115 protein-coding genes, 3 rRNA genes, 3 pseudogenes and 1 riboswitch (2 of these 122 running past the window's edge) are annotated in these 115343 nt (G+C 42.1%); of the genes and pseudogenes, 39 read left to right on the top strand and 82 right to left on the bottom strand.

Translation table 11 applies throughout. The features are described 5' to 3' along the window. From B5X77_RS16415 to B5X77_RS16385, 7 genes are all read right to left on the bottom strand, one after another. Positions 1-588, bottom strand: the 5' portion of a protein-coding gene (locus B5X77_RS16415; RefSeq protein ID WP_079509022.1) for an acyl-CoA dehydrogenase family protein. It extends 555 nt beyond the left edge of the window; 588 of the gene's 1143 nt are visible here — the first part of the coding sequence; it begins with the start codon at positions 586-588; its stop codon lies off the left edge, out of view. A 435-nt stretch (positions 589-1023) separates the two neighbouring features. Next, positions 1024-1431 (bottom strand): MaoC/PaaZ C-terminal domain-containing protein, encoded by a 408-nt coding sequence (locus tag B5X77_RS16410; RefSeq protein ID WP_079509021.1) that lies wholly within the window; start codon positions 1429-1431, stop codon positions 1024-1026. Then, positions 1428-1877, bottom strand: coding sequence for a MaoC family dehydratase N-terminal domain-containing protein (locus B5X77_RS16405; protein ID WP_079510270.1), 450 nt, complete (start codon positions 1875-1877; stop codon positions 1428-1430). Before B5X77_RS16405 ends, B5X77_RS16410 begins: the two co-directional genes overlap by 4 nt. 17 nt (positions 1878-1894) lie before the next feature. After that, a complete protein-coding gene (locus B5X77_RS16400) occupies positions 1895-2659 on the bottom strand; it encodes a beta-ketoacyl-ACP reductase (RefSeq protein WP_079509020.1) in 765 nt (254 codons plus the stop codon). A gap of 40 nt (positions 2660-2699) precedes the next feature. After that, positions 2700-3875 carry an acyl-CoA dehydrogenase family protein gene (locus tag B5X77_RS16395; protein WP_079509019.1) on the bottom strand — a complete coding sequence of 392 codons (1176 nt, stop codon included), beginning with the start codon at positions 3873-3875 and terminating at the stop codon, positions 2700-2702. A gap of 167 nt (positions 3876-4042) precedes the next feature. Beyond that, positions 4043-4354, bottom strand: coding sequence for a DUF3892 domain-containing protein (locus tag B5X77_RS16390; protein WP_079509018.1), 312 nt, complete (start codon positions 4352-4354; stop codon positions 4043-4045). Between the two features lie 79 nt (positions 4355-4433). Then, positions 4434-5333 carry a superoxide dismutase gene (locus tag B5X77_RS16385; RefSeq protein ID WP_079509017.1) on the bottom strand — a complete coding sequence of 300 codons (900 nt, stop codon included), beginning with the start codon at positions 5331-5333 and terminating at the stop codon, positions 4434-4436. A gap of 154 nt (positions 5334-5487) precedes the next feature. Here B5X77_RS16385 and B5X77_RS16380 point away from each other — a divergent pair, with 154 nt between their 5' ends. Further along, positions 5488-6537, top strand: coding sequence for a M42 family metallopeptidase (locus B5X77_RS16380; RefSeq protein ID WP_079509016.1), 1050 nt, complete (start codon positions 5488-5490; stop codon positions 6535-6537). A gap of 269 nt (positions 6538-6806) precedes the next feature. Here the strand turns inward: B5X77_RS16380 and B5X77_RS16375 are convergent, their stop codons facing one another. The 20 genes and pseudogenes from B5X77_RS16375 to B5X77_RS16280 all read right to left on the bottom strand — a co-directional run bounded on the left by B5X77_RS16375 (position 6807) and on the right by B5X77_RS16280 (position 28871). Continuing rightward, the gene (locus tag B5X77_RS16375) at positions 6807-8021 is read right to left on the bottom strand and encodes an acyl-CoA dehydrogenase family protein (RefSeq protein ID WP_079510269.1); all 1215 of its coding nucleotides are present in this window, start codon (positions 8019-8021) and stop codon (positions 6807-6809) included. Positions 8022-8084: 63 nt separating this feature from the next. Beyond that, on the bottom strand, positions 8085-9299 hold the full coding sequence (locus B5X77_RS16370; protein ID WP_079509015.1) for an iron-containing alcohol dehydrogenase: 1215 nt from the start codon (positions 9297-9299) through the stop codon (positions 8085-8087). Between the two features lie 36 nt (positions 9300-9335). Then, complete coding sequence (locus tag B5X77_RS16365) at positions 9336-10865, bottom strand: aldehyde dehydrogenase family protein (RefSeq protein WP_079509014.1); 1530 nt, start codon at positions 10863-10865, stop codon at positions 9336-9338. 67 nt (positions 10866-10932) lie between these two features. Then, entirely contained in the window at positions 10933-11166 is a 234-nt protein-coding gene (locus B5X77_RS16360) for a hypothetical protein (RefSeq protein WP_079509013.1), read from the bottom strand. Position 11167: 1 nt separating this feature from the next. Next, positions 11168-12061, bottom strand: coding sequence for a R2-like ligand-binding oxidase (locus tag B5X77_RS16355; protein WP_079509012.1), 894 nt, complete (start codon positions 12059-12061; stop codon positions 11168-11170). Between the two features lie 25 nt (positions 12062-12086). After that, positions 12087-13613, bottom strand: a complete 1527-nt coding sequence (locus B5X77_RS16350) for a class I adenylate-forming enzyme family protein (RefSeq protein ID WP_079509011.1) — start codon at positions 13611-13613, stop codon at positions 12087-12089. Positions 13614-13667: 54 nt separating this feature from the next. Next, complete coding sequence (locus B5X77_RS16345; protein WP_176167352.1) at positions 13668-14561, bottom strand: MBL fold metallo-hydrolase; 894 nt, start codon at positions 14559-14561, stop codon at positions 13668-13670. A 98-nt stretch (positions 14562-14659) separates the two neighbouring features. Next, the gene (locus tag B5X77_RS16340) at positions 14660-15658 is read right to left on the bottom strand and encodes a phosphotriesterase family protein (protein ID WP_079509009.1); all 999 of its coding nucleotides are present in this window, start codon (positions 15656-15658) and stop codon (positions 14660-14662) included. A 19-nt stretch (positions 15659-15677) separates the two neighbouring features. Then, positions 15678-16652: a quinone oxidoreductase family protein gene (locus B5X77_RS16335; protein ID WP_079509008.1), complete on the bottom strand. Its 975-nt coding sequence runs from the start codon at positions 16650-16652 to the stop codon at positions 15678-15680. A gap of 11 nt (positions 16653-16663) precedes the next feature. Continuing rightward, entirely contained in the window at positions 16664-17455 is a 792-nt protein-coding gene (locus B5X77_RS16330; protein WP_079509007.1) for an enoyl-CoA hydratase/isomerase family protein, read from the bottom strand. Positions 17456-17477: 22 nt separating this feature from the next. Then, the gene (locus tag B5X77_RS16325; RefSeq protein WP_079509006.1) at positions 17478-18257 is read right to left on the bottom strand and encodes an SDR family NAD(P)-dependent oxidoreductase; all 780 of its coding nucleotides are present in this window, start codon (positions 18255-18257) and stop codon (positions 17478-17480) included. A gap of 44 nt (positions 18258-18301) precedes the next feature. Further along, entirely contained in the window at positions 18302-18703 is a 402-nt protein-coding gene (locus B5X77_RS16320) for an acyl-CoA thioesterase (protein ID WP_079509005.1), read from the bottom strand. Between the two features lie 95 nt (positions 18704-18798). Further along, complete coding sequence (locus B5X77_RS16315) at positions 18799-19362, bottom strand: TetR/AcrR family transcriptional regulator (protein WP_079509004.1); 564 nt, start codon at positions 19360-19362, stop codon at positions 18799-18801. Positions 19363-19444: 82 nt separating this feature from the next. Then, the gene (locus tag B5X77_RS16310; RefSeq protein ID WP_079509003.1) at positions 19445-21058 is read right to left on the bottom strand and encodes a long-chain-fatty-acid--CoA ligase; all 1614 of its coding nucleotides are present in this window, start codon (positions 21056-21058) and stop codon (positions 19445-19447) included. A 27-nt stretch (positions 21059-21085) separates the two neighbouring features. Beyond that, positions 21086-21838, bottom strand: a pseudogene (locus B5X77_RS16305) (SDR family NAD(P)-dependent oxidoreductase). Positions 21839-21985: 147 nt separating this feature from the next. Then, a complete protein-coding gene (locus B5X77_RS16300) occupies positions 21986-22765 on the bottom strand; it encodes a class I SAM-dependent methyltransferase (protein ID WP_079509002.1) in 780 nt (259 codons plus the stop codon). Continuing rightward, positions 22756-23121 carry an NUDIX hydrolase gene (locus tag B5X77_RS16295; RefSeq protein ID WP_306807368.1) on the bottom strand — a complete coding sequence of 122 codons (366 nt, stop codon included), beginning with the start codon at positions 23119-23121 and terminating at the stop codon, positions 22756-22758. The genes B5X77_RS16300 and B5X77_RS16295 overlap by 10 nt, the downstream gene beginning before the upstream one ends. A 298-nt stretch (positions 23122-23419) precedes the next feature. Continuing rightward, entirely contained in the window at positions 23420-24481 is a 1062-nt protein-coding gene (locus tag B5X77_RS16290) for a DUF3900 domain-containing protein (RefSeq protein WP_079509001.1), read from the bottom strand. Positions 24482-24591: 110 nt separating this feature from the next. Next, positions 24592-27729, bottom strand: coding sequence for an AAA family ATPase (locus B5X77_RS16285; RefSeq protein ID WP_079509000.1), 3138 nt, complete (start codon positions 27727-27729; stop codon positions 24592-24594). Then, positions 27726-28871 carry an exonuclease SbcCD subunit D gene (locus B5X77_RS16280; RefSeq protein ID WP_079508999.1) on the bottom strand — a complete coding sequence of 382 codons (1146 nt, stop codon included), beginning with the start codon at positions 28869-28871 and terminating at the stop codon, positions 27726-27728. Before B5X77_RS16280 ends, B5X77_RS16285 begins: the two co-directional genes overlap by 4 nt. A gap of 273 nt (positions 28872-29144) precedes the next feature. Here B5X77_RS16280 and B5X77_RS23935 point away from each other — a divergent pair, with 273 nt between their 5' ends. After that, on the top strand, positions 29145-29987 hold the full coding sequence (locus B5X77_RS23935; RefSeq protein ID WP_079508998.1) for an STAS domain-containing protein: 843 nt from the start codon (positions 29145-29147) through the stop codon (positions 29985-29987). A gap of 158 nt (positions 29988-30145) precedes the next feature. Here the strand turns inward: B5X77_RS23935 and B5X77_RS16270 are convergent, their stop codons facing one another. The 3 genes from B5X77_RS16270 to B5X77_RS16260 all read right to left on the bottom strand — a co-directional run bounded on the left by B5X77_RS16270 (position 30146) and on the right by B5X77_RS16260 (position 32814). Then, on the bottom strand, positions 30146-30958 hold the full coding sequence (locus tag B5X77_RS16270; protein ID WP_139378378.1) for a glycine-rich domain-containing protein: 813 nt from the start codon (positions 30956-30958) through the stop codon (positions 30146-30148). A gap of 142 nt (positions 30959-31100) precedes the next feature. Next, on the bottom strand, positions 31101-31301 hold the full coding sequence (locus B5X77_RS16265) for a cold-shock protein (RefSeq protein WP_079508996.1): 201 nt from the start codon (positions 31299-31301) through the stop codon (positions 31101-31103). A 268-nt stretch (positions 31302-31569) separates the two neighbouring features. Next, positions 31570-32814 (bottom strand): sensor histidine kinase, encoded by a 1245-nt coding sequence (locus B5X77_RS16260; protein ID WP_176167351.1) that lies wholly within the window; start codon positions 32812-32814, stop codon positions 31570-31572. A 127-nt stretch (positions 32815-32941) separates the two neighbouring features. Between B5X77_RS16260 and B5X77_RS23415 the strand changes: the two genes are divergently transcribed. Beyond that, positions 32942-33100, top strand: coding sequence for a hypothetical protein (locus B5X77_RS23415; protein WP_176167350.1), 159 nt, complete (start codon positions 32942-32944; stop codon positions 33098-33100). 446 nt (positions 33101-33546) lie between these two features. Here the strand turns inward: B5X77_RS23415 and B5X77_RS16255 are convergent, their stop codons facing one another. After that, a complete protein-coding gene (locus B5X77_RS16255) occupies positions 33547-34719 on the bottom strand; it encodes a thermonuclease family protein (protein ID WP_257391836.1) in 1173 nt (390 codons plus the stop codon). 135 nt (positions 34720-34854) lie between these two features. Beyond that, positions 34855-35487 carry a hypothetical protein gene (locus tag B5X77_RS16250; RefSeq protein WP_079508994.1) on the bottom strand — a complete coding sequence of 211 codons (633 nt, stop codon included), beginning with the start codon at positions 35485-35487 and terminating at the stop codon, positions 34855-34857. A 330-nt stretch (positions 35488-35817) separates the two neighbouring features. Between B5X77_RS16250 and B5X77_RS16245 the strand changes: the two genes are divergently transcribed. The 6 genes from B5X77_RS16245 (at position 35818) to B5X77_RS16220 (ending at position 45980) form a co-directional block, all read left to right on the top strand. Beyond that, on the top strand, positions 35818-37449 hold the full coding sequence (locus tag B5X77_RS16245) for a M4 family metallopeptidase (RefSeq protein ID WP_079508993.1): 1632 nt from the start codon (positions 35818-35820) through the stop codon (positions 37447-37449). A gap of 346 nt (positions 37450-37795) precedes the next feature. Next, positions 37796-37905: riboswitch (SAM riboswitch) on the top strand. A 116-nt stretch (positions 37906-38021) separates the two neighbouring features. After that, on the top strand, positions 38022-39137 hold the full coding sequence (locus B5X77_RS16240; protein WP_079508992.1) for a methionine biosynthesis PLP-dependent protein: 1116 nt from the start codon (positions 38022-38024) through the stop codon (positions 39135-39137). Beyond that, positions 39134-40318, top strand: a complete 1185-nt coding sequence (gene metC, locus B5X77_RS16235; protein WP_079508991.1) for a cystathionine beta-lyase — start codon at positions 39134-39136, stop codon at positions 40316-40318. The genes B5X77_RS16240 and metC overlap by 4 nt, the downstream gene beginning before the upstream one ends. Further along, a complete protein-coding gene (locus tag B5X77_RS16230; RefSeq protein WP_079508990.1) occupies positions 40315-42177 on the top strand; it encodes a bifunctional homocysteine S-methyltransferase/methylenetetrahydrofolate reductase in 1863 nt (620 codons plus the stop codon). Before metC ends, B5X77_RS16230 begins: the two co-directional genes overlap by 4 nt. After that, positions 42158-45610, top strand: a complete 3453-nt coding sequence (gene metH, locus B5X77_RS16225; RefSeq protein WP_079508989.1) for a methionine synthase — start codon at positions 42158-42160, stop codon at positions 45608-45610. Before B5X77_RS16230 ends, metH begins: the two co-directional genes overlap by 20 nt. A gap of 151 nt (positions 45611-45761) precedes the next feature. Next, positions 45762-45980: a hypothetical protein gene (locus B5X77_RS16220; protein ID WP_257391835.1), complete on the top strand. Its 219-nt coding sequence runs from the start codon at positions 45762-45764 to the stop codon at positions 45978-45980. A 64-nt stretch (positions 45981-46044) separates the two neighbouring features. Here the strand turns inward: B5X77_RS16220 and B5X77_RS23410 are convergent, their stop codons facing one another. Together B5X77_RS23410 and B5X77_RS16215 are read right to left on the bottom strand one after the other, a co-directional pair. Then, complete coding sequence (locus B5X77_RS23410; protein ID WP_176167349.1) at positions 46045-46200, bottom strand: hypothetical protein; 156 nt, start codon at positions 46198-46200, stop codon at positions 46045-46047. 109 nt (positions 46201-46309) lie between these two features. Continuing rightward, positions 46310-47326 (bottom strand): VanW family protein, encoded by a 1017-nt coding sequence (locus B5X77_RS16215; protein WP_079508988.1) that lies wholly within the window; start codon positions 47324-47326, stop codon positions 46310-46312. A gap of 164 nt (positions 47327-47490) precedes the next feature. Here B5X77_RS16215 and B5X77_RS16210 point away from each other — a divergent pair, with 164 nt between their 5' ends. Further along, positions 47491-47922 (top strand): DUF4395 domain-containing protein, encoded by a 432-nt coding sequence (locus tag B5X77_RS16210; protein WP_079508987.1) that lies wholly within the window; start codon positions 47491-47493, stop codon positions 47920-47922. A 135-nt stretch (positions 47923-48057) separates the two neighbouring features. Here B5X77_RS16210 and B5X77_RS16205 read toward each other — a convergent pair. The 3 genes from B5X77_RS16205 to B5X77_RS16195 form a co-directional block, all read right to left on the bottom strand. Continuing rightward, positions 48058-49406, bottom strand: a protein-coding gene (locus B5X77_RS16205) for an IS1182 family transposase (RefSeq protein ID WP_139378312.1) whose coding sequence is annotated in 2 segments (ribosomal slippage) — positions 48058-48842 and positions 48842-49406 — 1350 coding nt in all. Because the reading frame shifts where the segments join, the coding sequence is not laid out codon by codon here. A gap of 133 nt (positions 49407-49539) precedes the next feature. After that, positions 49540-50061, bottom strand: coding sequence for a DUF1572 family protein (locus tag B5X77_RS16200; RefSeq protein ID WP_079508986.1), 522 nt, complete (start codon positions 50059-50061; stop codon positions 49540-49542). A 110-nt stretch (positions 50062-50171) separates the two neighbouring features. Continuing rightward, on the bottom strand, positions 50172-51539 hold the full coding sequence (locus B5X77_RS16195; RefSeq protein WP_079508985.1) for an MATE family efflux transporter: 1368 nt from the start codon (positions 51537-51539) through the stop codon (positions 50172-50174). 252 nt (positions 51540-51791) lie between these two features. Between B5X77_RS16195 and B5X77_RS16190 the strand changes: the two genes are divergently transcribed. Further along, positions 51792-52628 carry a GDSL-type esterase/lipase family protein gene (locus tag B5X77_RS16190; RefSeq protein ID WP_079508984.1) on the top strand — a complete coding sequence of 279 codons (837 nt, stop codon included), beginning with the start codon at positions 51792-51794 and terminating at the stop codon, positions 52626-52628. 24 nt (positions 52629-52652) lie between these two features. On the opposite strand, the gene B5X77_RS23405 is transcribed toward B5X77_RS16190, so the two are convergent. Both B5X77_RS23405 and B5X77_RS16185 read right to left on the bottom strand, forming a co-directional pair. After that, positions 52653-52802 carry a hypothetical protein gene (locus B5X77_RS23405; RefSeq protein WP_176167294.1) on the bottom strand — a complete coding sequence of 50 codons (150 nt, stop codon included), beginning with the start codon at positions 52800-52802 and terminating at the stop codon, positions 52653-52655. Positions 52803-52825: 23 nt separating this feature from the next. After that, the gene (locus B5X77_RS16185; protein ID WP_079510266.1) at positions 52826-53197 is read right to left on the bottom strand and encodes a hypothetical protein; all 372 of its coding nucleotides are present in this window, start codon (positions 53195-53197) and stop codon (positions 52826-52828) included. A gap of 244 nt (positions 53198-53441) precedes the next feature. On the opposite strand from B5X77_RS16185, the gene B5X77_RS16180 reads away from it, so the two are divergent. After that, entirely contained in the window at positions 53442-53816 is a 375-nt protein-coding gene (locus B5X77_RS16180) for a hypothetical protein (protein ID WP_079508983.1), read from the top strand. A gap of 68 nt (positions 53817-53884) precedes the next feature. Here B5X77_RS16180 and B5X77_RS16175 read toward each other — a convergent pair whose 3' ends face one another. Together B5X77_RS16175 and B5X77_RS16170 are read right to left on the bottom strand one after the other, a co-directional pair. Continuing rightward, positions 53885-54226: a nuclear transport factor 2 family protein gene (locus B5X77_RS16175; protein WP_257391834.1), complete on the bottom strand. Its 342-nt coding sequence runs from the start codon at positions 54224-54226 to the stop codon at positions 53885-53887. A 71-nt stretch (positions 54227-54297) separates the two neighbouring features. After that, complete coding sequence (locus B5X77_RS16170) at positions 54298-55836, bottom strand: DHA2 family efflux MFS transporter permease subunit (RefSeq protein WP_079508981.1); 1539 nt, start codon at positions 55834-55836, stop codon at positions 54298-54300. Between the two features lie 185 nt (positions 55837-56021). On the opposite strand from B5X77_RS16170, the gene B5X77_RS16165 reads away from it, so the two are divergent. Then, entirely contained in the window at positions 56022-56888 is an 867-nt protein-coding gene (locus tag B5X77_RS16165) for a TetR/AcrR family transcriptional regulator (RefSeq protein ID WP_079508980.1), read from the top strand. 281 nt (positions 56889-57169) lie between these two features. Here the strand turns inward: B5X77_RS16165 and B5X77_RS16160 are convergent, their stop codons facing one another. Further along, positions 57170-57883 carry a DUF2161 domain-containing phosphodiesterase gene (locus B5X77_RS16160; protein WP_079508979.1) on the bottom strand — a complete coding sequence of 238 codons (714 nt, stop codon included), beginning with the start codon at positions 57881-57883 and terminating at the stop codon, positions 57170-57172. Positions 57884-58004: 121 nt separating this feature from the next. On the opposite strand from B5X77_RS16160, the gene B5X77_RS16155 reads away from it, so the two are divergent. Next, the gene (locus tag B5X77_RS16155; protein ID WP_079508978.1) at positions 58005-58307 is read left to right on the top strand and encodes a hypothetical protein; all 303 of its coding nucleotides are present in this window, start codon (positions 58005-58007) and stop codon (positions 58305-58307) included. A 36-nt stretch (positions 58308-58343) separates the two neighbouring features. Here B5X77_RS16155 and B5X77_RS16150 read toward each other — a convergent pair whose 3' ends face one another. Continuing rightward, positions 58344-58793, bottom strand: coding sequence for a CoxG family protein (locus tag B5X77_RS16150; protein ID WP_079508977.1), 450 nt, complete (start codon positions 58791-58793; stop codon positions 58344-58346). Between the two features lie 153 nt (positions 58794-58946). After that, the gene (locus B5X77_RS16145) at positions 58947-59912 is read right to left on the bottom strand and encodes an alpha/beta hydrolase (RefSeq protein WP_218970312.1); all 966 of its coding nucleotides are present in this window, start codon (positions 59910-59912) and stop codon (positions 58947-58949) included. 141 nt (positions 59913-60053) lie between these two features. Between B5X77_RS16145 and B5X77_RS16140 the strand changes: the two genes are divergently transcribed. Further along, positions 60054-60362, top strand: coding sequence for a hypothetical protein (locus B5X77_RS16140; protein ID WP_079508976.1), 309 nt, complete (start codon positions 60054-60056; stop codon positions 60360-60362). A gap of 97 nt (positions 60363-60459) precedes the next feature. On the opposite strand, the gene B5X77_RS16135 is transcribed toward B5X77_RS16140, so the two are convergent. Further along, positions 60460-61227, bottom strand: a complete 768-nt coding sequence (locus tag B5X77_RS16135) for an NAD-dependent protein deacylase (protein WP_079508975.1) — start codon at positions 61225-61227, stop codon at positions 60460-60462. Positions 61228-61400: 173 nt separating this feature from the next. On the opposite strand from B5X77_RS16135, the gene B5X77_RS16130 reads away from it, so the two are divergent. The 3 genes from B5X77_RS16130 (at position 61401) to B5X77_RS16120 (ending at position 63466) form a co-directional block, all read left to right on the top strand. Then, positions 61401-61991 (top strand): biotin transporter BioY, encoded by a 591-nt coding sequence (locus tag B5X77_RS16130; protein ID WP_079508974.1) that lies wholly within the window; start codon positions 61401-61403, stop codon positions 61989-61991. Positions 61992-62016: 25 nt separating this feature from the next. Then, positions 62017-63009 carry a biotin synthase BioB gene (gene bioB / locus B5X77_RS16125; RefSeq protein ID WP_079508973.1) on the top strand — a complete coding sequence of 331 codons (993 nt, stop codon included), beginning with the start codon at positions 62017-62019 and terminating at the stop codon, positions 63007-63009. 181 nt (positions 63010-63190) lie between these two features. Then, positions 63191-63466, top strand: coding sequence for a YqhV family protein (locus B5X77_RS16120; RefSeq protein WP_079508972.1), 276 nt, complete (start codon positions 63191-63193; stop codon positions 63464-63466). Between the two features lie 24 nt (positions 63467-63490). Here B5X77_RS16120 and B5X77_RS16115 read toward each other — a convergent pair whose 3' ends face one another. The 3 genes from B5X77_RS16115 to B5X77_RS16105 are packed head-to-tail and all read right to left on the bottom strand — an operon-like array spanning position 63491 to position 66040. Beyond that, a complete protein-coding gene (locus B5X77_RS16115) occupies positions 63491-64249 on the bottom strand; it encodes an ATP-binding cassette domain-containing protein (RefSeq protein ID WP_079508971.1) in 759 nt (252 codons plus the stop codon). 21 nt (positions 64250-64270) lie between these two features. Further along, on the bottom strand, positions 64271-65035 hold the full coding sequence (locus B5X77_RS16110) for an ABC transporter permease subunit (RefSeq protein ID WP_079508970.1): 765 nt from the start codon (positions 65033-65035) through the stop codon (positions 64271-64273). Between the two features lie 24 nt (positions 65036-65059). Next, complete coding sequence (locus tag B5X77_RS16105; protein WP_079508969.1) at positions 65060-66040, bottom strand: sulfonate ABC transporter substrate-binding protein; 981 nt, start codon at positions 66038-66040, stop codon at positions 65060-65062. Between the two features lie 154 nt (positions 66041-66194). On the opposite strand from B5X77_RS16105, the gene B5X77_RS16100 reads away from it, so the two are divergent. Together B5X77_RS16100 and B5X77_RS16095 are read left to right on the top strand one after the other, a co-directional pair. Beyond that, positions 66195-66695 (top strand): DUF3231 family protein, encoded by a 501-nt coding sequence (locus B5X77_RS16100; protein WP_079508968.1) that lies wholly within the window; start codon positions 66195-66197, stop codon positions 66693-66695. A gap of 51 nt (positions 66696-66746) precedes the next feature. Continuing rightward, on the top strand, positions 66747-67964 hold the full coding sequence (locus tag B5X77_RS16095; protein ID WP_079510264.1) for an MFS transporter: 1218 nt from the start codon (positions 66747-66749) through the stop codon (positions 67962-67964). On the opposite strand, the gene B5X77_RS16090 is transcribed toward B5X77_RS16095, so the two are convergent. Beyond that, complete coding sequence (locus B5X77_RS16090) at positions 67965-68576, bottom strand: YitT family protein (protein WP_079508967.1); 612 nt, start codon at positions 68574-68576, stop codon at positions 67965-67967. A 111-nt stretch (positions 68577-68687) separates the two neighbouring features. Here B5X77_RS16090 and B5X77_RS16085 point away from each other — a divergent pair, with 111 nt between their 5' ends. Together B5X77_RS16085 and B5X77_RS16080 are read left to right on the top strand one after the other, a co-directional pair. Next, positions 68688-69599 (top strand): YIEGIA domain-containing protein, encoded by a 912-nt coding sequence (locus B5X77_RS16085; RefSeq protein ID WP_079508966.1) that lies wholly within the window; start codon positions 68688-68690, stop codon positions 69597-69599. Between the two features lie 2 nt (positions 69600-69601). Beyond that, a complete protein-coding gene (locus B5X77_RS16080) occupies positions 69602-69814 on the top strand; it encodes a capping complex subunit for YIEGIA (RefSeq protein ID WP_079508965.1) in 213 nt (70 codons plus the stop codon). A gap of 412 nt (positions 69815-70226) precedes the next feature. Here B5X77_RS16080 and rrf read toward each other — a convergent pair. From rrf to B5X77_RS16060, 5 genes are all read right to left on the bottom strand, one after another. Continuing rightward, positions 70227-70342 (bottom strand): 5S ribosomal RNA (gene rrf / locus B5X77_RS16075). A 113-nt stretch (positions 70343-70455) separates the two neighbouring features. Further along, a 23S ribosomal RNA gene (locus B5X77_RS16070) occupies positions 70456-73390 on the bottom strand. 530 nt (positions 73391-73920) lie between these two features. Next, positions 73921-75470: ribosomal RNA gene (locus B5X77_RS16065) — 16S ribosomal RNA — on the bottom strand. The 16S, 23S and 5S rRNA genes sit together here, the layout of an rRNA operon. A gap of 447 nt (positions 75471-75917) precedes the next feature. After that, positions 75918-76040, bottom strand: a complete 123-nt coding sequence (locus B5X77_RS23815) for a hypothetical protein (protein WP_257391833.1) — start codon at positions 76038-76040, stop codon at positions 75918-75920. Positions 76041-76057: 17 nt separating this feature from the next. Next, positions 76058-76240: a hypothetical protein gene (locus tag B5X77_RS16060; protein ID WP_079508964.1), complete on the bottom strand. Its 183-nt coding sequence runs from the start codon at positions 76238-76240 to the stop codon at positions 76058-76060. A 170-nt stretch (positions 76241-76410) separates the two neighbouring features. Here B5X77_RS16060 and B5X77_RS16055 point away from each other — a divergent pair, with 170 nt between their 5' ends. The 4 genes from B5X77_RS16055 (at position 76411) to B5X77_RS16035 (ending at position 79838) form a co-directional block, all read left to right on the top strand. Next, complete coding sequence (locus B5X77_RS16055; RefSeq protein WP_079508963.1) at positions 76411-77664, top strand: cytochrome P450; 1254 nt, start codon at positions 76411-76413, stop codon at positions 77662-77664. A 539-nt stretch (positions 77665-78203) separates the two neighbouring features. Continuing rightward, positions 78204-78404, top strand: a complete 201-nt coding sequence (locus tag B5X77_RS16050) for a cold-shock protein (RefSeq protein WP_044392209.1) — start codon at positions 78204-78206, stop codon at positions 78402-78404. 203 nt (positions 78405-78607) lie between these two features. Next, entirely contained in the window at positions 78608-78853 is a 246-nt protein-coding gene (locus B5X77_RS16045; protein WP_079508962.1) for a hypothetical protein, read from the top strand. Positions 78854-79136: 283 nt separating this feature from the next. After that, the gene (locus tag B5X77_RS16035) at positions 79137-79838 is read left to right on the top strand and encodes a DUF421 domain-containing protein (protein ID WP_306807367.1); all 702 of its coding nucleotides are present in this window, start codon (positions 79137-79139) and stop codon (positions 79836-79838) included. Between the two features lie 35 nt (positions 79839-79873). On the opposite strand, the gene B5X77_RS16030 is transcribed toward B5X77_RS16035, so the two are convergent. The 8 genes and pseudogenes from B5X77_RS16030 to B5X77_RS15995 form a co-directional block, all read right to left on the bottom strand. Then, entirely contained in the window at positions 79874-80173 is a 300-nt protein-coding gene (locus tag B5X77_RS16030) for a hypothetical protein (protein ID WP_079508959.1), read from the bottom strand. Between the two features lie 11 nt (positions 80174-80184). After that, complete coding sequence (locus B5X77_RS16025; RefSeq protein ID WP_079508958.1) at positions 80185-80547, bottom strand: hypothetical protein; 363 nt, start codon at positions 80545-80547, stop codon at positions 80185-80187. After that, on the bottom strand, positions 80540-80743 hold the full coding sequence (locus B5X77_RS16020; protein ID WP_079508957.1) for a hypothetical protein: 204 nt from the start codon (positions 80741-80743) through the stop codon (positions 80540-80542). Before B5X77_RS16020 ends, B5X77_RS16025 begins: the two co-directional genes overlap by 8 nt. A gap of 38 nt (positions 80744-80781) precedes the next feature. Further along, positions 80782-81174, bottom strand: coding sequence for an Hsp20/alpha crystallin family protein (locus tag B5X77_RS16015; RefSeq protein WP_176167348.1), 393 nt, complete (start codon positions 81172-81174; stop codon positions 80782-80784). Between the two features lie 149 nt (positions 81175-81323). Beyond that, positions 81324-82727 carry a M28 family peptidase gene (locus tag B5X77_RS16010; protein ID WP_079508955.1) on the bottom strand — a complete coding sequence of 468 codons (1404 nt, stop codon included), beginning with the start codon at positions 82725-82727 and terminating at the stop codon, positions 81324-81326. Between the two features lie 191 nt (positions 82728-82918). Continuing rightward, positions 82919-85522 carry a bifunctional acetaldehyde-CoA/alcohol dehydrogenase gene (adhE, locus tag B5X77_RS16005; RefSeq protein ID WP_079508954.1) on the bottom strand — a complete coding sequence of 868 codons (2604 nt, stop codon included), beginning with the start codon at positions 85520-85522 and terminating at the stop codon, positions 82919-82921. Positions 85523-85618: 96 nt separating this feature from the next. Next, positions 85619-85846, bottom strand: coding sequence for a hypothetical protein (locus tag B5X77_RS16000; RefSeq protein WP_079508953.1), 228 nt, complete (start codon positions 85844-85846; stop codon positions 85619-85621). A gap of 185 nt (positions 85847-86031) precedes the next feature. After that, positions 86032-86921: pseudogene (locus tag B5X77_RS15995) on the bottom strand (oxidoreductase). A 147-nt stretch (positions 86922-87068) separates the two neighbouring features. Here B5X77_RS15995 and B5X77_RS23400 point away from each other — a divergent pair. The 6 genes and pseudogenes from B5X77_RS23400 (at position 87069) to qoxD (ending at position 92118) form a co-directional block, all read left to right on the top strand. Further along, complete coding sequence (locus B5X77_RS23400; protein ID WP_176167347.1) at positions 87069-87233, top strand: hypothetical protein; 165 nt, start codon at positions 87069-87071, stop codon at positions 87231-87233. Positions 87234-87513: 280 nt separating this feature from the next. After that, positions 87514-87683: pseudogene (locus B5X77_RS23810) on the top strand (amidase family protein); the annotation flags it as partial. Between the two features lie 566 nt (positions 87684-88249). Further along, positions 88250-89254, top strand: coding sequence for a cytochrome aa3 quinol oxidase subunit II (qoxA, locus tag B5X77_RS15985; RefSeq protein ID WP_079508952.1), 1005 nt, complete (start codon positions 88250-88252; stop codon positions 89252-89254). Next, entirely contained in the window at positions 89244-91223 is a 1980-nt protein-coding gene (gene qoxB / locus B5X77_RS15980; RefSeq protein ID WP_079508951.1) for a cytochrome aa3 quinol oxidase subunit I, read from the top strand. Before qoxA ends, qoxB begins: the two co-directional genes overlap by 11 nt. Further along, positions 91213-91818, top strand: a complete 606-nt coding sequence (gene qoxC / locus B5X77_RS15975) for a cytochrome aa3 quinol oxidase subunit III (protein WP_079508950.1) — start codon at positions 91213-91215, stop codon at positions 91816-91818. Before qoxB ends, qoxC begins: the two co-directional genes overlap by 11 nt. Continuing rightward, positions 91819-92118, top strand: a complete 300-nt coding sequence (qoxD, locus tag B5X77_RS15970; protein ID WP_079508949.1) for a cytochrome aa3 quinol oxidase subunit IV — start codon at positions 91819-91821, stop codon at positions 92116-92118. Between the two features lie 142 nt (positions 92119-92260). Here qoxD and B5X77_RS15965 read toward each other — a convergent pair whose 3' ends face one another. Then, complete coding sequence (locus B5X77_RS15965) at positions 92261-92470, bottom strand: hypothetical protein (protein WP_079508948.1); 210 nt, start codon at positions 92468-92470, stop codon at positions 92261-92263. Between the two features lie 370 nt (positions 92471-92840). Continuing rightward, entirely contained in the window at positions 92841-93653 is an 813-nt protein-coding gene (locus B5X77_RS15960) for a DUF2935 domain-containing protein (RefSeq protein WP_079508947.1), read from the bottom strand. A gap of 160 nt (positions 93654-93813) precedes the next feature. Here B5X77_RS15960 and B5X77_RS15955 point away from each other — a divergent pair, with 160 nt between their 5' ends. Together B5X77_RS15955 and B5X77_RS23395 are read left to right on the top strand one after the other, a co-directional pair. Continuing rightward, positions 93814-94281 carry a hypothetical protein gene (locus tag B5X77_RS15955; protein ID WP_079508946.1) on the top strand — a complete coding sequence of 156 codons (468 nt, stop codon included), beginning with the start codon at positions 93814-93816 and terminating at the stop codon, positions 94279-94281. 56 nt (positions 94282-94337) lie between these two features. Further along, a complete protein-coding gene (locus tag B5X77_RS23395) occupies positions 94338-94493 on the top strand; it encodes a hypothetical protein (RefSeq protein WP_176167346.1) in 156 nt (51 codons plus the stop codon). A 283-nt stretch (positions 94494-94776) separates the two neighbouring features. Here B5X77_RS23395 and B5X77_RS15950 read toward each other — a convergent pair whose 3' ends face one another. From B5X77_RS15950 to B5X77_RS15940, 3 genes are all read right to left on the bottom strand, one after another. Continuing rightward, positions 94777-94974, bottom strand: coding sequence for a hypothetical protein (locus B5X77_RS15950; protein WP_079508945.1), 198 nt, complete (start codon positions 94972-94974; stop codon positions 94777-94779). A gap of 130 nt (positions 94975-95104) precedes the next feature. Then, the gene (locus tag B5X77_RS15945) at positions 95105-96271 is read right to left on the bottom strand and encodes a TraB/GumN family protein (RefSeq protein WP_079508944.1); all 1167 of its coding nucleotides are present in this window, start codon (positions 96269-96271) and stop codon (positions 95105-95107) included. 511 nt (positions 96272-96782) lie between these two features. Further along, positions 96783-97340, bottom strand: coding sequence for a YdhK family protein (locus B5X77_RS15940; protein ID WP_079508943.1), 558 nt, complete (start codon positions 97338-97340; stop codon positions 96783-96785). Positions 97341-97499: 159 nt separating this feature from the next. On the opposite strand from B5X77_RS15940, the gene B5X77_RS15935 reads away from it, so the two are divergent. Next, entirely contained in the window at positions 97500-99443 is a 1944-nt protein-coding gene (locus B5X77_RS15935) for an alkaline phosphatase family protein (RefSeq protein ID WP_079508942.1), read from the top strand. A 31-nt stretch (positions 99444-99474) separates the two neighbouring features. On the opposite strand, the gene B5X77_RS15930 is transcribed toward B5X77_RS15935, so the two are convergent. Continuing rightward, positions 99475-99939, bottom strand: a complete 465-nt coding sequence (locus tag B5X77_RS15930) for a GNAT family N-acetyltransferase (protein ID WP_079508941.1) — start codon at positions 99937-99939, stop codon at positions 99475-99477. Positions 99940-100001: 62 nt separating this feature from the next. Here B5X77_RS15930 and B5X77_RS15925 point away from each other — a divergent pair, with 62 nt between their 5' ends. Continuing rightward, on the top strand, positions 100002-100181 hold the full coding sequence (locus B5X77_RS15925) for an H-type small acid-soluble spore protein (RefSeq protein ID WP_079508940.1): 180 nt from the start codon (positions 100002-100004) through the stop codon (positions 100179-100181). A gap of 52 nt (positions 100182-100233) precedes the next feature. On the opposite strand, the gene fdhD is transcribed toward B5X77_RS15925, so the two are convergent. The 6 genes from fdhD to B5X77_RS15900 form a co-directional block, all read right to left on the bottom strand. Further along, the gene (gene fdhD / locus B5X77_RS15920; RefSeq protein WP_176167418.1) at positions 100234-101028 is read right to left on the bottom strand and encodes a formate dehydrogenase accessory sulfurtransferase FdhD; all 795 of its coding nucleotides are present in this window, start codon (positions 101026-101028) and stop codon (positions 100234-100236) included. A gap of 80 nt (positions 101029-101108) precedes the next feature. Next, positions 101109-101249 (bottom strand): hypothetical protein, encoded by a 141-nt coding sequence (locus B5X77_RS23390; protein ID WP_176167345.1) that lies wholly within the window; start codon positions 101247-101249, stop codon positions 101109-101111. Between the two features lie 25 nt (positions 101250-101274). Then, positions 101275-101487: a heavy-metal-associated domain-containing protein gene (locus tag B5X77_RS15915; RefSeq protein ID WP_079508938.1), complete on the bottom strand. Its 213-nt coding sequence runs from the start codon at positions 101485-101487 to the stop codon at positions 101275-101277. 12 nt (positions 101488-101499) lie between these two features. Next, the gene (locus tag B5X77_RS15910) at positions 101500-101997 is read right to left on the bottom strand and encodes a helical membrane plugin domain-containing protein (protein ID WP_079508937.1); all 498 of its coding nucleotides are present in this window, start codon (positions 101995-101997) and stop codon (positions 101500-101502) included. Next, on the bottom strand, positions 101972-104953 hold the full coding sequence (gene fdhF, locus B5X77_RS15905) for a formate dehydrogenase subunit alpha (protein ID WP_079508936.1): 2982 nt from the start codon (positions 104951-104953) through the stop codon (positions 101972-101974). Before fdhF ends, B5X77_RS15910 begins: the two co-directional genes overlap by 26 nt. Beyond that, a complete protein-coding gene (locus tag B5X77_RS15900) occupies positions 104946-105815 on the bottom strand; it encodes a formate/nitrite transporter family protein (RefSeq protein WP_079508935.1) in 870 nt (289 codons plus the stop codon). The genes fdhF and B5X77_RS15900 overlap by 8 nt, the downstream gene beginning before the upstream one ends. Here B5X77_RS15900 and B5X77_RS15895 point away from each other — a divergent pair. Continuing rightward, on the top strand, positions 105814-106131 hold the full coding sequence (locus B5X77_RS15895; protein WP_257391832.1) for a hypothetical protein: 318 nt from the start codon (positions 105814-105816) through the stop codon (positions 106129-106131). The two genes, B5X77_RS15900 and B5X77_RS15895, sit on opposite strands and share 2 nt — an antisense overlap. Before the next feature lie 485 nt (positions 106132-106616). Next, a complete protein-coding gene (locus tag B5X77_RS15890; RefSeq protein ID WP_079508934.1) occupies positions 106617-107399 on the top strand; it encodes an SDR family oxidoreductase in 783 nt (260 codons plus the stop codon). Positions 107400-107447: 48 nt separating this feature from the next. Here B5X77_RS15890 and B5X77_RS15885 read toward each other — a convergent pair whose 3' ends face one another. From B5X77_RS15885 to B5X77_RS15870, 4 genes are all read right to left on the bottom strand, one after another. Further along, a complete protein-coding gene (locus B5X77_RS15885; RefSeq protein WP_079510262.1) occupies positions 107448-108089 on the bottom strand; it encodes a uridine kinase family protein in 642 nt (213 codons plus the stop codon). 23 nt (positions 108090-108112) lie between these two features. Next, positions 108113-108664 (bottom strand): GNAT family N-acetyltransferase, encoded by a 552-nt coding sequence (locus tag B5X77_RS15880; protein WP_079508933.1) that lies wholly within the window; start codon positions 108662-108664, stop codon positions 108113-108115. Positions 108665-108788: 124 nt separating this feature from the next. Beyond that, entirely contained in the window at positions 108789-110222 is a 1434-nt protein-coding gene (locus tag B5X77_RS15875; protein WP_079508932.1) for a glycoside hydrolase family 1 protein, read from the bottom strand. 376 nt (positions 110223-110598) lie between these two features. Continuing rightward, the gene (locus B5X77_RS15870; protein ID WP_176167344.1) at positions 110599-110886 is read right to left on the bottom strand and encodes a hypothetical protein; all 288 of its coding nucleotides are present in this window, start codon (positions 110884-110886) and stop codon (positions 110599-110601) included. Positions 110887-111096: 210 nt separating this feature from the next. Here B5X77_RS15870 and B5X77_RS15865 point away from each other — a divergent pair, with 210 nt between their 5' ends. Further along, the gene (locus B5X77_RS15865; protein ID WP_079508930.1) at positions 111097-111315 is read left to right on the top strand and encodes a hypothetical protein; all 219 of its coding nucleotides are present in this window, start codon (positions 111097-111099) and stop codon (positions 111313-111315) included. Between the two features lie 36 nt (positions 111316-111351). Here B5X77_RS15865 and B5X77_RS15860 read toward each other — a convergent pair whose 3' ends face one another. The 4 genes from B5X77_RS15860 to B5X77_RS15845 all read right to left on the bottom strand — a co-directional run. Then, positions 111352-112530 carry an amidohydrolase gene (locus B5X77_RS15860; RefSeq protein WP_079508929.1) on the bottom strand — a complete coding sequence of 393 codons (1179 nt, stop codon included), beginning with the start codon at positions 112528-112530 and terminating at the stop codon, positions 111352-111354. Then, a complete protein-coding gene (locus B5X77_RS15855; protein ID WP_139378376.1) occupies positions 112527-113759 on the bottom strand; it encodes a Zn-dependent hydrolase in 1233 nt (410 codons plus the stop codon). Before B5X77_RS15855 ends, B5X77_RS15860 begins: the two co-directional genes overlap by 4 nt. A 19-nt stretch (positions 113760-113778) precedes the next feature. Next, positions 113779-114966 carry a hypothetical protein gene (locus tag B5X77_RS15850; protein WP_079508927.1) on the bottom strand — a complete coding sequence of 396 codons (1188 nt, stop codon included), beginning with the start codon at positions 114964-114966 and terminating at the stop codon, positions 113779-113781. 229 nt (positions 114967-115195) lie between these two features. Next, positions 115196-115343: the 3' portion of a hypothetical protein gene (locus B5X77_RS15845; RefSeq protein WP_079508926.1), read on the bottom strand. The gene runs 68 nt beyond the window's last position; the window shows 148 of its 216 coding nt (coding positions 69-216); its start codon lies off the right edge, out of view; its stop codon occupies positions 115196-115198.

Raw genomic sequence — 115343 nt, 5'->3', positions numbered from 1 at the left:
TTTGCCAAGCTTGAACCCGGGGAAATCCTTTTCAACAATGAAGGAAGTGATCCCTTTTGCCCCTTTTTCTGCTGTCACCGCCATTACTGTGAAAACACTTGCGTCTAAAGCATTAGTGATATAATGCTTTAAACCATTCAGTACGTATTTATCTCCTCTTTTAACGGCGGTCGTCTTGAGGTTCGCTGCATTAGACCCGGCATCAGGCTCAGTAAGAGCGAATGCACCGATCTTTTCACCAGCTGCCATAGCAGGCAAATATTTCTGTTTTTGCTGCTCGTTGCCCATCTCCACTATGCCAACCGTGCCGATCCCAGTGTGGGCACCTATTAAAGTTGTGTAGCCATTGTGTGTCTGGCCGATTTCCTCATAAAGAGCACATTTTTCAACCATGCCAATTCCTAGTCCGCCGTATTCCTCCGGTATGCTGAGTCCAAACAAACCCATTTCTTTGGAAAGTTCTATGATTTTGCGAGGAATTTCATCTTCTTCTTCGATTTGCATCGCAACAGGCTCGACTTCCGTCTGGATAAAATCACGGACATTCTTCTTTAACGCCAATAAATCTTCATCAAAATCAAAATTCACCTTTGTTGGACACCTCGTTCCTGGGAAATCTCTAGTTTTTAACAAGGCAAGTGTGACTAGCTGCGTAGAAGGGCAGATAGTCGGGAAAATCCGTCTTTTTTCTTGAACCAGACGATATATTACTGAACCTTCGTTATTCATTCCTTAAAAATAAACCTATTTTCCTTAAAATCTATTTATTTTTCAAAATAAGGATGAACCTATAGTAATAAACCCAGCAATTTTTTGCCGGGTTTTATTTTTATTAGGCTCTTTTCTCAAACTTTGTTGCTATTGATGACAAAATAGGATGGAATTGCCTAAGTTTCTGCACAAAATGAACGCTTCTGAAGAGAAAAGAGCTTGCCAACTTAGTACCGACCTACAAAATGGCTATAATCACGTTAAAATCGGCTTTAGGATTTTAACAACAATCTTTACGAAAACAGCCTTTTATTAAGAAGCATACCGGTGGTATAGCACATCTCCCTTAATGACCTCATTGCCATTCTGATTGACAGCTTGAACACGAAAGCGAAGGAGATTGTCATTTTCCTCTGCAAGTTCAGCCTTTAGGGTGACAACATCATTAAGGAATACCATCCCTTTGAAGCGGATCCTATAGTCCTGAATGAACCCTTCATTGTAAAAATCAGTAAACAGTTTCGCCAGGTTGCCCATTGTCCACATTCCGTGCGCGATAATCCCCGGCAGGCCGGCTTTTTTCGCCTCATCATCAATAGTGTGGATTGGGTTGTAATCTCCAGACGCACCTGCGTATTTAATTAAAGTGATTCGATCGACCGGGTCCAGCTGGATTTCCTTAAGTGAGTCGCCAATTTTCAATTCTGCCAATTTACTCATCCGATCAACACCTTCCTTACCGCTTCTGTAATAATGACGGTTTGGGTGGAGGCAAAAACCACATTTCCCATTTCGTCTTCACCGAAGCTTTCTAATACAAGGAATCCCATTTCTCCCTGAGTGCCTTTCTTCTCAAAATAGTTTTTAACCACCGAATAGCATGTAATTTCTTCACCTACTAGTAACGGGCGCTCATAATGGTAGGTTTGTTCACCATGGATCAAGCCCTTATTAGGGAGGTTCAATCCGTCGATTGTCCCATAGTCAAAAACCCTTGGGAAAGTCGGAGGAGCAATATTTCTTTTGTATCTGGATTTTTTGCCCGTTTCCTCGTCAACGAAAATAGGATGCAAATCACCGATGGCTTCGGCAAATTTTTTGACAGCACCGCGCTCTACAATGTTTTTCACCTTATTCGATTGCTTGCCAATATGCTCCTGAAACACTGGCTGCTCACCTCTCATTAATTTTTAGGTCCGCCCGCAACGTAAATCACTTGTCCGTTTACAAAGGACGATTTTTCATCGGCAAAGAAAGCGACTGCATTGGCAATATCCTCAGGCTTTCCGCTTCTTCCGACAGGGATGCTTGCCACACTGTGCTTAATCAGATCATCAAAAGCAATGCCGATTCGAGCGGCCGTTTCCTTTGTCATTTCGGTTTCAATGAACCCTGGTGCTACTGAATTCGCTGTAATCCCATAACGTCCAAGTTCAATCGCAAGTGTCTTTGTGAAACCCTGTAATCCTGCTTTGGCTGCTGCATAGTTCGCCTGTCCTCTGTTTCCTAAGGCTGATGTAGAAGAAATGTTAATAATACGTCCATATTTCTTTTCCACCATATACTTTTGTGCGGCCCTGGATGCATTGAATGAACCCTTAAGATGGACATCCATGACTGTTTGCCAGTCAGAGTCGGTCATTTTAAAAAGAAGATTGTCGCGAATGACGCCAGCATTATTCACTAAAATATCCACAGAGCCGAAAGTGTCATTCACCTCTTTAAATGCCTGTTCAACTTGCTCCGCGTCGGTAACATTCGCTACCTTGGAATATACTTCATATCCTTTTTCTTTCAGCTCATTTGTTGTTTCTGCCAAAGCCTCTTCATTTAAATCGATAAATGCCACCTTTGCTCCTTCTTCCGCAAAAAGCTGGACAATTCCTTTACCGATTCCCCGGCTGCCTCCTGTCACGAAAGCCACTCGGCCATCAAATCTACCCATCATGATTCCTCCCTTTCTAGTAAACTGTTAACGCTTACAATACTTATACAAACTGGCCGATTTTGACATGTCCTTTTAAAAGATCTCTTGCAATAATCATGCGCTGAATTTCATCCGTCCCGTCGTAAATCCTCCAAAGCCTGGCTTCCCGATACCATCGTTCAATCGGCAATTCCCTGGTATAGCCCATTCCGCCGTGGATTTGCATGACCCGGTCCACTACACGATTCCCCATGTTAGAGCCATACAATTTTGCCATCGATGCCATGTGCCTGTTATCTTCGCCAGCATCCAGAGTATACGCGGCATTCAATACAAGCCATCTTGCCGCTTCAATCTCCACCGCTGAGTCTGCAATCATCCATTGGATGGCTTGTCTTTCTGCAATCGGCTTGCCAAAAGTGATGCGCTCTTTAGAATAATCAATCGCCATTTGCAGCAGGCGCTCAGCGGCTCCAATTGCCCTTGCTCCAACAACCCATCTGGCAAATCCGATCCATTCAAGTCCCAATTTGTAACCGCCATCGACTTCGCCAAGAATGTTCTCTTCAGGAACGCGGACATTATCAAATACCAGGCCGGCCGGACCCCACTCGCCCATCGTATGTATATACTCTGACTTCCAGCCCATATCGCGGTCAACAATAAAGCAGGTTACACCATCACGGCCGGTGGCACGATGTTTTTCTTTATCTGTAATGGCAATAACCATAACGAAGTCTGCTTCATTCCCGCCTGTTATAAATGTCTTTTCACCATTGAGAATCCACTCATTTCCGTCCTTGACAGCGGTCATTTTTATGTTCCGTGTATCAGATCCAGCTCCTGGCTCTGTCATCGCAAAGCATGATTTTTTCTCTCCGTCGATGGTTGGGATTAAATATTTCTGCTTCTGTTCTTCATTTCCGTAGTAAAGGATATTATCTGCAGAACCACCGAATTGGAAAGGGACAAAAGTCTTGGAAACTTCCATCAAGACAATCGCCATCATCATTTGGCCAAGATCCGCGCCGCCATATTGTTCAGGAGTATTGATTCCCCAGAAGCCAGCTTCCTTTGCTTTTAATTGCAGTTCTTTTAGTTTACCGGGCGGGAGGCTTGGCCGTCCTTCTCGTTCATTTCGCAATACATCATTTTCAAGTGGTATCAATTCTTTTTCAACGAATCGTCGGATTGTCTTCTGCACCATTTTTTGTTCTTCTGTTAAACGTAAATGCATGCATTTCACTCCCTATCTTATTTTTATAATTTTCTTAGCTATTAATATATATGCGGACACCTGTTTTACATACCTACCGGTTGGTATGTTAATTTTAATTTTAGATTGAAATTTCTGAAAAATCAAGTTTTTTTCATTTGAAATAAAAAAGCAGGGACAACTCCCTGCTAAAATTCAGGCAAATGATCAAGATTGTTTTCCTTGATTCCGTCTGGTTCGCTCCTGAGGATATCGCGTCCATACTTATGGAAGACGTCAACATGAGCGAGATTTCCCGCTTTTGCCTCTGTTAGAGCTGTAATATAATCCAGCTCCCTGCCGCTTTCCGTTTTAAAGGCAATCAAGTCCCCATCGTCATTTTTCCTGACTGCGACAATTTGTTCTTTCCCCGTCTGTGCTGTATTAGCTTCCATTTCCGCCTGGTTTTTGCTTTGATCCTTGTATTCGTTGTAAATCTGGTCAAAATCTTTGCTCTCCATAAAATCACCTCCCGAACATATGTTTAGTCTTTGCTAAAAGGAGGCTTTTATGTAAAGAAGAGCGACTTAACAGTCACTCCTAAAATGGCTGCCAAGCTAAAGTCCTGGCTTTATTAAACCGTTGCTCAACCTCTTTCCAATTGACAATGTTCCACCAGTTCTCAATATACTTCGCACGCTCGTTTTTATATTGAAGATAATAGGCATGCTCCCAGACATCCAAAACGAGAAGCGGCACTACATCCCATTGTGTTAAATTTTGATGCTTTTCTGCCTGCAGAATTTCAAGTCGGTGGGAGCGTGGTGACCAGACAAGAATTGCCCAACCCACAGCTTCGACATTTTTTGCAGCCTCAGTAAAGTGTTTTTTAAATGACTCAAAATTCCCGAATGTATCATTGATTGCTTTGCCTAGCTGTCCTTTAGGTGTTCCACCGCCATTCGGTGTCATGATACTCCAGAAAATCGTATGGAGATAGTGCCCAGAACCGTGAAAAGCCGCTTCCCTTTCCCAATGTTTAATCAAGCTGAAATCACCTGTCTGCCTTGCTCTTTGCATTTCTTTCTCAGCTTTATTCAAACCGTCTACATAACTTTGGTGGTGCTTTGAATGATGAAGTCTCATGATTTCTTTATCTATGACAGGTTCGAGAGCATTGTAAGCATATGGCAAGGGCGGCAGTTTGTGGCCGCCAATAGGCACAGGCTGGAGACTTTGTGGTTGCTGGCGGTCATCTTCCAGTCCTGCACGATTCAGGTAATCGGCAAGCTTGTCATATAAGTCTCTCGCCTGAACATATAACTCTTCTTCGTCAGAGTAACTTTCTGCTTTTGATTTCAATGACAAAAGACTTTCCTCCCATTGCTTCAGAGCGGTCTCATCTGCTGATTCTCTGATCTGGCCTTTAACGGAAGCCCATTTCGTTTCCATCTCCCTGCACCATCCCAGCAATGAATATTTAAACCAATACCCATTCATTTTTATTTCCTCCTCCCCAAAACTGCATCCATAATCAAAATATGAATAGAGTGGGCAGGTGATTACTTTATTTATTGATAAGTGTTACTTTGCTTCAAGAAAAAAGTTTATAATATGAATTATGCGAAGATTTAAAGATGAGAGGAGTTTTGTCATGGCGTATCAAAATACGGATGAAACATTGAACTTATTAAAGGAACTGGTCAGCATTCCAAGTCCGTCAGGAAATACAAACGAAGTCATTACATATGTGGAAAATTATTTGAAAGAATTACAGGTAGAAACGAAAAGGAATCGTAAAGGCGGGTTAATTGCCACTTTACCCGGGAAAGACCAGCAAAATCACAGAATGCTGACTGCACACGTCGATACTCTTGGTGCTATTGTAAAAGAGATTAAGCCTAGCGGCCGGTTAAAGCTTGATTTGATTGGCGGCTTCAAGTACAACTCAATCGAGGGTGAGTATTGCGAAATTGAGACATCCAGCGGCAAAAAGTTCACTGGAACGATTTTAATGCATCAGACTTCTGTGCACGTCTATAAGGATGCCGGGAAAGCAGAACGCAACCAGGATAATATGGAAGTCCGAATTGATGAAAAAGTAAAAAGCGCTGATGAGGCAAGGGCACTCGGCATTGAGGTTGGCGATTTTGTTTCGTTCGATCCGCGTGTTCAACTTACTCCATCTGGCTATATTAAATCTCGCCATCTTGATGATAAGGCAAGTGTTGCGATCCTGCTGGAGCTAATCAAGCAAGTTAAGTCTGAAACCATTGAATTACCTTATACAACCCATTTCCTGATTTCAAACAACGAGGAAATTGGCTACGGCGGAAACTCAAATATTACACCAGAGACAGTGGAATACCTTGCAGTAGATATGGGTGCCATGGGAGATGGCCAGTCAACAGACGAGTACACCGTATCAATCTGTGTCAAAGATGCAAGCGGTCCATACCATTATGAATTAAGAAAACGGCTGACAAAGCTGGCGATCGACAATGGAATCGGCTATAAGCTGGATATCTATCCATTCTACGGATCTGATGCTTCTGCCGCAATCCGTTCCGGTCACGATATTATTCATGGCCTGATCGGACCAGGAATCGATTCATCTCATGCTTTCGAAAGAACACATAAAGAATCGATCGAAAATACAGCAAAACTGCTATACCACTATGTACAATCGGAAATGATTTTATAATGCAATAAGGTGATTAACTTCTCATTGAAGTAATCACCTTTTTTTAACCTTTACAGTAGTATTTACTAGATTGACCCCTGCCAGCTTAACAGGGGTGTTCCTTTTACCAATATTTCCTTTTGCAACGTTTTCGGAAAAGCTGAGGTTTTTCTTTTACCGAAATAGGCTCCTTCATCGTTTTATGGTAAAAGCAGAGCCGTTCCTTTTATCGAAACTCGCTCGCTTTTGGATTTGCGGTAAAAGGATTCAAAAGTCATGTTAAAATTAATCTATTTCATCGATTCTTCGGTAATCTGTTCAAACGGCCAAGCAGGAAGCATGTTGGAGATTGGTTTGTCGACACGGTATCCTAATGCGTATTCAGCCTGCATGACTGTATGGATTTCTCGTGTCCCTTCATAAATTACCGGTGCTTTGGCATTTCGCAGATATCGCTCAACAGGATACTCGTTGGAAAATCCATAAGCCCCATGGATTTGTACGGCATCATTGGCAGCTTCATAGGCATGGTCGCAAGCCTGCCATTTGGCGAGTGAGGTTTCGCGTGTATTTCTTTTTCCCTGATTTTTCAGCCAGCCTGCACGGTAAACGAGCAATCGAGACTGTACCAGTCCGGCTTCCATTTTGGCAATCATTTGCTGAACAAGCTGATGCCTGCCGATTTCCTTTCCGAAGGTGCTTCGTTCATGACAGTATTTCAAGCTTGCCTCAAGGCTTGCCAAAATTGTTCCGCAGGCCCCCGCTGCTACGGTAAATCGGCCATTGTCCAATGCAGACATGGCGATTTTAAAACCATCACCTTCTTTTCCAAGCAAGTTCTCTTTTGGAACCTTTATATTGTCAAAAAAGATTTCCCCTGTATTTCCTGCCCTTATGCCGAGCTTCCCTTTTATTGCTCTGGAGGAAAATCCATCCCAGTTTCTCTCCACTATAAAAGCTGATATCCCATTATGTTTCTTGCTTTTATCAGTATAGGCGAATACGAGGAAATGGTCAGCAACGTCACATAAGGAAATCCAGGTTTTTGAACCGTTAAGGATATAATGATCCCCTGCATCCCTGGCTGTTGTTTGCATCGCGGCCACATCCGAGCCTGCATTCGGTTCTGTCAGCCCAAACGCTCCAACCTTTTCGCCTTTTGACTGAGGCACTAAATACTTCTGCTTTTGCATCTCATTTCCCCATTGAAGCAAAGTCATGCTGTTGAGGCCGGTGTGAACGGAAACAGCCGTCCTGAAGGCAGTGTCCCCGCGCTCCAGTTCCTCGCAGACAATGGCCAGTGAATTATAGTCCATCCCGCTTCCACCATATTGTTCCGGTATGCAAACACCCATCAGCCCCAGATTGGCAAGTCTCAATAAAATACTCGTTTCGAAATGCTGGTTTTCATCCCATTGTTTTATAAAAGGCATGATTTCCCTGTCAACGAAATTCCTGACCGTTCTTCTTAAAAGCTTTTGCTCTTGAGTAAATGCAAAATCCATCATTGATAATCACTCCGTTATAAAAGAGGGGAAACCACTTTTGGATTCCCCTTTTTTAATATTTTATTTTACAGCAATGGGCACTACCTGCTGGCCCACAGCCTGAATCAGTTCCTTCGGCATTGGGAATGAAACGGCTGCAGGATCTTTCGCAACAGCACCAGCCACGCGCTCCAGATCTTCTTCAGTAAGATTATACTGAGAAAAGTCTGCAGGCAGTCCAGTCTTAACCTGAAGCAGCCTGATTTTCTCAACCACCTTTGCTAGTACCGATTCATTCTCATCATCAGATTGGTATTCCACTCGCAATGCTGACGCCAGTTCTTTTACCTTCGGAAGATACAGGCTTGGCACAAACTCCATGACGACAGGAAGGAATACGGCATTCGCCAGGCCATGCGGAATCCTGAACAGGGCTCCATAGGCATGGGCAAAGTTATGGACCGGAATGGCGTTCAATGCAAAGCTGAATGCTGTGATTCCCATAAGGCTGGCCTGAAGCATTTCCATTCTTGCATTGAGATTGGAGCCATCTGCCACAGCCAGAGGAAGGTTTTTTTCAATAAGCCTGATCGCATGCAGTGCATGGGAATCGGTCAGGGCATTGGCGTTTGGCGATGCGAACGCTTCAATTGCATGTGTCAATGCATCGAAGCCGGTGAATGCAGTGATTGCTGGCGGGAGTCCAACAGTCAAATCAGGATCGAGCACGGCAATATCCGCGCTGATAAAAGAATTGATAATATTCCCTTTCATCTGGATATCTTCATTGAAAATAACAGCAATTGGCGAAACCTCTGAACCGGTACCTGCCGTGGTTGGAATCGCAATGTGCGGAATCGGAATATGTGAAGCCTTTGGGAATTGTTCGAATAAAAAGCCGCCGGGAATGGCTTCTTTAATATCAGTCAATCCTTTATGCAAGGCATACTTCACGCCTTTGACCGTGTCGAGCACGCTGCCGCCTCCGACAGCAAGCAGTCCATCGGCACCAACTTCCCTTGCGTATCGCAGGGCTTCGTTCACAGAACGGCTTTCCGCATCCTGGGCGATATCTACATAAATACCTGCAAGCTCAGGTCCAGTACCTTTGGTTGTCAATTCAAAAATCTGGGCAACCTTTTCAACTACACCTGCTTTTTCAAGTCCCCTGTCGCTAAAAAGAACCACCCTTTTAGCACCCAATCCCTTGAATAGGTCAGGTACCAGTGCCCTTGAATTAGAACCGCTATAGATGGCTGAGCGAAGCGAGAATTGCGATAAAGTTGTCGTTTGCATCCTTTTCACCTCAATAATATTTTTATATATATTGTCTTATTCAGCTGTATCGGAAAGAAGCAAGCCATACCAGTTCCGCTTGTGGACTTCAGGAACCATAGAAGTGTGGACATGCTTGACTTGAGTATAGGCATCAAGTGAGTGCTTGCCCATCTCGCGGCCAATACCGCTCTGCTTATAACCGCCAAATGGAGCATCATTGCGCAGCATATGCCAGTCATTGATCCAGACAACACCTGCTTGCAGCTTGCGTGCGACGTCATATGCTTTATTGACATCCTGTGTCCATACTCCGGCAGCAAGACCATAAATGGAATCATTGGCCATCTTGATCGCTTGGTCTAACTCGGTGTATCGAATAATGGATAAGACCGGTCCGAATATTTCTTCTCGGGCGATCTTCATGTCATTTGTGACATTGGTAAATATCGTCGGTTCAATAAAATGACCATTTTCACAGCCCGCAACTATTCTTTCCTGGCCTCCGCAAACGAGAGTTGCTCCTTCTTCTTTACCAGATTGGATGTAGGATAAGATTGTATCTTTTTGCTTTTTAGAGATAACGGGACCAACATCTGTTGAAGGGTCGAGAGGATTCCCCAGCTTGATTTTACCAGCCAGCTTAACAAGGTTTTCCACAATTACGTCATGCAAATGATCTGGTACAAACAACCGCGTTCCTGATTCACATAGCTGACCTGAATGCAGGAAAACCCCAAACAGGCTGCCAGGAATGGCGATGCTTAGGTCGGCATCATCCAGAATGATATTTGGGGACTTTCCGCCAAGCTCAAGTGTTGTATTCTTCACTGTGCCAGCAGCGAGCTGCATCACTTTTCGGCCTACCTCAGTTGAACCTGTAAAAGCAACCTTGTCGACTTTAGGGTGGCTGACAAGTGTTTCTCCAACTTCAGCACCCGGGCCGGTTACGACGTTAATGACACCCGGCGGGACGACTTGAGAAATGATTTCGGCAAGCTTTAGCGTTGATAAAGGAGTATCGCTTGCAGGCTTGACCACAATCGTATTTCCCATCGCTAAGGCCGGAGCTATTTTCCAGGTGGCAATCATCATTGGCAGGTTCCAGGGAGTGATCGCAGCACATACGCCGATCGGTTCACGCCAGATAAAATTGTGTGCAGGGCCAGGGAATGGCGGGCTTGGAAGCGTTTCCGAAAAAGGATATTCTTCTGCAAATTTTGCCAGTGTTTGAAACAAATCAACCATTTGCAGGATGTCGTTTGCTCCGATTCTCCTCACGGTGCCGCCGGAGCTGATTGCTTCAAGATACGCGAGTTCTTCTGCATTGGCAGCTATTTGATAAGAAATAGCGTATAGTACCTTAGATCTGTCTATAGGCTTCATATCTTTCCAGTCAGTTTCATCAAATGCTTTTCTTGCTGCCTCAACTGCCCGGTCAACATCCTCAGCATTGCCTTTTGCGACACGCGCGACCAGTTCCCCAGTAGCAGGATTAAAGACATCAAAAGTTTCCTGGCTGCTTGCAGCCTCCCATTTTCCATTGATAAATAACGGAAATGTTTTTACATCGACATTTACAGTCATTCTGAAACCTCCTTAATAACTTTTTTGAAACTTCAATTACGTTTCCTCATTCATTAAAAAAATCCGGTTATACTGAATCTAGATGTCCTTTGTTTATTTCTACTGGGTTTGCCTGCCAAAAAGAAAAATACAGCAGCCGACTGTTAGCGCTTATCAGGCAAAAATGAATTTTATCGATCATATTCTCAGGTTTATCGACCAGGTTTGGAAATATATCGATCACTTTTTCAGATTTATCGACCACATTTATATTTATATCGGTCATAAAACTTTTTCCGGCGTATGACATCAAATCTAGCAACCTACAATACTCCCATTTCTGTCTCAGTGACTTTATAAATCTCTTCGATCCTTTTGCCTCTTGCTCTTGAGAGGATTTCCATCCGTACTGAGAGCTGTCTTAATGTGAAGTTCATGGTATCTTCTATTTGATTGCCAAAGGTGCTCACATCCTTGTCACGGAAGCCCTCCTGGTTCAAGCGGATGGCAAGCGGAGTCAGCTCCTGCATTTTGCCTTCAACAAATTCGTACAAATGAGGATGCTCGCAGATCAACCTTTGCAGCAGGAAGGTTCCATAGCCGATATGTCTTGACTCGTCCCTTTTCAAATTACCGATTCCCTTAAGAAGTCCTGGCATCAGGCCGAGGGTCTCGAGATTTTGATAGAAGGAATAATAGCCGGTTTCGGCAAGTACTCCTTCAACGAACATGTTATATACGGTTGCTGCTTCGGCTACGGCTTCCGGTGATTGGTCAGTCAGCAGGCGATCCATCGTAGTTGGCAAAATTTCATAGAAAATCTTTTTATATGTTTCTGTATGGTGATCTGAAAGATCGCCTGTCTCTCCCAGTGCATTCAAAACAAGCCTGAAAAACTCTGTATGCTTGGCCTCTTCAAACAGGAAGGTTGTTAGGAACATCTCTTCCTCGAGCCTGCCTTCCTTGGCGATTGCCATGATCAGCGGCAGCAGGTCGAGTGTGACAGCTTCCTCACCGGCCTGGAATTGCGAGATCAGTCGGAGAATATCATTTTGCTGTTCGGCATTCAGCTGCTCCCAGTCTTTTTGATCCTGGGTAAAGTCGATATCTGCAGGGTTCCAGATTCCGAATTTCTTCGCCTTTTGATAGAGGCGGAAAGGGAAGGAATCCACCTGCAGACCGCGTTTGCTAGTCGTTAAAATCGTTCTCTGTTCCACTAGTATCCCTCCTTAATTGATCGTTTTATTGCGTAATAATATTTGCAGCGTTTTCTCTTAACCTCGTTTTAAGAATCTTGCCTACTCCATTGCGAGGCAATGCTTCCATAAACACAATCCGCTTCGGGGTCTTGTTTTTAGCTAGATGCTCCTGGCAGTAACGAATCAATTCCTCTTCCGAAGGATTGGCTTCCGGTTTTGTTACGACACATGCTACGATTTCCTCGCCCATACGTTCATCAGGCACGCCGACTACCGCAGCTTCCGAAACATACTCATGGGCGTTCAGCAGCTCTTCGATATCACGGGGATAGACATTGAAGCCGCCTCTTATCACAAGATCTTTTTTCCTGTCGACGATATACAGATAACCATCTTCATCAACCCTGGCCATATCACCTGTAAACAGCCATCCATCCTTAATGACACGGTTTGTTTCTTCTTTGTTTTGATAATAACCTGGAGTAACATTGTCTCCAGAAACAACCAGTTCTCCAACCTGTCCAGCAGGAACCTCGCTGCCTTTATCGTCAACGATTTTTATTTGGACCCCTGGAATCGGAATTCCGACAGAGCCCGGCTTAATTTCAATTTTTTTATTATGTGCGGTAACAACGGGGGCCGCTTCAGATAAGCCATACCCTTCGTATACCTTCGCACCGAATTTTTGGCGGAAACCATTCAACAGGGCGATTGGCAGCGGTGCTGAACCAGAACCGATCCATTCCAAAGAAGATGTATCGGATTGATCTGCCTGAGGACTGCCGACCATCGCGTGAATCATGGCAGGCACGGCTGAAAAAGATTTCACTTTATATTTCTCAATGGCTTTAAAAATTTGCCCTGGATCAAATCTGGGGAACACAACAACCGAGCTGCCTGTTATATAGCATGTGTTCGAGATGGTCAGCCCGTATACATGAGCGAGCGGGAGAACTCCGATTGTAACGCCTCTTTCGGTTTCATTATGTGCTGCTGAGTTCACTGCATTGGTGTAGAGGTTTTTGTGGGTCAATAGAACGCCTTTTGGATTTCCAGTCGTTCCTGAGGTGTATAAAATAACGGCTGTTTCATTTTCATCCGTTTCAAGTCCGGGAACTTCTTGTACAGAAGCTTCTTTTGACAATAAATCATCTAGAGTCAAAACCCCATCACTGCTTTCAGCGTCTGTGACAACAAGTATTGGCTTGCTTTCCAATCCTTCAATCGCTTTTTTCATGTTTTCTGCTGTATAGGATGAGGCAATGACCACTTTGGCTTCACAATTTTTGATGATATATTGAATTTCTTTTGGATGAAGGGTGAACATGATTGGAACAATAACTGCGCCGCTCCTGGTTATTCCCTGATAAGAAAAGATTACTTCAGGATTATTCGGCATACAGACGACAACCCTGTCTCCTTGCTTAACACAGTGTTGTTTGATTCCATTGGCAATTAGGTCAGCGTATTTTTTTGTTTCAACATTTGTATATTGCTGATCCTGATAATAGATAAATGGATATTCTCCATATTTACTGATATTATTTTCAAGCAGCTCTTTAAGCTTCATTTAACCCTCTCCTTGTACAAAGTATAAGAAAGGCACCCGCTTGCTTTTGTTTTATCAGATTAATCCGTAATAGTTAATAGAATCATGTTCCTTCTTCATCACCTCGTTCCGTGCTTCCATTAAATCAAGATGTCCCTGAATTTGTGAAAGTCCCAAAAAGACGATAGCCCCTTTCAGATGTGGGTAGACACCCTGGCTTATCTCAAAAACACTTTTGGCTCCATCCGCTAAAATCCCTCGTATTTGCATGCAGCGTGCATCTTGTTGCGCTAACCTTTTATCAATAAGCTCAATATGCTTTGAAAAAGGTTTCCCATGTCCTGAAAAACATTTTCCAAGCCGTTTTTCCCGGGATTTTCGAAGAGATTCTCTATACTGGATTAAGGGGAATGGTCGATGAATCGCTCCCGGAACAGGGGGTTCAATAAATGCATTAACGGCTAGCTCAGGGATAATATGGTCACCTACAAAAGTAATCCCTTCCTGTTCATTCATGAGAAGGACATCCGTCTGGCTATGACCAGGAACATAAAGCACTTTGTATGGTAATCCTCCTATGTAGATCTTATCGTCTTCACTAATATAACGGACATCACGCCAGATCTCCTCCTTGTATTTTCGGTCATGCTGATGAATGAAAGGATCAGCCCCACACTGTTTGATAAACTTATTAAAAAACTCGTTCGTCCTGTGAAATTCGGACTCGCCGCCAGTAATCACTGGTTCTGCCAGCTTATGGACATACACCGGAAGTCCGGCTTCCTGCTGGATCATGCCAACACCACCAGCGTGGTCAGTGTGCATATGTGTTACAATCATATGATCAAAATCTGTCAACTTGAGTTTGTGCTCTTTTAAGAGTGATTTAAGCTGGTAAAAGGATTTCTCACCTGGATTCCCTGTATCTATTAGTGTAGCTGTTTCGCCAAGAACCGCGTAAACGACCACAATTCCTTCAGAAAAAGGCGAATTAAGTGTAAGTGGGATAATTTTTTGGATAAGTCTTCGCCCCTTTCTATCAGAATCAAATGTTTAAACTATTAGTTTCAAGAACTCACTTTTACAGAAGATCCTGAGAACAACCCAGCTGCATTTCCGCCAAGCATCTTATCGATTTGTGATTCTGATACTCCGTTATCCCTTAGCTGAGGGAGGATATTTGTGAATATATGGCCTGGCTGCCAGTTCTCCATGATCTTTGCTGCCTGTTCAGGCATAACCGGAGGCCGGCCGAGCCAGATATTAACAGTATCATGCGCCAGTAAAATTTGGTCCTCATATCCTTCATTAACAAGGGCAAGCAGAGTCTGCACTCTTTCGTGGTCAAATGGCGCTCCTACCATCCCCTGGATGCCGAAACGGTCAAATCCGATCCTTACGCCTTGGTCAAGAACCTGTTTATGATATTCAGGATTTGTATTGCCGCACATATGGCCGATGATAATTTTCCCCGGATCAGCTCCATGTTCAATCAGGAACCTTGCCTGTTCTGGCCCCATGGTTCCTTCCTGGGTATGCGTCAGGATAACGGCCCCTGTTTCCTTCTGTACACGAGCGCCTGCACGGAAGAACATTTTTTCGTATTCAGTGATTTCATCCTTGCTCGAAGCCAGTTTGATAACTCCTGGCTTGATTCCTGTACCAGCAATCCCTTCTGTCAGCTCTTTCTTGAACATTTCATAGATTTCCTCTTCAGCTGTGCCAAGAGCCTGCCTGAACTTGAAATAAGGAGTAGCTCCTTCGCCTTCGTAATAATAGCCAGTTGCACAGATGATCTGCAGTCCGGTAGCTTCAGAGATTTTCTTTAGGAATTCAGGATTTCTGCCACATTCATTTGGGGTCGGGTCCACAACAGTCCTGACTCCGAAGCTCTGAATATGCCTGGCAATATTGATGGCTTCTTCCAAAGCTGATTCTTCACAAAATGCCCCTAATGTCACATCTCCCTGGAACCCTGGATAACCAAAAATGAAGTGTTCATGAATCAATGTTTTCCCCAATTGCTCTGAGTTAATTGGGCCTCTTACAGTATTGATCATTGCCATACTCTGATACACCTCTGTTCTAAGGTTTTAGAATCAGTTTTCCTTTTGTCTGGCGAGACTGTAAAAGACGATGGACCTCTGCTGCCTGGTCCAATGAATATACTCCGCCGATGGTCAGCCTTAGTTGCCCCTTCGATATAAATTCGAGCATTTCAGCCATGCTAGATTGAATTAATGCTGGCTTCCTCATGATTTGCGGGAGGAAAAAGCCAATGACAGATTGGTTTCTGGCCATAAGTGATGACGGGTAAAAGCGGCTCTGCTCTCCGCTGGCTACTCCATAGATGACCAGCCGGCCAAATGTGGCCAGGCATTTCAACGTTTTATTGAAGATTTCGCCTCCCGCCATTTCAAGAGCGACATCCACTCCCTTTCCACCGGTTGCTTCAAGCACCTTTTCTTCCCAGCCCTGTTCGGTGTAGTTAATTAAAACATCAGCTCCCATATCAGCAGCTAGTTCTAGCTTATCCTTGCTGCTAGCAGTTGCTATTACCTTGCCGGCACCTAATAGCTTTGCTAGTTGAACGGCCAGTGTGCCTACACCACCCGCCGCTGCATGCACCAAAACCGTTTCATCTTTTTCCAGCCGGCCCATCGTTTTTAAAATGTGATAGGCGCTCAATCCTTGAAGCGGGAGAGCAGCTGCCTGTTCAAAATCCATATGATCACCTAAAGGAATCAGTCCTCTGCTGTCAGCCAGTGCATACTCAGCATAACCTCCTGACTCAATCAAGGTAACAATCCGGTCCCCTGGTTTTACATTGGTTACGGCTTCTCCAGTTTCTGCTACCATACCGGAAATTTCTGCTCCTGGAATAAATGGAAGATTAGTAGGAACGACATACTGGCCTTCTCTTCTTGCCGTGTCGGCATAGTTGACGCCGATCGCATGGACTTCTATCAACACTTGATTCCCTTTAGGTGTCGGCCGCTCAAGTTCAATAACTTGAAGAACTTCTGGTCCTCCATATTCTTTAAATTGAATTGCTTTCATCGTTAGCCTCCTTAGTTGCCAGTAAAGTTCGGTTTCCGTTTTTCTTTGAAAGCCGAAATGCCTTCAAGATGGTCATCTGTTGATACCATCATTGTTTGGGTGATTCTTTCCTGTTCCAAAATTTCTTCCAGAGTTGAGCTCATTGAATGGTCCACGAGTTTTTTGATCATGCCATAAGTCCGTGTCGGCCCGTTGGCAAGCTGGCCCGCAAGCTTGAAAGTCTCCTCTTTAAGTTTTTCCAATGGGACAAGATAGTTAACGACACCTAGCTGGTAAAGGCGTTCAGCTGGAATGGGTTCTGCAGTGAACATAAACTGTTTGGCCAGATGCGGACCCACAAGTCTTGTTACAAAGTATGAACCACCCCCATCGGAAACAAGCCCTACCTGTGAAAAACTTAAAGCAAACTTGCTGTCGTGTGCTGCGATGATCAAATCACAGGCAAGTGCCAGGTTGAAACCCGCCCCTGCTGCAAAGCCATGTACAGCAGCAATAATGGGTTTCTCAGTATTTTTTATGGCAAGAATGCATTCGTTTAATTTTCCAATATGGTCATAAACACCAATTGCATTTGCCTGGCCCATCGTTTTAACATCCCCGCCTGCACTGAAGGAACGCCCTGAACCAGACAGAACGATGACTTTTACCTCATAATCCTTCTGCGCCATTCGGATTTCCTCTGTCAGACCAAGGATCATTTCCGGGCTGAAAGCGTTGAGGCTTTCGGGCCTGTTAAGGGTCAATGAAAGTACCCCGCCGTTTCTGTTAATGATTAAATGGTCACTCGTTTTTACTTCAGTCAAATTCTTTCACCCTTTCCATTCTCTACTTGATTAACCAGCCGCCATCAACCAGGACGTCAGACCCTGTCATATAAGATGCTTCTTGTGAAGCAAGAAATGCTATGACATTTGCGACTTCTTCCGGCCTGCCAGCACGTTTCAGCGCAGTATTTTTCCTGATCGCCTTTACGAATTGTTCATTCTTCATACCCTGCTCCGTTAAAGGTGTCTCCACAAAACCAGGAGATACAGAGTTTACCCTGATGCCAAACGGGGATAATTCCAGAGCGAGTGCTTTTGTGAAATTGATGACACCGGCCTTCGCTGCACTATAATGTGGAATATGAGCCCCTGCCTGATGTCCCGATAACGAGGCTACATTAACGATGGACCGCCTTTGCAAATGGTCTTGTTCTTCATTGGCTTTACCCGCCATCAAATTGCCAAGTATTTTTGAAACAAGGAATACGCTTTTGAGATTAGTATTCTGTACAAAATCCCAGTCATTTGCTGAAGTTTCCATGATTTTGGAATGGACCGAGCCGCCTGCGTTATTCACCAGGACATGCAAATCCCCGAATTGTTCCATAATATAGTCAGCTAATTCTCTGACATCTTCTTCATCCGTTACATCTGCCGGGAAAACTTCGGCTCTTGGTAGTTTGTGTCCCTCATTTATCTCTTTTGCGACAGCATCAAGCTTTGATTTTGTCCGGCCAACTAAGATCACCTTTGATCCCTCGTCAGCCAGCCGTGTCGCCGCAGCCTTCCCAATACCACTGCCCGCACCTGTAACAAGAGCTACAGTTTCCGAAAATCTCAAACATGCCACCTCCTGATTCGAATAAAAACAAAATATTCAGTTATTTATACAGGCAAAAAGTAGCTCTTCAATCCTTCCTTGAGCAACTCAGGCAAGACTTCACTCTTTTGGTTATTGAAGTCATAAAACACAACAATAGCATTACCTTTAGCAATCAACTGTTTAGTTTGTGAACAGACAATGTCATGCTCTAGCTGGAAGCTTTTTGTCCCAATCCTTGAAACATATGTTTTTACGGTCAAATGTTGATCAAAATAACCCTGGCTGACAAAATCACATTTAGTGGAGGCTAAAATGAATTTCCATTCCTCCAGTTGCATACTGTAACCCAATGACTCGAAAAATCTGATTCTTGCCTCTTCAAGATATACAAAATAGCTGGTATTGTTGATGTGCCCCAGGGCATCGGTCTCTCCGAAGCGAGCTCTAACTTCTATTTCCTGCATCTTTATCTCCTCTCTTTTATCCAGGTCCATACTAACCGGTTGGTATGTTAGGTGAACAGAAGGAGGCTTTTTTCAAGCCTCTACTCCTTTATTCTTCAATCAACTTCAATTCCCTTTAAGATCATTTCGACAAATATCTCGGCCACTTCCCTGTCAGTTGCCTTTCCTTCAGGGTTGAACCACTGATAACTCCAGTTGGCAGCACCTAGAATACCAAAGGTGACAATCACTGGGTTCAAGTCCTTCCGGAACTCGCCACGGTCCATTCCATTACGAATAAGCCGTTCCACATTCATCCGGAATTGATCGCGTTTGGAAATTATTTGTGCAAGCCTGTCATCACTTAAGTGACGCATCTCCCGAAAAAAGATTTTAGCAGATGAGCCCTTTGTTTTTATACTGCTGATTAGCATATAAACGATATCGAACAATTTTTGTTTGCTTGTCGACTGTCCGCCTAAAATTTCTTCTTGTCGGCCAAGCAATTCGTCTATATATCTAAGATGGATGTCCATCAGCAGTTCTTCTTTGCTGGAAAAATAATAATAGAAGGATCCTTTTGTTACTCCAAGTGAATCGACAATATCCTGGATGGATGTCTCACTGAAGCCTTTCTTTTCAAATAGTTTAATGCTATGCTCAGTTATTTTTTCTTTCACTTTGCTGTCCTCGCAATCATTCTAGTCTGCACAAAAATTATACCATATTTTACCCCCTGTCCCATGTTGCTTAAATCACTTATTAACTTTTTAATAATTCTTCCCTGAGAGCCCTTCTCAAAATTTTGCCAACACTCGTTTTCGGCAGCTGTTCACGGAATTCTACTACATTAGGAACCTTGTATGCGGCCATGTTCTGACGGCAAAACTCCTTGATGCCAGCCTCATCTGCTTCTTTTCCTGCCTTCAGCACTATGACTGCTTTTACTGCTTCACCGCGATATTCATCAGGAATCCCGATAACCACGGCTTCCTGGACTGCTGGGTGTTCATAGAGTACTTCTTCAATATCACGGGGATATATATTATAGCCGCTTGCTATAATCATATCTTTTTTCCTGTCGACAATATAAAGGTATCCTTCTTCATCAACCCGGGCAATATCACCAGTGTAAAGCCATCCGTCCCTCAGTGTATTAGCTGTTTCTTCTGGCATATTCCAGTATCCTTTCATCACCTGCGGACCTTTAATGATAACTTCTCCGAGTTCCCCAACTGGCACTTCTTCGGTACCGGAGGCAAGGTCAACAATTTTATACTCTGTTGATGGCATGCCGATTCCCACACTGCCCGGCTTTCTCTCGGCAAAACTTGGATTGCAATGTGTAGTAGGGGCGGCTTCGGAGAGTCCGTAACCTTCGAGAATCTTCGAACCTGTTTTCCTTTCGAATTCACGCAACAGCTCAACTGGCATTGGAGCGCTGCCACTGTTGCAAATCTCTATGCTGCCGATACCATACTCCTCAGCTTTCGGGTGATTTGTGATAGCGACATACATAGTTGGAACACCAGGGAACATTGTGGGTTGCTCGTTTTTAATCGTCGTGAGGACTTCTTCCAAATCAAAGCGCGGCAGCAAAATTATTTCTGCGCCTGTATAGATTGATAGATTCATACAAGCTGTCATTCCAAAAACATGGAACAATGGGATAACTGTCAATGAGCGCTCTTTTCCGGGCTTAATGTCATGCTTGAAAAATTCATATGACTGCAGCACATTGGCTAGAAGATTCTGGTGAGTCAGCATGGCTCCTTTTGATCTTCCCGTTGTTCCACCTGTGTATTGCAAAACTGCAATATCCTCTGCAGGATTCATATCAACAATGGAAACCCTGCCGCTGCTTTCTCCCAGAAACTCTTCAAACTTGGTGTCCTGACCAAATTCGAAATCTGATGGCTGCAGGCTTACGGCGATAATATTTTTTAATCCAGTAGATGCTTGCACACTCTTAACCTTCTGGTACAGTGCATCAAGAACCAGAATTGTTTCCGCACCTGAATCATTCAGGATATATTCTAATTCTCGTTCAACTGACATGGGGTTAACTTGGGTGACGATTGCTCCTGCTGTCAAGACGCCAAAGTAGGAAATAACATACTGAGGGCAATTTGGCAGCATGATTGCTACCCTGTCGCCGATTACCACCCCTCGGTTCTGAAGGGCAGATGCAAAATGGGTCACATTTTGCAATAATTGTTCATAGCTGGTTTTCCGGCCATAAAACGAAAGGGCAATGTTGTGAGGATACTTTTCTGCAGATTCACGAAGCATTTGCGGCAAAGATTTTTCAGGTAAAGTGATCGTTGTTTCAATGGAGTCAGGATACTTGGAAAGCCAGTCTTTTTTCTCACTCATTACTTTTCCTCCATTCAAATATATTTGCTAAAATGTCAACCCGCCGCCGTCAACTGACAAGGTCGCACCAGTGATAAAAGATGCTTCGTCAGAGGCAAGGAACAGGACAGCGTTCGCAACCTCTTCAGGTGTCCCGATTCTCCCCAGAGCATTTGCCCTGGATATGATCGGCCATTTCTTCTCATCATTCTACCAGCCTTCAATGATTTGTGTATCGATGACACCTGGTGCAATGGCATTTACACGAATATTATGACGGCCGTATTCAAGTGCAGCATTTTTAGTCAGGAGAACTACCCCAGCTTTGGAAGCATTATAGGCAGCCAAGTATTTCTGCCCTTTCAGACCTAGTAAGCTTGATGTGTTGATGATGGCACCGCCGCCAGCCTTTTTCATCTGTGGTACAGCATGCTTTATTCCAAGAAACACCCCTTTTAGATTAATATCCATTATTCGATCCCAATCTTTTTCATCCAGGTCGACACTCTTAACGTTGGGATGCCCAATGCCGGCGTTATTAAAAAGGATATCTAATCGGCCGAAATGGTCAACAGCCGCAGATACTAGGTCTGAAATTTGCCTGGAATCGCTTACATTAGTTTCGAGAAAAAAAGCGGTTCCTCCCTGTTGCTCGATCATACCGGCTGTTTCTCTTCCTCCTTCAATGTTTAAATCGCCAATGGCAACCAGTGCTCCTTCTCTTGCAAAAGCCAGAGCTGCGGCACGGCCAATTCCGCTTGCACCGCCTGTAATGATGGCTGTTTTGTTTGCTAATCTCATTTATTTCCCCCTTAGTTTCATTATACTAACCGGTCGGTATGTACGGTTTACTTTATTATAACGCTTATATTGAAATATTCAACTATTAGTCTAAATATTCTAAAAATAAACAATGCCACCCAAGGAAATTCCAAGGCGGCATCATGGCTATAAATTTAGTTTGATTGCTTTTGTTGCGACAAAGCATTTAATATACTCATCCAGTGGCCTTCTGCCCCCAAAATCGTCTTCATACATACCGGCAATGACGAATCCTGCCTCAATTTGCCCTTGTATTTGTTCTTCTAATGTATGCCAAAATTCTATCGTTTCATCTAATCTGATATAGTCTTCCTTTTCTTGTACTGTCAAACTATCGACTGTGGATCCTGGTATTTTGTTTTTAACCACCAGGTTTCCTTTCCTGTCTTCTTCATCATCAAAAATGAAAAGCAGTGGATTTGTGAATCCGGATATTAATGTACCTTTGTTTTTCAGAACTCTTGATGCTTCCTTCCAGACTTGTGAAATATCTTCAACAAAGACATTGGCCACAGGATGAAGGATAAGATCGAACTCTTCATCACTGAATACAGAAAGATCAGACATGCTGCATTGCACCGTTTTAAGATTAAGATGGTCTCTTTTTGCTACTAATCGGTCCTGTTCGAGTTGTTTTGCAGAAATATCAACCACCGTAACATCAGCACCCGCTGCGGCCAAAACTGGTCCCTGTTGACCACCGCCTGACGCAAGACAAAGAACCCTCAGTCCTTCCATAGAATCCGGAAACCAGCTGCGGGGAACCGGCTTTCCGGTAGTTACCGTGATCTCCCAATCGCCTGCCTTGCTCTTTTCAATCACTTCTTCCGAAACTGCCTTTGTATAAACAGCACCTTCTTCAACCTTCTTGTCCCACGCACGGCTGTTTTGTATAACTACATCCATTTCAATTTCCCCCTAACGTTTTTAATCTTTTTTTCAATAGCAGAGCTTAGAATAGAATCATAAATCTCATGCCAGTCCGCATAATACTCCCGTATACGAGGAGGATCTATAAATATTCTATCAGCAGATTCATAACCTGCTTCGAATTCATGGATTTTTGTAATATCCATTCGATAAAAAATCTGATAACCTATCTTTGGGTAAGGGCCATCTTCTTTCCAAAGATAATTTTCGCTTTGGTCTACAGTGACCCTTCCTAACGGGCTGCAATGTCCTTCAACATAAGCCTCTTCCATCGTTTCCCGTTTAAAACATTCCACTGGAGACTCATCAGGTTCAATATGTCCTCCTGTCATGTCCCAGCCACGGTTATTGAGCTTTACCAATAGCAGCTTTTCGTCAAGGAAACAAAAACCGTGGACGCTGGTAATGAGATTCCTCGGTGGAAGCTGTCACCATTTTGCCAGGTCAATTTTACTCTGGAATCGCCCCAATTCACATATGTAGTGACCAAACTATAACACCTCTTATAAACTCAGTTCCTTCTAACCTACTTTCCAATTATACCCATACGGCTGAAAAAATGACAATAAAAAAGAAAGCATCAGTGGCTCCGATGCTCTCTTTAAAACTTTTCATTTATGATCAGGCAATCTAGCTTTTTTGCCTGATTCTCTCAACTACCGTCCCGATTTCATCAGGTTTAGCAAACTCAACCGGAGAAAAGCCTTTCTCAAAGGTAATAGTATCTGACTCGATCATCAAGACATATTTTCCGTTCAATTTTGCAAGGTGAATTCTGTCGCCATAATCTGCGAGCAATCCTTTTACTGAGATATGGTCCATTTTCATTTTTAATTCCAGCTGGGGAGTATGTTCGATAAGCTGGGCTGCAGCTTCGATGACTTGTTGCGGCTCAAATCGCTCCTGCAGTTCCCGTTTATCGCTGGCTGCCCATATTTCCATTGCATTTTCGAGCTGTACTCGCTCTTCACTTTCCGGCTCAAATGTTTCCTCCATGTGTCCGCGGACCATCTCTATTACTTGGGTTTTGACGATCTCTGGCATGGACTGGCCATATTCAACATATTTAAGGAAGTCTTCAAAATAACGCGCATGAGAAGACTGGTTGATCTTCAGCTCGTTATCCTGAATCATCCCTTCCTCAGGCATGAAAGGATATTGTATCGATTTCATGTTTTTAGTGGTAATCGCCATTTCAACCTGACGGATCAATGTGGATTCATCGGAAATAGAAGCTACCTTCGGTTCAAAATCACATTTCAGGATGAATACAAAGGCATCATCAAAATACTTGCGAAGCTTCGCTCTGGCTACAATGAAGGCACCTCCTCGAACAGCACTAGTATCAACATAGGCAATTGCAAACTTTTCGCTCTCCTGCTGAAAGTCCTCTTTAGATTCTGCGAAACGGACGCGGCTGAACAGATTATAGTTGGGGTTTGATGTTAAATCGTGTCCTTCTTCAACAATGAAGTAGCCGAGCTTTGTTGGGACTTCATCCGTTTTCGGATGGCGTTCGACCTTTCGTTTGACTATTTTAGCAAACTCACCATCGAGAAAATCTTTTAGATGACTGCTTTCATACTCTGCTTCATTTAATGTCTGAAAATGCTTATACCTTTTATCTGCCTGGTCGCCTTTGCCTTCTACTTGGATTACGTAAAATGATAGGTATTGAACTTCAAATTCCATGTTAAAACTCCCTGCTGACTATATTTAAAAATTGCTTACCCGATTTATCGAAAGTTAGTATCTATAAGCGAGAAAATACAGCATCTTTTCAAGGATGCTGTAATTTCTCGTTAATTCATTAACACAAATTCTGTCCGGCTTCCAGTTTGTGTAGAAATGACCTCAAGTCTTGCATCGATTCGCTCCTTCAGTTCAGGTACGTGGGAAATGATTCCGACTAAGCGGCCGCTGCTCTGGATATCGATCAATGCCTCAATTGCCTGGTCAAGGGATTCTGGGTCAAGAGTTCCAAACCCTTCATCAATGAACATTGTTTCAAGCGATACTCCTCCAGCATAGTTCTGCACCACATCAGCGAGCCCCAGGGCCAATGACAGGGCGGCCTTGAAACTTTCCCCCCCAGAAAGGGTCTTTACGTGTCTTTCCTGCCCTGTGTAGGCGTCCAATACCAGCAATTCCAAACCACTCTGAACATTTCCTTTTGAACGGTCAGTTTTCCTCAATAGCCTGTACCTTCCGCTCGTCATCTTGTTCAGGCGTACATTTGCCTCTCGTAAAATATCATCCAGGAAGGCAGCCAGGACAAAGCGCTCAAAGGTTATTCTATATGTGTTCTGCCCTTTTGAAATTTCATATAAATGACCGACGAGCCTGTATTTTTCCTCAAGAAGCTTCATTTGTTCGTTTAAGGAAATAACCGTTTCGAAAATAGATTGATTATCCCGTTTTTTTAGATTCAATTCCTGATATGTCTCATCAGTTTCTTTTATCTGTTTATTTAATTCTGCGAAGCCAGTTTGGAGTGTTTCCAGATCAGGTCTCTTCATATCTTTTAGCATTTTTGAAAGCTCAGCAAAACGATCAGCTACAGACCTGACCTCTTCTCGATAATTCCTGACTTCTGTTTCGAGTTGCTGTATAGCCTGTTCATGCTTCTTTGCCTGATGATAGGCTTGATAAGTGTCAAAACCCTGGGCTGTCATATTGTTTTTAAAAGAATCCCGTTCGTCAGCTAGTTTCGATTCTATCTCCTTCAATCGATTTTCTGCTTCTTCACGGCGAGCATTTTCTGTTCCCATCAGTTCCCTGGCATCCTGGAAACTCTTTCTTGCTTGCTCCAGCTCCAGTTCCAGCTGCTTTTTCAGGAGTTCCGCTGATTGCAGTTTTACCTTGAATGCCTGCAAAGAACGCAATTCTTCCGGTATTTTCTCGGTCATTCTCTCCAGTGTAGTCTTCTTTTCAGTATACTGAATAAGCAAGTTTTGATAGCCTTCATCGAGCTCTTTCAGTTTCTGTTGCATTTTTTCTTTGCCGTCTTCAAATCTCTTGATTTCAGCTTTGATTTTTTCAAGACCTTTTTGCTTGATTGATAGCACGCTTTGCTCTTTTTTCAGCTTTTCGATATCACTTTCCGACATGAGGATAGCTTCAGTCAACTGTTCAACTTCGAATCCAGGACGGAAGCTGTTTATTTCATCAATTAATTCTTGCTTATTTGTGTTCAGTGACCTAAGATTTGTTTCAGTTTCAATAAAAGACTTTTCAGCAATGCTTTTTTCTTTCTCGATAAGAGATACCTGTTCACGCGCAGCCTTTATATCCTCTTCTGTTGGAATATAACCATCACTCGCTTTTGCTGGTTCAGGATGGTGCTCTGAACCGCATACCGGACAAGCATTTCCCTCGACCAGCCTTCCAGCTAAAACAGCAGCCTGAGAATGCAGCCATTTTTGCTGCAGCTCTTCTGCTGCAGCTTTGCTGTCGTTAAGTCGCAAAACTGCATGGCTATAATGTGCTTTGCATGTTTCAAAACTTTTTTCAGCTAAAAGGCTTTTTTGATTGTGGTTGTTCAGCTTTTTCAGCTTGTCCAACTCGCGAAGCAGCGTATCCAACTTCCGGTCATTCTCAAGATAAGTAAATTGAGCTTTCTCCGATTCTTCCTTTTCGATATGCAAAACTTTAAGACGATCTTCTGAAATCCTTAAGGCATTTTCACATTTTTCCCGGTCCTTTTTCCCAGTATCGAGGGATGCTTTCAGCTCATTTACCCTTGATTCTATATTGGCAAAAGCCAGGACCTCCTCTTTCATATTCTCAAGGCTGGCAACTTGATCAGCAGCCGTTTTCCTCACAGATTCCCGGTCAATTTGATTCTTGTATTCCTGTTCAGCTGCTAGGAGTTTTCCTGTTATCTGATCAATTTTCTTAGTAAGCAGGGCAACCTGGTGCGATGTGGAGTCAAAATCAGCCTTCAGTCTATGGCAAAGCTGTTCCTGGGCATCCAACAGGGCTGCTTTTTTAGCAAGTACGGTCTGTTTCTCTTTTTCAGCATACAATTCCGCCTGGGATTCGAGTTGTTCCTTTGTCAGCTTTAATGTCTCCAGAGATTGGATTTGTTTTAAAGCAGCTTCAGCCTCAAACAAACGCTGCTGCATAAGATCTCGTTCAGCCTGGAGTTTTTCACGGTCTTTTGCAAGACCCTTTAGTTTGTCCTCCATTGCTCCTATTTCCGTTTTTAGAAGCGGGAGGATTAAGGTATCATTAACACTGCCGGCATCTATAAGTTCCTTAAGTTCTAAATTCTCCGTTACTTTTATGCCTCGCATCTGTGAGTTTCTCTTTTCTACCTGGTCCTCAACTGTTTTTTTCAAAAGGGTTGCTTCTTCTTTCAACTTCTCTTCGATTCTTTTATAGATTTCAGTATGGAATAATCTCTGCAGAATGACTTCTTTTTCTTTACTGTCAGAAGTTAACAGCTTACGGAACTCACCCTGGGGAATCATCAAAATCTGCCTGAATTGATTGCTGTCAATGATCATAATCTCTTTAATTTTTTCATCTACTTCGCGAACATTGGATGCCAGGAGCTGCATTTCTCCATTTCCGTCAATTTGGTAGAGTTCTGACTTTGCACCAACACTGGTTGTTCCTTCCCCTGACTTCTTTTTTCTATCCTGCTGAGGAGATCTGGTAATTTTGTATGTCTTATTGCGCAGGGAAAACTCAAGAGAAACTTCAGTCAGAATATCATCTTCTGCGAACTGGCTCCGCAAGTCAGACCCATTCCTGTCCTCCCCGCTTGCCTTTCCGTAAACCGCATAACTGATGCCGTCAAAAATCGTCGTCTTACCTGATCCCGTTTTTCCGGAAATGACAAACATGGTTCTGTTTTCAAGCTGTTTAAAATCGATCGTTTCCGTTCCGGCATATGGCCCGAAAGCCTGCATTGTCAGCTTTAGAGGTTTCACTTTTGTCCCTCCTCTTTTAAAACCTTGCCAATTACATCAGTCATGACACCGCGCTTTTCTTCTGTAAATTCGCTGGTTGTCATCTCCTGGTAAAACTGTTCATAAAGTTCTAGTTCGGACTTTTTTTCTTCTCTGATGGAGGTGAACCTTTTCTTGTGCTTCTGGTCAATGGACTCAATTTTTCGTTCCAGGTGAAGGACGTTAGGAAAGACCTGCCGCAGCTTGCCCATAGGATCAATCATAGCTCCATCATCAAGTAAGGTGACTTTTAAGTAATCATTTGTATTTTCTTTTTCATAAAAAGACGGATCTAATAGCTGTTCAAGATGCCCTTCCAATTCCCGCATATCCTGTTTCGGTTTCAGGCTCTTGTATCGCATCTCGAAGCTGCCATTTTCATTCATTTCTACAATCGAAATAGACTTGCGCTGCTTTGCTTCTGAAAAGGAATATTTTAGTAGGGATCCAGAGTATTTAACTTTGTTGTGCCTTATCGCCTCTGGGCTGTGAAGATGGCCAAGTGCAGTGAATGAGAATGGGTCAAAAAGATCCTGGGTTACGCAGCCTGATCCGCCTACTGATAGCGTCCGTTCAGAATCGCAGGAATCCCCGCCAAGAACGAAAGCATGTCCAACAAAAACATTAGGTTCATTTGGATTCAGATTATCTTCTATTTTCCCAATAACTGCCTTCATCGCATCCTGGTGGGAATGAATGGAAGCATCATCAAGCAAATGGCGGACAACGCCAGGTTCCGCATATGGGATAAGGTGGAAATTAACCCCGTTGATATGTACAGGTTTAAAGTCTTTTGTCAATTTCCCTGTAAGATAAAAATGATTGTGACGGTACCAGGAACTGCCAAATGAAAGGCGTTCTGCACTATCATGATTGCCAGCAATTGCAACGATTGGTGTGTTCAACTCGACATTAATTCTGAAAAGAACTTCGTCAAGAAGCTCCACAGCATCCGTCGGCGGAACAGATCTGTCATATAAATCCCCCGCGATCACAACTGCGTCAGGCTTTTCCTCAGCCACAAGCTCTACAAATTGATTCAGTACCTCACGCTGGTCTTCTGTCATATACATTCCGTGGACAAGCTTACCTAGATGCCAATCCCCTGTGTGGATAAATTTCATGGTCATCCTCCCCATTTAGCTTTAACTCTTCTATATCATTTGTTTTAAAAATCCTCATTTGAATGTTACCATTATATCAAACTAAAAATTTTAATGTTTACTCAAAAAAAGGAAACGAACATTAGTTCTAAAGTTATTTTAGCAATGTATGATAAAGCTTTCTACACTGATTTACTTTTCAAATAAAGAAAAATACAAAGTGTTAACAGTTGACTTTTAAGAGACAGTCTTAAAGAATAGAATTATTCAATAACCAATAAAGCAGGTATCGATATGGAACAAAAAACAGAGGCTTTATACCAGTTTTTAGTTGATAATGCAACTGAATTCACGAAGGATTGGCTAGATCGCCAGCGGACTATTACTGGCTCAGACTATTCAAAAGATGCCCCGCCTGAAGTCATGAACAGGGTTAAGGAGCAAAATTCTAATTATGTCCGGCTTGTAGCTAAATCACTTTACCAGTCTGAGGAAGAGATGAAGGAAACTATTTCGGCATGGACGAGTCAGACTGCTGCAGACAGGATCAAGTCAAAAACAGACTTAAATGAAGTTGCCTGGAATTCAGGTGTATTCCGCCGTGTCTATTGGGAATATGTTCAGAAGTTTGTTAGGCAGACAGATTTGGAAATCACCCTGGATGATGTATTTACCTGGGAAAAGAAGCTGAATTATACACTTGATTATGTATTCGAAGCCTTCATTTCCGCTTTTATGGAAATTCTTATGAATCGACTGGCTTCCCAGGCAACTTTGATCAAGGAGTTAAGCGCACCAGTCATAACCCTTACAAATGAAGTTGGTCTTCTGCCGTTAATTGGTGAAATCGACACGACAAGAGCGAAAGGCTTGATGGAATCTACGTTGACCCAGAGTGTTGATTCCAAGATTCATACATTGATTATCGACCTTTCTGGAGTCATTATGGTAGATACAATGGTCGCCCACCAGATATTTAAATTGATGGAAGCCCTGAAGCTGCTTGGAGTACGTTCAATAGTAACTGGAATCCGTCCTGAAGTTGCACAGACGGCGGTACAACTAGGAATCAATTTTTCAAATATTATTACTGAAGGCAGTCTGCAAAATGTCGTCAAAAAAATCATACAAGGTTAGAAGCCTGCCAGGTATTCTGGCAGGCTTCATGTTTTAGGAAGAACATCCTCCTCCACAGCTTGAACAGCTGCTGGAACATGTGCTTCCTCCTCCGTTATCATGAATATCATGTAAGCTGCCTGATCCGCAAAATACTGCGGTGCAACCGGCAGTTGCATTTAATTGTTCATATAGGCGTATTCCTTTGCATAATTCCAATACTCATCAAAATAAAAATAAGAATAAAACACCATCATCATGCTCAATCCCGACAAATCACCATAAATAGCTGGCCTTTCGAATTTCCCCTTTTTGTTAGTTAAATAGAGATCTTGTGCTTTTTCCAGCTGGGAGCGTAACTGGGTTATTAAATAATCAACAAGAAACTCATTCTCCGAACTGACCCTAAAATATCGCAGCTTTAGCTGTTCATCACTAAGTGAACTGATGGTTCTTAACAATCCTGCATCTAATGGATAATGGAAAAAATCTCCCCATACTTGCCACGTGTATTGTGTAATCTCGAACAACTGGGAAAATATCCAATCAAAAAAAGCACGCTGCTGTGGTTCAGGGTCAGATTCAAGATTTGGCGTGTGATGCAGCATCCCTCCCATATAGCTCTCTGAAAAAGTCTCATATTGCTTCGTGAACATGAGCATTTCATGCCAGACTGCGTCTACTTTAGGACTAAACATTGGCACACTTTTCATAACCGAATTCAGGAGAAAATATCTTTTTAATTCAAATAAACGCCATTCATATTCATCCTCAGTAATATCAGGGTGATCACTTAAATAACGTTTTTTCACTTGATTTGTATACTCATATGAAATTGAATCTTCCAATTTAACAAGGATTTTGTCCGCTGGTACACCTTTAATTAATCCAAGATTTGAGGGGATGTTCTCTTTCAGTAAATATTTCTTTTTAGTTTTGTTCACGGTAAGAAAAATTATTGCTGTTAAAAGTACGGCAGAAATTGATATCATTATGAAAAGTCCCACCATGTCCACCTCACCTTCGAAATTGTTTAACGATAATACGATTGGAATAATGGAAAGGTTTCGAATAGGATGGAACATTTTTAAATAAAAAGCCCAGCCTATTAGGCTGAGCTTTACCTTGGAATTATTATAGTTTAGTAACGTTGGCTGCCTGCGGTCCACGTGCCCCTTCGACTACTTCAAAGGAAACTTCCTGGCCTTCTTCTAATGTTTTGAAGCCTTCTGATTGGATTGCAGAATAATGTACGAAAACATCGTTTCCGTCCTCAGTTTCGATGAATCCAAATCCTTTTTCCGCATTGAACCATTTAACTTTACCATTCTTCATGTGATTAATCCTCCTAGATCGGCCAAACAAGCCATGATTTTATCAGCAAATTCACAACGGTTAGCTCCATTTACATGACTTATTCGAACGTCTTCAAACATTTGAACAAGCAAATTGCAAAGTGCCAAATACGTGTGCAATCAGCTAATTTCAATATAGCAAACTATGGATTTTACTGTCAATACAGTCAAATATAAGGAAAAAAACTTGTTTTTTTCGTATTTTTCAGGAAAGCGATAAAAACAATAGTAACTCTACATCAATCCGGCTAGTGTTCGAAATGATTGAACCTGATATGAAAAGTCGAACCTTTACCGACTTCGCTTTTGATTTCTGCCTTTCCTTTCATTGCACGAATGATGCTGAAAGTGACCATCATTCCCAGCCCTGTTCCTTGCTGCCCTTTTGTTGTATAGTATGGTTCACCAAGACGTACAATTTGCTCTTCGGTCATTCCGATTCCTGTATCCCTCACTAAAATGTGGACCACACTTCCTGTACGGAAAGTGTGGACCGTGAGTTCTCCTCCATCCGGCATTGCCTCTAGTCCATTTTTGATAAGGTTGATGAATGCCTGCTGAAACTTGGATGGATCCCCAAAGATCACTAATCCTGAAGTAAACTTTTTCCTGACTGCCACACCATTTAGATTAGCCATTGGATGAAGTACATTAAGTACCTGGTTAAGTTCCTTTTCAATGTCGATTTCTTCGACTTTCTCAAACGCTGGCCTGGCAAAAGTAAGATAATCATTGATAACCTCTTCTGCCCGATTTAGCTCCTGTACCGCAATATGAATAAACTCTTTCTTCTTTTCAGCAGGATAATCTTGTTCTTTCAGCAACTGCAGAAACCCTTTCACCGTGGTTAGTGGATTTCGGATTTCATGGGAGATTGCTGCGCTAAGGTGGCTGACAGCCTCGATTTTATCTGCCTTTGCAAGCCTCTGGCGGATAATCAATGTTTGCCTGATCGTTTCAATAGAGTAACTGATTAGACCAGTTGTTAATGCTGGAATCAAAATAAAGCTGAGCCACGCTTCAGGATGTCTGATCGGTTGACTGATAACACCGACCATTTCCATCAAGACGAATGAAGTCATGACAGTCAAAAGAATAGAGACACCAACCCTCTGGTTAATTGCAAGCCTGTTAAACCATGGATGCATCCATTTAAACAAGAAAGCAAGAACAATAAAAATAAAGAATGATATCCAAAATCCGTCATCAAACCCTAACAAGCTTCTCATTAAAATGGTTATCCCGGCAAACAAAAAACTATGCCCAGCATATAAACTTCCCAGGATCATCGGTACCTGGCGAAGGTCAAATCGAACACCATCCTGAACCTGTACAGAAAAAATATAACAAGTAAAGATGGATATGATGAAATAAACTATTTGAAGCCTTTGACGACTTTCTTCCTTTACTTGCCTCTCCATAATTAACTGAGTAAAAAATAATAATACAAGAAGAAGCGATAAATTCATTAATAAATGCTTGGTAATTTCCACTGCAACACCACCATATGTATTCATTAAGATAGTATTATAAACCTATGGACAGCGCAAATTTTATCCATTTCAACCTTTCTATACCATTTAATTTACCTTATATTAGTAATTAAGAGGGGGTGTATGGATGCTTTGGATAATCGTTCTGTTATTGCTTCTGATTCTAGCAGATGTTGTAAGATTACATAAAAAAATAGACAAACTTACGAAGTTTCTCAAACCAGAATTACCACCATCAAATGAAGAAATAGAAAAAATGCTAACTTCTGAGGATCATAGCTTGTAGAAATAAAACAATAGGAGTTCGGTTTATATATCATAGAAGAAGTCTTTGAAGAAATTATGAACTATCCTTTTGAATACCCAGATTTTTGTCCATCATAGCCTAAATGTCGAACATTTTTTTGGAATTTTAATTATATTTGTCGGCCATTGCTTCGTTGATGGACAATTTCTGCGATTCTACATAGTTTTTGGTCCATCATATCTTCGATGACGGACAGTTTTTTAGATATTCGGTGAGTTTTTGTCCATCGTAACTTCAATGACAGACAGTTCATTCGATAATCAGTAGGTTTTTGTCCGTCATCACCTCGATGACGGACATCTTTTTCAGATAATCGGGGAATTATTGTCCGTCATAAGATCTATGACGGATATTTTTCCAGATATTCAAAAGATTTATATCCGTCATAAACACATTCATGGAATTTATTGGATTACCCATTTTGATTACCCCCGTCTGCGTTTCTTATTTTTGAAAAGATGAAGTACTTCTATGAGAAATAACAGCAAGGTAATGTAGCATAATAAAGCATAAATTAAGCCAAGCAAGATGTTAAGCCACCATTTTTTGCTCCACAGTCTGTGATAGAACAGCGTACGCTTGCCCAGTGATTTCTTTATGGGGCCAATCAGGTAGAACAATAGTGTGAACAAAACTCCGCTTAAAAACCCACATTGTTTACCTGCATCCTGATGGGACCCTTCCTCCTGGATGCCCCCCTCCTTCTTGTCCGCTTCTTCTATTTCTTTATCTTTCGTTTCTTGCTCTTGTTGGTTTTTGTCGACATCCTTTTTTGGTTTATCCTCTTGTTTGTTTCCCTCTTCTCTCTTATTAGCAGCCTCATTTTCAGACTTTGCTGCTGGATTCACGCCAGCATACATTCCTTTTCCATTTTCTTTTGCAAAGTCCATTGCAGACCATATACGGTTTTCGTAATTATAGCTTCCGTAATCGTAGAAGTCTTCGACAAGTCCTGCCTTCGTAATTTCTTCCTGGTGAAGCTTATTTCCTACCCAAACCCAAGCGAGGAGACGGTCATATTTATCAAACAGATTCCCCCCATCGGTTTCCAGCTTAATTTCCCCCTGCCTTAAAAATGAACATGTATATTGGGCGGCTTCTGGTCCGAATGGCTCCTTCGTCCTGGTGCTTTCTGGAGTATCAATGTAAAGGAAACGTGTTTTATAAGCTTTTCCATTAATGGTAAAAACAGCAGTATCGCCGTCTGTGCATTCAGCTAATTCCGCCTCATAGGTTTTGCCGAGCTGCAACTTGCCTCCTGAAGCTTCTGTTTTTGGCATTGTTTTTCCCTCTGTATTTGAAGTAACCTTTCCTTCACCCTGGAACTCAAAGCCTCCCAAATCAATCATTTCTTTACTCAGACCTGCAGTACAATCAGTGTTATTATTATACTGCTGAATAAGGCCGATCAATTCATCGATGGAAGATGCTTCTCTGGTCAGTGATGTTGGTTCATGAAGTAGATACATACAATCCCCGTTGCTGAAATGTCCTCCAAGTTCATCTCGATAGCCATTATGGGCCAATACAAGGTTTGGCAAAATAAAAAACATCATAAGGGTCGGAAAAATTATTCTTGAATTCATTATGTATCTCACTGTTGTTCCCCCTTTTATCCCTCCTACTATACCAAAATAGTTAAAGCTGGTGAACTTAAAAAAACAGCTTCACGCAGAAGCTGTTTTGAGTCAGGTTAGTCTCTTTTGAATCTGTTCTCTGGTCATTTCTATCTTTCATGGTAAAACAAAGAGGTATTGAATCAAATCTTCTAATAAGTCCATTACTAATTCAGACATTTCATCATCCATCTCAGCTTCCAGCTCAAGCATTTTATGAAGTGTTTTTTCAGGTGCCAACAACGGACTTAATGAAGTAACTTGACTGACTAAATTAATATGTTCTAGGAGTATTTCGAACTGTTGGTTAAGGGGCAGGCCTTTCGCTTTGTCTCCCAAAAAGTTTTTAAGTACATTTTCTAATACCCGTTTAGCCAATACAGCAGTCGCGGTATTTTCTTTTGACAGGTGGACGCTGACAGCAGATTTATAAGCCCTTACCAATTCTTCTGGCATTCCCGGAATATAGTCAATCTGGCTCAAAGCATCTGTTGAACGGTGAGGATCATATATGTACACATCAGGATGCGGATCATTTTCCTTTGTAATAATGATAAAAGGAACACTATGTTTGCACGAAGGGCAAGTACTTTCGGTCATCAATCCATGTTTGCTGCTCTGATAAGTAGATTTGAGCACAAATTCAACTTTCTCTTTACAAACGGGACATACATTTCTAATATTCTTAGGGACTTTTAAATGTCCAAACTGTGTATAAACTGAAATCGAACCGGGAAAGATCCGCCTCATTCTTCGTGCCCCTTTCTAAGATACAGATGCTTTTAGTTTTCTTATCATTTCAATTTTTATCCATGTAAATATATAACCTTAAAAGGCGAAATAAAAACTTTTATCATCCTATTTAATTTAAATTAAATTAGATGCCAATTTCCCTCTCTCTCTTGAATTAATTCCATTATTTTACTCATTCACAGCCGTTTCTTCACCCCGAAAATTTTCCCAATAAAGATTTTCGACAATGTTAGACTTTATTGTTGTAATGTTCAGAATATTGAAGTATAACTATGTTCATCTACTAATTTTTATTAGCTAGAATTCGATATTTCAGGAGGAATTCATTTGAAGAAAAAAGTAGTTTCCTTAGGTTTAACAGCAAGTCTCGCAATTAGCGGATTGGTTGCAGCTACAGGCTTTGCAGCGCCAAACGAAGATTCTCCATCCAAGAAGTTCACTAAGAGCCATGGAGCACCAGAATTTGTAGCCGGAAAGCTGACAAACGCCTCCGAGAAAGCCGCAAAGGATATTGTCCTTGGTTATTTAAATGCTTCAAAAGGAAAATATAATTTAAGCATTAATGATAGTTTTGTAGTGAAATCGCAAGAAGCGGACAAGCTTGGCGGTGATGTTGTCCGTCTGCAGCAAGTCTACAATGGAGTACCTGTCTGGGGAGCTACACAGGTTGGCAGAGTGGATGAAGAAGGAGTTCTTCAAGTTTTCAGCGGTACAGTAAATAAGGGTCTGGAACAAAAAATTGTGAAAGCTTCCAATAAGAAATCACAAAGAGATGCGATTGCAGCAGCTGAAAAAGATTTAGGTTTCAAACCAGCTTATGAAGTGTCTCCTTCTGCTGAATTGGTGGTTTATCCTACAGAAGAACAGGCTGTTTATGCTTACCATGTAACATTGAATTTCCTTAGTCCTGAGCCAGGCAATTACCAGTACTTTATCAACGCGGTAACAGGTGAAATTATCAATAAGTATAATGCCATTGATACTGCTGGTAAAACCAACCCGTCCTTAAGCGGTACGAATACTGTAGGGTCAGGTATTGGAGTGCTGGGTGATCTTAAGACATTGAATACCCTTCTTTCAAATAGCTCCTATTATTTACAGGACAATACTCGCGGAAATGGTGTATTTACTTATGATGCAAAGAACCGTCAGACAACTCCTGGCACCCTGTGGGCCGATGCAGATAATAATCTGAATGCAGCATATGACGGAGCGGCTGTTGATGCACATTTTTATGCAGGTCTTACCTATGATTACTATAAAAACACATTTAGCCGCAATTCATATGATAATAGAGGTGCAGCGCTGAAATCCACAGTCCACTACGGCAGAAGTTATAACAATGCGTTCTGGAACGGGCAGCAAATGGTTTATGGTGATGGAGATGGCACAACGTTCATTCCGCTTTCCGGCGGGCTTGATGTTGTGGCACACGAATTGACACACGCTGTGACCGACTTCAGTTCTGACCTAGTCTATCAGTATGAGTCAGGTGCCTTGAACGAAGCAATTTCCGATATTTTCGGCACACTTACTGAATTCCATGGAAACAATAGCCCTGATTTCGAGATTGGTGAAGATATCTACACACCAAAAACTGCTGGTGATGCCCTTCGCTCTATGAGCGATCCAACAAAATATGGCGACCCAGATCACTACTCCAAGAGATATACTGGTACTTCAGACAATGGCGGGGTACACACAAATAGTGGTATCATCAACAAAGCGGCTTACCTTATCAGTGAAGGCGGCTCACATTATGGAGTTTCAGTCACAGGAGTAGGAACAGATAAAATGGGTGCGATTTTCTATCGTGCAAACACTGTATATTACACCACTTCAACGAACTTCAGCCAGGCAAGAGCAGGGGCTGTACAAGCTGCTAAAGACCTTTATGGAGCAACCTCCGCTGAGGCAGCAGCAGTCAATAAGGCTTTTGATGCTGTAGGAATATATTAATAGATTCATGTTTCACTAGACTGGCTATCATTTAGATGAGCCGGTCTTTTTTATTTTTCTGCATGGTTGGATTTGATTGAACATGTTGAACGCCTCTTTTGATCGAATACTTAATTTTATGGTGCCAATAATTTGTCTTCGTGACCTTTATTGATGAGTATTCCTGTTAATAAGGCGCCAATTAAGCCCTTATAATCAAAGTTGCCTCCCCTTTTCCCCTTCTTCGTATATCGAATAGTCTCTGCGAAGATTTTTTCATATTTACTTTAACGCATTAATAAAATGATTGACATTCATTAATAAGAGCTGTAATATTTAGAGAAATTTAATAATTCTATTTTATGAAATCTTATCCAGAGAAGCTGAGGGTCCTGGCCCGATGAAGCTTCAGCAACCATCAACTTTGTTGAAAAGGTGCTAATTCCAGCAAGTTTTAAAAAACTTGGCAGATAAGAAGAATGGCTGATACTGCAAAAGTCTTCTTCTTAAGAAGGCTTTTTTTGTTTTTATTTTAGAAGATTAAAAGAAAACAATCTTTGCTGAATGCCTATCAATCATTAGGAGTGAGTAAATTGGTCAATATCGATACGAAGCTAGCACAGCTAGGCAACAGGAGTGAAACTGCAACAGGTGCTGTAAATCCTCCTATTTATTTAACAACAGCTTACCGACATGAAGGGATTGGAGAATCAAGCGGTTATGATTACGTCAGGACAGGAAATCCTACCCGCGAAATTCTGGAAAAAGCAATTGCTGACCTTGAAGAAGGTGATAAAGGATTTGCCTGCAGCTCTGGAATGGCGGCGATTTGGACCATACTTGCGTTATTCCAGAACGGGGACGAATGGATTGTTTCAAAAGATTTGTATGGCGGTACATATCGACTTCTTGAGCAAGGATTTAAAAAGTGGGGCTTAAAAAGTACATATGCCGACATGTCCAGTCTCAGTGAGATCAAATCTGCGATCACTCCCGAAACAAAGGCGCTATTTGTGGAAACACCGACAAACCCTTTAATGGAACAAGCAGATATTGCGGCAATTGCCCAAATTGCCAAAGAAAACGGGATCCTACTGATAGTGGATAATACTTTCTACACTCCCCTGCTCCAAAAACCTTTAACTTTAGGTGCTGATATTGTTGTCCATAGTGCCACCAAATATCTTGGCGGGCACAATGATGTCCTGGCAGGGCTGATAGTGGCCAGAGGCGATAGCATTTGTAAATCACTCTCCCTTCACCATAATGGAGGCGGAGCTGTACTTAGTCCGTTCGACTCCTGGCTTCTTATCAGAGGCATGAAGACCCTGTCATTAAGGATGGAGCGCCATGAACGAAATGCCAGGGCGCTGGTTGAATATTTGCAAGGTCATTATGCTGTGAAAGACGTCCTTTATCCAGGCAGAGGCGGAATGATTTCCTTCAGAGTCCAGTCTCCAGCAATGGTGAATCCATTTTTAAAGAATCTTTCCACTATCACTTTTGCCGAAAGCCTTGGCGGAGTGGAGAGTTTCATCACCTACCCGGCCACACAAACACATGCAGATATTCCTGTTGAGGTTCGTGAACAAATAGGTGTTTGTGACCGTCTGCTGCGATTCTCTGTTGGAATTGAAGATTATGAAGACTTAATCGTTGATCTTGAAACGGCTTTTAAAAAGGCCCATGAGGAGGCAGGAGTCATATGAGTCACCAATACACCTTTGAAACAAGCCTGCTCCATAACAACTACAAAATAGATCCGGCGACTGGCGGAGTGAGTGTTCCGATCCAGCATGCTTCTACTTTCCACCAGACTTCCACGGATCATTTCGGAAAATATGATTACAGCCGCAGCCTTAATCCAACCAGGGAGGCCCTTGAGGATATCATCGCTGAACTCGAAGGCGGAGTTCGGGGTTTTGCTTTTTCTTCCGGGATGGCAGCCATCTCCACTGCGTTCTTGCTCCTTTCAAAAGGGGATCATGTAGTAATCACCGAGGATGTGTATGGAGGTACATATCGGATGGTTACACAGGTTCTGAACAGATTCGGGATTGAACATACATTTGTGGATATGACTGATCTGGAGGCCGTGGAACGGGCCATACGCCCAAACACTGCACTTCTGTATGCAGAGACACCAAGTAACCCGCTGCTGAAGGTAACCGACGTACATGCAATCAGCAAGATTGCTAAAAACCACGGAGCTTATACTTTTGTCGATAATACGTTCATGACTCCCCTCTTGCAGCGGCCGCTTGATCTTGGAGCAGATATAGTGCTTCATAGTGCAACAAAGTTTCTATCCGGCCACAGTGATACTGTAGCTGGTCTTGCTGTAGTGAAGGATGAATACCTGGCAGACAGACTATATTCCCTCCAGAATTCGTTTGGCGCGATCCTTGGTGTTCAGGATGCCTGGCTTGTTATGAGAGGAATAAAGACTTTATCTGTAAGAATGAAGCAATCACAAGAGAGCGCAGGAAGGATTGCAGATTTCCTAAAGAAACAGCCTTCGATTAAAAACGTATTTTATCCTGGTTTGGATAGCCACCCTCAATTTAGCCTTCATGCTAAGCAGGCAGGTGGTCCAGGAGCTGTTCTTTCATTCGAGTTTGAAAATCCGGATCTCCTCCCGGCGTTTATCCATCGGGTGAAATTACCTATATTTGCAGTCAGCCTTGGGGCGGTAGAGTCCATCCTCTCTTACCCAGCAAAAATGTCACATGCAGCAATGCCGGTGGAAGAACGCAAGCTCCGCGGCATTAGCGATGGCCTCCTCCGGCTTTCAGTGGGCCTTGAAAATGCCGATGACTTGATAACGGACTTCCAGAAGGCACTGCATGGTATAGAAAAACAAGCTGTTAATGGGGAGTGTGTAAGATGAGTTTCCTGAAAAGATTGGAAAATGAAATTTTAATTGCAGATGGTGCAATCGGTACTCTCCTCCATTCCTATGGAGCTGGCACATGCTTCGAAGAATTAAGTATTTCACAGCCTGATGCCATAGAAAGGATCCATAAGGCGTATATAGCTGCTGGTGCTGACCTGATCCAGACGAATACATATGCAGCCAATTATATAAAACTAGAAAGATATGGACTTGAAGACCACGTGAAGGAAATTAATAGCGCCGCAGTTCGGCTCGCTCGTCTGGCTGCAGGAAATGAAGCTTATGTCCTTGGAACAATTGGCGGCAATCGCGGCATCAGGCCTTCTGCAATTCCGATTGAAGAAATTAAACGAAGCTTCAGGGAGCAGCTCTATTGCCTTCTTCTTGAAGGGGTTGACGGGCTCTTGCTAGAAACTTTTTATGATATGGAAGAAATAGAAACAGTTCTCGAAATCGCTAGAAAGGAAACAGATTTGCCGATAATCGCCCAGGTTTCACTTCAGGAAATTGGAATTATGCAGGACCAGACCCCTCTTCAGGTGGTTTTCAATAGACTAGAAGACTTCGGTGCTGATATTGTAGGACTTAACTGCAGACTTGGACCGCACCATATGATTTCGAGCCTGGAGCAGATCGAGCTTCCATCAAAGCCCTTCCTTTCTGCGTACCCAAATGCTGGGCTCCCAGCCTATACCGATGGAAAGTTCCATTATGAGGGAGACCCCGAATATTTCAAAAAAGCCGCCCACAGCTTCCGGGACCAGGGAGTCAGGCTTATCGGGGGCTGTTGCGGAACAACACCTGAACATATCAAAGCATTTGCTGACGAATTAAAGGGACTGCAGCCAGTTACAGAAAAGAAAAAGGCTGTAAAAAGAGCCAGGGTAGTCGTTTCTCCTGTTGATATTAAAAGGCAAGAAGCCCCGCTTCAGGAAGTAGTAAAAGAACGGCCTTCTGTCATTGTCGAGCTGGACTCTCCGCGAAAGCTAGACACGACAAGATTTTTTGAAGGAGCGAAGGCCTTAAAAGAATCTGGAATAGACGCTCTGACTCTGGCGGATAATTCTCTAGCTTCACCAAGAATATCCAATGCAGCTATCGGCCATCTTGTCAAAGAAAAAATCGGCATGCGCCCGCTGGTGCACCTGACATGCCGGGACCGGAATATTATTGGTCTTCAGTCACATTTAATGGGCCTGCACACACTTGGCCTTCATGATGTCTTAGCAGTGACAGGCGACCCTGCTCGTGTTGGGGATTTTCCTGGAGCCTCTTCAGTTTTTGATGTATCTTCCTTCGAATTAATCGAGATGATCAAACAATTCAACTCAGGCCTCTCGTACTCGGGTAAGGATTTGGGCCAGAAGGGCGCTTTTTCTATCGGTGCAGCTTTTAATCCGAATGTTCGCTCCCTCGACAAGGCTGTCATGAGGATGGAAAAGAAAATTCGTGCCGGAGCCGATTACTTTATTACCCAGCCGGTTTATTCAGAAAAGATGCTTCTGGATGTTCATGAAGCAACAAAACATCTCAATACGCCTGTTTATATAGGGCTCATGCCACTGACTAGCAGCAGGAATGCTGAATTCCTTCATAATGAAGTTCCCGGAATCAAGATTTCACAGGAAATCCTTGATATCATGGCGAAATTCAATAATGAACCGCTTCAGTCCAAGAAGGAAGGCATAGCTATCACAAAAGGCTTGATTGAGGCTGCTGCAGAGTTATTCAATGGTATCTATTTAATTACACCTTTCATGAATTATGAGATGAGTGTCGAGCTATCATGCTATGCAAAAGAATACAGCAGCCTTCTACAGAGGAGGAAACAAAATGTCAACCTTGTTAACTGAGCAGATGAAGAAAAAAATCCTGATTATGGATGGGGCTATGGGAACGATGCTCCAGCAGGCCAATCTTTCACCGGATGTTTTTGGCGGTGAAGAATTTGATGGCTGTAATGAAATTTTGAATCTTACTGCACCAGACGTGATTGAAAATATACATCGCGAATATTTTCTTGCAGGCGCAGACATTGTAGAAACAAATACCTTCGGCGCGACTAGTTTAGTCTTGGAGGAATACGGTATAGGCCACAAAGCATATGAAATCAATAAGGAAGCTGCCCTGATTGCCAGGAAAGCCGCAGATGAGGCAGCCTCCCCTTCACAACCCCGTTTTGTCGCTGGATCAATGGGACCAACGACTAAAACATTGAGTGTAACCGGCGGTGCTACTTTCGATCAAATGTCGAATGCTTACGAAGAACAGGCCCTCGGGCTGATAGATGGCAAAGTCGATATGCTGCTGCTTGAAACAAGCCAGGATCTGCTGAATGTTAAAGCAGCCTATACTGGTATCCAGCGAGCTTTCAAACAAAGCGGAACAGAACTGCCGCTAATGATTTCTGCCACAATCGAACCAATGGGAACCACACTTGCCGGCCAATCCATTGAAGCTTTCTATATTTCAGTTCAGCATATGAATCCGATCGCCATTGGCCTGAACTGTGCAACAGGTCCGGAATTCATGCAAGAACACCTGCGCTCTCTTTCCTCCCTCTCCCATTCTGCTGTCAGCTGTTATCCTAATGCTGGGCTGCCGGATGAGGAAGGTCAATATCATGAGACACCCGATACACTTGCGCAAAAGCTTTCCGATTTTGCCAAACAAGGGTGGCTTAATATCGTGGGTGGCTGCTGCGGTACTACTCCAGCACATATTAAGGCGATTTCGGAAAGAATGAAGGAACGCCAGCCAAGGCTGACAGAAAAAAATAATTTTCATATGGTATCTGGTATTGAACCTTTTATTTATGATGATCCAACATTAAGGCCGATCATGGTTGGCGAACGGACGAATGTCATCGGATCACGAAAATTCAAGCGGTTGATTTCCGAAGGGAAAATAGAAGAAGCAGCAGAAATTGGAAGAGCTCAAGTTAAAAATGGGGCCCATGTCATCGATATTTGCCTGGCTGACCCGGACAGAGATGAACTGAGTGATATGGAAGTGTTCATTAAGGAAGTTGTTAAAAAGGTGAAGGTTCCGCTTGTGATTGATTCAACTGATGATGCAGTCATTGAAAAAGCCCTAAGCTTTTCACAGGGTAAGGCGATTATTAATTCCATCAATCTGGAAGATGGAGAAGAACGCTTTGAGTCTGTCGCTGAATTGATTCACAAATATGGTGCTGCAGTAGTAGTCGGCACGATTGATGAAGAAGGTATGGGTGTTACGGCAGAGAGGAAGCTGGAGATAGCCCAGCGCTCATATGATCTGCTTGTCAATAAATATAAGGTGCCAGCACAGGATTTGATTTTTGATCCGCTCGTCTTCCCTGTCGGCACCGGGGATGAGCAATATATAGGTTCAGCAAAAGCTACAGTCGACGGTATCAGGATGATCAAGGAAACTTTTCCGGAGACACAGACTATCCTGGGAATTAGCAATGTTTCCTTTGGTTTGCCTCCCGTGGGTCGAGAAGTATTGAACTCTGTTTTTCTTTATCACTGCACTCAGGCTGGTCTTGACTATGCAATTGTGAATACTGAAAAGCTCGAGCGTTTTGCTTCAATAAGTCCTGAAGAAGTTAGGATGGCTGAGGAGTTGTTATTTAACACAACAGATTCGACACTTGCAGTATTCACTGATTTTTATCGGGATAAAAAGAAAGAAACAAAAAGCGCCCTGCCCGACCTTACTCTGGAAGAAAGGCTGGCCTATTATGTTGTAGAAGGTACGAAGGAAGGCCTGCTCCCCGACCTGGAGATAGCCCTGGGTGCTTTCCCTGCCCCGCTCGATATTATTAACGGTCCATTAATGGACGGGATGAAAGAAGTGGGCAGACTGTTCAATGACAATCAATTGATTGTTGCTGAAGTCCTACAGAGTGCAGAGGTGATGAAAGCTGCAGTCTCTTATCTTGAGCCGCATATGGAGAAGAATGATTCAACCGCTGCAAAGGGAAAAGTCCTTCTGGCTACAGTAAAAGGCGATGTTCATGATATTGGAAAGAACCTTGTTGATATCATCCTGAGCAACAATGGATATAATGTCATCGACCTTGGGATCAAAGTTGCACCTACTGCCCTGATTGAGGCAATTAAAAAGGAAAAGCCAGACATAGTCGGTCTTTCGGGTCTGCTTGTAAAATCTGCACAGCAAATGGTATTAACCGCACATGATATGAAGCAAGCAGGCATAGACCTTCCTATACTCGTCGGAGGCGCTGCCCTTTCAAGGAAGTTCACGGATACAAAAATCGCACAAGAATATGATGGATTGGTCCTTTATGCGAAAGATGCCATGAATGGCCTTTCTATTGCGAACCAACTGCGTGAACCTGGAGGCTATGAACAATTTGTGAGGGAACAAAAGGAAAAGCAGGATACAATATTGAGCAAGCAAGACTTCCAAGTGCCAGGGAGAAAATCAGCTACCGCTGTTCTGGATCGCCCAAAAGCTATTGCAAAGGCACCTATATTTATACCGCAGGATCTGAATAGGCATCTCGTAAAATCATACTCCCTTTCACACATCGAGCCCTATATCAACCAGCAGATGCTGTTAGGACATCACCTTGGACTGAAAGGAAAAGTAGAAAAATTGCTGGCTGAATCAAATGAAAAGGCAATCAAGCTGCATGAGGTTGTGCAATCTCTGATAAGAGAAGCAAAAGCAAACGATTGGATCAAGCCTGCCGCCGTCTATCAGTTCTTCCCTGCCCAGTCGGATGGGGATAAACTGCATATTTTCAACCCTGAGCAACAGGACCAGATCATTGAAACCTTTGAGTTCCCACGCCAGGAGGTTTCTCCTGGTCTTTGTCTCGCAGATTACGTACGCCCTGTTACAGACGGAAAAAAGGATTATGTAGCGATGTTCGCGGTAACCGCAGGATCAGGAATCCGACAGGCTGCAGAAAAGCTGAAAAGCAAAGGTGAATTCCTGGAAAGTCACGCCCTTCAAGCCCTTGCTCTTGAAACTGCCGAAGGTTTTGCAGAGTTGCTTCATCGCCAAATACGAGATCGCTGGGGATTTCCAGACACACCGGAAATGACAATGAAGGATCGATTTGCGGCTAAATACCAGGGTCAGCGTTTTTCCTTCGGATACCCTGCCTGTCCAGATTTGGAAGATCAAAAGAAGCTGTTCAACCTCCTCAAGCCAGAGGAAATCGGCATACAATTGACCGAAGGCTGCATGATGGAACCCGAAGCTTCGGTAACGGCCATTGTATTCTCACATCCGGAAGCCAGGTATTTCAATGTATTGAAGAATTAGAAGTTTTGCAAGAGGAGGTGATCTCCTCTTGCTTTTTTGTTGGTATCTTTTAAAATTGCATTTAAAAAAATAGATTTGTTTTAACAGAAATGGATAATTAAACTGAATTTGGTAAATGTTATATCCATAAAGAAATCCTGGAGGGTATTTTGTGGAATATAGAAATAATATGGAGTTTGAAATTAAAAATGGATTTATGCCAAATATATACAACTCAAATCGGTTGAAGGTTATAGAGGTTACAGACAATAGTGTGATAATAAAAATGAATAATGCAGAAAATCGAAGTGTCTTTCCTGTTGATCACCTAAATTATTGGATTAAGCGTGGACTGCTGGTAAATGTAAATGAAAAGAAACGGACCTCCTAAAAATCTAAAAATTAATATTTATAGAAAACAGCGGCTATCTCAGCCGCTGTTTTCTGGTGTAAATCTATTTTAAACCATTTTCCCTCTTCAATTCCTTCAGCCATTTAAAGCCGTGCATTTGCGGATATAATTTATACGTTTCTTTGAAGATTGCTCTTCTCTGCATTTCCTCCTGCTTTGAATTCCAAATATATTGCAGCGCCAAATAATTCATATGCATTGCGAACGCCTCCCTTATCCTTAATTCAATAATAAGGGAAAGTATATTTGGAAACATTCACCACACGTATGATTGTTTCTCCGCCTTATGGCGGATTATTTTTAAGACTTTAAATTCCTTTTTTTATTTGAGTTTCATATTCTTTTGAAGTTCTTATTTCTACAGTGAGGCTGCCTTTACCGACAATTGCTTTTAGCAATAATGGAACACCTGTGGTGTTTTCAAACCTAAAATCCTTGCCTCCATAAGAAACTGTTGCATCCCTTCCTTTTGGCACATATCCTACTGAAAGGGAATGATGATGCTTTTCCACATAACCCACACCGAGACCATCCACTGCATTAAATAATGTTGAAGAAGTCTGGCAAATACCTCCTCCAATACCCATGACGACTTTTTTATTCACTATTTCCTCTGCTGGCTGATATCCATGGGCCTCATCACTTGGACCAACAGTTGTATTGAATGAAAAGATATCCCCCACTCCCAGAATGACATTATTAATTGCTTGAGCAGAAAGTTCAATATTCTTTGTTCTGCCTGCAACAGCAGGATTAAAATAAGTAGTATATTTACCTACAACCACTTCATCAAGATTGGCTGCATCGTTGGTTTCATACCCGCTCGCCGTTACATAGAGTGGCAACTCGACAGTTCCCCCTTTTTCCGAAGCTTTGAGGATGTTTTCAACCAGTTCCGCTTCCTCCAAAATGATCAGCGGACTCCCTTTTATTACCTGGCCATCAGGACCGAGCTTATCCGGAATCATCCGTCTGTCAAATCCTGGTGCAGTTTCTGTCCCGCGAGCCAGTTCACCAGCCAATTTCTCCAATTCTGATTTGTAATGAACATCATCAGTCCCATAACCCATTTCAACTGGTGTAATGGACCGGACTACCTCCTGGGAGGTTGGCTCAATGACATCAATCACTATTGGTTTAATCTCTTCGGGTTTCTTATCCGCTTGTTCCGTTTCTTCCTTGGCTTTCTCGTCCTCATTTTGCTCCGTTTGTTGAGCTCCGCTATTTTTAGATTCGACTTTCTCCGAACTTTGCTGTGTACAACCAGCCAATCCAATAAAAACAGCTATTAACAAAATCCATACACCCTTAAAAAAATGACCCATACTTTCCCCCATCTTTTCTATATATATTTTAAACGGCATTCCATTATATTCAGGAATACTTTTCCATATTTCAAAAACATAGATAAATTTTATACCTGCCCCTTAACATTTCAAAGAAAACACGGTAAAATACATATAAACCAATAAGAAAGGTCGGATTAAATTTGACTAATGAATTACGCTCGATTCCTCAGCCGTTGGTTAGGACAAATCAGTGGTTCATTGTTATTAGTGTGATTACTGCCTGGTTCACAGGTTTTGAATGGATATTGAGTGTACCTTTAGCAGCAGGATTGTCAGGATTGATGTTCGGTTATAATCCCGTAATGAGGGCAGCAAGACATTTTTTGAAAAAAGATCCGTCAAAATATATACCTGAAGACTGGGAGCAACAACAATTCAATCAAAAAATTGCCGTTATTTGTTTAGCAGGAGGCCTTGTTTCGTTTGCGGCTGGATATACAGCTATAGGTTACTTTTTTACAATTATGGTTGCACTCGCAGCGTTTATAGCCATCCTTGGATTCTGTATCGGCTGTTTCATCCGGTTCCAATGGACGAAATACAGGGCAGGAAAGCGCACATCGACTACCTAAAAGAGACCATCACTGGTCTCTCAGCTTGTGGAGAAAGGTACTATTTTTTTCTTCCACAAGCTTTTTTTTATTGGGTAACTTTCTTTTTTATGGACATATTCACCTTTTGAGTTAGGAAACGACTGATCGCCACCATTATCCTAGCTTGGCTAGGTGTGTGGCGATCTTTTTTATATTCTGACACGCTGCGGTGAGTAACACCTGCTCACTCGCATTGTGTAAGCCCCGCAACCGGCAATAGCGAAGCCCATGCAGTTCTTTCGAATCTGCGAAGCTTCGCTCGACTTTTTCTTTTCTATATTTATAAAGCATTTTTCCGGAGAGGGAGAGTCTGTTTAGGCGGACCTTTTCCTTGAAGTCCTCCCACACATGACGAGTTATGACCTTTTGTTTATTTTTTGATCTTGTGCACTCCTTCAGGAGTGGGCATTCTGAACATTTTTTAGAGTCGGACTTATATTCACGGTATCCATCTCTTGTTGTGGTGCGGTAAACCAACTCTTGGTCATTAGGACAAGTATAGATGTCTTGTTCTTTGTCATATGTAAACTTCCATTTTGGGAAAAGACCTTTTGTTGGCTGATATCTCCGATGGGCAATTACACCAAAAATACTTCGGTCGTGTAGACCTTTACAAATTGGATTTGTTAAATATCCTGAGTCGAGCGCCACAGCTTCTACTTTAAATCCAAAACGATCAATTTGACGATCCAATCTAGAAAGGTAAGGGACAGAGTCATGGACATTTCCAGGTGTTACATAGGCATCTGTTATGATATTAAACTTCATATCTGTTGTTCGGTGGTCCAGATAACAGAACATTTCCTGCTTATTATCTCTGGACATGAAGCCACAATCAGGATCGGTTGTACTTTTTCGAATTTCCTTGGTCTCTGTCACCTCCTCTCTTTCTTTTAGTGCTTTTTTCCGTGGTTTGTTCTATCTTCATCAACAGCTTTATTGAGTTCTTCTATGTATTCCCTAGTCTCGATTTCGATTTCTTCACGAGTAAATTTGTGTTTATTTGCATTGGCTTTAAGGTGAGTGGAGTCAGTAAATAACACCCTTCCACCCACCATTTTATGATTAATGGCCAGAAGGACAATTTCATCAAAGATCTCTTGAAAGATGTTCGTATCCTTAAAACGTTTTCGTCGATTCCAACTGATTGTCGAATGATCTAGTACTGGATCATTCAGCTTTAAACCCAGGAACCACCTGTAGGCAACATTCATCTGAACTTCCCGTTCTAATTGTCGTTCAGAACGAATGCCATAAAAATAACCAATGAACATCATCTTAAAAAGCATAATAGGGTCCGAAGGGCGACCGTTATTCTCAGAATAAAATGGACGGACTTTTTTCTCGATAAAAGAAAAATCTATGTACTTATCAACCTTTCGTAGAAAGTGGTCCTCAGGGACCAAGTCTTCAATGAAAACAAATTCAGCTTCATTTTGTGAATCTCTTCTAGGTCTGAACATCCAATCCACCATCCTCAGTAGTATTACTAATATTATAACAAATTAACGCGGTGAATTGATGAAGTTATTAATGAAAAATATAGGCTGTCGAGAGTTTCTCGACAGCCTGAGAGACCATCACTGGTCTCTTTTTTTATTTCGACTGTTTGTTCATTGTTTCGTTATACTGCCGTGACAAACCTCTAGGTATGCTGAGTGATTTCCATTCTTGATTTTTAATCATCTTCGCCAGGTAAACAATTTGTCCCGAATGGCTGGACTGGTGGGCTATTTGACGCTGAATGGCTTCTAAGACATTATGTGGCTCGCTTCGTATATAAACCGTTTTATTCAAATCCTGTTCCGTTAGTTTTGTAAGTGTATCAAACAGGACTGACCACCCTTCATTCCAAAAATCCATTAATTCTTGAATGGTTTGGAAGCTTCCCTCGAATTCACCATCTCTGTCCCGATCTGGTTTTTCACCATCAGATGTCAAAAAGTCACGGAACCTGGATTTTAGGTTACCGCTCATATGCTTGGCAATGATGGCAATACTGTTTGATTCTTCATTTGGTGAATAATGCAGCTGCTCCCTATTCAGCTGAGACATCGCCGTTTCTGCTTGTTTCTTTATATTCTGGAAATTTTCAATAGCTACTTGTAAATATGCCATTTATAAATACACCTCCTACTATTAATTATTCCGTAAAAGAATGAGGAATTCCTTTGGATATTCCAAAAAATTGGATAAAAGAATGGGATTCCAGAAGGAATCCCATTCTTTTATACTGCCTCAGCGATATTTTCTCGGAATCTCCGTTTTTGAATAAAAATCAATCTTGCTGATAAGGATATACCAGCCCCCAGCAATCCGATCGTTAGGCCCACCCAATATCCTGACGCTCCAAGCCCTGTATTGTGGGCTAGCAAGTAACCAACCGGAAGACAGATGAGCCAGTAGGCAATCAAAGTGATAATAAATGATAAGTTTACGTCTTTATAACCGCGCAATGCAGCAAGTGCCGTTGCTTGAATGGCATCTGAAATCATAAAGAATAAAGCGTAAACCAAAAATTGCCCAGTTAACACAATAACAGCTGGTTCATTTGAATAAAAACCTGCCACCTTATATCGGAATAACACGACTAGCAAACCTGCGCCAATCGCAATTACAGCACCTAAATAAATCCCAAGCCAGCTGTAGATTTTAGCATCCTTATAACGGCGCGCCCCCACCTCAAACCCAACAAGTACTGTTAACGCCATTGAAATACTCATTGGGATCATATAGAGAAATGATACTATATTTAAAGCTGACTGATAGGCTGCAATCGTTGTGATATTAAACTTACTGATCAAAATTGTGACAACAGCAAACATACTCGTTTCAAAGAAGATAGACAAGCCCATAGGAACACCTATTTTTAAAATCTCCTTCACTTGCTCCCCTGAAAATTCCTTGAAGTATTCCAGACCTACAAACTCGGAGAATGGCTGTTGTTTTATAATGACTCCGGCTGTCATTGCTGCAATCAGGTAATATGTAATCGATGTTGCATATCCAGCACCGGCCCCTCCAAGTTCGGGAAAGCCCCAATACCCAAAAATCAGTACATAATTCAAGAAAAAGTTGATTGGCAAAGACATGAGCAGGATATACATCACCACCCTCGTTTTACCAAGCGCATATATAAAGGACCTTAGGACATTAAAGATAAATAATGGAATAATGCCGTAACCCAAGCCTGTCAAATATTGATATGCCGTTTTATGTACACTTTCAGGCAGATTCATGGTATTTAGAATAGGATTTAGCAGGAATACTCCTAATATGATCACTACTATTGCAATAATCAAAGCCAAATAAATTCCATGGGTAAGGATGGATGAAACTTCCTTACCCTTCTTTTCACCAAATCGCTGAGCGGCAATCGGTGATACCGCAAGCAGAATTCCACTAAGCCCTGTAAAGACTGGACTCCAGATTGAAGATCCGATAGCTACGCCAGCAAGATCTGAAGAGTTATATTTTCCTGACATAATGGTATTGAAAAAGACCATGGAAAACATACCTAATTGGGTGATCAATATAGGAATTAACATGACAAAAATCTGCTTTATTTTTTCTTTTGTCGAATAAGTCTGGTACATCTGTGTACTCCTCGAATATAGTATGATATAAGACTCTTTTCGCTATAGATTGAGTGCAAGTATGCGCAGTCCTGCAAAAATGCAAGCAAAATCAAAAAACAGTCTTGTTTTAGTATAACAAAATCCTGTCTATTAGCAGGAAATTTTTACGAATGATTAAATATTAATATTATTTTAAAAATGGAAATACCCCCCTAATTATTTTGTTCCAAATCCTTGATACAATAGAAATATATCGAGGAGTGAACCATCATGAAAATCATAAAATACACTTTGCTTATAACTCTGGTTTCAGCCCTGTCCATTTCTGCCTGGTTTTATTACCCCCAATATCAACTGGAAAAAATGAAACAAGAAAGTGCTCCTGTGACAGAAAAAACGAATAAGCTTACTTATATAGATTATTACCGTACATCACCTGACAGTACAATCAACCACCTGGCTCTTGGAGATTCTATTATACGAGGTTATCGAATTACTGAAGAAGAAAATTTTATTAGTCAATTTTCGAGCCAATTGGGTATTGAAACTGGCAAACAAGTCATTTCCCACAACGAAGGGATCATAGGAATCACCAGCGATCGGTTGAATAGGCTCGTACAGGATGGGATTTTTGATGAGGCGATTAAGGAAGCAGATCTTATAACCGTGAACGTTGGAGGGAATGACATCCTTACACTCGTTAAGAAGAGTGATATTTACAGTGCTCTTAAGTCCTTCGACAGTCTGCAGGAAGGATTTTCGACTAATCTTTCTGAAATAACGGCAAGAATTGGTGTATTGAATCCTTCAGCGACAATTGTATTTCTTGAGTTATACAATCCTATGCCAACTGATCATCAATTTTATTCTTTGGCGGATAAGCTGCTTCCAAAATGGAACTTATTGATTTATGAAACAGCCAAAGAAACTTCTTCTTCCATTGTAGTACAAACGACGAATGTAATTAACAGCAAAAACCTGCAATACCTTTCTAGTGATGGGGTTCATCCGAATCCTTTAGGCAATACCGCCATTTCAAGTCAGATGCTGGAACAATTCCAACAACAGCATAAAGCGGATGCCGTATTGGCAAACCGCGAAAATTAAGCTAGGCATATGGCCTGGCTTTCTTTATTTTTGCAACACTTCTTGATAATGCTCATTTAAAAGGGGATTTTCCGTTGAAGCAAAATTCACTGACTGTAAACTTGTTTCCTCATCGAGTCCAAATAAATGCGCCATTCCATTCTCATAGTCCACTTGTTCCCTATCTCTGTTCATACTTTAAGCCACCTCCTTTAAAATCATGACTTATATTCTGCTTGATAAGAATTCATGCCGGAATGCACCGATAGCAGCGTGTCTGCGTACCCGACCAGCCGGTTAACAATTTCTTCTGCAAGTCCATAGACAAGCTTATGATGGACTTCCTTATGCAGGTCTGGATCATCAAATATCACAGTTGTGTTAATAAAAACATCTTTGTTGCCGAATAGATTGTAATGGATAATTGCCTTGCCAGCAGCTCCCCCGCTGAAAGGATCCTTAAAACCCGGCACAAATATATACCACTCTTCTGCAGTTGCAGAACGAAAATTCTTTGTGTATGTCATCCCGTTTATTGCTTCGGGTATTTCCTGATGTTCTATCGAGATTATTTTATTAACACCTTCCATTTTTCTCACCACTTTTTTTGCATTGTCGATGTTAACTCCATGCTCATCTGATTTTGGAACTGATAACAATCCCCTGAGATCAAAATCTTTTGGGATTGTAACTGTTAGGCTCCCACTGCCATGCAAAAATATAATCGGATTACAGTCCCGGAATTGGTCTGGTTTAACAGTTTATTTCCTTAATCATGAGTTAAACTAATGCAGGAACATTGTTTCCACCAGAAATCCAATGGGAGGTCATAAAATGCATACAACTCAACATGGATTGCAGCAGGTAAACCAAACACGACAGATTGCACAGCAATTAATTCAGCAGACACAGCAAGGGAGCCAGCAATACCGCATGATGCTTCAGCAGGAACAGCAGAATATCCAGATACTTGAACAACTGCTCCAGCGTGAAAAACAGGCAGCTCAAACCATTGAGCTAAGCCTGCATAATCATGACCTTGCAATTAATCGCTGTCAGGAAGTCGTAAATCTTTGCAATCAGATGGCGAATGAATTATCTGGCAATACTGCCTCCCCATATGGATTCCAGACTGCCATGCAACAGCCAATCCAGTACCAGCAGCAGTCAAATGCATTACAAAATCAATTGCCAGTTTTTAAACAGTAACAAAAAAGCCAGCCCCTTTATAACTTTGGGGCTGGTCTTGCATAAAAATTTGTTATCGTAATATGTAATTATAAAAACCATACCTTTGCTATCTTTCCGTTTATCACTTCATAAATGGCAACAGCTTTTTTTGGTTCGCTGTTCTCTCTTCCTGTGACCAGCTCATGATCAACCACCTTATTATCATGGACAATTCTGGCTAATAATTCAGCATGATTGTTTGGATGTTCCTTGAAAAGCTTTCCATAGCGATTCCTCATCTCTTCTATCCCACATGTAGTAATGGTGTTTGTTGGGAACTCCATAATTTTCACATCTTCGCTATACACTGATAAAAATTCCTCCAGGTCCTGGTTATTGTAGGCATCAAGCTGTTGCTGCGCCAGCATTGCAGGTGTTTTTTCCATCATAACAATCCTTTCTTTTCATTCCTTTTTTCCTTTATTATACTAAACAACCCCCTGTTGTCAGGGGGTTGTTCCTAATTATTGGCCAATTTATGAGAGTGTTTTTTTGCAGGAGCCTTTCTCCCTATCGTATCTTCTGCCTGGGTTGCCCGTTTGATAAAGAAAGCAAGTACCAATGCAAGCGCTGATAGAAACACTGTGACATAAAATGCGTCATTAATTCCGTGCAGCATAGCTTGCATCGCAATTTGCTGTTCCATTTCCGCTTTGACAGCAGGAGTAACGGCTTTCCCGGCAGCTGCAGCCTCTTTAAGAGCGGAAGCCGCTAGTTCTTTTCCATAGGTTTCAGCGCGCATCGACATAACCGTAACCAGCAATGCTGTTCCTATCGCACCAGAAACTTGCTGCATTGTGTTGTTCATCGCTGTACCATGTGGATAATAACGGGCCGGCAGCTCGTTAAGACCATTTGTACTCACAGGCATATTAACCATTGACATCCCGAACATACGGACTGTGTATAAAATGATCAGCTGGGTATACGTTGTTTCCATTGAAAGCTTGCTGAAATAATAACTAGTTACAAGAGTGATCGTTAAACCAATGATTGCCAAAGCGCGTCCGCCAAATTTATCAAATAACCGTCCTGTTACAGGAGACATGATGGCCATAGCGATTGCTCCTGGCAATAGCATCAAACCAGCATCCAAAGGAGAAATTCCCCGGATGGTTTGCACGTAAATTGGCAGTAACAGCATACCGGAGAACATTGCCATGGTGACAATCATCGATATGACGGAGGATAAGGCAAACATAGGATACTTATAGATCCTGAAGTTAAGCATTGGATTATCCTGTCTTAATTGACGAAGAATAAATATGACCAGAGATACCGTACCAATTATCAATGTCAGATATACATGGGGGCTATCCCATCCTTTGGATCCTGCGGAACTGAACCCATACAGCAGGCCGCCGAAACCAATACTGGATAGTGAAAGCGAAATAATATCAAGACGCATATGGATTTTGTCTTTTTTATCTTTAAGCATAAAGAAGCCGAGTAATAGCACTATAGCCGCGATTGGTGTTACAAAATGAAAAAGCATTCTCCAGTCGTAATGCTCAATCAGCCAGCCTGAAAGTGTCGGACCGATTGCAGGTGCAAACATTAACACCAAGCCGAAAACTCCCATTGCAGTTCCACGTTTTTCAATTGGAAAGCTTACAAGCATAACGTTCATCAATAGAGGCATCATGATCGCAGTGCCAGATGCCTGTATCATCCGGCCTCCTAATAAAAGCGGAAAAACATGAGCGGCACCTGCCAGGATTGTACCTGCTGTAAATAAGCCCATTGCCGTTAAGAATAATCTTCTGACTGAATATTTTTGAATTAGATAAGCACTTAGCGGAATCATAATCCCGCTGACAAGCATGAACCCTGTCGTCAGCCACTGAACTGTTGTCGCTTCCACCTTTAGATCAATCATAATGGATGGCAAGGCGATATTCAGTAATGTATTATTTAAAAATGCGATAAAAGCTCCGACAATCAATACCGCGAGTATACCGTACGGCGGTTTATCGGGCGCTTGAAAGTTTTTTTCCATACTGTGTTTCCCCCTTAATTGTTCACAAATTTGTAAACAATGTGTTTGCATAGACAATAGCATATACCATCGGTACATTTTTTGCAACCTATTTAAATCATTGTTATATAGGGAATTGTAATGTCCGGAAATTTAATGTAGTATATTTTTTATACATCCGGTATAAAAAAGGTTAGGGTGATGAAATGAACGACAGAAAACGTAATGTTATAGACAAGGCTCATCAGCTTTTTATAGAAAAAGGATTCCATGCCACCTCAATTCAGGATATCCTCGAATACAGCGGAATATCAAAAGGAACCTTTTATAATTACTTCCTTTCAAAGAATGAACTGCTCATGGATATTTTCAGGGGCGCTTTCAGGAAAATGGAGATTGACCGAGATTCCTTGCTGCTTGGCCAGGACCCTGATGATCCAGAAATCTTCATGAGACAGATAGATTTGCAAATGACTGCTAATAGAGAAAATAAAATCATCCCACTGTTTGAAGAAGTCTATTTCTCAGGGGATAAAGAGCTGAGGCAGTTTATAGAAATCGGCCAAATGAAAACATTGCGTTGGTACTCAGATCGGCTTGCAGACATTACAGATGAGGTCTGCCTACCCTACCTGCTGGATGCTGCCATCATGCTTAATGGTATTCTGATCCAAAACGTCAGGTTTTACCGTAAAGCCAATCAGGACTCAACCAGTTTGCTTCCAGTCGTACGCTATTGCGTAACCAGAATCCTCAACATGATAGAAGAGCTGGCTCTATCACAGGATCAGTTATTGCCACCAGAACTCCTGGATACCTGGCTTCCAGTTTCGAATCGAGAAGCTCTCGACCGGAGGTCTAAAATACACTCAGTTATATCCCGCTTGAAAAAGCTGGACTGTGAAAATAAAGAGCATCAACAAAAGCTGGATTTCATTGAAGAAGAGCTCCGTTCAAAAATACCGAGGAAATTTTTAATTGATAGCATCCTTTTTTCAATGTCCCCAATTTATGATCGTGAAATACAGGAATTAAAGACATTAATAAATGAGCATTTGCTTGAGAAGGCATAAGGTATAATTGCTAATATAGATAGAAAAGCACGGCAGGAAATCAGATGATTTCCTGCCGTGCTTTTATGTAGAGAAAAATTTTATGTGCCCGGTAATCACTGTTCCAGTTCATTCCGGGTACATACCATCCCTTTATGTGCCCGGTTGTCGTTGTTTCAGCGCACTCCGGGCACATACCCTCTCTTTATGTGCCCGGATGTCGTTGTTTCAGCGCACTCCGGGCACATATCCTCCCTTAATGTGACCGGATACTGCAATTCCCCGTCATTAGAGGGAAAAAATTATTGACCTCGATTATCCAGTTTACTTGAATAATATGCTACTAGCTCAGGGTAATCCTCCAGTTCAGCTTTTCCTTGTTCGGAAATGATATATATGCCTCTCTCAATTCTATCAAACCATTTATAATAGTTTTTTTGAAGGATTGAAGGGGTTTTATCTCCTGTACCGAGAGCCACGAGTGCTTTAGGTGACATTTGTCCAAGTTTATCGAGATAACAGGCGATTTGGATGCATTTCTCTTTGTAGGCGGTCATGATCTTGCTTTTGTTGCTGCCTCCGATATTGTAGTCGGCGCTTCTTCCCTCAATTTCTTTGATAAGTGCAGCTTTCTTTCGCTGATTTTTGCTAGTCTTACGATTGAACGGTTCAGGGTGTACCTTAAAATCGATGGTTTTCCTATTTCCTGCAAATGACACAATGATCAAGCCAAGCTCCAGCCTTTTTACCAAATGAATGACATCATGCCACCGTTTCCTTGTAATGCGCTTCGGTTTCGGTATTGCAATATACACCATATCAGTGAGCCGCAGCCTTCTCGTCGCCTGGAGCAAAAGGTCGATATTCAGTGTCAGTTTTAATTCCACAATGATAAGTTCCCCGTCTTTTACAGCGGTTAAATCACAATCATGTACCTCTCCATTAACCCGGTACCCTTGTTTTATAAAATGCTTCCTGATCGGCTCATAAAGATCTGCCTCATATATTTTAGTCATGCTCAAAACCTCTGTCCATCCTGGAGTTTTCCTATAATTATAGCAAACTTTTAAAAGATGAAGTCATTAAGACAAGCATTCTACATATACTGTTTGATGATTAAACTTTGGAGGGAAAAATATGAGGGCTTTTTTCCTTTTCTTATTGACTCTTGTCCTTGGTCTCATGATTTTTCTCAAAATGGAAATGGATGAAGCCAGGAAAATTTCCAATGAAGTGCAAACTGAATATATTAAAGAGGAATATAAGATCATCAAAGTTGATTCCTCTGGATACTATGGGGAAAGCGACGGGAAAAGTGTTTATTTTAAAAAGGATAGAGTAACTGAGGATGGGGAAATTCACATCGGGGATAAGGTTATGCTGTACTTCGATAAAAGTGGCCGCATTGATGGTCCTGTTAAAATCGAAAAACTCGAATAAAGGAGCCGGCATCAAGCAAGCTCCTCTTTTAATGTATCAGATTGCCTTTCGTCCTTCCAGCTCTTCTGCAATAGCGGTCGTTAATTCTTGACCGCTTTTTGGCAAGGAATTCTTCATTACCGCATTCATTACTGGAGCAAGAGCTCCTTCTGCCGTCATCTCAAGATAGCCAGTCATCCTGGTTTTATTCACTCCAACCGTTTCTGCACTAAAATAACCGTTTCCTGTCAGATTTTCATTGATTCCCTTCAGGTTGAATGTTACCCTGCTAGGCTCGATCCACTCTAGTATTGTTACCTGCAAACTAATCTTCTTTTTCAAAACCCCAACCGTTTCTTTGAAGGTCCAGTTTGACTGTTTTTCATTCAATTTTTCATGGCTGATATAGCCTGGCAGTAAAGGAGCCCAATTATCCATATCCTTAACGAAATCCCATACACTTTCTATCGGTACATCAATGGTTACTTCATGTTTACCTTCTGGCATTATGCTCTCTCCTTTTGTTGAAAATTCATCCTTTAAAGATATATGTTTTACGGCATTATTTATACTAAGTTCCTCTTTCGGCTTATTGCAAACATTTACAAAAAAAAACACACCAGGACAGGTGTGTTCAAAATATGGATTTTACAACATGATTTATTTCCCTAATGCGAGGGACCAGAATGCCTTCAGTCTGTCCTGATATTCCTCTTCAGCAATGGTATAGGCTTCTGTATGCCCTGCTCCGGGAACAATCCATAGCTCTTTAAGACTATTTGCCTTATCAAAAATCCTCTTACCCATTACTGTAGGTACAAGTTGATCTTGATCCCCATGGATAATGAATAAAGGAAGATGATTTTTTTCAATACCTTCAAGGGCTGAGGCTTCAGAAAAAGAATAGCCCGCCCTGAATTTGGTCACCGCACTTGTAACCTGCATGACAGGGAAAGCCGGAAGATTATAAAGATATTTCAATTGGTGGCTTAGCTCTTCATGGACAGTAGTGTATCCACTGTCTGCAATAATGCCTTTAACCTGTTCTGGGAGTTTCTCTCCGCTTGCCATCAGTACGGTTGCAGCCCCCATTGAGAAGCCGTGCAGAAAAATTGTTTCTGCCTCTTTTTGTTCAACTAAAAACTGTGACCATCTTACATAATCCTTTCGATCATGCCAGCCATAACCGATATAGTCCCCCTCGCTTAAGCCGTGCCCTCTCGCATCCGGTTTCAGGATATCAAAACCCTGGTCATAATAAAATTTTGTGATACCAGGCATTTGCTCACTGCTGCCCTTATAGCCATGAGCAAGAATCACCATTTTTCCGGACGACTGTTGATTTTTTAAAAAGCGAGCCTTTAGCCTAAGGCCATCATCAGATTGAATTTCCACTATTTCAAAGTTTTGTTTTTCAGTCCAGGCCATTATTTCTTCCAGCTTCCTCTGCTGCTCTTCTCCATTTGAAAGACCCGCTGCTGTTACACTTTCCCCTCCGCCGTGAAGATCTACGGCATCATGGCTTCGGTTAATGGCTACATTATAAAAATAATTGCCTGCAGCAATCAGTGCAATCATTATAGCCACGATAACACCGCTGAAAGTCCAAACGATTTTCTTCTTCAATTTAGCATTCCCCTCTTGGCTAGTTAATCTATTTTATAGTTATTTTACCAGATTAATAGAAATTACAGAGCAAAAAGCAAAAAGTTAATCATTCCATTTTCCTGGGTATAGATAAATCAAAACCAATAGGAGGCTGATCCAATGGAAATCGAGAAAAAACATATCCTAAAATCCTATAAAAATGAACAAGCAGCCATAGATTCAATCAAAAGTATCAAACAGGAAAAAGAAAATCCTGTCAATAGTTCCATTTCTGGATATAACGTCGAAAAGAGAAATACTCAGGAATATCCCCTGAATGCTTTTAGTCCAGGAGAACTAGATATGGGAGAATCTGCATTTAAGGATTATGAAGATGATCCTTCCGAAAACCCAGCTGTTGAAACAAATAAACAGAGGGATATAGGCCGGCCATTGCCTGAACGAGCAATGAATAACCGCGTAAGATGATGTCAGGCATGAACGAGCAATGATTAACAGCGTAAGATGATGTCAGGTGTATGGAAAAAATTAATCGCCCGGGTGCACGGTAAGCCGTGCACCTAATTTATTTGCTTAGGGTATGGTCGATTTCGCTCAGTGTCCTTCCAATGGAATTCCTGATGACAAAAGTGTCAGGCGCAAAATCATATGGTGTACTACCTTTATTAATGATAATCATCGGTATACCATTATTTCTATATTGAGGAAAGGCTGAAAATGGCGTCACATTTAGGCTGGTTCCCAATACAAGCAAGCAATCTGCCTCTCCAATAATAGTAAGGATTTTTTCAAACCCTTCTGCTGAAAACCATTCTCCAGTATCCCCATACAGAACAACATCTGGTTTTATAAGATGATTTGTATCATTTCCCACACTACATGCACTGCACACATAATAATTTTCATTTATTTTCTTTATGTGTGATAAATCTTCAGTTGTATACTTTTTACCACAGTTTAGGCATGTTGCTGTCTTCATTGTTCCATGAAATTCTATTACGTTTTTGCTGCCGGCTTTTTGATGCAGTCCGTCGATATTTTGAGTAATGATCCAATTTACTCGTCCTTCCTGCTCCCATTTAGCCAATACTTGATGCCCTTTATTAGGCAATGCCTTTGGATGGTAGAGATTAGAGAAGGCAAAGTCGAAAAAGTCTTTTGGGTTTTCTTGAAAATAATCAATAGAAAGGATATATTCCGGTGCCATTTTATATATTCCAGTTCGTGAACGAAAGTCCCTGATGCCTGACTCTGTACTTATTCCGGCACCTGTCAATACGACTATGTTTTTTGCTTTGGCTATTATTTCGCAGCATGATTGGATTTCCTTCATATAAACCTCCCCTGTCACTGCTGAAAAATATTAATTAAAATTATATATTAATTATTTGAAATGACAAAAAGGTTGGTTTTAGTCATATGTAAACTTAAATATTTTTTGGTTGACATAAATAATTCAGAAAGTTTATGCTGAATTTAGATTACAGAAAAGGAGAGCAATTTATTATGAAGTTAAAAGCATTTGATTTAACACTGGCATCCATGTTTGTCGGCCTTATGGCTATTGGTGCAAACATTACATCATTCGTACCATTTATGGTTGTAGGCGGAGTGCCCATTACCTTGCAGACCTTCTTTGCCATTTTAGCTGGAATCATCCTCGGAAGCCGGCTGGGAGCAATTTCCATGACGGTATACGCCCTGGTTGGACTAGTTGGTGTGCCTGTTTTTGCACAGTTTAGCGCTGGATTTTCTACATTGATCAGTCCGACATTCGGATTTATTCTTTCATTCATTCTGACAGCATATGTTGCAGGCAAAATGGTCGAGAAAAATCGTGCACTCTCTGCTTTCATCCTGGCATCATTGGCAGGTATGGTTATTAATTATGTATTTGGAACCAACTGGATGTATTTTGCCTATAAATTATGGGCTGCTGCACCAGAAGGATTTACGTATAAACTGGCATGGCTATGGATGGTTGCTCCTCTGCCAAAAGACATTATTCTTGCTGTTTTTGCAGGGATGATGGGTCACAGACTGGAAAAAACGGTTCTTTCAAAGGGAAGTTTCAAACATTTAAGAAAAGCGGCTTAAAACAAATCGAGGGGAGTGAAATTCGATGACATACTGGAAAGAGTTAGCGCTTGGCGTTTTAGAAGGCCGTGAGCTTTCCGATGAAGAGGCAATAAGTATACTGGATTGCGCGGACCAGGAATTGCTGGAATTGCTCCAGGCTGCTTACACTATACGCTATCATCATTTTGGAAATAAAGTAAAGCTGAATATGATTATTAATACAAAGTCCGGCCTTTGCCCGGAAAATTGTGGCTACTGCGCACAATCAAGCGTCTCGGATGCCCCTATTGAAAAGTATAGGATGATGGACAAAGAATCCATTCTCCAGGGTGCAGAGCAAGCCTACAATCTAAACGCAGGTACTTATTGTATTGTTGCCAGCGGCAGAGGGCCAAGCGAAAAGGAGCTTGATACAGTAACTTCAGCCGTGGAGGAAATTAAAGAAAAGTTTGGCCTTAAAGTGTGCGCTTGCCTGGGAATACTTAAACCATCTCAAGCAGAAAGACTCAAGGCGGCCGGAGTTGACCGGTATAACCATAATCTAAATACATCTGAAAGCCATCATGATGCTATCACTACATCGCATACATATCAGGATCGCGTCAACACTGTGGAACTCGTTAAAGATAGCGGAATATCTCCATGTTCTGGAGTGATTGTTGGGATGAAGGAATCTAAGCAAGATGTCGTAGACATTGCAAGAAGCTTAAAAATTCTTGACGCTGATTCTATTCCAGTGAATTTTCTTCATGCAATTGATGGAACTCCCCTCGAAGGGACCGATGAGTTAAACCCGCGATACTGTCTTAAAGTCCTTTGCCTGATGAGATTCATCAATCCTTCTAAAGAAATAAGGATTTCCGGCGGCAGAGAAGTGAACCTAAGGAGCTTGCAGCCTTTGGGCCTCTATCCGGCCAACTCCATCTTTGTCGGTGATTACTTAACGACAGCCGGCCAGGAATCCACTGCAGACCATAAAATGCTAGAGGATATGGGATTTGAAATTGATTTCGCCAAAGAAGGAATACCATCTTAATTGAAAGCATAACAGCTAATTGGCTGTTATGCTTTTTTAAAAAACAACTTCCCTTCTGTAACTGAATGTCAACCTATGCCAGCAGTTGAATCCTCATATAAAACAGCAACTTTTTTCTTGTCCTTAATCCATATCCCCATGCATACAATGTAAATGGTAAAAGGTTTTGAGGAGGATTATGATGCTACAGTTATTTGAGAAAGCAATAATAGGAATGGCCCTTTTGCGTTTTTTATCAGGGAGCCTTGAAATATTCGCAGCAGCTCTTATCTTAAAATATAATGATGTGGAAAAAGCGCTTATTGTAAATAGTACCCTTGCTTTTGTGGGCCCTCTCATCCTCATTGCGACTACTACCATAGGTTTAATTGGTCTTTCTGATAGAATCTCTTTTCAAAAAATACTATGGATCTTTTGTGGTGTTGCGTGCATTTTATACGGCGTGAAAAGTAATTAAGTTTCAATATAAAGAGACTAAAATCTATTTTATGATCAGGCGCAGACTCTGTTCATTTGGATCAATGATTCTTGATAAAATCTCATCTACATAATTGGCAAAAACCTGCTGAGTCCTCTGGCGGGGCCTTGGTAAATTAATATTTTTGCTTAAGACGATTTTACCATTTTCGATTAAGATTACACGGTCGGCCAGAGCCACTGCTTCTTCAACATCATGAGTAACCAGGATGGTTGTGATTTTTTCTTTTTCCCATAAAGATTCAATAAGTTCCTGCATTTCCAGTCTTGTAAGAGCATCCAGTGCACCAAGCGGCTCATCCAGGAGCAGGATCTCAGGTTTATGCACGAGTGCCCTTGCCAGTGCAACCCTCTGCTTCTGGCCCCCTGAAAGCTTTGATGGCCAATCCTTCATCCTCCCATCAAGGCCTACATCTTTTAATGCAGCGATTGCATTTTGACGCCAATCCCCTTTCAAGCCCAATCCAACATTCTCTAGTACTCTTTTCCATGGAAGCAGACGTCCATCCTGAAACATGATTCTTGCCTGTGTGTTGAGGCCAGCAAGATCTTTATCTTTTATTAAAATCGTCCCTTCACTATAATCTTCAAGGCCGGCAATTAACCGCAATAGTGTGCTTTTTCCGCAGCCGCTCTTTCCTACAATAGCAATAAATTCACCCTGGCTTACTTTCAAATTGATTCCATCCAGTACAACAGTATTGTCAAAACTCTTCTTCAAGTTATTCAGCTGAATATGTTGTACCCGGGCATCATTTTTCATCATTAAACCTCCTCACATGAATTATGTCTTCCACTTAAGCCATTTGCCTTCCATGTACCGGGCGATCATATCAGAGAACTTTCCAAAAAAAGCATAGATCAGAATGCTTAACACAATGACATCCATTTGCATGAATTCTCTTGCATTCATGGCCATGTAGCCAATCCCAGAGTGTGCAGAAATGGTTTCTGCGACAATCAGGGTAAGCCACATCACTCCCAGAGAAAAACGAATGCCGACTAAGATAGACGATAAAGCCCCGGGGAAGATGACTGTGAAAAACAATTTAGGGCCTCTTAATCCATATGCTTTTCCCATTTCAATCAAATCACCTTCCACATTTTTAATCCCATGGTAGGTGTTTATATACACCGGAAATAACACACCGAGGGCAACGAGAAAAATTTTAGAAGTCTCGTCAATGCCAAACCATAAAATCACCAATGGAATCAGCGCTAGATGCGGAATATTCCTGAGCATTTGTATGGATGTATCTAGTAATAAATCTGAAAAACGGAAAATCCCGTTCAAGATTCCAAGGAAAAAGCCAAGAAGTCCGCCGATCAGAAATCCAAGCATTGCCCTTCCCAGGCTGATTGAGATATGTTCAGTCAACTCACCTGTGCCAGTCAATTCAATTGCCGCTTTAAATACATCACTTGGAGCAGGCAGTATTCTATCTGAAATGATTCCTTTCCAGGAAAGCAGCTGCCATAACACCAATATTAATACGGGTAAAGCCCACGGAACCATCTGGCGTATACCGGACATAAAACGGGCTTGCATAAAAACCCTCCTTTCCTAAACCACTCAATCCATCATTGCTTCCTCTACATCAATTTCTTTAGGAATAATTTTTAAACGATAGAAAGTATCGGCCTTTTCCTGCTGTTCCTTCATGATTTCATCTGTTAAGGCATCCACGCCATACTCTCTTCTTTGGACTGCCATTTCAATCGATTTTTCATCAATTTTCAGCAGTGGCGCAATCAATGACACAAGTTCATCATGATGGCTGTTTGCCCACTCTGATGATTTCTGAACCTGGTTGACAATAACTTCAAGTACCTCTTTATTCCCTTTAGCATAATTCGCGTTCGCGATAAAAAAGTCTCTATCGGATGTCAATCCTTCACCATTTACAAGCATTTCTGCATCAGAATTTAGTTCGGTGTCCGCAGTGAAAGGGTCCCAAACTGCCCATGCATCAATATTCCCTTGTTCAAAGGCTACCCTCGCATCCCCGGGCTGAAGATAGGCTGGAGTGATATCGTTATAATCGAGACCAGCCTTTTCTAAAGCCTTAACAAGGAGATAATGCGAGCTTGAACCTTTGGCAAAGCCAATTTTCTTCCCTTTTAAATCAGCCAGGGATTGAATCGGAGAATCTTTGGGAATCAGGATTCCACTACCCTCGAATTTAGAAAAACCTGCTGCAACATAAACAATTGGTGAATCCGCAGCCTGTGCAAAAATTGGCGGTGAATCCCCAGTTCTTCCGAAATCGATACTTCCCGCATTCAAAGCTTCAAGTAACGCAGGACCTGCCTGAAATTCCTTCCATTCCACCTTTACTCCCTTTTTCTCTAGCTCTTTTTCCAGAGTTCCCAATGACTTTAAGATCACTAGCGGGCAATTTTTTTGATAGCCAATCCGAACGATTTTTTCAGAAGAAGAAACATCTTTTCCTTGTTGCTTTTCACCATCTTGACTGCATCCAGTTAGAATAAGGGCGAATATCAATACAAAACCTGCTAATAATTTCTTGTAATACGTTGAACGATCCTTCATTCTCAAACTCCCCTTGGAATCTATTTGCAACTGTTTTAGCCTATGTTGAAGGAAAAACCTAGGTTCCTGTCTATAACCAAATAAAAAAGAACATAAAAAAAATCAAAGCAGGAAAACTAATTACCATTGAAAAGAATCGCTGGAGGGAAAGCTTATGGGAATGTTTAGTGGGAAACCTGAAAATGAACCTTTACATTCAGGTGAAGTATTCAATTTATGGTCTCACCTTTATGCAACAAAAGGATACCTGGTAACACTTCAGATTTTTATCAATCATACTGGGGATCATGACTTGAAAGTTTTCTTGGAGGATTTGCTGGAGAATTGTTATAAACAGGAGGAGCAGCAAACAGAAGCCATCTTAAAACAAAATGGTATCCGACTTCCGCCAGCGCCTCCAGCCCGGCCTGATGTCCAGGTGGAGGATATTCCTGCAGGTGCACGGTTCAATGATCCGGAAATCGCTTTGCTGGTACAACGCGAATTAATGGTCGGTAAAATAATGGGCAGTTATGTAATGGGCATAGCAATCAGGTCAGATATCTCAGAGATGTTTGGTGAGTTCCATGTCCAAAAAAGCGAGTACGAGGAAAAATTATTAAAAATTACGAAAGACAAAGGCTGGATTGTTCCCCCGCCAATCAATCTGAAATAAGAATATTTTAATGAAGGATGTGCAGGGTGTTTGGGAAAAAAGAATAAAGGTATGCTAATTGCCGCTATAGGTTCCATCCCGTTGATTATGACACTGGGGAATTCAATGCTTATCCCCATACTCCCAAAAATGAAAACAGAACTGGGATTGACGCAGCTCCAGGTCAGCTTGACTATTACAGTTTTTTCGGTTGCTGCAGCTATTTTTATTCCTATTTTTGGTTACCTATCTGACAGATTCTCGAGGAAGAGCATCATCCTTCCCGCCCTGATTTTATATGGAATCGGGGGATTACTGGCAGGTTTTGCCTCAAATGTGCTATCGAATTCTTATATATGGATCCTGATTGGCAGAATACTTCAAGGGATTGGTGCAGCGGGTACAGCACCGATTGCCATGGCTCTTACAGGGGATTTATTTAAAGGCGGGGAACAAAGCCGTGTTCTGGGTATCGTTGAAGCATCCAATGGATTAGGAAAAGTATTATCGCCAATCATTGGCTCATTGCTGGCACTCGTCGCCTGGTTTGCCGTTTTTTATGCTTTCCCTGCCATATGTCTTATCTCAATTATTCTCACCTGGATCTTCATTAAAGAGAAACGGAATCGGCAGGCACCTCCTCCGTTTGAAAAGTATGCCCGTGGTCTAATGCACGTTTTCAAAAAGGAAGGCAGATGGCTTTTTACAACATATCTCGCAGGTGCAACTTGTTTATTTACACTTTTCGGCATTCTCTTTTACCTTTCAGACATCCTGGAAGTTAAATATGGAATTAACGGCGTCAAAAAGGGGCTGATTTTGGCGATTCCTCTACTCGTACAGGGTGGGACTGCCTATATAACAGGCGCAAAAATAGGGAAAAACATGCTGGTGATGAAGCGTCTCACTGTTCTTGGTTTCCTGCTGATGACCTTATCTTATGTCTCCTTAACCTTTGTAGAAAAAATTGTCCCTTTCCTTTTCGTCCTTATCTTCAGCAGTATTGGAACAGGATTGGTACTCCCTTGTATCAATAGTTTGATTACAGGTTCAGTTGGCAAGGAAATGCGCGGTTTTGTGACTTCTCTTTATGGCTCAGTGCGATTTTTAGGAGTGGCAGTCGGCCCTCCTATATTCACTCGGTTAATGGATTGGTCACGTACAGGCATGTTCCTGTCTATAGCAACTCTTACATTTATTGTGGGGTTGCTGGCCATCCTTACGATTCATGTAAGTAAGCCGAGTGGCGAAAAGGACAAATACTCTGCCTTCCGCTATAACTATGTATAGCTATTTCTTCCGCCAGCCTAAAGTGTATGCCTGATTAAAATTATAATAATACACGATATCGACCATTTTCGTTGAAATCCATTGACTAATCAGAGCTTGCACAATGATTTCCAAGCTTATGATGAAGCCCGTCATGATAAAAATAATGCAATTAATCCAAAAAAGAGCAGAGCCGGGAAGCGAGTTTCTCCTTCTGGCAATGATGAGAGCTATGACTCCCACACCGCCATTTGAAACTCCTTCCCTAAGCAGCAAACCGATTCCAGTCCCTAAAAAAATGGAGCCCATAACTAAATCAAACCATTCATTACGGTACGCTGTCAGATAATATTGTTCACAAAAGGCTACTGTTAAAGAGGTCATCGTGATAGCGAACATCGTCCATAATGCACATTTGTTCCCCAGGTATTTTGTGGCCACAACAAGCATGGAGAAATTGACGATCCAAAGAGCCAACCCCATATCAAGGTGAAAAAAGTAATTTAATAGAACAGCTATTCCACCTGCACCGCCTGAAGGGATCGCATGTGGAAATAAAAAAAGCCCCATTCCCAATCCTTGAATGGTTCCTCCTGCAATAACCAAACCGTTTTTCCGGATAAAATCTGTCATAGGCGCATCCCATCTTTTTAAGGTATAGATTTTTTGGATAAGCTATCATTCATTTTTATTCATTTTGTCCATTCCATATGTATAAAAGATTCTAAATAACGGAGTGACCATATGAGAGCAGATATTATTTCTACCGAACATATCATCATGATCGTAGTGGCGATCAGTACAGGGACTTTCGCCCGTATTCTCACTGTTAAAGAGGATTTCAGGCAATATCCTAGTTACCCTAACGGTTATCTGACTAACCTGGTAACCGGATTTGTAGCAGCAGCCCTCGGAGCAGTTGCAATTCCAGCTCTGATGACAAAGAACTTTATTGCCGTTACCTTCCTGACATTGGCCATCCAGCAGTTTCGAGATGTCAGAAAAGCTGAGAGAGAAAGCTTAAAAGACCTAGAAAATGCGGAATATACGAGCCGGGGAAATGCTTATATTGATGGGATCGCCAAAACCTTCGAAGCCCGCAATTATTTTGCACTCATCGTTTCATTCAGTTCTGCACTGGCAATGCAATTAATCAGCAGCAAGATCATCGCAGTTAATATTGCATCTGGCATAATAACCGGTTTTATCGTCCTATTCATTCTTAAAAGATTTTCAAAAGGAAAAACGATAGGAGACATAGCCAAAGTTGAGATAGGATTAATTGCTATTGAAAACGATGATTTATATGTTAACGGTATCTATGTAACAAATTTGCTTGGTTCAGAGAATGCCTCTTCCTTATTTCTCCAGGAGGGAATTGCAGCTGTAATCAGTCCAAATGAGGAAAGGTTCAGAATCACTTTGGATCATATTGGACAGCGTCAGGCAGCCTTGTTCGAAGCTACAAGGACACTGGGGCTTAAACGCTACCACTATACGAGGAAGGACTTTGAAAATGGGAAGGTCATCATTACCTTTGTTCCCATCCTGAAAGACGCCGACCGCTTAATCGAAGCGATCAAAAAAACCCCGTTGCTTGAAAGTACTAAAAAGAATAAAGATGTTCTTAGGACTAATTTCGTTGGGAGGAAGTAAATATGGGACAGGAAATTGGCGGAATTGCAAGATTCGATATTATAGCCATTATCACCCTTTCTAAAGAACGAGTAATGGGTGGGAGGCAGCTGACCCTGCTTGCCGGGAATCTAGAGGAACAAAATGCGATGGCTCAGGAGATAGCAACAACCTTGAAGGGTGACATAGTGAAATTGAAATTTGGCGATCATTTGGTGGTCAGGAGAATTCAATAAAACTGTACTTTTCACCACCTATTGGAGGAACAAGGTTATCCACCAATTACCTTCGTCACAGTTTCGGAACGCCATTCAGATGACAGTTGCCTTTTGGACATTTTCATTTTCACAATTACTTTTTCAGAGGTTTTATGACAACAGCTATGCTGTTATACACGATAACAGGATTGATTTGCACATAGAGAGAGGTCAACAATTTCTTTTTTATGTTTTATTAGCGATTATTTGAATATATCGAGAACTTTTTTGAATATATCGGTCAATTAATAAATATATCGATCACATTTATCAATATATCACCCACTTCTGCGAAGATATCGCCCAGCTTGTGTAAAAAGGATGGCTAAAAAAATTCAAGAAAATTTTTCTATACAAAAAAAGAACAGCCATTACAGCTGTTCTTTCGTGTGCCCGGCGGCGTCCTACTCTCACAGGGGGAAACCCCCAACTACCATCGGCGCTGAGAAGCTTAACTTCCGTGTTCGGTATGGGAACGGGTGTGACCTTCTCGCCATCGCCACCAGACTATTTGGTTTGAGGTTTTTTGCACCCTCAAAACTAGATAATGTTGTAAGAAGAATTCAAGAAGAACGAATGATCATTGTCCAGCTCCGGCTCATAGCCTCTGCTTTTCGTTTTTGGTTAAGTCCTCGAACGATTAGTATCAGTCAGCTCCACACGTCACCGCGCTTCCACCTCTGACCTATCAACCTGATCATCTTTCAGGGTTCTTACTAGCTTGCGCTATGGGAAATCTCATCTTGAGGGGGGCTTCATGCTTAGATGCTTTCAGCACTTATCCCGTCCGCACATAGCTACCCAGCGATGCCTTTGGCAAGACAACTGGTACACCAGCGGTGCGTCCATCCCGGTCCTCTCGTACTAAGGACAGCTCCTCTCAAATTTCCTGCGCCCACGACGGATAGGGACCGAACTGTCTCACGACGTTCTGAACCCAGCTCGCGTACCGCTTTAATGGGCGAACAGCCCAACCCTTGGGACCGACTACAGCCCCAGGATGCGATGAGCCGACATCGAGGTGCCAAACCTCCCCGTCGATGTGGACTCTTGGGGGAGATAAGCCTGTTATCCCCGGGGTAGCTTTTATCCGTTGAGCGATGGCCCTTCCATGCGGAACCACCGGATCACTAAGCCCGACTTTCGTCCCTGCTCGACTTGTAGGTCTCGCAGTCAAGCTCCCTTGTGCCTTTACACTCTGCGAATGATTTCCAACCATTCTGAGGGAACCTTTGGGCGCCTCCGTTACTCTTTAGGAGGCGACCGCCCCAGTCAAACTGCCCACCTGACACTGTCTCCCGCCCCGATCAGGGGCGCGGGTTAGAATTTCAATACAGCCAGGGTAGTATCCCACCGACGCCTCCACCGAAGCTGGCGCTCCGGTTTCTCAGGCTCCTACCTATCCTGTACAAGCTGTACCAAAATTCAATATCAGGCTACAGTAAAGCTCCACGGGGTCTTTCCGTCCTGTCGCGGGTAACCTGCATCTTCACAGGTACTATAATTTCACCGAGTCTCTCGTTGAGACAGTGCCCAGATCGTTACGCCTTTCGTGCGGGTCGGAACTTACCCGACAAGGAATTTCGCTACCTTAGGACCGTTATAGTTACGGCCGCCGTTTACTGGGGCTTCGATTCAGAGCTTCGCGTGAGCTAACCCCTCCTCTTAACCTTCCAGCACCGGGCAGGCGTCAGCCCCTATACTTCGCCTTGCGGCTTCGCAGAGACCTGTGTTTTTGCTAAACAGTCGCCTGGGCCTATTCACTGCGGCTCATCTAGGCTATTCACCCAAATGAGCACCCCTTCTCCCGAAGTTACGGGGTCATTTTGCCGAGTTCCTTAACGAGAGTTCTCTCGCTCACCTTAGGATTCTCTCCTCGCCTACCTGTGTCGGTTTGCGGTACGGGCACCATTTATCTCGCTAGAGGCTTTTCTTGGCAGTGTGGAATCAGGAACTTCGGTACTATATTTCCCTCGCTGTCACAGCTCAGCCTTCACGCAAGCGGGATTTGCCTCACTTGCAGCCTAACTGCTTAGACGCGCATATCCAACAGCGCGCTTACCCTATCCTCCTGCGTCCCCCCGTCGCTCAAACGATAAAGAGGTGGTACAGGAATATCAACCTGTTGTCCATCGCCTACGCCTTTCGGCCTCGGCTTAGGTCCCGACTAACCCTGAGAGGACGAGCCTTCCTCAGGAAACCTTAGGCATTCGGTGGATGGGATTCTCACCCATCTTTCGCTACTCATACCGGCATTCTCACTTCTAAGCGCTCCACCAGTCCTTACGGTCTGACTTCAACGCCCTTAGAACGCTCTCCTACCACTGACATCGAAGATGTCAATCCACAGCTTCGGTGATACGTTTAGCCCCGGTACATTTTCGGCGCAGAGTCACTCGACCAGTGAGCTATTACGCACTCTTTAAATGGTGGCTGCTTCTAAGCCAACATCCTGGTTGTCTAAGCAACTCCACATCCTTTTCCACTTAACGTATACTTTGGGACCTTAGCTGGTGGTCTGGGCTGTTTCCCTTTTGACTACGGATCTTATCACTCGCAGTCTGACTCCCACGGATAAGTCTTTGGCATTCGGAGTTTGTCTGAATTCGGTAACCCGATGAGGGCCCCTAGTCCAAACAGTGCTCTACCTCCAAGACTCTTACAACGTGAGGCTAGCCCTAAAGCTATTTCGGAGAGAACCAGCTATCTCCAAGTTCGATTGGAATTTCTCCGCTACCCACACCTCATCCCCGCACTTTTCAACGTGCGTGGGTTCGGGCCTCCAGTTGGTGTTACCCAACCTTCACCCTGGACATGGGTAGATCACCTGGTTTCGGGTCTACGACCACATACTCATTCGCCCTATTCAGACTCGCTTTCGCTGCGGCTCCGTCTTCTCAACTTAACCTTGCATGTAATCGTAACTCGCCGGTTCATTCTACAAAAGGCACGCCATCACCCATGAACGGGCTCTGACTACTTGTAGGCACACGGTTTCAGGATCTCTTTCACTCCCCTTCCGGGGTGCTTTTCACCTTTCCCTCACGGTACTGGTTCACTATCGGTCACTAGGGAGTATTTAGCCTTGGGAGATGGTCCTCCCAGCTTCCGACGGGATTTCTCGTGTCCCGCCGTACTCAGGATCCACTCAGGAGGGAACGAAGTTTCAACTACAGGGTTTTTACCTTCTCTGACGGGCCTTTCCAGACCACTTCATCTACCCCGTTCCTTTGTAACTCCATGTAGAGTGTCCTACAACCCCAAGAGGCAAGCCTCTTGGTTTGGGCTATGTCCCGTTTCGCTCGCCGCTACTCAGGGAATCGCGTTTGCTTTCTCTTCCTCCGGGTACTTAGATGTTTCAGTTCCCCGGGTCTGCCTTCAATGCCCTATGTATTCAGGCAAAGATACTGTTCCATTACGAACAGTGGGTTTCCCCATTCGGAAATCTCCGGATCAAAGCTTACTTACAGCTCCCCGAAGCATATCGGTGTTAGTCCCGTCCTTCATCGGCTCCTAGTGCCAAGGCATCCACCGTGCGCCCTTTCTAACTTAACCTAAAAGGTCATTTCTCTAATTGAATAGAGAGAAAACTAAAATGGCGATCACTCGGTTTTTCTTGGTTCTTCTTACTTACGATTATCTAGTTTTCAAGGAACAAANCCTCCGGGTACTTAGATGTTTCAGTTCCCCGGGTCTGCCTTCAATGCCCTATGTATTCAGGCAAAGATACTGTTCCATTACGAACAGTGGGTTTCCCCATTCGGAAATCTCCGGATCAAAGCTTACTTACAGCTCCCCGAAGCATATCGGTGTTAGTCCCGTCCTTCATCGGCTCCTAGTGCCAAGGCATCCACCGTGCGCCCTTTCTAACTTAACCTAAAAGGTCATTTCTCTAATTGAATAGAGAGAAAACTAAAATGGCGATCACTCGGTTTTTCTTGGTTCTTCTTACTTACGATTATCTAGTTTTCAAGGAACAAAAAAGCTTTGAGGCAATTGCTCCCTCAAAACTAAACAAACAAGTTAGTCAACAATTACGAACCAGAAGGTTCGCATTCCGATTGCCTTTACGGCAATATCCTTAGAAAGGAGGTGATCCAGCCGCACCTTCCGATACGGCTACCTTGTTACGACTTCACCCCAATCATCTGTCCCACCTTAGGCGGCTGGCTCCAAAAGGTTACCCCACCGACTTCGGGTGTTACAAACTCTCGTGGTGTGACGGGCGGTGTGTACAAGGCCCGGGAACGTATTCACCGCGGCATGCTGATCCGCGATTACTAGCGATTCCGGCTTCATGCAGGCGAGTTGCAGCCTGCAATCCGAACTGAGAATGGATTTATGGGATTGGCTTCACCTCGCGGCTTCGCGACCCTTTGTTCCATCCATTGTAGCACGTGTGTAGCCCAGGTCATAAGGGGCATGATGATTTGACGTCATCCCCACCTTCCTCCGGTTTGTCACCGGCAGTCACCTTAGAGTGCCCAACTGAATGCTGGCAACTAAGATCAAGGGTTGCGCTCGTTGCGGGACTTAACCCAACATCTCACGACACGAGCTGACGACAACCATGCACCACCTGTCACTCTGTCCCCCGAAGGGGAACGCCCTATCTCTAGGGTTGTCAGAGGATGTCAAGACCTGGTAAGGTTCTTCGCGTTGCTTCGAATTAAACCACATGCTCCACCGCTTGTGCGGGCCCCCGTCAATTCCTTTGAGTTTCAGCCTTGCGGCCGTACTCCCCAGGCGGAGTGCTTAATGCGTTTGCTGCAGCACTAAAGGGCGGAAACCCTCTAACACTTAGCACTCATCGTTTACGGCGTGGACTACCAGGGTATCTAATCCTGTTCGCTCCCCACGCTTTCGCGCCTCAGCGTCAGTTACAGACCAGAGAGCCGCCTTCGCCACTGGTGTTCCTCCACATCTCTACGCATTTCACCGCTACACGTGGAATTCCGCTCTCCTCTTCTGCACTCAAGTTCCCCAGTTTCCAATGACCCTCCCCGGTTGAGCCGGGGGCTTTCACATCAGACTTAAGGAACCGCCTGCGCGCGCTTTACGCCCAATAATTCCGGACAACGCTTGCCACCTACGTATTACCGCGGCTGCTGGCACGTAGTTAGCCGTGGCTTTCTGGTCAGGTACCGTCAAGGTACCGGCAGTTACTCCGGTACTTGTTCTTCCCTGACAACAGAACTTTACGACCCGAAAGCCTTCATCGTTCACGCGGCGTTGCTCCGTCAGACTTTCGTCCATTGCGGAAGATTCCCTACTGCTGCCTCCCGTAGGAGTCTGGGCCGTGTCTCAGTCCCAGTGTGGCCGATCACCCTCTCAGGTCGGCTACGCATCGTTGCCTTGGTGAGCCATTACCTCACCAACTAGCTAATGCGCCGCGGGCCCATCTGTAAGTGACAGCCGAAACCGTCTTTCAGCTTTCCCTCATGTGAGGGAAAGGATTATCCGGTATTAGCTCCGGTTTCCCGAAGTTATCCCAGTCTTACAGGCAGGTTGCCCACGTGTTACTCACCCGTCCGCCGCTGATCTTCAAAAGCAAGCTAATGAAGATCCGCTCGACTTGCATGTATTAGGCACGCCGCCAGCGTTCGTCCTGAGCCAGGATCAAACTCTCCAAAAAAGAGTTATGAGTTAGCTCATAAGTTAAAACGTTGGCTCATGTTCTTCTATATAATAGAAGTCATGAATAATTGTTTGTTGACGCTTGTTTGTTTAGTTTTCAAAGAACAATTTTCTTTGTTGCTCCGTCAGAAGCAACTTTTATATATTACCAGATTGCTATATTGCTGTCAACAACAAATATTTAAAGAGTTGCAACAACAGGTGTGCTGTCTGGGTAATTAATATTATCATCACACTGCTTCGTAAGCAACAAACAAATATTGGAAAACTTTTATATTTTTATTGCTTGCTAAACAGCTATCTAAGATTACCATCCCTTCCTGTTGCTTTCAATGGAAATGATTTCAATTGTCCTTCCTATCCATATTATTATTATTATTATTATTATTATTATTATTATTAAAGAAAGCCGCCTGACACCTTTTATGTCAGACGACAAGTTTTATCATTTCTTCTTATCTTCTTGGTTGATCGCCCTGTTTTCAGGTCTTTTAGGATAATCAGCTGTACCCATAGAAGGTGCAGTGTAGTCTCCTCTTTTATCCAGGTACCTATTCTCTTTTTTCATTAATTTCTTCCTCTCCTTTACATTCCTGGCTGTCGTTCCTTTAACTGTTTTTCGATGGACTTATTCCTCTCGCCCCCGTCAGATAGTTCTTCAGAAAACTCATGTGCCATAAGCCCCTCTTTTCCAACAAGCTTTGAACTCGCTATTGTTTCTGCAGATAAATTATTATTTGGTGCTCCCTGTTCATTCCATTTTCCCATTTTTCCAACCTCCTTTTAATTTACTATTTGTCATTTAAAGAATTGACATTCTGTGAATAGTGAATAATTAAAATGATTTGTAAGAAATATTTAAGAGAGGCTAAGTTTATTTTTCACCTTAAGGTGTAAATATCCATTAAATCCATTACATAAAAGGAGATCGTACATTAATGAGCATTCCTCACGATAAGAGTCTAGATAACAGCATTGAATTAATGAAAGAAGGATATCTTTTTATCCAGAACAGAATGAATCGATATGATTCCGATCTCTTTGAAGCTCGCCTCTTAGGTGAAAGAGTTTTATGCATGTCCGGTTCTGAAGCAGCTAAAGTTTTTTATGATACTGATCTTTTCCAAAGAAAAGGAGCCGCCCCTAAACGGATTCAAAAAACATTATTCGGGGAGAACGCCATCCAGACAATGGATGGCCAATCACACATCCATAGAAAATTGTTATTTATGTCATTAATGACACCTCCAAATCAACAAAAACTATCGCGTCTGATAACCGACTTCTGGAGGGCATCAATCGAACAACGGGAGAAAACTGACGGTAAAATCATTCTATTTGAAGAGGCTAAACAAATTTTATGCCGGGCTGCCTGTGTATGGGCAGGCGTCCCTCTTAACGAGTCAGAAGTTAAAGAGCGAGCAGATGATTTTAGCGATATGGTCGATGCTTTTGGAGCAGTTGGACCAAGACACTGGAGAGGAAGAAGGGCAAGAAAAAGTGCTGAAGGGTGGATTACAGATATAATAGAAGAAATCCGAACTGGCAAAATAACAGCAGCTGAGGGCTCTGCCCTATATGAAATGGCGTTCTATAAGGATCTGAAAGGTGAGATGCTGATTTCCCATATGGCGGCTATTGAACTTATTAATGTTTTAAGGCCGATTGTGGCTATAGCTACATTCATTACTTTTTCCGCTCTAGCCCTGCATGACTATCCTGCAACAAGGCAAAAATTAAAGGCGGATGCGGATGGCCAGTACCTGGAAATGTTCGTTCAGGAAGTGCGTAGGTACTATCCTTTTGGTCCCTTCCTCGGTGCACGAGTTAAAAAGGATTTTAAATGGAGTGGTGCAGATTTTAAACAGGGAATGTTGGTTCTCCTTGATATGTATGGAACAAACCATGATCCGAGAAACTGGGAAGAACCTGATTCATTTAAACCCGAAAGATTCGGTGAACGGAATGCCAGCCTCTTCGATTTTATACCACAGGGCGGTGGTGATCCTTCCAATGGCCACAGATGTCCGGGAGAGGGCATAACAATAGAAGCAATGAAAGCAAGTCTCTTATTCTTAATAAATGAGATTGATTATGAAATACCGGAACAGGACCTTAGCTACAGTTTAGTCACAATGCCTACTTTACCGAAGAGCGGAATGATCTTACTTAATATACGGAAGAAGCAATGAGTGGTTTTAAAAAAATCAGGAAGCCATTGATCAAGAAGAATCATAAATAAAAAAATGTGAGCTTGTTATTCTACAGACCATCGACATTAACGGCAATATATTCCTAATTAATTAGGAATAATTATCAACAAATAGCCGGTTTAGCTATACCTTCAGCTAGAGTGTAATAGGCGATACGGTAAAAACAAGATGGTTAATCAAATAAAGTTGTGAATCGTGCAGCGGCGGAGGAAATTTTAAGCTGTTCAAGGGGAAGCCGGTCATTTAATGAAATACACTGATATGACAGAATTACTAGCTGAATAAATCCAGAAACATAAAGTAATCCAGGCTACATGCGGCTATAATTGGAGAGTGCTGTGCGGAAATAGGTAGATAGGACGAAATCTCTCTTTTACGTTTGCTATTGATTCCAGTATCTGTTATGATGAAATAGAATTATTTTTGTTCGGTGTAAAGGATAGAAATTATTTCGTCTTAATGATCACTTTGGGCAAGGATAGTAACATTTGTGCGAATTGCACTAGGAGGTAACAGTAATGGAACAAGGTACAGTAAAATGGTTTAACGCAGAAAAAGGTTTTGGATTCATCGAGCGCGAAGGTGGAGACGACGTATTCGTACACTTCTCTGCTATCCAATCTGAAGGTTTCAAATCATTAGACGAAGGTCAAAAAGTATCTTTCGACGTTGAGCAAGGCGCTCGCGGACCACAAGCTGCTAACGTAACAAAACTATAATATTAGTTTTGCTGAAAAAAGAAGGTTCCTATGGAACCTTCTTTTTATTATGGCCAGCTCTCCCCCTCAGCTTTAACCTGCTGCTTCATTCACTCCCCTATAAAAGTGATTTAACTCCCCTCTATAACCAGCAAACTCAATTCACAAATTAACCGCCTGCCGAATAATTGTATTAAAGGGTTGCTTTTCTTGGAGGGATCAACATGGCAAATAATATTTTATTTAATTTTATAAATGTCAATTCAATGCAGAGTAACGCAGGTGTCTTTTTCGGCGGAAATGTGCAGACCGGTTGGAATTCCCCAACCAAACAAAACAATGGTATTTTTGGAACTGGGCAGGGAAATTGGTATTTTGGAAACCTGGATTTAATTAGCGACAATGATGGGATTGACCAGCCCAATGCCGACCCGGATATTCAGCCTACTAGCCAGGCCCAGGCCCTTTAAAGTGTGTATATCATGATGACAATACAAATTACATTTGGAAACATAAATGTCAATTCAATCACCAGTTCTTCGGGTATATTTTTTGGTACTAATCTGAGTTGCAACTTTCTTTCCACCACCAAAACAAATAACGGCTTATCTGTGACGGGGCATAAAAATACAATCTCGAGAAACTTTAGCATGATTAGGGATGTTAATGGCATCGAAATCCTAAGTACCAAGTGTTAGAATATATTCCGCCTGAATGCGAATACTTTATATGATCAACAATAAGGCGGTGATCATGATGAATCAGGCAGAATTGGTATTAAGAATCGCGTTAGGTTTTATCGTATTATTTGCAATGGCGAGATGGTCAGGCCGAAAAGAAATCAGTCAAATGACGTTTTTCAACCTTGTATCTGCCATTGCGTTCGGTTCTATTGCAGCAGCTCTTGTTGTTAATCCAAGCGTAAGTTTAATAAATGGAGTAATTGCTTTACTTGGTTGGGCTGTGTTTACAGTGATAACTGACCAGATGCATCTCAAGTCCAAAAAAGTTAGAAAACTGCTTATGGGCGACCCGGTAATTGTAATTAAGAACGGGAAAATCCTGGAGAAAGCCCTTAGACAAACTAGACTGGATACTGACTCACTCCAAGCTATGCTGCGCCAAAAAAATGTTTTTTCATTAAGCGATGTCGATTACGCTATCTTTGAAACTGATGGGAAGCTTTCTATTATGAAAAAACCCAACAAACAAACAGTCACTAAAAAAGATTTAAATATTGCCGTAACCAAAGGTAATTTCGTTCCGCTTTCAACAGAACTGGTAGCTGACGGTCAGGTCAATCTTCAAAATCTGGCTAAAATGAAAAAAGATCAAACCTGGCTCGAGCAACAATTACAGCAAGCCGGTGTCCGATCCGTGGATGATGTTTTTTATGCAGAAGTGCAGCCGGACGGAACACTTTACGTAGATAAAAGAGATGATTTATTGCATTAAATAAGAGGTCCTGCTCGGTTAGCTGAAGGACCTCCTTATTCTTGTTCCGTTTGTACTGGTTGTGTTTTCAGGAAGTTTTCCAGCCATTCCGGCTGTTGCTGCTCCTTATTCCCTGTTTCTCCAAATACCTCTGCTATATTCCTCTTGTAAAGCCTGGAAATTATATCGTGGATATCATTATTGTCTCCGTTAATACTCCCAAACCCCTGGTTTTGGTTTTTTTGGCTGGTAAAATCCTTTGGAAAACTGTTTCCAAAATTTACACATGAAGCGTCCTGGATTGTTCCAATCTGAATGGTACCTATATAAAAGGACGGACTTAATGTTTTCGCCATACTCCCTCCATTTAATCCGGCATAATCTCTTTGCCATTGACGATTATCTGCAGTTCAATGTCGGTTTTTCCTGTATCTTCCTGTTGTCTATCTTCATTTTCCTGGGTTTTCCCCTGCTTATCAGGTGAGGGTTTAATGTCCACTGGTTTACTTTTTGATTTCATTGACTGAATTTCTGGGCTGAAGGCATTTCCCAAATTCAGCATTCCGCTAAGTTCTTTTATTTCAATTTTATCAAGTTGATAAGAAAGTTCCTCCAACTGCAGCTGGTCAATTGTAACCTTATCAATGTGAAAGTGACACTCCCGTGTTTGCATGGAGTCTAGTTTGTCATTAAGGTTTTTAATCAGATTAATAAGATCCTGGTCATCCATTTTCTGGGTCACCAGTTCTGCGATTAGAAACTGTTATATTTTTGCTGATCTTATTTAACTTTCCTTCAATTAAACCGAATCCATCAGAACTGCTGCTTCGCTTTCTCCAATTATGTTGTAAATTTGATCCATTGTAGACGCCTGAGCTATTTGCAATAATATTAATGTGCAGATTTTTGAACTTGATTTCAGTCATCTTATCATCTCCCGTTCAGCCGTGAAAGTTGATTTGAATTAATTCTTCAGTTTGGTTTGACTGTTTAATATCATATGGCAGCGGATAAATAAGAGTCCCTTGAGAAAATCTGCCTTAATATTTTCCAAAGCACACTGGCGGGGGATATCTATGGTTCGCTCAAATGGACCGCCGGCTCGTTCATTAATCAAAAGACGCTTTTCATCTGAAATATATGGACGTTTTATCTCCCCTGCTATCGTTAATCTAAAACCATTCAATGAAAGCCTTACATCCTCCTGCGAAACAAGACCAGGCAATTCAACAACCAAGACTACTTCATGATCCCCTTGGAACATATCAATTCTAGGGCCCAGTAATGGCAGGATATCAGCTGCTGCCTCAAAGAAATCCTGTCCTAGTATTCTTCTGGCTTCCACCATTGAATTCATATTTCTCCTCCTGCTCATATTCCCTCCAAGTTATGATAAATTATTGTATGTATATTGATTCAGACTTGGACTTATACCAAGATAAATATCCGGGCAAAAATAAAAACCAGGCAACCCTTGTTATAGGGTTAACCTGGTTTGTAAACCGATTATTTAACATCCTGCTCATAGTATAAGTGTGGTACTTTTTGTTCTTTTCCTCTATTGCCCTTTGGTCCCTGATTGTCCGGACGCACAATGTCATATACGGCCGTCCCTACGATTTCGGCTACATCCTGCAGTTTTTCCTTGCTGATTTTATCAATGGTATCTTCAGGTGTATGGTACCATGGCTCAAGCGGCCTGTGGATGAATGATCCGGATGCAATTCCTCCTTCGTAGAATGACACATGGTCACTGCTGCCCCCTGTCTGGATAGGGGTCGGCTCACCATTCAGACGGGCACTTGATGCTTGAGCTGTTTGTGAAACAATATTTTGGCTGCCGTCAACGGTATTGATGACTAAATCGCCAGCATCCCTGCTGCCAACCATATCCATGTTAAAATATCCGACAAATCTATCTTTTTCTTCTTCAGGCAGCTGGCTTACATAATAACGGGAACCAATCAAACCGAGTTCTTCTGCTCCGAATGTCATGAAGCGCATCTCCATATTTGTCGGCAGATCCTTCATTACGCGTGCAAGTTCAAGTGTCATTGCTGTGCCGGAAGCGTCATCATTCGCCCCTGGTGCACCAGGTACTGAGTCGTGATGTGCTCCTAACGCAACGATTCCGTCCGTTGATTTATTTTTATTTGTAGGTGCTTTCTTGGCTATGACATTATATGATGTCCTCATTCCGGCTTCTGCACCTTCAATTTGAATCGCTGCATTCAAAGATTCACCGTTATTCAACTTTTGCAATAAGGCTTGTCCCGCCTCCTGGGTAATGCCTACAGCAGGAACATATTTATCACTAGGCGATCCAAAGGTCCCGTTAAGTTCCCCAGATGCATTGTTAAAAATTATTACACCTGAAGCACCGTTTGCAGCAGCGTTCAGTACTTTATCAGCGAACGAAATTGATCCTCGCTTTATCAATGCAATTTTACCTGTAAAATCCTTGCCTTCAAAATCTGAGGTTTGTCCCAATCCCGCATATACTAATTCTCCCGAAACATTCCCATCCATTCCGTATGTAAAGGATTTAGGTTTGATTTCACCCGTATAACCATCAATCGAAAGCTTTACGGTATGCGGTGCGGTGTATCCGTAAAAAGTAAATTCCTGAAGTTCTGTTTCATAGCCATATGACTCAAATTGCTCCTTAACATATTGAATCGCTTTATGTTCAGCTTCAGTACCGGCAACTCGGGGAGTCCTTGAAAGATATTCAATATTGTTATAAATATTTTCAACATTGATTTTGTCGAGCACCTTGTTGTCAAATACATTAAATGGCTGCACTTGTTGCGCTGTTTCTGCCGGTTTTGCATAAATCGCTTGTGCCCCTATAGAGCTTACTGCTAAACCAGCAACTAAAGCAATTGATAAATAAGGCTTCTTCTTCATAATTACCTCCCGGATTTTAATATAGTGAACCAGGATAAATGATATAATATTCTAAAAATAAAAACTAGTTAATTTATTACTATTTTTACTAGGTAAATAGAAATATTTAATAGTCTGACGTTATAGTAATTAGGTAAAATTACCTAAACAACAAAAGAAGAGGAATCATAGATTCCTCTTCTTTTGTTTTACTATAATCCTTTGTATGCTAATCGATAAATTTCAGCCAGCTCGGATACTAATGGCAGTTTAGGGTTCGCAGTGGTGCACTGGTCCTCGAAAGCCCGGTCAGCCAACTGATTGACCTTAGCTTCAAATTCAGCTTTATCAACCCCGTTCGCTTCAATGCTCATCGGAATTTCCATTTCTTTTGCCAGTCTGATAATGGCCTGTACCAGACTTTCAACTCCCTCTTCCGTCGTGCGTGCCGGTAACCCCAGGATCCGTGAAATTTCAGCATAGCGCTGGTCCGCAACAAAGCTTTCATATTTAGGGAAAGCAGTGAACTTTTTCGGTTTTGTTGCGTTATAACGGATAACATGCGGCATCAGGATGGTATTGGAACGGCCGTGCGCAATATGGAATTCCGCTCCAAGCTTATGGGCAAGGCTGTGGTTGATTCCAAGGAATGCGTTGGCGAAAGCCATCCCGGCAATTGTAGAGGCATTGTGAACCTTCTCTCGGGCCACTTCGTCCTGGCCATTTCGGTATGCTCTTGGCAGATATTCAAATATAAGCTGGATTGCCTTGATGGCAAGGCCGTCTGTATAGTCATTGGCCATGCAGCTTACATATGCTTCTATTGCGTGTGTAAGAACATCCATTCCTGTATCTGCAGTGATATGCTTTGGCACTGTCATGACAAATTGCGGATCGACGATTGCCACGTCTGGTGTCAATTCATAATCGGCGAGCGGATATTTGATATTTGCTTTTTTGTCAGTGATCACCGAGAAGGATGTCACTTCAGAACCTGTACCTGATGTGGTAGGGATAGCCACAAATTGAGCTTTCCGTCCGAGGTGCGGATATTTGACAATCCTTTTGCGTATATCAAGGAATTTTTGCTTTAAACCATGGAAATCCGCTTCTGGGTATTCATAGAACAGCCACATGCCTTTTGCTGCGTCCATTGCAGATCCCCCGCCAAGAGCAATGATGACATCCGGCTCAAAGTTTGCCATCATTTCAGCGCCTTTCATCACTGTTTCGATTGAAGGATCTGGTTCGACTTCCGAGAAGATTTCACAGTGAACATAATCAGGACGCTTCCTTAAGTGGTAAAGTACTCTGTCAACATAACCAAGCTTGACCATTCCAGGATCAGTAACGATGAAAGCCTTCGTAATTTTCGGCATTTTAGCAAGATACTGTGTTGAATTCTTTTCAAAATAAATCTTAGAAGGTACTTTAAACCACTGCATATTCACGTTCCTTCTCGCAACTTTTTTAACATTGATCAGGTTGACTGCCCCAACGTTTGTAGAAACTGAGTTGCCGCCATATGTTCCGCAGCCAAGGGTCAGTGACGGAAGATAAGCGTTGTAGATGTCCCCAATGGCACCCTGGGATGATGGAGCATTGACAATTATCCGGCCTGCCTTCATTCGTAAGCCAAATGACTTGATGACTTCATCGCTTGTAGAGTGGATAACAGCCGAATGACCGAGGCCGCCGAATTCTAGCATTTCTTCCGCACGCTTTAGGCCTTCTTCCGTTCCGTTGACTTTATAACAAGCGAGCACCGGGCTCAATTTTTCACGGGACAGAGGATATTGCGGCCCTACACCCTTAAGCTCAGCTACAAGGATTTTTGTCTCTTCTGGTACGGCTATGCCTGCCATTTCCGCTATTCTGTGTGCCGGCATTCCTACTATATCAGCGTTCACTGCACAAGAATGTTCGTTGATGACAAGCTTCTCTACCTTCGCCTTTTCTTCCTCGTTTAAGAAATAGCAATTGTTTGCAGTCATCTCTGTTTTTACTTCATGATAAATTTCCTTGTCTATGATGACTGCCTGTTCAGACGCACAGATCATTCCGTTGTCAAATGTTTTGGATAAAATCAGGTCATTGACAGATCTCTTTACATTAGCAGTGCGTTCAATATAACACGGAACATTCCCTGGTCCGACTCCCAAAGCTGGCTTGCCTGAACTGTAAGCGGATTTTACCATTCCCGCTCCCCCTGTAGCTAAAATCATCGAAATCTTCGAATGGTTCATTAGAGCCTGAGTGGCTTCCAAAGAAGGCTTTTCGATCCATTGAACACAATCCTCAGGTGCCCCTGCCTTAATAGCAGCGTCCCGAAGGATCCTTGCGGCTTCACTGCTGCATTTTTGTGCAGATGGGTGAAAGGCAAAAATAATTGGGTTGCGAGTCTTTATTGAAATCAGCGCTTTGAACATCGTTGTGGAAGTCGGATTGGTAACGGGCGTTACTCCGGCAATCACACCAACCGGTTCTGCAATTGTAATCATTCCCTCATGTTCATTTTCCTCTATGATACCAGCTGTTTTATCGTACTTAATATTGTGATAAACGTATTCAGTGGCAAACATATTCTTGATGATTTTATCTTCATATACTCCACGTTTTGTTTCCTCGACTGCCATTTTCGCAAGGGGCATATGCTGGTCAAGCCCTGCAAGTGCCATTTCCTTAACAATTTTATCAACTGTTTCCTGATCCATTTCGCGCATTTTCTTTAAAGCAGACAAGCCCTTCACAACTAAATTATCGACCATGGTAACAACGGAAGATTGATCCTTAATCTCTTTTTCAACAGTACCCATTTCAGGTGCCTCCTTGGATTTTAGCGTTTAATTGCTTTATTTACCTAGGACTTCATGAAACTATGTGAATGATTTCACATTTCGTTTCAAAAAAATTTATTCACAAACTGGATTCCTGGGTATTTTTTCAAAGCTGATATCCGTTAAAAATTTCGTACTTCTTTTTACAATGACCACATAGTTGACTGTCCATATATAGGCAGGAAGGTTCTCATCCTCCTTGAACATCATTGCCTCGAATTCATCGCCGATTACATCCTCAATCATTTCTTTTGTATATGTCTCAGTATCGGTGGAGAAAGGTATGAATTCGCAGTACATCATTTTCAACCACTCCTTTTCTTTTTCTAATTAAAGATTACCATATAAAAAGAATAATAGTTTGTGAAATATTGAACAATGTATGAACTATTATTTACCATTTATAAAAGGGTTTAATCAATATAAATGAAAACGTTTTCAAAATTAATATTATATCAATATAACTAAAGACTCAGTTTTAAGAGCCTTTAGAAATGATAAAATACCCCTGTCATATCTTCAGAAACTGTCCATAATCTTTCCATTGTTCCTTTGTTATAAACCCCTGCAGCAGGTACTTCAAGCGCGGGATTTCCCTTTCGATTCCCTCTTCCGTCAGGCCCTATATATTCCCCGCCTTTAAGGCTTTCTTCCGTAGCCGCATAAATCGTTGGCAAAGACCCCTTTTTAGCAGGTTGTGTAATGAACTTCACCAGCCTTTTAATTAAAGGAGGTGTTTCACCTTTTCCTAAATGAAAGAGATTCGTGTTTGATATCCCCGGATGGCAGGCAATACTGATGGAGTCTATTCCATGCTCTTTAAATCGGTCATCCAACTCTTTGGCAAATAAAAGATTTGCCAGTTTACTCTGTCCATAAAACTTCATTGCCTTATAACCCTTAGAGCCATCTAAATTATCAAAATCGATGCTGGCTCCTCTATGGGCGATACTGCTCAAAGTGACGACGCGCGAACCGGGTGTATTTTTTAATAATGGCAATAATAGTCCGGTTAAAGCGAAATGTCCCAGGTGATTGCTTCCGAATTGAAGCTCAAAGCCATCCTTTGTCTTCCCGTAAGGAGGGATCATGACTCCTGCATTATCAAGAGATCGAGGGACTTATATTTATCCGTAAAGATATTAGTGAAGCTGCGGACACTATTCAGGTCTGCTAGGTTAAGATTCATTAAATTTACTGTCGCATTTGGATTCTCCTTTAAAATGGATTCCAACGCTGTCTGGCCCTTACTCTCATTCCGAACAGCCAGTATGACATGTGCTCCCCTTGCTGAAAAATACTTTGCTGCCTCAAAACCGATTCCGCTATTGGCACCTGTAATGACGGCTGTTTTTCCAGATAAATTTTCTGTTAACATCTTTGCACCTCAATTCAAATAAACACGAAAGTTAGCGTTCAACTTCTAACCCACCTTTAATCGTACCATAAATGGGCTTTTTAACCATTGTAATTATATCGGTTTTATTTCATACTAAACACATAGGAATTATAGGAGGGATTATGAATGCGTCTTTTTAAAGAAAAATGCCCCCGCTGTAATGCAACTCTCGAAGTGAAAAATGATTCATCAAGCAAAACCATCATAGTAAAAGCTTGTCCAGCTGATCATTATGAAAAAGAATTCCACCCGGCATTGGAAACATATATAGAGACATATAAAGTATCCTGAATTCTTTACAAGCCATATTATACTGCTCCCATATCACAGTAAAACTCTGATTTAAGTAACCACGTAAATGAGGAAATAAATCGCTTAAAATCTTAAGCGATTTTTTTATGCTGTCTTAATTAAAACATTCCAGAATCAGCACTAGATTTATGTCTTGACGTGCTGAAATATCAGCAAATCAAACTCATACTAAACCTTTTCTTCTATAACAAAACCCCATGATTATATGAACCGGATTTTATAGTGTCTGAACAAGTCGGATAAAAACACCTCATTTTAAAGTCCCTATTCAGGGTTCCCCGCAATCTCGGTTCCTGCTGGCTTAAGTACAACGGCCTTCCAGTCGAGCTCGAGCTGCTAGGAAAAAAATTTGACGAGCCCACTTTGATTAAACTAGCCTACGCTTACGAAGAAGGAACTAACCATCGAAAAGCGCCAGAACTTAAATAAGAAGCTTACTAAAAAAGAGGCTAATCCCACTAGCCTTGCACATCTTTAAAATTTATACATGTACTACTAAAGGAAAGTATTAGGAAATGAGCAGAGTACCAAAGGATTATTACTTTAATTCTTTAATCTTTTTTATTAACTATAGCTAAGAAATTTTGCCCAAGAGCACGTTGTTCATAAATCCTTCACCTATAGATAAATCTGGATTCACGTTATTGCATTTATACTTTCAAAACTACTATTATTGACAAGAAATTACCGTTCAATTTGTATCAGTTCCACTAGATTAAGAAAAAGATACCACAAATCATCCTTTTGTGCGTCAATATCTGCTGTTCAAAATTCACTAAGATGACATTTTTTGTTTTCATAATTTGTTCACATTTGTCATTAAAACCGTAACAATTTCCATGTTAGAATGATTACAAATAAAGAGTGTGATATTTATCACACTTATTGCCACAACTTACCGTTCGTTTTTTCCACTTCGTTGAACACTTTGTGAACAAATGAACATAAGTTTGTGATAAAATGAACAAGGTTGATATATGAAAGGAGCTGCAGTGATGAAGAAATCAAAACTTTTTTTGGTCTCCCTCACCTCGATCATGGCTGTGCTGTTGCTTAGCGGCTGTGAAAACAATATGGTGGTATTTAACCCAGAGGGACCAATTGCTAGGCAAATTCTCGAGCTAATCAACTTTTCGATTGCCTTGATGCTGCTTGTTACAGTGGTAGTATTCAGTCTTTTCGCGTTCATTGTCTGGAAGTATCGAGAGCGAAAAGAAAATATGGATTATGAACCACCTGAAGAACACGGCAGTACGGTACTGGAGATTATTTGGACAGTAATCCCTATTTTGATTATCGTTGCTTTGACCATTCCAACAGTCAAAACAATTTATGCTATAGATGAAATTCCGAAAGGCTACGAGGAAAAAAAGCCTCTGGTCATCAACGTCACTTCTGCTGACTGGAAATGGATTTTCAGTTATCCAGAACAAGGGATTGAAACAGTAAACTATGTCAATATTCCTGAAGACCGTCCAATTGACTTTAGGCTGACATCTGCAGGAACAATGCAAAGTTTCTGGGTTCCAGCGCTTGGCGGACAGAAGTATTCAATGGCAAAAGCTGAAACACAGCTTTATCTTGTTGCCGATAATCCTGGCTCATATGTGGGACGAAATACTAACTTTAATGGTCAGGGATATGCAGGAATGGAATTTGAAGTCCTCTCCCAGACTCAAGAAGATTTCGACCAATGGATTAAGGACGTAAAAGAAACAGCACCAAAAATGACTCTTGAAGAATATGAGAAAATGCTTGAGCCATCACACTTTGGCCGTAAAACTTTCTCGAATACACACCTTGAGTGGGTAGACCATTCTGACCCTGATTCAAAGAACTACACCAACCCAGAAATGTATGACAGAGGACACGGATGGCCTGGTAAGATCTTTGAAGATAAGGATAACTACAAAAATAAAGATGCTTCAGATCATGAAAATATGAATCATAAAGAATCAGAAACTGAAGATTCTCACGGAGGTGAGCACAGTGGGCATTAAATGGGATGAATTTTTCGTAACCGGCGATCCACTGATTTTTGCATCACAAATTGGTATTGCCCTGACACTGGTTGGTGCATTAGCCGGAATCACTTATTTTAAAAAATGGAACTACCTCTGGACACAATGGTTGACAACTGTTGACCACAAGAAAATCGGGATTATGTATATCCTCCTTGGTGTCGTGATGTTCTTCCGTGGCGGCATTGATGGCTTGATGATGAAAGGCCAGACAGCTGTTCCGGAGAATGAATTCCTGAATGCTCAGCATTACAATGAGGTATTTACGACACACGGCGTCATAATGATCCTGTTTGTTGCGATGCCCCTTTTAATCGGGCTTATGAACTTTGTGATTCCACTGCAAATTGGCGCACGTGATGTTGCTTTTCCGCAGCTGAACGCGCTTAGCTTCTGGCTCACTGTCAGTGGTGCTGCACTTTTCAATATTTCGTTCATTATCGGCGGTTCTCCTGATGCTGGATGGACTTCTTACTTCCCTCTTGCCGGGAAAGAATTCAGTCCAGGCATAGGAAATAACTTCTATGCAGTAGCCCTGCAAATTGCAGGGGCAGGGACTTTGATGACCGGTATTAACTTTGTTGTCACTGTTTTAAAAATGAGAACTAAAGGCATGACATTGATGAAAATGCCGATGTTCACTTGGACATCCTTCATTACATCAATTATTATCGTGGCGAGTTTCCCGATTTTCACGGTCGCACTTGCATTGATGACTTTTGACCGTACATTCGGAACTCACTTTTTCACGATTTCTGGCGGCGGGATGGATATGCTTTGGGCAAACCTGTTCTGGCTTTGGGGTCACCCGGAAGTTTATATCGTAGTTCTTCCAGCATTCGGCATGCTTTCAGATATAATCTCAACTTTTGCACGTAAGACTCTTTACGGTTATAAATCAATGGTCATTTCTATCGTAATGATTTCAGTTCTGAGTATGCTGGTTTGGGTTCACCACTTCTTCACAATGGGCAATAATGCCGCAGTGAACTCATTCTTCTCGATCACAACGATGGCGATTGCGATTCCAACTGGTGTGAAAGTATTCAACTGGCTGTTCACGATGAGAAAGGGTCGGATCAAGTTTACGACTGCAATGCTTTGGGCACTTGCTTTCGTTCCTAACTTTGTCATCGGCGGAGTAACTGGTGTCATGCTGGCAATGGCTGCAGCAGATTACCAGTATCACAACACGTTATTCCTTGTGGCGCACTTCCACTATGTATTAATTCCTGGGGTGGTGTTCCCAATCTTTGCGGGTCTCTACTTCTGGTGGCCTAAGATGTTCGGCTATATGCTGAATGAAAAAATAGGTAAATGGCACTTCTGGCTGTTTGTTGTCGGCTTTAACGTCACATTCATGCCAATGTTCTTCCTAGGTCTTGATGGTGCAGTCCGCCGTGCATACACCTACTCTGCTGAGACAGGCTTCGGCCCATTGATGATGCTTTCAGCAATAGGTTCTGTTATCCTTGCTGCAGGCTTTGCGGCTCTTGTGTACAACATCTACTGGAGTGCTCGACATGCAGACCGTAATATTGGCAATGATCCATGGGATGCAAGAACACTCGAGTGGGCAACTGCTACTCCGGTCCAACATTACAACTTCGCTTCCCTCCCGGAAGTAACGAAGCTGGATGCTTTCTGGCATATGAAAAAGAACAATGAACTTCAGCCGCTTTCTGAAGATGAGATTGAAGAAATCCACTTGCCAAGCAACACATGGATTCCTATCTACATGGGAGTAATCTTTGGTATTTCAGGATTCCTGCTTGTTTTTGAATGGACATTAGCCGCTGGAATAGCAGCACTAGGAATTTTTGCCGGATTGGCATTCCGTTCATTTGATTACGACGAAGGTTTCCATGTCCATAAAGATGAAATCTTTAAAACCGAAAGTAAGTGGAGAAAATTTGCGAACAAAGGAGTGAAGAACCATGTCAGCTAAAGTTAATGCAGCTTTGCCGCTTGAATACCAGACAGAGCAAAACAGGATGAATATTCTCGGCTTCTGGATCTTCCTTGGAGCTGAAATCGTGCTCTTTGCTACCCTGTTCGGAGTTTACGGCGTACTCAGTCAGCGCTACGCTGGAGGCCCGACTCAAAGCGATATCTTTGTAGTCAGAGACGTCATGATACAAACCTTCCTGCTTTTAACCAGCAGTTTTACAATGGGAATCTCGATTTATGAAATGCGTCGCAGCAATATCAAGGGCATGCTGATGTGGCTTGCTCTCACCTTATTGCTCGGCGGAGGTTTCCTATTTATGGAGGTTCGCGAATTCATTCACTATGTCCACGAGGGTGCAACGATGCAAACCAGTGCGTTCCTGTCTAGCTTCTTTGTGCTTCTTGGAACACACGGATTACACGTTACCATAGGAATTGGCTGGGCCATCCTGCTGATTATCCAGATCTTGAAAAGAGGATTAACACCGGTCACAGCCCGCAAGACATTCATCTTTGGACTGTACTGGCACTTCCTGGATGTCGTCTGGATCTTCATCTTTACATTTGTTTATCTGCAAGGGTTGGTGATGTAAATGGAAAAGCATTCAAAAGGCTTTCCTGTAAGCCATATTGTTGGTTTCTTCATGTCACTCGCATTAACATTTGGCGCTGCCTGGATTGCACTTCAGAGTTCGCTATCAATGAAAGCTGTTATGTGGATAATCGGCACACTGGCTGTTGCTCAGGCAGGCATCCAACTGTACATGTTCATGCACATCAATGAGGGTGATGACAAAGTAACAAACAATATCAATATTCTTTATTCAGCATTCATTGCGGTCGTCATTGTGGCAGGCTCAATTTGGGTCATGACATCTGGACACTCGCACTAAGCAGAAAACTCCAGGTATTAGTCAGTAACGACTAGCTCCCGAGCTTCACTTTGATCGAATTGAATTTTTATAAAAAATAGACCAGGCCCTGTTTAAGGTGCCTGGTTTTTTGTTAACCTTTTTACCCTAAAAGGTTCAGATCTTATGCTGCTTCACTCTTATGTCCCTTAATCAATCGAAGTTTTGGCAGTTTTCCCTCTTTTTTGAACAAAGAGAACATCCCAAAATTAAAGACTGCCAGGAACAGTGACAATACGGCATGCTGGAACCCATGAGAAAATACAGCAAGGAATCCGCTTACAACACAATACAAGCCAACAATCAAATAAAAGTACATAAGAAGTTTACCCACTTCCCATTCCTCCACTTTTTCGTTTGTACTGTTAATATTAACAGAATTTACGAAAAAATGTCACAAAATGTTCACATTTATTGTATTATTTCTTCACAATTATTTTTTTTACTTATTGCTTCCAATAACCTGCTTTCATGAAAAAAGGTGTCCCCTTAAAGTTGAGACACCTTTTGGCTTTACCCTTTATTTTTGCTTTTGCGGTAATAAATATATCCAACAATAAAACAGAAAATCAGGAATATCGGTAAAAATGACAATAGAGTCTGACTTAGATCAATTTGCATAGGTACCTCCTAATGTCTTTTTTCCCTCTATACCCTGTTCATCATAATGTCATTCTTCTTTACCCTTTAAACTTTAGTGCTGTCTAAAAGGATGGTTTCGATAAAGAACAATTGTTTATTTCTGAACGAAGCCTAGGTTCATATATGCTTAACTGGACAAGGAAATAACACGTTTCCGGAAAATGATGTTCCAGGAAACGGAGATTCGTTTTATTCAGGAGCATGTTCCTTTTATACTTTTCAACCATATTCCTGATAAACTGATTCATTTCCAATGTCGTCTTTCCAACTTCATAAATGAATTCCTGCTGGCGGGTGAAGCCTGGTTCTTTCACTCGCATGTAATTTTTCAGATGGTGATTCTGGACAATAAACAATTGGAATCTTCTTTTATACGCTTGAATAGCGGTATTGGCCTCCACTTCTATCGGATCAAGCAGATTTTCAAAAAGTACCGCATGCCCGAGCTGATCCTCAAGCCAGAGATCCATAACTTCCGCCGCCGACAATCGGACCGGTTCCTGCCCATATATGAGGTACTTCAGTATCCTCAAATATTCGAGGTTTTCGCTTAAAGTACCATTCAAATAGGTTGGGGAAAGATTAAGATTAATTTTGTTATCAATTCTCAATGCTTGAAGCGTTCCTTCAAAATCAAGATAAGTTTTCGCCACAGTCCAGGCTCTTTTTGCAAAATCAATCATTCGACTATCAGTAAAATCAGCACTCGGCGGTATCCTCTGGAGCCTTTCAATGAGATCATCATATAAATCGATAAATTTCACTGCCTGTTCAACATACTCCTTTTCGACAGGAGACAAAGCATCCCTTACAAAATAAGCATGATCCTGCAGCATTTCCAGCCAAAACTTGTGTTCATCCCAAAGAGAAATCATCCTCTTACCTCCTTTTACTTCTAAATACATACTGTTAATGAAAGGAAGAAATGATTGAAAGGGGAAACTATTTTTATTAACACTCATTTTTTAATGTCAAAACAGAGATAATAAGTAATAGGTAATTGTTATTATCTGAATTTATAAAAGGTGTGGGCATATGAAAAATTTAAAACTATATATTGCTTTAATGGCTATACTTCCATGGTTTTCCCTGCCCTTTCTCGATAAAAAATCCTTCCGCAGGTTTCTTCCTGGTACTTTGTTCATGAGTATTTATTTGATTTTTGAAGGGAGATTAGCTGAAAAAAGGAAATGGTGGTGGTTCCCGTTCAAAGTCAAACCCAATGTGCTTGGGGAATTCCCGTTGATTTGGGGACCATTTTTTATAGGCTCCTTCTGGATTTTGAAATACACTTACAAAAAGTTCAAACTTTATTTGTTTGTCAATATCCTCATTGATTCATTGTTTACATATTTTGCGCTGGATATATTCAAGAAAATGGGTTATGTCACTTTAGTAAGGCTTACAAAATTCCAATTATCCATCGTCTTTTTATTTAAAACCTTTGTATTGTATGGGTTTCAAGTATTCTACGACAGAGTGATCAGGGGAGAATCAGAGTAAAAGTATAAAATGGGTATACTAACAAAGATCATATTTAGAAAAGTGGGGTGAAATAAATGTCAAGACAAGGCATGAAAAACAGAGATCAAACAAGGGAACAAATTGAAAAGCATGATATAAGGAATGATATTGAATTAGGTGAGGAATTTCAGGTTGGAAATTCAAAGTCTCAAAGCCAGAAGAAAAGCGGAAGGCAAATCAATAAAAAGTAACAGAAAGACGCTCGTTCGTGAGCGTCTTTTTTTGACGAATCCAGAAAAAAATATGTTTTTTCCCTACCTTTCCGGGAACGTATTAAATAGTGATACAACCAAAAACGGAGGTGGGAAAATGAGCTTATTGTACAGCAAGGCAATGGAAGCTTTTAAAAAGGATGCCAAACGTCAGGCTGAGGCTCGAAAGAATTCATCCCAAAAATCGAAATAAGTCATTATTTGCGACTAAGCTTTTCTTATCCTATATGGAGGATGAATATTTTTCATTTAAGGGACCTTTTTATCGAGTGTAATTGATTGCTTTAAGGATTACAGTGATCAATGCCGTAAAAATGAAGAAAGAAAAAAGAAAAAAAGTCGGAGTTTCTCCCTTAAATCCTACAAATACATCATTAACATAGGCAAAAGACATGATACCGATCATGTATAGAATATGAATCATTAACGAAATTGATAAGGCTGGTTTTAAGATGTTCACTTAATCACTCCATTTGTAAAATCTTTACCATTATCTATTCCATTTTATGTAACAAAATTCCTTTTTTTTCGCTAAAATAATGCAAAAATATTAATTAAAAAACGGAACCATTGGGTTCCGTTTTCGAATCTTATAGATTTTCAAGGAACACCCTGATTACATCAGCGCCGCCAATGAAAGTCCCAAGGGAACTCCCTATATTGGAAAGCATGACGATTAGCAAAATACGGCTGACTTTGTTCCTCCAGAAGCCTTTCACACTGAAAACATCTTCAGAGAGTGTCTCAAAGTCTTTCACACTCGGCCTGCGAATATATGCCTGGGCAATCCCGGCAAACCAACCAGAGGCAAGTATTGGATTTAATGAGGTAATTGGTGCTGCCAAAAATGCTGTTAGTATGGTAAGGGGGTGACCCAAAGCGATAGCAGCTCCAAGAGCAGAAAGGCTGCCATGCCATAGTACCCAGCTGATGGTCTGGTCGAAACCTGCATTAGGATTGGCTAAAAATGTATAGAATATGATGGCGAAAATCAATACCGGGATGCTCCAACCTATGATTTTAGGCCAATTGGACTTGGGAGGAACTTCCCGGAGTTTCTTCAGGTCATGGTCTTTTTGAATCTGTTCTTTTATGCCGGGTACATGAGCCGCACCAAGGACAGCGACTATTTTTTCTCCTGGTGCGTCTTTGATTTTTTGAGCTAAATACTGGTCACGTTCATCTATCAAAGGTTTTTTCAGCCGTGGGAATGTCTCAGTGAACTCATTAAGCATAGCATTAATCGTGTCTTGTTCTTTCAATTTTTCAAGTTCTTCCTCTGAAATGCTGTCCTTGCTGAAGATACTTGTTATGATCTGGCTAAGCAGTATTGCTTTTCCTTTAAACCCGAGATTACCCCAGATGCGCGAAAAAGTAATTTGGATATTCCGATCTGCAAGAACCAGATTTGCCCCGACATCCCTGGCCGATTCTATCCCCTGGATCATTTCCTGCCCTGCTTTGATTCCCAGCTCATTCGCCATTCGATTCTGAAAAGAGGAAATAGCCAGATTCATTAATAATAAAGAAGCCCTTTTTTCCTTAATGACCTGAATTATATCCATTTCCTGCCACTTAGAGCCTTCAGTTATCGTTTGGTATCTTTGCTCGTCCAATTCGACACATACTGAATCTGGCTTCTCAGCCTCAATTACTTCTTTAACCTGTTCAGCGCTATGCCTGGATACATGTGCTGTTCCAATTAGTATGTATTCTTTGCCATTCATTTCAATTCTCGTAATATTTTCTTCAACCATATATACCTTCCTTTTAAGAGACCAATGAAAGCGGACTATATGTATTTTTTATTAAGCATTTTCGCGAATTTACTTGCTTTTACCTTTAAATGTATCTCCTCTGACAGAGATTTGGAACCTTAAATGTGGAAAACAGAGTCTGTCAGGATCTTTTTGTAAAACAGTAGGCAGAAGGCGAAAACAACTACTTATTTTACTATTATAACATGAACAATTAGGTCTAATATAAAGAATATTTTTATGGTTTACATACTCCTTACACATAGAAAGGCCGCACATCATCAAGTTCTGAATACTGTGCGGCCTTCCAATAAGTTTATTTTGAGTAACTGCTCTTAAATTTAGCGGATTTCCTGCTGTCCATCACTTTTTTCACTATTGGATATAATACTGGTCCCCATTTAATCGCTGTTCTAATCAAATTCCTCATGAGTCATCCCTCCTCATTGTTACTGTTTATATACCCAGTCTTTTGGAGGGACAATCCTGAATAATTTGGTAAAAGTTCACCTTATTCGACAGGTTTTAATTCGTCTTCTGTTACCCATTGGTGGTTTGTTACTTTTTCAGAACCATCGGTTGGTTTGAAATCAACCATATAAACGGTCATTTTCTCTGCTGAATCGATTACTGCTTTTGCCCCTTTCATTCCTGCCATATGTTCTGTATTGATGGTAGCTTCATCACCTGGCTTCAAGGGTTTTTCTCCTGGTTCCAAAAGTTCTTCATGGATTACCCACTTGTGGTTTTCCACACGCTCTCCCCCATCAGTAGGGTCATAGGATAATGCATAAACCACAGTATCATAGGCGCCAACAATTGTTGCCTCCGCACCTTCCATGCCAGGCATGTGATCATTCGTAATTATCGCTTTGCTGCCTACTTTGTATTTTGGATTGGACGCTTCTTTCAGACCTTTTGGCAGCTCACCTGAACCAGAATGCTCCATTTGTTCGTGTGCACTATGATCGGCGGTACCAGATTTGTCTTGTCCGCCTGTGCAAGCTGTTAAAGTCATTGCTGTGGCAATCGAAACTAGAATCATTCCCCATTTGTGTTGTCGTTTCATATTTATTATCCCTCCTTAGTTAATATCAACTTTATAACAAAAAAGTATGAAGATTTTATCGAGGAAGTTTTATATGAGAAAAAAGAACTAATTTTCTAAAAGTTTCACAACCATTAAAAAAAGGTAAAATCACATTAGAACAACAACGAGGGAGTTATTATGACAACAAGAATAATTAAAATCACCATATTAGTAATACTTATTTTATCAGGTATCAGCGTGACAGCAGCTAAAGCAAAAAACAAGAGTCAGGTAGTACTGGTCTCGTTTGATGGCATGAGAAACGACCTGACCCGCAGCTATGTTAAGGGTGGGAAACTGCCTAATATAAAAAATGTGATGAACAAAGGAAGTATGGCGAAGTATGCTACAACAGTAAGCCCTTCTCTTACTGCTCCGTCACATGCCGCGATTGCGACTGGGGCTACACCTCTTAAAACATCAATCGTCAGCAATGTGTGGCAAGAGAAGGATGCAGCCATGACAAACAAGAAGGATGCTTTTTTAAGTAAGTTGGAAGTAGATCCTTTATGGGTAGCAGCCAGGAAGCAAGGGAAAACAACAGCAACAGTGGCCTTTGCTGGCGCCAATCCAGCAACAGGTAAACAAGCTGATTACACTATTTACTATGGAGATACATGGTCACCAAGCAATCAGGAAAAACTCAAATTCACCGAAGCTTCCGGATGGACAAATCCACCAAAAAGTTATAGCGGTTTAAAAGAATCATTTTTCCAAATTAAAGTAGAAAATGCAAAAAACCAAACTATACATGTGCTGGCATTTGATTCCTCTGATGATCACAAAGAGAATTATGACTCTTTTATTGTCACTGATAATAAGGCTAAAACACAGAAATCCGTAAAGCCAAATGGCTGGGGTTCCCTAGAATTAAAGGTACAGGAAGAAAAGACAGCAGGTTTTTGGTTCAAGTTCGCATTAACCGATGCAAGTTTAGAAGAGGATACCTTTATGTACCGTACTGCGGTCACTTCAGGTTTAATTGATGGACCTAATGGTTTTTCAAAAGATATCAGGGACAGGTACGGCTTCTTCCCTCCACAGCAAGATGACATTGCACTAGAAAAAGGCTGGATATCAAGAAAGGAATATGAAGCAATATCAGAAAGATTTGCAAACTGGGTTACAGATGTATCATTGTATATTAAAAAAGAATATCATCCAGATTTGTTGATGTTTTACGCACCTCAAATAGATCATCAAGAGCATAAGTATTTGCTGACAGACCCAAGACAGCCTGGCTTTACAAAGAAAAAATCGGACGAGTATGCGGAGTACATTCAATGGGCTTATAAGACTGCTGACAAAACGGTAGGTAAAACAGTCAAAGCATTGGATGAAAATGATTACCTGTTTATCGTTTCCGACCACGGAATGGAGCCGGCGCATTCGGCGCTCGAGCCTAATAAAATATTAAAGGATAATGGACTTCTCAAACTTGATTCTGAAGGTAAAATCGATTATGAGAAATCCAAGGCAATAGCAATTCCTAGTGGATCCGCTGCTCATGTATATATTAACCTGGAATCAAGAGAAAAGTATGGAATCGTACCTGCTGAGGAATATGATCAGGTGCGAAAACAAATCATTGAAGCTTTCAAAAAAGTAGAGGTAAACAGGAATGACAACGGACCGGTCATAAAGTATCACCTAAAGGAAATTTGGAACAGTACCGTGAACCTATCTTTTAATGGATTGAAAGAAACGTCTCAAAGTTTGATTGGCTATCTTACAAATGCGAAGGTACACCCCTATGAGGAGATAAAGCAAATTCCCCAACAAGGGGTATCAAGGGAACAGAATGCGGGGGATGTCCTGTTAATGGCCGCTCCAGGTTATATTATGGGACAGGGTGTATCGGAAATGGTCAAACCGGCACCTGAATACGGAACTCATGGTGGAAATCCTGACCGGGAGAAACTGAAGGCCGTCTTCATGGGCATGGGCCCGGATATCAGCCGCGGTAAGCAAATAGATCCAATCACCAATTTAGATATCGCTCCGACAATTTATGATCTGCTTGATTTGGAAACTCCGTCTTATGTTGAAGGCGAAAGCATAAAGGAACTTACTCGAAAATAGGAAATGGCGAATCTATCCAGATTCGCCTTTTTTATATTTTCTTTTCCATTATCCACAATGGCTTGTCTCGGAATTGAATTCGCTTTATTTGCTGGTATCCCATCTTTGTCCAAAATGACAATCCTGGTTTATTAGCAGTAAAACAACCCAATCTTACTTCTGTTATTCCTCGATTCATCATCATTTCTTCATACATAGACAGTGCTTTTTCAGCCAGGCCCTTCCTGCTCCAGTCTTTATGTATAATCATTAAGCCAAGCCAGGGTTTACCATCTCTGGGATTACTCATGATGAAATCAATGATTCCTATGTATTTCCCTTTAACTTCTATGAGATAACGCTCTTTTTCGAATTCCTTCCCTTCCTCATGCTCCGCCAGTAAATCCTTTTCATCCAAAATCCGCTTGCTATCCGACAGCAAATTATAGTCAGGTTGGGAATTCATGATTCCCATCTCGATTTGAATCTTCTCCTGACTGCTTTGTTCAAACTTCATCGTTCTCTCTCCTATACATACATGTTGTAATCTTTGGACAATTTAAGTATGAGGTGATAACCATGGATTTGCAACGGGTAAAAGAAATCCTTTCTGCCGAAGATGAAATCTCCGTCCATTATCATGGAGTACCGATTTGGATTGAAAGCATCGATTCTACTTCAAGTATGGCGGTCATTTCGGCTAGAGGAACCCATGAGGAAAGACAGCTTGTTTCAATTGACGGGTTGGTTGAAAAATAACGAAGGCTCCCCACTTGGAGAGCCTTTTTGATTTCTCTATTTATGTTAGCATTTAATCAAGATCTACTCTTTCCTGTCCCGTATACACATTTAGTGACTCATCACGTATGAAACCAATTGTGGTAATGCCCAGATCTTCTGCAAGCTTAAGGGCGAGTTCTGTTGGAGCAGATTTCGATAAAACAATTTCACAGCCAATTTTGGATGCTTTCAGAAGGATTTCCGCAGATATTCTGCCGCTAAAGGCAAGGACCTTGTCTGTAAGCGGAATGCTTTTCTTCAGGCAATACCCATAAATTTTATCAAGGGCATTATGACGGCCTATATCCATGCGTGAAATCACGATATTCCCATTCTGGCAAAGTGCTGCATTATGCACCCCTCCAGTATTTTGAAATACTGTCGATGAATGCTGCATCTCCCTCATCAAAGAAAAACAGTCCCTCGAGGAAATTCTAACTCTTACCTTGTCCATTTTTTTTGCAGTCAGGGCATCATTAATAAAAACGAACCCCTGTCTTCCTGCTCCGCAGCATGATGTAATGTATCTTTTCCCCTGGAAATTCCGGTAGAACGGGTTTACCTTCTTCGTTTTTACATGGGCTGTACCTGACTTTGCTTCTATCCATAAATCCTCTAACTCATCATACCTGCGGATTACTCCTTCTGATGCCAGGAACCCTGTGACAAGATCCTCGACATAATCTGGCGAGCAAACAAGTGTGGCAAATTCTGTTCCATTGATTTTTATGGTCACCGGATGTTCAGTAACAATAGTATCTTCAATTCGTTCGGCAACACCATTTCCGTAGCGGAGTATTTCCCGTTTCACCTCGATAGGTTCCAGTGTTTGCCACCTCATTTCAGTTGCTTCTCAGGATCGTGTTATCTGTCAATAAAAAAATCCAATAACATTAGTTTAAAAAATCAGTACGCCCAGTCTCCTAAAGGCGGTATCTTTCGGTCTTCACGGCAGCTATCGCAAACATGAAGCTTAACAGCTTGAAATAAGTCTTCTTGATTGTCTTCAAAGCCTTCTTTTCTTCCGCACACTTCACAAATTCTCATGCTCGTCACCTCTTTTTTTCCTGAATTATTCACTCGCCTGGTGGAACCCTGCTTCACGAACTGCCTGCTTAAAATCCTCCAGGGAAGACATTCTTTCATCGAATACGATTGATACCGTCTTATGCTGGGCACTTGCTTCTGCTTGGGAAATTCCCCAGACCTCAAGCATGGCCTGGGTAAGTTTCTCAGCATCTTCTTCAGTGGTTAAATTGCTGATTTGAAACGTATAATCCTGCATGTTGACCCCTCCCTACTCACGCTTTTCTCTGCTTCTAAGGAAGGCTTCTCCCATTCCTTCCATAAAATCAACCATCGTGGTCATGGCTGCCCGTATTTCGGGATTGCGAAGCCTGATTCTCATTTTCCAGATGCTTTGCTTCTTTCCTTTTTCACCTGTTTCGGACATTCTTTTCAAACCGAGAGTGACACCATTCATCAATGTTTCAAGCTGGGCTGGCTGCAATCCTCCAAGAAACTTAAACAGGCCAAAACCACTTTTTATGACATTATGAACTGCTGGCTGGTTTACCTGCTGCATGGCAATGACTCCTACCTCGTTGCGCTGCTTAAGCAGAGAGCCCGCTGTTTCGAAGACCTTCACTTCATGAAGTTCTTTTGCCAGGTCAATTAAAGAAAGGACTGCTTCCTTATTGTCAGCAAGTGCTTGCATGATTTCCTCTGCAGCCTGGCTGCGTTCTTCTGTTTCATTTGGAATTTGCCTGTTAATTTGCCTGATCGCTTTCGCCATAATATCCCTCCTTTAATTCATCTATTTCGGAAATTGGTATATAGTCAGAACGCTGCCATTTTTCCTCTACCTTCACGCTAATTTGCGGTATCCTGTTTCCATAGCGATGGTTATGCTTAGGAAGCGGCAGCTCTCCTGTTGTTTCAAGTATTTCCATCTTCACTCCCATTTCCTTATATGCTGGAGTATGGGTAATAATATCGTGATAGCTGCTTGTAAGCCTGTTTACTGCCTCAGTATCCTCAGCAGTATTCATTGGTAAATACAATTCTTGCCCCTTTACCCTGTCGGTAACAATTACTCGGACTTCTACATGGCCATAGGGAGAGGTTAAACCGACTAGTGCCCCATCTTCAAGATTTCGTTCGGAAGCTAGTTGAGGTGAGATCTCGAGCCATACATCGGGAACCTTGTGGACAAGCCCTTCGGTTTTGTGCGTCATATTGCCTTCATGGAAATGCTCCAAAATTCGCCCGTTGTTTAAATGCAAATCGAATTCATTGCCTGGATCAAATGGCACTGTCCACTCAACAGGAACAAGTCTTGCCTTTCCATCCGGGAAGCCAAATTTATCTTTATATAACAGAGGAGTGTCTGTTCCATCGGCTTTTACTGGCCAGACAAGTGACTCCCACTGCTCAAGCCGTTCATAGCTGACTCCTGCGAAAATGTTCGCAAGCTTAGCCGCTTCGTCCATGATTTCTGATGGATGCTGATAGTTCCAATCGGCCCCAAGACGATTGGCAAGTTCCTGAAAAATCAGCCAGTCTGGCTTAGAATCTCCCCTCGGCTCCAATACTTTATAAAATCTTTGGATTCTTCTTTCGGTGTTAGTGAAAGTCCCATCCTTTTCAAGGCTTGGTGCTGCAGGTAAAATTACATCTGCAAATTGCGCGGTTTTACTGAAGAAAATATCCTGGACAACAAAGAAATCAAGTTTTTCAAAGGTGGAATGCACATAATTGGAGTTGGCATCCACAATTGCCATATCCTCGCCAAAAAGGTAGAGTGCCTTCATCTTACCTTTATTGATCGCTTCAACCATATGGTGATTGTCATAACCAGGGTTTTCAGGCAGGTCTACTCCCCAGGCTTCCTTATACTTAGCCCTTACCGCTTCATCGTTGACAGGTTCATAACCTGGCATCCATGGCGGCAATGTTCCAAAATCACAAGCACCCTGAACATTGTTATGGCCTCGCAATGGGTAGGCCCCTGTCCCGGTGCGTCCGTAGTTTCCGGTGACAAGCAGTAAATTCGAAATGGCGGTACTAGTGTCGGATGCACCCATATGCTGAGTAACACCCATTGCCCACAGGATGCATACTGATTTGGACTCTTTAATCATTTCTGCAAGCTGCAATATCTGTTCCATAGTGAGGCCTGTCTTTTCAATAGCATATTCGAGTGTATATTTTTCAAGCGAAGCCTGGAATTCATTCACGCCATTCACTCGTTCTGCGAGGAAGCTTGCATCCTCCCACCCCTGGTCAAAAAAGTATTTAGCGATTGCATTAAGCAATATAATATCTGTTCCAGGCTTAGGATGGAGGAATAAATCTGCACGCTGTGCCAGCTCATTCTCCCTTAAATCGACTACCACGAGCTTCTGTCCATGAAGCTTATGGGCACGTTTGATCCTCGTTGCCAATACTGGATGTGACTCGGCTGGATTAGCTCCGACAACGATTACAAGCTCGGATGCCATGATATCCTCCATCGTCCCAGAATCCCCGCCTAGCCCTACTGTCCGCATTAATCCAGTCGTGGCTGGCGACTGACAATACCTGGAACAATTATCAACATTATTGGTACCCATAATCGCACGAGCGAACTTTTGGAAGAGGAAATTTTCTTCATTTGAGCATTTCGACGATGCGATATATCCTATTGCATCTGGGCCATACTCCTCTTTAATCCCGGAAAGTTTTTCGGCAATAAGCGACAGGGCTTCTTCCCAGGTGGCCTCAACAAACTCTTCTCCCTTTCGGATCAGCGGTTTTGTCAACCGCTCTTCACTATTAACAAAATCCCATCCCCATTTCCCTTTTACACAAGTGGAAATACCGTTTACTGGTGCCTCTGTCTTCGTCTGGATTTTCAATATTTCTCGGTCCTTTGTCCAGACCTCAAAGCTGCAGCCGACTCCGCAATAAGTACATACCGTTTTAGTCCGTTTTATTCTAGCCTTCCTCATTGCGGCTTCCACTTCGGATACTGCGAATATTTCTCGATAACCTGGTTCTACTTCTTTTGTCATATCAATCATTGGAGCCAGAATATTCGGCGCAATTCCTGTCAGGAATCCAGCATTGCCGAGCATCGATTTTTCCATGAGCGCATTGCACGGACAAACGTTCACACAGTGTCCGCACGATACGCAAGAGGATTGGTCTATCGGAACATCATTATCCCAGATCACCCGGGGAACTTCGCGGCTCCAGTCTATCGTAAGGGTTTCATTCACCTGTAAATCCTGGCAGGCCTCAACACAGCGACCGCAAAGAATACATTGATCGGGCTCGTAACGGTAAAAAGGATGTGAATTATCCGGGGGGTAGGGTTTTGCTTGAAATGGATATTTTTGATGGGCAAGCCCCATATCTTCTACAGTATTATGGATTGTACAATTACCATTGTTGTTATCACAAACAGTACAATACAATTCGTGATTTTTTAAGATTCTTGACATCGCCTCATACTGCGCAGTCTTCACCTGATCTGACATGGTATCAACCACCATCCCGGGCTCAGCTTTCATCGTACAAGACCGTGTTAATTGACCATCTACCATGACATAACATGTATCACATGTCTGGATTGTCCCCAAATCAGGATGGTAGCAGACGCCAGGTATAAACACGTCCTCAGCTCTGGCTACTTCTAAAATTTTCTGTCCCTCAACAGCACTGTATTCCTTACCATTGATTTGGATGGTAAATTTAGATTCACTCATTTCCATGCCTCCTTAATCCAACTCTTGCAAATCTATGTTTTTGAATTCCCGCCTGGTTATGTTTCCTCTTGGATTCTTTCCTGGTTCCAGTTTCGATTGTTTGGCGATATGCAATCCAGTAAAACACGGAGACAAACACAGCTCCTCCAATCGCATTGCCGATATATACCGGAACAAAGTTCCTGATAAAATCAATCCAGCTATAATAACCAGAAAATATAGCCGCGGGAATAACGAACATGTTGGCAACAACGTGCTGAAAACCAATGGCGACAAATGCCATGATTGGAAACCATATCGCCAGGATCTTCCCGCCAATATCCTCAGCTCCATATGCAAGCCAGACAGCCAGGCCTACAAGCCAATTGCACCCAATTGCTGATACCAGGGAGGAAATGAAACCGTGCTCCAGCTTCGCTCCTGCAATCGCAACCGTTTTGTCAAGATAGGGTCCAGTTGAGGTCAATTCTGCGACCTGACCGAAAAAATAGGCGACAAACAAGGCTCCTACAAAGTTAAATAACGTTATCCAAAACCAATTTTTTATTAGCCTTCCAAGGGATATCCTTTTTGACAAAAAGGCCATCGATACGGCCATCATATTTCCGGTCAGCAGTTCTCCGCCGGCAATGACAATTAAAATGAGTCCTACGGGAAATACTGCTGCACCGATCAATGAGCTAAACGTTCCCCATTCTTCAGGAAGACTGGCGATGACTCGGATATCCAGCAAATAGCCAAGGGAAATGAAAGCTCCGCCCAGAAATCCCAGCACCAATACACTTGAAAAAGGGAGATTTGCTTTCTTCTGTCCATGTTCAGCTGTCAACTGAGCAATTTTGTTTGGCGGATGATATGCCATGGATGATTCAGCTCCTTTAATTTCCCTAAATAATATTTACATTACTGGGAAAATTATTAGCTACATGGCAGTAATTTTAAAAAGAGGAGTAAGATTCATGGATAAAAATCAATTGCTACACCGTGTACAGTCAATGATCCAGTCATCTACAAAAAGACCAAAACACATGACAATCTCAACAGTGAAGGTTGCTGATATTTTTGGAGTAAAGCCTGAAGAAGTTCAAAAAGGACTTGAGGAGCTTGTTCAGGAGGGATATTTGAAACAGTCGAGACTCGACAGCCCGCCGTATCATGATATATTTCTAATGCCGTGAATTTTAGTAAAGCAGTGACAACTTCAGAAGCCTCCAGTAATGTGAACGTATTCCGGCCATGGTAAGACCTTTGTTCCTGAAAAGAAGTAAGAGTAAGATAAAAAGCACATCCACTTATCAGGATGTGCTACTGAAAATTTTATTGCGGGTCCAGACAAATCAAATATCTGCCCTTACTCTTTTTACTTGTAACTTTGGTATGAAATTTAGCTTTGTTGTTAACATAATATAATTATTGATTATGCCACTCTAGTTGTCCAAAAGAATTTTTACCGCTTGTTTATTTTATAGACTCCCTTCACTTGCAATAAACTATAAGGTTATTGCATTTTGTGAATTGAAAAAAACCCCCAATAACCTGGGGATTTTCTATTAGTTTGGTAAAAGTTTAATAGATTGTCATTTTCCTAGTATGCATTGTTTTATTTTCCACCAAATTGGGCAAAGTTAAAATACTCACTACAATGGTGAAGGAGGAAGATTGTATGGGACAATTAGACGGTAAAGTTGCTTTTATAACTGGTGCAAGCTCTGGCATCGGCAGAGCAGCCGCAATAAAATTAGGCCGCGAAGGTGCAAAGATTGCTTTACTAGATATTAAGGAAGAAAATGCCAGGAGTGTAAAGGAGTCGATTGAAAACGAGAATGGAACAGCCATGATCCTTGAGTGTGACATTGCAAAACCACAAGAAGTGGAACAGAGCTTTAAAAAGGTTGCCGATGCCTGGGGGAAAGTAGACATTGTATTTGCCAATGCTGGAATTAATGGCGTTATTGCTCCTATTGAAGATCTGGCTCCGGAGGATTGGGATGAAACGATCCATACCAACCTCAAGGGAACCTTTCTCACCGTTAAATATGCCATCCCCTATATGAAGAAGGATGGCGGCAGCGTCATCATAACAAGCTCGATTAATGGGAACAGAATCTACAAAAATTTTGGGATGTCTGCATATAGTACCTCAAAAATAGGCCAAACCGGCTTTGGAAAAATGGCAGCGCTGGAGCTGGCACAATTTAAAATCAGAGTCAATATCATTTGCCCGGGAGCCATCGAAACCAATATCGGCAAAAACACCTTTCCTCAGGAAGAAGACCTGGAGAAAATCAAAATCCCGGTTGAATACCCTGAGGGCAACCAGCCCCTGGAGGAGCATGCAGGAAAACCCGAACAAGTTGCTGATCTCGTTTACTTCCTCGCTTCAGATTTGTCTTCCCACATAACAGGGACAGAAGTGTACATCGATGGCGCTGAATCACTGCTATAGCTGCTTAAATGGACACGAGCTCAGGAGAAAACGCCTGAGCTTGTGTGATTAATAGATATTCTGTTCTTCAATGATAAACGTATCATTAGAATTTTTTATTATGATATCAAAATTCCGATGATATGGATGCATAAATAATTCATATTGAATTCTGCGCTCTTCATGGCTTTGCCTTAGATACTCAATTTCTGTTCCTCTCTCAGTAACATCACGAATGCTTCTCCGCAAGAATTCAGTTTCTCCATCTGTATATAAGTAGATTTTCAAGTTATAAATTGAAGGGTCAGTAAAAGCTACACTCATGCCTTCTACTATATTGATCTCTTTTGAAGTCATTAACCTGCTCCTGCTGTATGATGTATCAATACTATAAAAATTGAGGCCATCTCTAAGCATTTTTATATCTCGCTCGAGTGCGGTTGTATGATGCGCTGCAGGATGGCATGCTGTCATTTTATCCCGGTGTAATTCTCCACGATATTGATAGTCGATCATCGTGTACTTCCGGATATTTGACCCAATGATATAAGGATCAGTATTGATATAATTCACCTTACTATCACCCAGCAGCTTCAATAGGTTTTCAGCAAAAGTGGTCTTTCCAGATGCACCATGACCCGAAATGCCGATGATGACTTTTTGATCCTGACTATTTATATGTTTTACAAGATTATGTAACAGATTTTTCATTTTTGCCTCCATGAATTTAAATACTATATAGATGATGATTCCCACTCTTCTGCTAAAACTCCATAAACTACATGGTCGACATAATGGTCGTATAGCCATTCCGCTTGCCTGATCGTGCCTTCTTCCACAAAGCCTATTCTTTCAGGAATGCTCCTGCTCTTTCTATTCCCCTTTGCTGCACGAATTTCAACCTTATTTAATTTCAGATGATTAAAAGCATAATCAGTCAATGCCCTGGCAACTCTTGTCATAATCCCATTACCCTGGTATTCATACCCCAGCCAGTAGCCGATATAAGCTGTTTTATTTGACCAATTAATACTGTTAAACCCTGCAGTGCCGACAATTTCCCCTTTATATAAAATCACTGTTGTCATGCTCCTGTTCTCTGCATAACCTTTCATCGTACCCTTGATAAACTCTCTAGTATCATCAGCCGTTTGTGTAAAATCAAGCCAAGGCAGCCACTCTTTCATATAATCCCGTGCATTTTCAGTCAGCTCAAATATCCGCTCTGAATCGTTCAGCTCGGGCTGCTTTAAAGACAATTGTTCATCTATTTTGTATAGAAACATCCGTGTTCCCCCTAATTTTTTATAAGAGAATACTATTCGACAGAATCCTTCTATTTCCTTTATACTCATTGCTTGTTTGTTCACACAAAAAGGCTGACGTGTTGTATCAGCCCTTAGAAGCAAGTTATAATTCTTTTCCATTTGTTTTAATTACGTCTTTATACCAGAAGAATGACTTCTTCTTTTTCCGTTCCTGGCTCCCGCTGCCATCGTCATGTTTATCAACATAAATATAACCATACCGCTTTGAAAATTCACCAGTCGACATGCTGACCATGTCAATGCAACCCCAGCTTGTGTAACCGATTAAGTCGACACCGTCTTCAATCGCTTCACCCATGGCTTTGATATGTTCACGGAGATAATCAATTCGATAGTCATCATTAATGCTTCCATCTTCCTCGAGTTTATCATACGCTCCCAATCCGTTTTCCACCACAAAGAGCGGGATCTGGTATCGATCGTATAATTTGTTCAGGCTTATGCGCAAACCTACAGGATCGATTTCCCATCCCCAATCACTTACATCAAGGAATGGATTTCGCACCCCGCCTATTATATTTCCTTCCGAAGCATCTTCATTGGTCTTCACTTTTTTCTCTGTGCGCGACATATAGTAACTGAAGCCGACGTAATCAACCGTGCCCTCTTTTAAAATTTCAAGATCGTCCTCTTCCATTTCAAGAATGATATTATGTTCCTTAAAGTACCGTTTTATAAAGGAAGGGTATTCTCCCCGCACCTGTACATCTCCGCAAAAATAATTAAAAATCTGCTCTTCCTGTAACGCGTGTAAAACGTTTTCCGGATTACTGTCAAATGGATAAACAGGAGCGAACAGAATCATACAGCCGATTTGCGAACCAGGAATAATTTCACGGCAAGCTTTCACTGCCATCGCGCTCGCGACAAATTGATGATGATAGGCCTGAAAGGTTGGCTGATAACGATCCTCTTCCTTTTCGATCGAAAATCCAAGTCCATTGATCGGCATCACCAGGGCACTATTAATTTCATTAAATGTCATCCAGTACTTAACCTTATCTTTATACCTCTCTAAAATGGTCCTGGCATAACGTTCGAAAAATGTCACCACTTGCCGGTCACGCCAGCCACCATATTCTTTTACCAAATGCAATGGCATTTCATAATGGGAAATCGTGACCACTGGTTCAATTCCATGTTTTTTTAATTCGTCCAATACCCGATCATAAAATGCGAGTCCCTCCTCATTAGGTTCTGCCTCATCTCCATTTGGGAAAATACGCGTCCAGGCAATCGACATCCTGAACGCCTTGAATCCCATTTCCGCAAACAAGGCAATGTCCTCTTTATAGCGATGGTAAAAGTCAATCGCCTCGTGATTCGGATAATACTGCCCCGGCTTGATTTCAAAATCAAAACCGGGCTTGGTCAAAATATCGTATCTTGCTTTACCTCCTGGGAGAACATCAGCCACATTCAACCCCTTATTCCCTTCTTTATAACCCCCTTCAATTTGGTTGGCAGCCGTTGCCCCTCCCCATAAAAAACCTTCAGGAAAATGGTATGTTTTCATGTTGTTAACCTCCATAATGTATTAGGAAGCATTTAGGTATGCTTACTGAATATTTACGAACTGGCAGGGCCTTGGTTGGCCCGAACCAGTCAGAGTACTGGATTTTCTTGACAGCTTTTGGCTAGCTTGCTCAGAACCTGTCCCTAGTTTGATTTTTTCTTGACAGCTTTAGGCTTGCTTGGCCCAAACCTGTCCAAAAACACCCTAGCTTCTGACAGCTTCTTGCATACCACCTCCAACCTGTCTAAAGTGCTCCCAACTTCGGACAGCTTTTAGCTTCCAACCCCCAAACCTGTCCAAAGATACCACGACTTCTGACAGCTTCTTGCATCCCAACCTCAAACCTGTCTAAAGTGCTCCCAACTTCGGACAGCTTTTAGCTTCCAACCCCAAAACCTGTCCAAAGATAACCTGACTTCTGACAGCTTCTAGCTTCCAATCTCCAAACCTGTCCAAAGATACCCTTACTTCTGACAGCTTCTTGCATCCCAACCTCAAACCTGTCCAAAGATACCACGACTTCTGACAGCTTTTGGTTTCCAAACTCCAAACCTGTCCAAAGATACCACGACTTCTGACAGCTTCTGGTTTCCAAACCCCAAACCTGTCCAAAGATGCCCTGACTTCTGACAGCTTCTTGCACCCAAGTCCAAAACCTGTCCAAAGATGCCCTGACTTCCAACAGGTTCTAGCTTCCAACCCCCAAACCTGTCCAAAGTCAAAACTACATTCTTTACCACACTACAAATTCTTCCCTTCAGCCGTATAAATCAATCCTACTAAATTTCCTTCTACCAGTGAGTTCTAAACCTAGTATCCCCTCAATATCTTAGTGATAGGAATTAGAATACTATAGGAAAATGGGTGATTTGCTATGTTTGTTGTTCACTTTTTTGAAAATAGAACGGAGTTATTGAATCAGCTTCGCCAGCAGGTTCCTTCGGTTGGGGAGGATCTGAAAATCAAGGGGCGCAAAGGAAAGGTTGTCAGGGTGTCCGCTATTGATGAAAAAACCTACCATGTGGAGCTGACCCTGGAATCAAAAACCAAGCAAGTACCGGCCGCCGATCCTGGTAAAAAGAAAAAAAGGTAATAAAAAGTGGAGAGCCCATAAGGTTCTCCACTTTCATTAGTTCCTGTTCAAATAAGCCCATGCGTACTGAGCATAGAGTTCCGCACCAGTAGACAATGCATCTTCATCGATGTTAAATTTGCCATGATGGTGGGCCCATTCTGTATCTTTGTCAGCATTACCACTGCCTACTAACGCAAAGCTGCCTGGGACCTCATCTAGATAGAAACTGAAGTCCTCACCGCCCATAGTTGGTTTTTCATGATAAATAACTCCCTCGCCAAATGCCTCTGCGGCCACCTGCTGGACTAAAAGTGCACTATCCTCATCATTAATGACGGCCTGAGTGCCGCGTGTGTATTCCACTTTTGCTGTAGCTCCATAAATAGCAGCGACATTTTCAGCATAGTGGGTAAGCTGTTCTTCAATATGGTCGCGCACGGCTGGATCAAAACAGCGTACTGTTCCTTCAATCACCGCATTCTCGGCAATGACATTGAAACGTGTACCTACTGCCATTTTTCCAATAGTTAAAACCGCTCCCTGTTGCGGGTCAATTGTTCTAGAAACTACGGATTGCACATTCATGACAAATGATGAAGCTACAATTGCTGTATCAATGCAGGCTTGCGGCATGGCTCCATGTCCGCCTTTTCCCTTAAAGGTCACCTTGAACAAATCAGCCGATGCGAAGGATGGCCCTGGTGTGCAGCTCACCTTATGCGTTGGCATTTGGGACCAGATATGAATCCCAAAAACGTTGTCGACTCCTTCAACGGCCCCCTGTTCTACAAGAGCCCGTGCACCCTGAGCTACTTCTTCCGCAGGCTGAAATAAAAGACGGACCTTTCCTGGTAAATCTTCTTTAATCTTATTTAATGCTTTCGCTGCAACCATCAGCATAGCCGTATGGGCGTCATGTCCGCATGCATGCATCTTTCCATCTTCTTTTGACGCATATGGCAAATCCTTATTCAATTGTTCTACCGAAAGGGCGTCCATATCTCCTCTTAGAGCAACTGTTTTGCCAGGTTTTCCTCCGTTGATTTCCGCTATAACACCTGTCGGTTCAGTACGACGATACGAAATACCGAGGTCTTCAAGATAAGAACAGACAAAATCAGTTGTCTTAAATTCCTCCCAGGAAAGCTCCGGCTCGCTGTGGAGCTTCCTGCGCAAACTTGTTAATTCGTTCTTATATTCCTGCAACGCTTCTTTTATCTTTTGGTTAATCATTTTTCCGCCTCCGTTAATGTCTTTGCTGCTTCATACAAGATTTCAACTGCCCTGGCGATATCTTCTGAGTCTGACCATTCCTCTGGACAGTGGCTTAGTCCATTTTTACTCGGAACAAACAGCATTCCTACATCAGTAAAATCGGAAAGGACCATCGCATCATGGCCGGCACCGCTATTGAATGGACAATATGGAATACCGATCTCATCGCTTTTTTCTTTTAAAATAGAGCGAATACCAGCGTTCAATTCTTTTGGCTGTATATACAGAAGCTGATCGATTGTTATTTCGATACCATTTTCACTATAGGAATCTATAAGTTGTTTTGTTTTCTTTATGACATTCAGCACATGTTCTTCCTTCCCTGAACGGATATCTACCGAAAAGACTACCTGATCAGGGATAACATTTGCTCCATTTGGATACACATTCAAACGCCCCGTGGTGATCACCGTGCCTTCACCTTCTTCGTCAACAAGGTCAGGCAGCCGGCTGATGATTTTGGCTGCTGTGACAAGTGCATCTGCCCGCCGGTCCATAGGAGTTGTTCCCGCATGTCCGGCCTGGCCTTTAATGGTAATCTCCAATTGTGTAAGACCTACAATTGCCTCCACAACTCCAATAGGAATCTTTTTTTCTTCTAAAATTGGGCCTTGCTCAATATGTAATTCCAGGAAGGCCTTCATCGTTTTGGGATCTCTTTTCTTGGCAAGCGAGGAGTCCAAGCCGATTTTGGACATCGCTTCAACAGTAGAAATTCCATTCTGATCCTTAAGCAAGTAAAAATCCTGCTCATCAAGCAATCCAACCATGCCTCGGGAGCCCATCAGCCCACCGCCAAACCTTGAGCCCTCTTCTTCAACCAACGCAACGACCTCCAAAGGATACCTGGGGGTAAGGGCGTTTTTAGCAAAAAGTGCTGCTACTTCTAGTGCGGCAACGACCCCGGCGGGCCCATCATATGAGCCGCCGTGTGGGACAGAGTCGAAATGGGAGCCGATCATTACGCTTGGATCGTCCTTCAGTTTTCCATCCAGTTTGCCGAAAATATTTCCTAAGCCATCTTCATATACATGCAGTCCATATTCTTTCATTTTTTGCTTTAAATAGTTACGTGTTTTCAAATCTTCCTGACTATATGTCAGTCTGGTTGTCCCTTTTCCAGGGGTCGCTGTATACTGGCTGATTTGTTTAATATGCCGTTCAATCCGATCTTTTAATTCTAGCAATCTAATTCATCCCTTTCTCTTACAAGAATCCGACAAAGATGCCTGCAAGCACTACAGATACAATGGTAACGGTCACGAAGCCTCCGACAAGCATAGGGGGAAGCATGTGACTTGTGAGTGCCTCTCTCTCCTTTTCATCATCTGTCAGTGAATTGATGACTTCGTTAGTAATGATATAATCCGCTGGGAACCCATAAAGCGCAGTAAGAGAAACTGCAAAAGCCATTTCCTTCGTTACCTTTAAAATCTTACCAACAACAAATGAGAAGATATACATTCCGATAACCCCTAAGATGATCGTTCCTATTAAAGGTACAAGGATTTCAAGCAGCATCCCTGGAGTTGCCTGCTTAAGTCCATCAAAAATGAATAACATCAATACGAGAATCGCCATTCCAAAGCCGTTCGCTTTCTGAAGAACCTGCTTTTCAAGGAATCCAACACTTGTAGCGATGACACCAAATAACAGCGCCAGCACGAATGGACTAATTGAGACAATCGGTGCCAGCAATGTAGAAGTTAAATAAGCAAGATATGCAACAAGTGAAAGTCTGAAAAACTTAAAAAACTCTGTGTTATATTTGGCTGGCAATCTTTTAAAAAGTTTCAATTCTACTTGCGGTGCAGATTCAACAGTTACAGCTACTTCCCCGGCTGCAAGGGTGCCCTCACGGTACTGCTTCAAAAGCCGCTTGCCTTCTTTTTTCAAGACTAGTGAAGTTAAAGGATATCCTGCGAATCCTTGCATCACATAAATGACGATGGCGAAAACTGATAGTGAAGCAAGCCCTGCTTCCTTTGCTCCTTCAGACATGATTAAAGCGGAAACTACCCCGCCAACCAATGGTGGCACTGCTACAACCATTGTTTGGAATCCGAAGATAAGCGTACCCACACTTAATAGTACAGCCACTATGCCTAAAATACCCGAAAGCGCAATTACAATTGTTTTCCACTGGTTCTTTAATTCCTTGATGGAAAGCAATGTCCCCATATTTGTGATCAATAAGTACATCATCATGACCGCTACTGCCGAAGGTACCCCGGCAAGAGCAACGATTTCTTTCGGGAAGAAAGTCCAGTACCCAATAAGGAACAGGACAGCTGACACGAACATGGACGGAATCCATGCCTTCGTTCTGACAGCGACCAAATCGCCTACTAATAAGATGAATACAACAATAACTAATGCTAATAATTGAGACATGACTTTTCCCCTCCATTTTCTTTTTTACTTCAACGCTTCGTCTTACGAAAGAAAAAAACTATTAGGACGATAATAATATAGATAAAAAATTCGGTCAATCATAATTTTATGAATTTTCTTGAGGAAGCGTTTTCTAATTCATTTTCATTCAATGTTCCTATGAAAATGTCATTATATAACAAAAAAAGACGAACTGCTTTTTAGCAGTCCGCCTCTCCAATATATATGATTAATCAGGTTTTTTTGTTTTTAAGGAAACAGCCAGGGGCTTATTATCAACACAATATTCTAGAAGAACAATCTTACCCTCATGTTCCAGGGTTTTGGCCAGTGCGATCAATTCTTCTCCTTCTTGAATGGAGGATACGGACGAAATG

It is taken from the genome of Mesobacillus jeotgali (assembly GCF_900166585.1).
Lineage (GTDB): Bacteria > Bacillota > Bacilli > Bacillales > Cytobacillaceae > Mesobacillus > Mesobacillus jeotgali_A.
Note: the sequence above shows the minus strand (reverse complement) of the source record. Positions and strands in the feature narration are given on the sequence as shown.

Bases quoted from the DNA above. Each gene is read 5' to 3' on its own strand.
- B5X77_RS15910 (WP_079508937.1), bottom strand. From the start codon at position 101,997: ATGGCGAAAGCGATCAGGCAAATTAACAGGCAAATTCCAAATGAAACA.
- B5X77_RS15935 (WP_079508942.1), top strand. From the start codon at position 97,500: ATGACAACAAGAATAATTAAAATCACCATATTAGTAATACTTATTTTA.
- B5X77_RS16370 (WP_079509015.1), bottom strand. From the start codon at position 9,299: ATGCAAACGACAACTTTATCGCAATTCTCGCTTCGCTCAGCCATCTAT.
- B5X77_RS16120 (WP_079508972.1), top strand. From the start codon at position 63,191: ATGCTACAGTTATTTGAGAAAGCAATAATAGGAATGGCCCTTTTGCGT.
- B5X77_RS15885 (WP_079510262.1), bottom strand. From the start codon at position 108,089: ATGAAAAATCTGTTACATAATCTTGTAAAACATATAAATAGTCAGGAT.
- B5X77_RS16200 (WP_079508986.1), bottom strand. From the start codon at position 50,061: ATGGCATATTTACAAGTAGCTATTGAAAATTTCCAGAATATAAAGAAA.
- B5X77_RS16195 (WP_079508985.1), bottom strand. From the start codon at position 51,539: ATGTACCAGACTTATTCGACAAAAGAAAAAATAAAGCAGATTTTTGTC.
- qoxD (WP_079508949.1), top strand. From the start codon at position 91,819: ATGGAAAAGCATTCAAAAGGCTTTCCTGTAAGCCATATTGTTGGTTTC.
- B5X77_RS16265 (WP_079508996.1), bottom strand. From the start codon at position 31,301: ATGAAGAATGGTAAAGTTAAATGGTTCAATGCGGAAAAAGGATTTGGA.
- B5X77_RS16090 (WP_079508967.1), bottom strand. From the start codon at position 68,576: ATGACAGATTTTATCCGGAAAAACGGTTTGGTTATTGCAGGAGGAACC.
- qoxA (WP_079508952.1), top strand. From the start codon at position 88,250: ATGAAGAAATCAAAACTTTTTTTGGTCTCCCTCACCTCGATCATGGCT.
- B5X77_RS16280 (WP_079508999.1), bottom strand. From the start codon at position 28,871: ATGAAATTTATCCACACAGGGGATTGGCATCTAGGTAAGCTTGTCCAC.
- B5X77_RS16085 (WP_079508966.1), top strand. From the start codon at position 68,688: ATGAGAGCAGATATTATTTCTACCGAACATATCATCATGATCGTAGTG.
- B5X77_RS16035 (WP_306807367.1), top strand. From the start codon at position 79,137: ATGATGAATCAGGCAGAATTGGTATTAAGAATCGCGTTAGGTTTTATC.
- B5X77_RS15900 (WP_079508935.1), bottom strand. From the start codon at position 105,815: ATGGCATATCATCCGCCAAACAAAATTGCTCAGTTGACAGCTGAACAT.
- B5X77_RS16185 (WP_079510266.1), bottom strand. From the start codon at position 53,197: ATGGAAGGTGTTAATAAAATAATCTCGATAGAACATCAGGAAATACCC.
- B5X77_RS15955 (WP_079508946.1), top strand. From the start codon at position 93,814: ATGAAAAATTTAAAACTATATATTGCTTTAATGGCTATACTTCCATGG.
- B5X77_RS16175 (WP_257391834.1), bottom strand. From the start codon at position 54,226: ATGATGGAAAAAACACCTGCAATGCTGGCGCAGCAACAGCTTGATGCC.
- B5X77_RS16045 (WP_079508962.1), top strand. From the start codon at position 78,608: ATGGCAAATAATATTTTATTTAATTTTATAAATGTCAATTCAATGCAG.
- B5X77_RS16165 (WP_079508980.1), top strand. From the start codon at position 56,022: ATGAACGACAGAAAACGTAATGTTATAGACAAGGCTCATCAGCTTTTT.
- B5X77_RS15875 (WP_079508932.1), bottom strand. From the start codon at position 110,222: ATGAAAACATACCATTTTCCTGAAGGTTTTTTATGGGGAGGGGCAACG.
- B5X77_RS16105 (WP_079508969.1), bottom strand. From the start codon at position 66,040: ATGAAGGATCGTTCAACGTATTACAAGAAATTATTAGCAGGTTTTGTA.
- B5X77_RS16270 (WP_139378378.1), bottom strand. From the start codon at position 30,958: ATGATATCAATTTCTGCCGTACTTTTAACAGCAATAATTTTTCTTACC.
- B5X77_RS15880 (WP_079508933.1), bottom strand. From the start codon at position 108,664: ATGTTTCTATACAAAATAGATGAACAATTGTCTTTAAAGCAGCCCGAG.
- B5X77_RS15945 (WP_079508944.1), bottom strand. From the start codon at position 96,271: ATGGTTGAAGAAAATATTACGAGAATTGAAATGAATGGCAAAGAATAC.
- B5X77_RS16170 (WP_079508981.1), bottom strand. From the start codon at position 55,836: ATGGAAAAAAACTTTCAAGCGCCCGATAAACCGCCGTACGGTATACTC.
- B5X77_RS23390 (WP_176167345.1), bottom strand. From the start codon at position 101,249: ATGAGAATTTGTGAAGTGTGCGGAAGAAAAGAAGGCTTTGAAGACAAT.
- B5X77_RS15865 (WP_079508930.1), top strand. From the start codon at position 111,097: ATGTTTGTTGTTCACTTTTTTGAAAATAGAACGGAGTTATTGAATCAG.
- fdhF (WP_079508936.1), bottom strand. From the start codon at position 104,953: ATGAGTGAATCTAAATTTACCATCCAAATCAATGGTAAGGAATACAGT.
- B5X77_RS16230 (WP_079508990.1), top strand. From the start codon at position 40,315: ATGAGTTTCCTGAAAAGATTGGAAAATGAAATTTTAATTGCAGATGGT.
- B5X77_RS16385 (WP_079509017.1), bottom strand. From the start codon at position 5,333: ATGAATGGGTATTGGTTTAAATATTCATTGCTGGGATGGTGCAGGGAG.
- B5X77_RS15890 (WP_079508934.1), top strand. From the start codon at position 106,617: ATGGGACAATTAGACGGTAAAGTTGCTTTTATAACTGGTGCAAGCTCT.
- B5X77_RS23400 (WP_176167347.1), top strand. From the start codon at position 87,069: ATGCGTCTTTTTAAAGAAAAATGCCCCCGCTGTAATGCAACTCTCGAA.
- B5X77_RS16340 (WP_079509009.1), bottom strand. From the start codon at position 15,658: ATGGCAATGATCAATACTGTAAGAGGCCCAATTAACTCAGAGCAATTG.
- B5X77_RS16410 (WP_079509021.1), bottom strand. From the start codon at position 1,431: ATGAGTAAATTGGCAGAATTGAAAATTGGCGACTCACTTAAGGAAATC.
- B5X77_RS16025 (WP_079508958.1), bottom strand. From the start codon at position 80,547: ATGGATGACCAGGATCTTATTAATCTGATTAAAAACCTTAATGACAAA.
- B5X77_RS23815 (WP_257391833.1), bottom strand. From the start codon at position 76,040: ATGAAAAAAGAGAATAGGTACCTGGATAAAAGAGGAGACTACACTGCA.
- B5X77_RS15925 (WP_079508940.1), top strand. From the start codon at position 100,002: ATGGATTTGCAACGGGTAAAAGAAATCCTTTCTGCCGAAGATGAAATC.
- B5X77_RS16310 (WP_079509003.1), bottom strand. From the start codon at position 21,058: ATGAGTGAGAAAAAAGACTGGCTTTCCAAGTATCCTGACTCCATTGAA.
- B5X77_RS16290 (WP_079509001.1), bottom strand. From the start codon at position 24,481: ATGGAATTTGAAGTTCAATACCTATCATTTTACGTAATCCAAGTAGAA.
- B5X77_RS16390 (WP_079509018.1), bottom strand. From the start codon at position 4,354: ATGGAGAGCAAAGATTTTGACCAGATTTACAACGAATACAAGGATCAA.
- B5X77_RS16050 (WP_044392209.1), top strand. From the start codon at position 78,204: ATGGAACAAGGTACAGTAAAATGGTTTAACGCAGAAAAAGGTTTTGGA.
- B5X77_RS15940 (WP_079508943.1), bottom strand. From the start codon at position 97,340: ATGAAACGACAACACAAATGGGGAATGATTCTAGTTTCGATTGCCACA.
- B5X77_RS23395 (WP_176167346.1), top strand. From the start codon at position 94,338: ATGTCAAGACAAGGCATGAAAAACAGAGATCAAACAAGGGAACAAATT.
- B5X77_RS15960 (WP_079508947.1), bottom strand. From the start codon at position 93,653: ATGATTTCTCTTTGGGATGAACACAAGTTTTGGCTGGAAATGCTGCAG.
- B5X77_RS16030 (WP_079508959.1), bottom strand. From the start codon at position 80,173: ATGGCGAAAACATTAAGTCCGTCCTTTTATATAGGTACCATTCAGATT.
- B5X77_RS16155 (WP_079508978.1), top strand. From the start codon at position 58,005: ATGAGGGCTTTTTTCCTTTTCTTATTGACTCTTGTCCTTGGTCTCATG.
- B5X77_RS16190 (WP_079508984.1), top strand. From the start codon at position 51,792: ATGAAAATCATAAAATACACTTTGCTTATAACTCTGGTTTCAGCCCTG.
- B5X77_RS16215 (WP_079508988.1), bottom strand. From the start codon at position 47,326: ATGGGTCATTTTTTTAAGGGTGTATGGATTTTGTTAATAGCTGTTTTT.
- B5X77_RS16055 (WP_079508963.1), top strand. From the start codon at position 76,411: ATGAGCATTCCTCACGATAAGAGTCTAGATAACAGCATTGAATTAATG.
- B5X77_RS16335 (WP_079509008.1), bottom strand. From the start codon at position 16,652: ATGAAAGCAATTCAATTTAAAGAATATGGAGGACCAGAAGTTCTTCAA.
- B5X77_RS16160 (WP_079508979.1), bottom strand. From the start codon at position 57,883: ATGACTAAAATATATGAGGCAGATCTTTATGAGCCGATCAGGAAGCAT.
- B5X77_RS16080 (WP_079508965.1), top strand. From the start codon at position 69,602: ATGGGACAGGAAATTGGCGGAATTGCAAGATTCGATATTATAGCCATT.
- qoxC (WP_079508950.1), top strand. From the start codon at position 91,213: ATGTCAGCTAAAGTTAATGCAGCTTTGCCGCTTGAATACCAGACAGAG.
- B5X77_RS16020 (WP_079508957.1), bottom strand. From the start codon at position 80,743: ATGACTGAAATCAAGTTCAAAAATCTGCACATTAATATTATTGCAAAT.
- B5X77_RS16135 (WP_079508975.1), bottom strand. From the start codon at position 61,227: ATGAAGGAAATCCAATCATGCTGCGAAATAATAGCCAAAGCAAAAAAC.
- B5X77_RS16375 (WP_079510269.1), bottom strand. From the start codon at position 8,021: ATGGATTTTGCATTTACTCAAGAGCAAAAGCTTTTAAGAAGAACGGTC.
- B5X77_RS16365 (WP_079509014.1), bottom strand. From the start codon at position 10,865: ATGACTGTAAATGTCGATGTAAAAACATTTCCGTTATTTATCAATGGA.
- B5X77_RS16130 (WP_079508974.1), top strand. From the start codon at position 61,401: ATGAAGTTAAAAGCATTTGATTTAACACTGGCATCCATGTTTGTCGGC.
- B5X77_RS16115 (WP_079508971.1), bottom strand. From the start codon at position 64,249: ATGAAAAATGATGCCCGGGTACAACATATTCAGCTGAATAACTTGAAG.
- bioB (WP_079508973.1), top strand. From the start codon at position 62,017: ATGACATACTGGAAAGAGTTAGCGCTTGGCGTTTTAGAAGGCCGTGAG.
- B5X77_RS16350 (WP_079509011.1), bottom strand. From the start codon at position 13,613: ATGAAGCTTAAAGAGCTGCTTGAAAATAATATCAGTAAATATGGAGAA.
- B5X77_RS15915 (WP_079508938.1), bottom strand. From the start codon at position 101,487: ATGCAGGATTATACGTTTCAAATCAGCAATTTAACCACTGAAGAAGAT.
- B5X77_RS15850 (WP_079508927.1), bottom strand. From the start codon at position 114,966: ATGTCTCAATTATTAGCATTAGTTATTGTTGTATTCATCTTATTAGTA.
- B5X77_RS16110 (WP_079508970.1), bottom strand. From the start codon at position 65,035: ATGCAAGCCCGTTTTATGTCCGGTATACGCCAGATGGTTCCGTGGGCT.
- B5X77_RS15860 (WP_079508929.1), bottom strand. From the start codon at position 112,530: ATGATTAACCAAAAGATAAAAGAAGCGTTGCAGGAATATAAGAACGAA.
- B5X77_RS16060 (WP_079508964.1), bottom strand. From the start codon at position 76,240: ATGGGAAAATGGAATGAACAGGGAGCACCAAATAATAATTTATCTGCA.
- metC (WP_079508991.1), top strand. From the start codon at position 39,134: ATGAGTCACCAATACACCTTTGAAACAAGCCTGCTCCATAACAACTAC.
- B5X77_RS16100 (WP_079508968.1), top strand. From the start codon at position 66,195: ATGGGAATGTTTAGTGGGAAACCTGAAAATGAACCTTTACATTCAGGT.
- B5X77_RS23935 (WP_079508998.1), top strand. From the start codon at position 29,145: ATGGAACAAAAAACAGAGGCTTTATACCAGTTTTTAGTTGATAATGCA.
- B5X77_RS16140 (WP_079508976.1), top strand. From the start codon at position 60,054: ATGGAAATCGAGAAAAAACATATCCTAAAATCCTATAAAAATGAACAA.
- B5X77_RS16300 (WP_079509002.1), bottom strand. From the start codon at position 22,765: ATGGATGTAGTTATACAAAACAGCCGTGCGTGGGACAAGAAGGTTGAA.
- B5X77_RS23415 (WP_176167350.1), top strand. From the start codon at position 32,942: ATGCTTTGGATAATCGTTCTGTTATTGCTTCTGATTCTAGCAGATGTT.
- B5X77_RS16295 (WP_306807368.1), bottom strand. From the start codon at position 23,121: ATGACAGGAGGACATATTGAACCTGATGAGTCTCCAGTGGAATGTTTT.
- B5X77_RS16000 (WP_079508953.1), bottom strand. From the start codon at position 85,846: ATGATGTACTGCGAATTCATACCTTTCTCCACCGATACTGAGACATAT.
- B5X77_RS23405 (WP_176167294.1), bottom strand. From the start codon at position 52,802: ATGAACAGAGATAGGGAACAAGTGGACTATGAGAATGGAATGGCGCAT.
- B5X77_RS15895 (WP_257391832.1), top strand. From the start codon at position 105,814: ATGGATGATTCAGCTCCTTTAATTTCCCTAAATAATATTTACATTACT.
- B5X77_RS23410 (WP_176167349.1), bottom strand. From the start codon at position 46,200: ATGCATATGAATTATTTGGCGCTGCAATATATTTGGAATTCAAAGCAG.
- B5X77_RS16010 (WP_079508955.1), bottom strand. From the start codon at position 82,727: ATGAAGAAGAAGCCTTATTTATCAATTGCTTTAGTTGCTGGTTTAGCA.
- B5X77_RS16150 (WP_079508977.1), bottom strand. From the start codon at position 58,793: ATGCCAGAAGGTAAACATGAAGTAACCATTGATGTACCGATAGAAAGT.
- B5X77_RS16095 (WP_079510264.1), top strand. From the start codon at position 66,747: ATGCTAATTGCCGCTATAGGTTCCATCCCGTTGATTATGACACTGGGG.
- B5X77_RS16380 (WP_079509016.1), top strand. From the start codon at position 5,488: ATGGCGTATCAAAATACGGATGAAACATTGAACTTATTAAAGGAACTG.
- adhE (WP_079508954.1), bottom strand. From the start codon at position 85,522: ATGGGTACTGTTGAAAAAGAGATTAAGGATCAATCTTCCGTTGTTACC.
- B5X77_RS16015 (WP_176167348.1), bottom strand. From the start codon at position 81,174: ATGAATTCAATGGTGGAAGCCAGAAGAATACTAGGACAGGATTTCTTT.
- B5X77_RS16400 (WP_079509020.1), bottom strand. From the start codon at position 2,659: ATGATGGGTAGATTTGATGGCCGAGTGGCTTTCGTGACAGGAGGCAGC.
- B5X77_RS16395 (WP_079509019.1), bottom strand. From the start codon at position 3,875: ATGCATTTACGTTTAACAGAAGAACAAAAAATGGTGCAGAAGACAATC.
- metH (WP_079508989.1), top strand. From the start codon at position 42,158: ATGTCAACCTTGTTAACTGAGCAGATGAAGAAAAAAATCCTGATTATG.
- B5X77_RS16320 (WP_079509005.1), bottom strand. From the start codon at position 18,703: ATGCAGGAAATAGAAGTTAGAGCTCGCTTCGGAGAGACCGATGCCCTG.
- B5X77_RS16180 (WP_079508983.1), top strand. From the start codon at position 53,442: ATGCATACAACTCAACATGGATTGCAGCAGGTAAACCAAACACGACAG.
- B5X77_RS15930 (WP_079508941.1), bottom strand. From the start codon at position 99,939: ATGAAGTTTGAACAAAGCAGTCAGGAGAAGATTCAAATCGAGATGGGA.
- B5X77_RS16250 (WP_079508994.1), bottom strand. From the start codon at position 35,487: ATGAGGCGGATCTTTCCCGGTTCGATTTCAGTTTATACACAGTTTGGA.